Genomic DNA, 114621 nt, shown 5'->3' with positions numbered 1-114621 from the left:
GCTGACGGTGCGCAACCTCGCCAATCCGAATGTCGGCGCCTCCGATTTCGTCCGCCCCGGCCACATCTTCCCGCTGGTTTCCCGCGAAGGCGGCGTGCTGATGCGCTCCGGCCACACGGAAGCCGCCGTCGATCTCTGCAAGCTTGCCGGCCTGCCGCTGATCGGCGTCATCTCCGAGCTGGTCAATGACGACGGCACCGTCACGCGCGGGCCTGAGGTGGTCGACTTTGCCGAACAGCACGGGCTGAAGCTCGTCTCGGTCGCTGATCTCATTGCCTATCGCCAGCGCAAGGAAACGCTGATCGAACTCGGTACCAGCTTCGACATCGACACGCCGTTCGGCAAGGCCAAGGCCCATACCTATTCCCTGCCCTGGGATCCGATGCAGCATCTCGCCGTCGTCTTCGGCGACATCCGCGACGGGGTCGACATCCCGGTGCGGCTGCATCCGGAGAATGTCGCCGAGGATCTCTTCGGCAAGAACAGCCCGGTCGATTTCTACATGCAGAAGATTGCCGAGCAGGGCCGCGGCGTCATCGTCTACCTGCGCGAAGGCTCCGTCGGCGTCGGCCATCACGACAACGGCCGCAAGGCCCGCAACCAGGGCCGCGAGGCCCATTCCGAAGCCCAGACCCGCGACAGCGAATGGCTGGAAATCGGCCTCGGCGCACAGATCCTCAGGGATCTCGGCGTCAGCTCGATCAAGCTGCTCACCAGCCGCGAGCGCCACTATGTCGGCCTCGAAGGCTTCGGCATCAAGATCAGCACGACGGAGATCTGCTGAGCACTCCTCCTCTTCTCCCCAGCGGGGAGAAGATGTCCGAAGGACAGATGCAAGGGGGTGAGCGACGTTAGGAGCGACTGCACTGAGCGCAAGCGAAGGGCAATATTGAGCGGCGTGCCATGAAGCCCCCTCATCCGGCTGCCGCCACCTTCTCCCCGAGGGGAGAAGGGATTACCCTCTCCACCCATCGAGCAAGATGACCTTCTCCACGCCGGCAAACCGCGCGACCCGCTCCAACTCCGCTTCCAACCTCTCCAGCCGGCCGGCCGACGGCTTCACGCCCGGCTCCAGCCACAGCCGCTTGATGTCGAGCGTCGATTTCTTCCGATCCGCCTTCATGTCGATGCGGCCGATCAGCCGGTCGCCTTCGAGCAGCGGGAAGACGTAATAGCCATATTCGCGCTTCGGCTCGGGCACGAAGACTTCGATGCGGTAGAAGAAGCCGAACAGGCGTTCGGTGCGGTTGCGGTCGCGGATCATCGGATCGAAGGGGCTGAGAACGCGGATGCGCGGCGGAGCATCGGGATAGCTGTCGAGCGTCGACGGGAAATCGGCAAAGGCCCAGGATGGGCGCGCCTTGCCGTCGAGCGCCGGTTCGATCAGCACTTCGGTCAGCTCGTCGCGATGTGCCGATACCCAGGCCTTGGACTCATCGGGCGAGACCAGGTTCCAGAAGGCTGCGATCTCGCCATGGGTAGCAAAGCCGAGGCGGGCAAGCGCGCTGCGGCAGGCCCAGTCGATGAATTCCTCGCGGCTCACCTCGGGCTCGCGGAACTCGGCCGGGATGACGCGCTCCGCCAGGTCATAGATCTTCTGGAAGTTCGAGCGGCCGGCGATGGCGAACTTGCCGGTGTGCCAGAAATATTCGAGCGCCGTCTTGTTCGGATGCCAGTTCCACCAGCCGCCGGAAACGTGGCCGTCGGACTTGACGTCGCGCGCCAGCATCGCGCCGTCGCGACGCACGCGCTCATAGGTCTCCTCGAAGGCTGCCTCGAAACCCTCACCGCGCCATTTGCGCCAGCGTTCGACGAGGACCTTTTCCTGATGGCGGAACTTGTGTTTCCAATAGACGAAGAAGGCGCTCGGCAAAATCGAGGCATCGTGCGTCCAGTGCTCGAACAACGCGCGTTCCTTTTCGAGCAGCGCCTTCAGATGCTCGCGCCTGTAGGTCTGGTTGCGGGAAAACAGGATCTGATGATGCGCCCGCTCCACCGTCTGGATGCTGTCCACCTGGACGAAACCCAGCTCATGGATGAGCTGCAGCAGGCCGGCCTTGGTCAAGGCGCGGTTCGGCGGGGCGCTGAGGCCCTGCTTGGCAAGAAAGACACGGCGGGCGTCGGAATTGGAAAGCAGATTCGTCATGACCCCATCATAATCCGGAAAATCTTCCTAGCCACCCGATATCGACAGCGCAATTTGCTCTTTCATCAGGCCGATGTCCCCGTATAGAAGCATTGCTATCCGGTTGGCGCCAATGGCTGCCCCTCACCCTAACCCTCTCCCGGCCTGCGGGGAGAGGGGACTTGCCAAACGCAGCGTCGAGATTGAGGAAGCGGGTGCGGCATATCCCCTTCTCCCCGCGAGCGGGGGTCCGAAGGACGGGTCGAGACATGTGGCTCGACCCAGGCAGAGGTGCCGGCAGGCGGATGAGGGGCCGGCATCGGCAATCTCCTCCGATGAAAAGTGCGAGGGATTGGTTTGGATATTCGTTTCGAAGGTGCCGGTGTCAGTTTCGGGGCGCGGGTGGCGCTGCAGCCGCTGACGCTTGGCATCAGTGGAAAACGCATCGGCGTCATCGGGCTGAACGGTTCGGGCAAGACGACTTTCGCGCGGCTGATCAACGGGTTGATCAAACCATCGGTCGGCCGCGTCACTGTCAACGGCCGCGACACCAGCGATGAAAAGACTGCGGTGGCCGATGTCGGCTTCATCTTCCAGTCGCCGCAGAACCAGATCATCCTGCCGATCGTCAAAGACGACATCGCCTTCGGGCTGAAGCGGCGCGGCTTCAGCAAGGCGGAGATCGAGGCGAAGGTCGAGGGCGTGCTGGCCCGCTTCGGCGCCGAGGCGCTGGCCGATCGCCGCGCGCATGAGCTTTCCGGCGGCGAGTTGCAGGTGGCGGCCCTCTGCTCGGTGCTGGCGACGGGGCCGGGCATTCTCATCCTCGACGAACCGACCAACCAGTTAGACCTCAGGAACCGGGCGCTGGTTGAAGGGATTATCGCCGGGCTCCCGGAAAGCGCCATCATCATCACCCATGATCTGGAGCTGATCGCCGATTTCGAACGGGTGCTGCTATTTCATGAAGGCCGGCTTGCCGCCGATGCGCCGGCTGCTGAGGCGATCGCCCGCTACAAGGAGATCGCCGCTTGATGCAATCGCTCTATGTCGAAGGCAACAGTGTGATGCACCGGCTTTCGCCGCGGGTAAAGCTGTTGTCGCTGACGATCTTCGGCGTCGTGCTGTTCGTCAGCGGGAACCTCATCCTGCTGTCGATCGCCGTGCTGCTGACGGCGGTTCTCTACCGGATGATCGGCCTGCCGTTTGCGGATGGGCTCAGGCGGCTGCGGCCGGTCTTCCTGACGATCGCGGTCGTCGCACTCTTCAACCTCATCTTCAATCCCTGGCAGGAGGCGCTCGTGCCCCTGTTGCGGCTGACGGCGCTGATGCTGCTTGCCGCCACCGTGACGGCGACGACGTCGATCACCGAGTTCATCGACGAGGTGACGGCGCTTGCCCGCCCGCTCGAACGCACCGGTTGGGTGCAGGCGGACGATATCGGCCTGGCGCTTGGGCTGGTGCTGCGTTTCGTGCCGGAGATCGTCGGCCGTTATCAGGCGATCCGCGAGGCGCACAAGGCACGCGGGCTGAAGGTGCGGCCGACGACGCTGCTTGCGCCGCTGATCATCCTGACGCTCAAGGATGCGGATAATATCGCCGCGGCGATTGACGCGCGCGGCATTCGGCGGCATGTGAGTTAACGATTGATAAACACGGAATTCATGATGAGCACTCGCGACCTCGTTCTTACCGCCCTCTTTGCCGCGATCATCGTGGCACTCGGCCTGCTGCCGCCGATCTCGCTCGGCTTCATTCCGGTGCCGATCACGGCGCAATCCCTCGGCGTGATGATGGCCGGCGTCGTGCTCGGCGCCCGGCGCGGCGCAATTGCCGTGCTGATCGTGCTGGTGCTGGTCGCGATCGGCCTGCCGGTGCTTTCCGGCGGCCGCGGCGGGCTTGCGATCTTCGCGTCGCCGACGGCCGGCTTCCTGATCGGCTGGATCTTTGCGGCCTTCGTCACCGGTTATCTCAGCGAGCGGCTGGTCAACCATCAGCAATCCGGCCTGGTGCAGACGGTCAGCTTCTTCCTCACCGCCATGGTCGGCGGCATCGTCGTGCTCTACGCCTTCGGCATCACCTATCTGGCCACCGTCGCCGGCCTCGGCTTCACGAAAGCCTTCATCGGCTCGATGGCTTTCATTCCCGGTGATGTGATCAAGGCTTTCGTCGCAGCCCTGCTTGGCCGCGCCGTCATGGTCGGCTATCCCCTGCTGCCGTCGCGCGCCTGAGGCATAGGCCAGTCTTGTCCGGTGAACACCCCCAACGGCCCCTTCGGGGGCCGTCGGGCTTCCGGTCGGCATGAACGGGAACTTCCAAGCCTTCTTTTCATTTTTTTGCAATGACCGTCCCTGGAGGAGAACCCATGCGAGGCGACCCGCAGGAGGAGATGGCTGCCTGGTTCCGCTCGCTGGAGCCTGTCCAGCCGAAGGACATGGTCGGCCTTTGGAGCGGCGTCGGCATTCCGTCGGGTCATCCGCTGGACGGCGTGCTCGAGAACCTCAACTGGTTTGGCAAGCGCTTCCATTCCAATATGCGGGCGGACGCCCTGCTCTTCACGTGGAGATCGGGCCGACTTGTGGCGCTTGAGCCAAGCTTGTTACCCATTGGCCTGGCGATCAAGATGGCGCCCTTTGGCCGGACATTCGTTGCCCGCGGCTGGTTCTCATACCTGCAGAAGCTGCTTCGAGCGAGAGGCACCACAGCTTCGTTGAAGCTTCAGGCCCTCGACGGCGTCGAAACGGCTGCGATGATCTACGACAAACAGCCGGTCGTGGACTACTTCCGCAGGATTGACGATGACGAGATTGCCGGAATGATGTGCGTGCGCGACGACCCTCGGCGGTTCTTCTTCAAGCTCCGGAAAGTGATGGACTGAGATATGCAGCAAACGGCTGGCGCCACCTCCGGAACATCGCGGCACACGACCATCGAGCCCATTGCCCAATTCTTTCCTCAATCCAAAGCAGGCTGAACATGCTATGAAAGCAGGGAAGAAGGGCGAGATGACAGTCATCGATCGAAATCATGTTCAAGTCCGGGGCGATGGCCAGCGTGCGATGATCTTTTCGCATGGATTCGGGTGCGACCAGAACATGTGGCGCTTCGTGGCCCCGGTCGGCGAATTCGTGCATCAGCAGGTCCCAAACAGTCAGTTGGTCGTGCTGAACGCCAGTGGCCACTGCCCTAGCCTCAGCGCTCCCGACGAGGTCATATCTGCAATCCGGCGGTTCGTCCGATGACCAGTGGCGACACGCAGATCGTCATGCCGGCGGAAGACCTTGAGGATCTGTACGAAAACGCGCCATGCGGCTATCTTTCGCTGCAGCCGGACGGGCGCATCGTCAAGGTGAACCGAACGCTATCGACCTGGATCGGCATCCCTGCCGAGCAACTCCTCGGCAAACGACTTCGCGACCTGCTCAACACGTCGGGCCGGATATTTTACGAGACCCATTTTGCGCCTCTGCTCCGCATGCAGGGGGTTTTCAATGAGGTTGCTCTCGATCTTGTGACGGCCGACGGCAGGACCTTGCCCGTGCTCGCCAATGCAATGGAAAGACGCGCAGAAGACGGTGCCCTGCTTTTCACCCGCGTGACGATGTTCCAGGCTGCCGAGCGTCGCCGTTACGAACGGGAGCTGGTCGAGGCGCGCGCAGCCGCGGACGCAGCCGGCGCCATCGTCAAATCCCAGCTCCATCTTGAACAGCAAACTGCCGAATTGCGGGAGCAGTTCATCGCTGTCCTTGGCCATGACCTGCGCAATCCGCTTGCCTCGATTGCCGCGGCGGCGCGCATGCTGCGAAAGGAAGAGCAGACCGATCGCTCGATCAACATTCTCGATTTGATGCAGGGCAGCGTCGTTCGCATGTCCGGCCTGATCGACAACGTTCTCGACTTTGCGCGCGGACGATTGGGTGGCGGCATCACGATCGAGAGGCGAGCGGAGCATCTCGAACCGATCCTGCGACAGGTCATCGGCGAACTCCGCTCCTGTCATCTCGACCGCGCAATTGAGGTGAGTATCGACTTCGCCGGACCGATAAACTGCGACAGCGGCCGGATTGGCCAGCTGGTGTCCAACCTGCTCGGAAATGCCCTTACCCATGGGACGCCGGACGAACCGGTGCGGCTCTCGGCGGCAACTGTCGGCGGAAGACTGGAACTTTGGATCGCCAACAGCGGCCCTCCGATTTCCTGCGATGCGATGACAAGGCTTTTTCAGCCTTATTTCAGAGGCGAAATCGGTACAAATCAAAGAGGATTGGGGCTGGGTCTGCACATCGCTTCGGAAATCGCCCGCGCCCATGGCGGGACGATCACGGTCAGTTCCGATGACAAGGAGACGCGCTTCACTTTTGTGATGCCGTTGGATTGATCCGGACGGTAGATCGGTTCGTCCACTTGCCCCTCGGATAGCTTTCGGTAGCTCTGCCTGCGTTCCCGCCTGTGGCCGTCTCGACACTGTAGAATGCCGTTCGATGTGCGTTTCGATGGCCCTGGATCATCGCCGGATTGGACCGGGCGTTGAGCCGATGGGAAGGGCAATCACGATGGCTGCAAGCAGCGTTGCGACGAGCACGCCGACACAGGCCGGCCAGCCCACCTGATCATAGATCTGACCGAGTACGAGGCTGCCTGCGAGACCCCCGGTGTAATAGGAGGCGAGGTAAATTCCGCTGGCGCCTGCCTTGTCCGTAACCGCGCGTCGGCCAACCAAACCGGTGGCGATCGCTTGGGCGAGGAATGTCCCTATTGCCACCAGCGCCAGTCCGGCCAACACCAGAGGCAAGCTGACACTCAGAAGTGCCGCGACGCCGACAATGGCGAGCCCAAGCGTCGAGATGATCCCGAGTTTTGCTCCGATTCGGACCGCGAGCTTGCCTGCCATCGGCGTGGTCAGCATCGACGGCAGGAATACCAGATAGACGAGGCCGAGCGTCATCGGCGACAGGCCGAGAGCCACGAGCTGGAAATTCACATAGGTGAAAGTTCCGATGAAGACGAAAAGGATGAGGAAGCCGATCGCGAAGACACGGCGCAGCTCACCATCGGCGAAATGATAAGTCCAGCGGCGCATGTTGAATGAGCCGTCTTCGCTGGTCTGCATCATGGCCGAGGTCTTTTTGAGGGTGAGCCGGACAAGCAGCGCGCCGGCGATGTTGAGGGCCGCGAAGGTGAGGAAGTTGATTTCAAGCCCACCGAACCCGACGACTATTGCAGAGAGGATGCGGCCGAAGAAATTGCTCGCGACATTGCCGGTGACATAGGCCGCCAAGGCGCCTGTCGCCTGGGTTGGCGAGAAGTGTTCCGAGAGATAGGCAATGGTCAGCGTGAAGGCTGCCGACATGCAGAGGCCCTGGACGATACGGAGGAGGGCAAAAACCGTCAGATCGTGGGTAAAGGCCAGAGCTGTCGTGGGAAGTGAAAGCAGCGCAAGGCTGATCCAGATACCGCTGCGGCGATCGATCCTGCGACCGAAGAAAGCTATGCCAAGCCCGGCGACGGCCATGCCGAAAGTGCTGGCATTGACGGCAAAGCCCATGGCGGCGCGGCTGACCTGGAATCTCTCCACAAGCGCGGGCAGGATCGCCTGAGCCGCGAAGAGATCGACCAATGTCAGGAAAGAAATCAGCGCGATGACGGCAAAGCGCCAGCCATCGGCGGCGGTAGCGCCGAGGGTCGTTCTCGGCGGATTGAGGACATGCTCGATGCCGGTCATGGCGATCACTCCAAGTGTCGGGTGAATGCGTGTGGCGTCTCCGGCTTGGGGGCCGGAGACGGCTGTCAGCGAGCTCGGAAGCGGCTCACATGGATTCGTTCTTTTGCTCTTCCGAGGTCAGGATGTCGGCGGAGTAGAGAACAGCCGGCTTGCTGCCGTTGTTCTTCCACCAATGCGACAGCATGCCGAATTCGGCAGTCACGTCGCCAGCCTTATGCTCGATCGGCACTTTGCACGTGCTGCGGTATTCGGTGATCGAGCCCGAAACGATCAGGATGTTGGCCGGACGGCTCTCATGCGAATGCCACGGCACGACGCCGCCAGGCTGCACAACCAGCTTGCGCATCCGCAGGGCGCTGTTCTTCCAGGCGTCTCCCTTGGAGGCGAGGTCAATCGATGAGATGAGCTTGTCAGTCACACCCTTCGGCATCATTTCGCCGGGTTGCATGCCGTTTTCGGCGACCTGGCCGGCCGGGCATTCGCCGGCATAGGCTTGGCCTGTGGAAATGGTGGTGAAGGACGCGAGAGCGATGACGGAGGCGAGCGTCAGGCGCTTGGCATTCAGTTCGAATTTCATCAGAGTTCTCCTTGTTGGGCCCGGATGAAGCGTTCGCGCCGGGCATGACAAGGAGCATGGAGAAGGTGATGGCGAATGAGAAATGCCGCCTCATTCTCAATTCCATAGCCTGAGGCTATCGTGAAACGCAGGACGTGCGGACGCTCCGCATCGCCAGGACACGGAGCACAGTTCATTATTCGTTATGCTTTCAATGTGAGCGGCCTGGCAGCGCGGCCCAACCGTAAGATTTGACAGCGCCGACGAAAGTCGAGACGGCCGGGGAGAAGCGGCGGCCAGCCACGGTTACAAGGCAGACTTCGCGGGTTACCTCCGGTTCGGCGACCGGCCGGACTTGCAGGCCAGGCACGACCGCGCTGTATTCAGGAATGAAACAGATGCCGAGACCACCAGCGACAAGATTCTGAATCCAGTCCTCACGTTCGCTCGAATAGGAGACGATAGTGCTCACACCCTGAGCGTCACAGAGATCCGTCAGGTAGTCCCAGTACTCGCAATTGACACGGCGAAGATAGATCTCGCCATCGATCGCGGCGATCGGAATGGCATCGTATTGGCTAAGCCGGTGCCCCGCCGGAAAGGCCAGCATAAACCGTTCCCGAAACAGCGGCGTCACATCGAAGCGCTCCGGAAAATTGTCGGCGCTCGACATGATCGCGATATCGAGTTCGCCCTGCTCCAGCAATCCCGCCAACTTGGCCGGAATGCCCTCGACGAGTTGGAGCTGGATACCCTTGTGGCGCATGTTGAAATCGGTGAGCAGGCCGGTAAAGCGCCGCGGTCCGATCGTGCACATGATGCCGACCTTGAGGTGCGCGTCGTTGAGACAGAGAAATTTCGACGCCTCGGTTTTGACGCCCAGGAGTTCGTCCTGCACTTGCTGGAAACGCGGACGCAAGAGATTGCCGAGATCGGTGATGTGGGTGAGGTTTCGTTCGCGACGGAAAAGCAGCCCGCCCACCTCGTCCTCGAGCTGCTGAACCGCTCTGCTCAGCGCGGGCTGAGTGACATTGCAGTTCTGCGCCGCGCGCGTGAAGTTGCGCGTTTCGCAAACGGCCAGAAAATACCGGATGTGATGGATATCCATATCCGCTCCCCAACAATTCCAAAGTAAGCCAATGCATCTACTCTGGTCCCCGGCGCTATATTCGGCCAATGCCACTGAATTATCAATTCCATTAGTGAGCGGCATTTCTCTTATGACTGCAACCGCGCCATTTTGAACGGGAAGCTACACATCGTGGCGTCTAAAAATGGAGAACGCAATGCTCAATCTGCTTGCTACCGAAACCGAACCCCTGGCTGGCCGCAAGATGCTCGAGGGTCGTACGGCGATCGTGACCGGCTCGACCAGCGGTATCGGCCTTGGCATTGCCCATGCGCTGGCAAGGGCGGGTGCCTCGATCATGCTCAATGGATTCGGCGATCCCGCCGGCATTGAAACGTTGCGCGCCGAGATGGCCGAGAGCAACGATGTCGATGTCGCCTATGACAGCGCCGACATGTCGAAGCGCGACGCTATCCTGATGATGGTGGAGCGCGCCAAGGCTCGATTCGGCCAAATCGATATCATCGTCAACAATGCCGGCATCCAGCACGTTTCTCCCATCGGCGAATTTCCGCCTGAGAAGTGGGATGCGATCATGGCGATCAACTTGTCGGCCGCCTTTCATCTTGTCCAGGCCACTTTCGACGGCATGTGCGAGCGCGGTTATGGCCGCATCATCAATGTCGCCTCGGCGCACGGCCTTGTCGCCTCGCCATTCAAGTCGGCCTATGTCGCAGCAAAGCACGGCATGGTGGGGTTCACCAAGTCGATTGCACTTGAGGGTGCCGAATTCGGCGTGACATCGAATGCAGTCTGCCCCGGCTATGTCTGGACGCCGCTTGTCGAGCAGCAGATCGACGCGCAGGCGAAGTCGCATAACATCGCACGCGACGCAGTAATCCGCGACGTGTTTCTCAAGAACCAGCCGACCAAGCGGTTCGCGACGGTCGAGGAAATGGGCGCGCTCAGCGTCTTTCTCTGCTGCGATCTCGCAGGCTCCATCACCGGCACGGCCATTCCGGTCGATGGTGGCTGGACGGCGCATTGAAAATCTCAACACCAACAAATCGGGGAGTGAGGACCATGAACAAACACACAGGTGTGAAGAAAATTATCGCCGACAGCGCGGTTATCGCCTCCTCTGAGCGAGAGCCGCGGACGCTCAATCTGGCGCTCCAGGGCGGAGGCGCGCATGGCGCCTTCACCTGGGGCGTGCTCGACCGGCTGCTCGACGAGCCGAACCTGTCGTTGGAAGGTGTCGTCGCAACCAGCGCCGGCGCAATGAATGCCGCCGTATTGGCCTATGGCCTGGCCGAAGGCGGGCGGAGCGGGGCGCAGACCGCGCTCGCCAATTTCTGGCGGCGCGTCAGCCATGCGTCGGCATCCGGACCTCTGCAGCCGACGATCTTCGACAAGATAACCGGATCGCGGGCGCTGGAATTTTCGCCGGCCTTCATGATGTTCGACATGGTGACGCGACTGATGTCGCCCTACCAGTTCAACCCTTTCAATTTCAATCCGCTCCGGCAGATCTTGGAGCAATCGGTCGACATGGATGCGATCCGCACGGCGCGCTGTCCGGTGAAACTCAGCATCTGCGCTACCAATGTCCGAACCGGCAAGGTCAAGGTGTTCGGCAATGACGAACTGTCGATCGACGCCGTCATGGCATCGGCTTGCCTGCCCTTTCTGTTTCAGGCTGTCGAAATCGACGGCGAGTCCTATTGGGATGGCGGCTATATGGGCAATCCGGCAATCTTTCCGCTGATCTATGGCTGCGACACGCCGGATGTGCTGGTCGTCCATATCAATCCGATCGAGCGGGCCGAGGTGCCGCACACCGCCTCCGAGATACTCAATCGCATCAACGAGATCAGTTTCAATTCGTCGCTGCTGCGGGAAATGCGGGCGGTGGCTTTCGTCACCCATTTGATCGATGCATCTCCTGAAAGTACCGCCAATCTCAAGCGCATCTTCGTGCACGGCATCTCCGATGACGAGACGATGAAGAGCCTTTCCGTGTCGAGCAAGCTCAATGCCGATTGGGGGGCGTTGGTCGATCTGCGCGACCGCGGCCGGGAATGCGCCGACATGTGGCTGCCGGCCAACTACCAGGACATCGGCAAGCGATCGACGGTCGACATTCGCGAACGATATCTCTGATTTTCCAAGGACTTCCTTCCGCGTCGTCGGCTCCGCTCCGCTCCCTCCGTCGCGGGCCACGCCACTTCTACCCCCGGTCGCCCCGGGGGTATTTTTTGCCTTCTCGCCAGCCGCCGCCGCGCATAGCGCCAGCCTATCAAAACCATGCCGCAACAGCATTTCAAACATCACCGGCAATGCGGGAAAGTAATTCCAGTCAAGCCGGAAACCGGTTTGATCCAACCTCAACCAGGAGACATTTCCATGAACTCGACCCGCATCCTCATCGGCTCCGCCCTTGCTGCCATCACCTCCATGGCTGCCTCCAGCGCCTTTGCCGGCCCGGCTGCACAGCCCGAATTCTCGTTCGAGAAGTGCTACGGCGTCGTCAAGGCCGGCCTCAACGATTGCCAGACGGCCACCCATTCCTGCGCCGGCACCTCGACGGCCGACAACCAGGGTGATGCCTGGGTCTACGTGCCGGCCGGCACCTGCGCCAAGATTTCCGGCGGCGCCATCGAACCCAAGGCCTGAGGCCTCTCAAGCTTCATTCAACCCATATGAAGGAGTGACCAATGTCCAAGATATTTCCTAATCTTCCAGTACCGGATGCCGCGGGCATTGGTCTGCGCTCCCCGCATATTTCCGATATGATCTCCCGCCGGCCTTCGGCGGGATGGCTGGAGGTCCATGCTGAAAACTACATGGGCGATTCCGCCGCCGTCGATGCTTTGGAAAAGTTGCGCGAGACCTATCCGCTGTCGGTGCACGGCGTCGGTCTCTCGCTCGGCAGCGCTTCGGGCCTTGATCGGGACCATCTGGAACGGTTGCGGAGCGTGTGCATCCGGTTCCAGCCAGCATTGGTCTCGGAACATCTGGCCTGGAGCGTTGCCGACGGCGCCTATCTCAACGATCTCCTGCCGCTCCGTTATGACGACGATGCGCTCGATAGCGTTGCAGCCAATGTCGATCAGTTGCAGGACAGGCTGCAGCGCCGCGTCTTCATCGAGAACCTGTCGGCCTATATCGCCTTCGCCAATTCCACCATGACCGAGGCGCAATTCCTCGCCGAGCTCGTCAAGCGTACCGGCTGCGGCCTGCTGCTCGACGTCAACAATGTCTATGTCTCGGCCTGCAATCTCGATTTCGATGCCAAGGCCTTCATCGACGACCTGCCCGCCGATGCGATCGGCGAAATCCATCTCGCCGGCCATGCAGTCAACGAAGTCGAGGGCGACATCGTGCTGATCGACGATCATGGCTCCCGCGTGCCGCCGGCCGTCTGGTCGCTCTATGCGCATGTATTGCGCAAGATCGGCCCACGACCGACGCTGATTGAATGGGACACCGAGGTTCCCGCGCTCGATGTGCTGCTCGGCGAAGCAATGTGGGCCGACATGATGGCCGCCTCGATCGAATTCGAAAAGCGTGGCCCGCCGCAGATCGCCCAGCAGCCGGACCGCCGGTTCCACGGCATCGAGCTGTTCTCCACGAGCAATCTCGCACGCGGCGCCATGCCGGCGATCTCGGCCTTGACGACGATCACACCGTCGGTCTTCGCGAGCAACTCCGTCACACGGAGGGCGCGTTATGCTGCCTGAACTCGAACTGCAGCAAGCCGTCGCGGATGCTATCCTTAACCGCCGAGGGCCGGATCTCGGCCCCTCATTCGATACGGGCGGCCGCTTCGACCCGATGCGCCGCTTCAACATCTACCGCAACAACACATTCGCATCGCTGAGTGCCACGCTCGTGTCGGTCTTCCCTGTTGGCGTCAGCCTGATTGGAGAGCGGTATTTCCGCCATATTGCCGCAAGCTTCATTCGCGTGAGCCCGCCGTCCGAAGCGCGGCTGGTACGCTATGGCAGCGACTTCGCCGATTTCCTCGGCCGTCTCGAAGACCTCAAGCCTATGCCCTTCATCGCCGATACGGCGCGGCTTGAATGGTTGATCGCCGAGGCGCTCGACGCGCCGGCGCTGCCGCCTGCGAATATGGCGGAACTCTCCCGGGGTGGCGAAGACACCATGCCCGACCTGATCCTCCAGCCGTCGTTGCGACTGCTGTTTTGCCGTTGGCCGGCGCTCGACATCTGGTCGGCGCACCAGGCAAGCGGCGATCTCGAACAGCTTGGCGATATCAGAAGGAAACCGCAGCGGATCGCGCTGTGGCGGAACCGGGACAGCGTTCGCTTTCTCCGCCTCAGCGGCGCCCATTACGTCTTTCTGCAGGCGCTGAAGAGCGGCCGCGGACTTGAACATGCCGTTCAGAAAGCCGCCGCTCGCGATCCGAATTTCGACCTCGTCGCCTCGCTCGGCGGTCTCTTTGCTGACGGCCTCGTCACCCGCGTCCGCCACCAACCTGCAAACATCAACTGACAAGGAATGGATCGATGACCATGATGACCCCGACATCCATGCCCGAACGAGGCGGTTTCGCCGGCCTTTATTCGCAGGCACTCCGGCTGGCCTCGTCCGTACCGCTTTCGGCCGTGCAGTTCGTCGCCCGGCTCACTGTTGCGAACGTGTTTTGGCAATCGTCGCAGAGCAAGCTCGCCTCCTGGCCCGTCACGGTCCAGCTCTTCGCCTTCGAATATCGCCTGCCGGTACTCGATCCCGGCGTCGCAGCCCTGCTCGCCACGGCCGCCGAACTGTCGGGTGCAATGCTGATCCTCTTCGGTCTCTTCTCGCGTCTCGCGGCACTGATGCTGCTCGGCGTTGTCGCCACAATCCAGATCTTCGTCTATCCCACCCATTGGGGCGAACATCTGACCTGGGCGGCTCCGCTGCTGCTGATTTTCGCGCGAGGCGCGGGCGTCATCTCGCTCGACCATCTCGCCGGCCGCTTTTTCTCGCGGGAGCGCTGAGCCATGCGGATCGAAACCGAGGGCGCGATGACAGGCGGTGCGCCGAACATGATCCGCCCAATGCCCGGGAATGGCCGCCCGCGCGTGGTCATTCTCGGTGCCGGCTTCGGCGGTCTTGCCGCCGCGATGGCGCTCAAGAATATCCAGGTCGATATCACCGTCATCGACCGTCGCAATTATCACCTGTTCCAGCCGCTGCTCTACCAGGTGGCAACCGCAGGCCTTTCCCCCGCTCAAGTCGCGATGCCGATCCGCCGCATCCTGTCGCGCCAGAAGAATGTGACGGTATTGATGCAAAGGGTAGAGCGGATCGAGAAAGCCACGCAGCTTGTTCACACCGCCGAGCGGACCATCCCTTACGACTATCTTGTTGTCGCGACCGGCGCCCGTCATGCCTATTTCGGCCATGAAGAGTGGGCTGAAAGCGCGCCGGGCCTCAAGACGATCGGCGATGCGACGGAGATCCGCGCCCGGATTCTCTCCGCTTTCGAAAGCGCCGAAGTCACTGAGGATGATCAGCGGCGCGCGGCGTTACTGACCTTCGTTGTGGTCGGCGGCGGCCCGACAGGCGTCGAAATGGCCGGTGCGATTGCCGAACTTGCCCGCAAGGTCGTGGTTCGCGACTTCCGTCACATCAATGCCGCTTCGGCACGCGTCGTCCTGGTCGAAGCCGGCAACCGTATCCTGCCAACCATGCCGGCCGGCCTTTCGGCAAAGGCGCAGCGTCATCTCGAAGGCCTGGGCGTGGAAGTGTTACCCACCGCTGCCGTCACCCATTGCGATAGCGAAGGCGTCATGCTCGCCGACGGCCGCCAGATTCGCTCGGCATGCGTGCTTTGGGCCGCAGGGGTCATGGCATCCAAAGCGGCCAAATGGCTCGGCGCCGAAGCCGACCGCGCCGGCCGCACGGTGGTCGACCAACGGCTGAATGTCGCCGGCCACGACAACATCTTCGTCATCGGCGATACCGCTGCGGCGAAGAACGCGGATGGCCATCCCGTGCCAGGCACAGCGCCGGCCGCCAAGCAGATGGGCGAGCATGCCGCGCATGCCATCCGTGCGCTCATCGCGGGCAATCCGGTCAAGCCGTTCCGCTATCGGCATTTCGGCAATCTCGCCACGATCGGCCGCAAGGCGGCGGTCGCCGATTTCGGACGGATCAGGCTATCCGGGTTTTCGGCCTGGCTGATCTGGAACCTCGCCCATCTCTGGTTCCTCATCGGTTTCCGCAATCGCCTCGTGGTTTTCATGGATTGGGGCCTGGCCTATCTTCGCTACGAGCGGAGCGCCCGCCTCATCACCGACCGCCATGAGCGCTGATTTCCTTCCACGCGTGAAGATGGGCCGCGCAGTCACTATGCTGCTGCTGCTTGCCGTCATCTCGACGGCGACCCTCGTCCATCTGATCTGGCAACGCACCGCGAGTGCCAATGTCGATAATGTCGTGGCCGCCCTCGATGCGCAAAGCACCGGCGCCGTTCGCAACGAACTCGCCTCGCAACTCGCACTGGTATCGAGCACCGCGGAAATTATCCGCTCGGTCTTCTTCCAGGGCGCCATCAAGCCCGATGACGAGGTCAAGCGCGAGTTCCTGTTTCTCTCGCTGCTGCGTGAGCAGCCGGCGATCGCCTGGATCGGGTTCGGTTTCACCGATGGGCGCTTCTTCGGCTCGCATGCCGCCGCCGATGGCCGGATCGAGATGGTCGAAATCGGCAAAGCCGCGCCCGGCAAACCTCGAACATTGCGCCGCGACCGATACAAGCCGATCCCCGGCGACATATTCTTCGAAGAGCGCGTCAACACCGAGAGCGCCTATGTGACGGAGGGCTCGTCCTGGTATCGCAAGGGCAAGGACAGCACCGATCCGGCCTGGACGGTCGTGGACATCTTGCCAAGCGGTTTCGAGCCTTCGATCGTTCTTTCCAAACGGGTCGAAGCCTTCGGACGGCTCGAAGGTGTCGTCATGGTGGCGGTCAGCCTGCGACAACTGTCACTGACGTTGCAGCATCTCAACATGCCCTCCGAAAGCAAAATCTATGTGCTCGCGAAGGACGATGTGGTCCTCGCCACGTCTGAACCGTCGGACGGCGTCATGGCCGCCCATCTCGCCGATTTTCCGAAGACCGACGTGCTTTCTGCTGCCGTCGCATCCGCGCGCCGCACCCATCCTCAAAACGTCTTCCGCACGCTGCAACAGAGTGCCGCTCTCGGGCCGGTGTTCATTTCATCCAGTGCGCTGCCTTTTGAAGACTGGCGGCTGCTGACAGCCATTCCGCGCTCCACCTTTGCCGGCGATATCGATGAAAACACCAAGCGCGTGTTCTTCATCGTCGCTGCCATCGCGCTGCTCGCCGCTGTCACCGCGATTATTTTCGCCCGCCTGCTTTTCGCCCGGCCGCTCGCCCGCCTTGCCCAACAGTTGCATGCGGTCGAACGCTTCGAACTCGATGCCGTCAGCCACACGCCCACCGTGCTGGTTGAACTCAATGACTTCTCCGTCGCGCTGAAACGGATGTCTTCGGGGCTATCGGCCTTCGCCCGCTTCATGCCGCTCGATGTGGTCAAACCGCTCGTCAACGGCGGCATCGAGCCCAGGCCCGGCGGCAAGCTCACCGACATCACGGTTTTCTTCGCCGATCTGCCGGGCTTTACGGAGATGACCGAGGAACTCGGCGCCGGTGTCGAACCGCATCTCACCCGCTTCCTCACGCTTTCCATCGCCGCGATCCACGCCGAGGGCGGCACGGTCGACAAATTCATCGGCGACGCTGTGATGGCGATCTGGAATGCCCCGAACGACGAGCCCGATCACGCGTCGCGTGCCTGCCGTGCGGCGGCGGCGATCCGTGACGCGATGCATGCCATCCCGCCACTCGCGCCCCAGCATGACGCAGTGCGGGTCAGGATCGGCATCAACAGCGGGACGGCACTCGTCGGCAATATCGGCTCGGCCGAACGCCTGAGCTACACGGCGATTGGCGATGCCGTAAACCTCGCAAGCCGCCTGGTCGGCGTCGCCAAAGACAAAGGCGTTGAAATCGTGTTGAGTGGCGAGACGTGGGAACGGGCAGACCGGCGGCTCGATGCCCGCTCGCTGGGAGAGACGGTGGTGCGCGGCAAATCGCAACCGGTGCCGATCTTTACCCTGGACCGGAAATCGCCCCCGATTTGAGGGAGGAAGGCTCATGGAAAGTGCATCTTTCCTTATTGGCTTACTCGCCTGGCTGCAGGTCAAACATTTCGCCGCCGACTATCTCTTGCAGCCGGCCTGGATTCTGCAGGGCAAGGGCGATATCCGCCACCCGGGAGGCTATATTCATGCCGCGATCCACGTAGCGGGCACCCTTCCGGGATTGCTTTTGTTCGGGCTGGATGGCGTGACGATCACGGTCTTGGCGCTAGGCGAATTTCTAATTCACTTTACCGTTGATCACGTAAAGGCCGTTCACGCGCGCCGCCATCCGGCTCCCATGACAAGCCGTCCTTACTGGGCCGCGCACGGAGCCGATCAGTTGTTGCATCATCTGACCTACACTGGAATTTTGGCTGTTGCGATGTGATCGAGGACAGACGTCTCGTCGATCCTGCAGATCATGCCAATGTCAGCTGTCAGCCAATCCAGACTGGGGTGACTGCCCTCTCCTGCCGTCTCCAAGCGGGCTGGAGGGCTGTACGCACGAACCCGCCACGGCAGACTCTTCTTGATTCAAGTCCTGGAGCAAGCATCAGCGATACGCGCGGATCTCCATCAGGAAAAATTCTCCAGTACGGCCAGGAATGTGTGCCGGTCACCCTGCCCTTCGGTCAGGCGCACACGGCCTTCGATGTCGGCGAGGTGGTGGTCCATCAGCTGTTGCGCCTTGGCGAGGTCTTTTGCCTTCAAGGCAGCAACGATCATGCGATGGTGGTCCGCACCGCAGTCGTCCTTGCGGTCCTCTTCGTACAAGGACATGACGAGCGAAAGCCGAGCAACGATCTTGGCGAGCACTTCCGTCAGCACCGGGTTGCCGGCGATTTCGGCAAGCACGATGTGGAACTTGCCGGACAGAACCGTCTTCGATTTTTCGTCGCCGTGGTGGTGGATGTGCTCTTCTTCGTCCGTCAGCTTTTGCAGCGCATCCAGCTGCTCCGGCGTGACCCGGGCGATGACGAGTTCCAGAAGCAGCCGCTCTATTTTCCGCCGCGCCTCGAAAAGGCTCTTTGCCTGCTCGACGCTCGGCTCGGCGACGAAGGTGCCGCGATTTCTCTTGCGTTCCAGCAGGTGGTCGCTCTCAAGCACACCGAGTGCCCCGCGCACGACGGTTCGGCTGACACCGAAATGCTCGGCGATCGCCTCCTCCAGGATTTTGGTGCCGGGTTTGAGCGCACCCTCGCCGATGGCGGCGGCAAGCGTGGCGCGGATGCGTTCCGAAACATCGTCATGGGTATCGGCGCTCTCTACCGACCCATTGGCCGCTGTCATCGCCTTCGGACTCTGACGGCGCATCTTTCTCATTTCAGTCTCCAAATTGCCTCTGGCGGCCTTGCGTCGATTCGATCGATCACCAAATATCCGTGCCCGATAATTATTTCCATAAGAATATTCCTGCGTAGATCATCTCGGCACGTGCATTTCGATCGGCGGTACCGGCGAAAACGCCGATACCGCCTTGGGAAATCAAGCCGCTTTCTGCTTCTTCACCGATGCGGACAGGGCAATACCCTTTTCGGCGCAAACCGCCTCGACATGACGCGCCGATTGCTGGATGAAGCCGATCGCCTCGGCAAAGCCGTAGGACTGATTTTCGTAAGTCGGGTAGCCGTATTGGCTGCTTTCATAGGCGACCCAGTCCGGAATTTCACCTGAGGCGACGCGTTTCTCATAGGCATCCACCATCGCCATATAGGCCGCAAGCTCATCCGCCGTCAGGTCGGGGTGGCCGGCGCGCCAGATAGGATCGTCGATCTCGATGCACTGGCGCGGATTGGCTTTGCGGGGCTTGTCGGCGACAGACTGGGCGACCTCCAGCGACAGATTCAGCGCGGCGTTGGCGTCGGCAAGAATGGGAAGGATCGCGGCGAAATCGACGATGCCGCCGCCAACGGGTCTGGTCTGGAAATCGAGACCGCCCGGAGCGCGCCCGACATACGCATCCTTGATATGAGTTTGGCGGATATAGGGAGCCAGCCGCTTGGCGGCGAAGACCGGATGCTCGCCCCGCTGCAGTCCGTTTGCCGTGTCGAAGACGACGCCGACGCAATCGGCGCCGACCTTCTCTATCAGTCTCAGGATCTCGAAGGAGGTGATCTCGTCATGGGTTTCGATGTTCATGTGCGCGCCATTGGCACGGGCGACGGGAGCGAGCTTGCGGAGGACCTTTTCGATCCCGAGCAACTGATCTTCCCAGGTCACATCGGTGCGGAAGCGGTCATTGGCCAGCCGGCCGCGATATTCGCTCTTGAAATTGCCCGGAGCAACCCAGAGCTCATGGCAGCCGATCGCGGCGCTTGCCTCGATCATGCGCGTGAAACCGGCAATGATATCGCCGCCGCCGGCTGCCCGCAGGGCCGGTTCCTCGGCGCTGCAATAGGGATTGATCTTGCCGATGCCGCTTTCGAGATAGAGGCCAAGGTCGTCAGCCTTCGCCCTGATCTCGCGCAGCAGGCCGCTGTCGAGGTCAGGACTCATGTCCAGCGCCGTACTGAAGAAAAGGCCTGCGAGCCCAAGTTCCTTGACGTGATCAAGGCTTGCCAGAGGCCCCCGCTTCTTCGCCTCGGGCAGCTTTATGCTGTCGATACCCAATTTCATGTCATGCTCCTTTGCTGTTTCCTGATGGGGCGCGCTGCACTGGCGACCCCTTCGTTGTTGATCTCAATTCACGTCGATGGATCCGCGATCACACCCGTCCGGGAGCGCGAGGCTTCGTTGCCGTCCGGCCTTTCGGAACAAGACTCTTTTCGAGATAGTGCTGGCCTATGGATGCGACGCTCGTGATGGCGAGGTACCAGATCGAAGCGACGAACAGCAGTTCGATGACCAGGAAGTTCCGGGCGTAGATCGCCTGGGCTTGCGTCAGCAGATCCTGCATGCCGATGACCGAGACGATGGCACTGGCTTTCAGCATGCCGATGGCCTGGTTCCCCGTCGGCGGCACGATGATACGCGTGGCCTGGGGCATGATGACGGTGAAAAAAGTCTGTGTCTTTTTTAGCCCGAGCGCCGTGGCCGCTTCGCGCTGGCCGCGATCGACCGCGATCAGGCCACCGCGGATGATCTCCGACATGTTCGCGGCTTCGTGCAGTCCGAGTGCGAGGAAGCCGGCCAGGGCCGGCGTCACCAGATCGTTGATCGAAATGGTGAAGCTCCCCATCCCGATCTGCGGGACGAAGAGGGCGATATTGAACCAGAAGAAGATCTGGACGATGAGCGGCACGCCGCGAAACCACCAGACGAAGCCGGCGGCGATCACCTTGAGAACGAGGTTATGGCTCGTCGCCATCAGCGCCAGCAGGCATCCGAGCACAATGCCGAACACCATGGCGCCAGCCGTCAGTTCAAGCGTCAGCAGCACGCCGCGCAGGATCGAAGGATCCACCAGATAGCGGGGGATCTCGGACCACTGGATGCTCTGGCTCTGCCCGACGACGAGCGCGAAGAAGGCCAGCGCTGACATCGCGATGGCACCGGTTGCGATCTGCCACCAATGCATCGGTCTTCCGACCGATGGCGCAAGGGAGAGCGATATGGGTGACGCTTGAAACAGGGCCATCGGCGTCAATCCGCAGGCATGCTGGCGGCATCATTGACCTTGACGGTCTTCACGGCCAGCGGTCCGAGGCTCCACTTCTTCATGATGGTCTCGTAGGCGCCGGAGTCCACCATCTGCTGCAAGGCGGCTACGACGCTGTCGCGCAGCTGCGAATTGTCCTTGGCCGTCAGCATGCCGAGATAACCGACGGCAAGGCGGATATCCGGCAGCGCCTGCAGGCCCTTGCCGTTTCCGGTCTGGTGCTCGGTCGTGTAGACGCTGGTGGCGTAACCATTGACCGTGGCATCGGCCCGCCCCGTGCGGACGGCCTGCAGCACATCCGGCATTTTCGGGATCGACATGATATTGACCGGGTTCGCGCATTTGGCCGATGCCGCCTCGACCATCTTCGCCTGGAAGGTGCCGACGGGAACGGCGACCTTCTTGCCGCACAGATCCTCCATGCCCTTGATGGCGAGAGGATTGTCCTTGATCGTCATGATCGTCGTTGCGTCATACATATAGTCGATGACGTCGACCTGCTTTTCCAGCTCCGGATCGTCGTTGATGCCCGAGATCGAGATGTCGAAGCGCTTTGCCAATATCGACGGCACGATCGCCGCACCCGCCCCGACATCGGTCATCTCAACATCGACGCCCAGGATGACGCCGAGTGCTGCAGCGATATCGGCATCGATGCCGATCAGCTTGCCCTCCTCGCCGTGAAAGCTGATCGGCGGCGTCAGGTCGGTCGCGACCTTCAATACGCCCGACGACTTGATGGAGGGCGGCAGACCGTCGGCCAGTTTCTGCGTGAGGGCGACGCCGGGGAGCTTGGCGACATCGGCATCGGCCGTCATCTTCTCAGCGGCACCTCCGGCAGCGTAAGCAGAGGCCGAGATCAAAGTGATCATCGCTCCGGCAACTCCGGCCTTCAAGATTTTCTGGATGCGCATCATGTGATCCCCTTTTTGTGTCGGTGAATTCTCGGGATCATCCATGCAATCGCCGTGCCACCTGCAGTGGCGCATCGATAATTGTCTGATATCCATAGTCTTTTTGTTGATGACGACATTTCGGATAGAGTTTCGCAACATAATTCGCATTAAGTTTCGAAGGTATGATGCACAATTTTTACGCTCCCCTGCCCTGCCGCATCACTTTTGACCGCCCCATTCGCCTAAGAGGCCTAAAAACACCTCTTCAGATGCCAAATCCGCTCTTTTCGGCGCTTGATCGCCGGCTCAGGGGCCGTGGCTGTTTCTATCTGTGCCCATTTAATATACGACACTGGCGAAAATTTATACAAAAGCTAAATGCGAATTCTAAATCTCATATGTATTATTATGAATTTGCGAAACTTTATAAATCTGAAATGTTGCTTAATTTTCATTGGCTTAGAATTGACAACAATGACGAACGGCAAAACTGGCATGCCGCTTGCAATTCGTTTCTCATGAACAAGCTCGACGCAAAATTTCTCGCCGGACCGCATCTCCGTCTTGTGCCGGAGACGGCACAGCAATCCGTGACCTCGACCCAGAACCAGGGAGGCCCTATGCCAGGCATACCGAATATGGCTGAACGCAAGCGGCTCAGCGTTCAGGGCCTCACCCACAGTTACGGTGGCCAGAACGCCATCAGCGACGTGGCCTTCGATATCGAGGCCGGCGAGATCGTTGCTCTGCTCGGGCCGAGCGGCTGCGGCAAGTCGACCGTGCTGCGCGCCATCGCCGGGCTGATCCAGCCGAAGACCGGCAGGATTGTGCTCGGAGAGAAAGACTTGGCAGAGGTCTCGGCCCGCTCACGCGGCGTCGGCATGGTCTTCCAGAACTATGCTCTGTTTCCGCATCTAACGGTCGCAGAAAACATCGCCTATCCGCTGGCCTGCCAGAAGCTTCCTCGCGCCGAGCGCAAGGTGCGCGTCGAGGAGATGCTGTCTCTCGTCAGGCTCAAGGATTATGGCAACCGCCTGCCGCGCGAACTCTCCGGCGGCCAACAGCAGCGCGTCGCCGTTGCGCGTGCCATCGCCGGGCGCCCGTCCCTTCTTCTGCTCGACGAACCCTTCGGCGCGCTCGACCGCGCCTTGCGTTTCGATCTGCAGGTGGAGCTGCTGCACGTGCAGAAGACGCTCGGCATCACGACGCTGATCGTCACGCACGACCAGGAGGAGGCCCAGAGCCTCGCAAACCGCCTGGTGCTGATGAACAAGGGCAATGTCGAACAGATCGACACGCCGATGACCGTCTATGACCGCCCGAAGACGCTCTTCGTCAACACCTTCATCGGCCAGGCCAACCTGCTCAATGGAACGGTGCTGCGGCTCGATGCCGAGAGCTCGCTGATCGGCCTTGCGAATGACCGGACCCTGCTGCTGCCGCGCCGGCTGAATTTCACCCTCGGCTCGAAGGTCATGATCACCTTCCGGCCGGAAGAGGTTCGCCTGTCGACGCAGCCGGGCGAGAGTACCCTGCCCGTTCACATGACGGTTTCCGTGCCGCTCGGCCCTTCCCTCGTCCATGACCTTGTTCTGGAAGACGGCACGGGCCTGCGCGCCTCCGAGGTCAGAGGCCCCACCACATTCATTCCCGAACCGGGAACGCAGCTATTTGCCGAGATCGACACCGCAAGGTGTCACGCCTTTCCGGCCGAACCGGAAATCATGAGTGAAGAAACAATTCAACAGAGGTGAACGAGATGAAGGACTTTCAGATTACCCGCCGTGGGTTCGGTTTCCTGGTTGCCGCATCGGCCATACTTCCATTTGCCGCCCGCGCCGCCGGCAGCGGAGCCGTTGCCGCCACTTTCCCAGGCAGTTGGGAGGATGCCTACCGCACAGTGCTGACGCCGATGGTCAAGGATGCAGGCTACGACCTGACCATTGCGCCGGCGATGGCGCAGGACCAGCTTGCCAAAATCATGGCAAGCCCCGGCAACCCGCCCTATGACACGCTGCTGATGTCGCCCGGCCAGATGGCCGTCGCCATCGAGAAGGATCTCATCCAGAAGATCGATCCGAGCAAGCTCAAGAACTGGGGCATGCTCGATCCGTCCTTCCAGGGCGAATATGGCCCGACCGTGACCATCGAAGTCAACGGCATTGCCTACAATCCCGACCTCGTTCCGAAACCGAAGGGTTATCGCGATCTCTTCGAAAACCCGGCCTATAGCGGCAAGGTTTCCTGGACCGGCTTTGCCTCGAACACCGCCGTCATGGCCTATACCGAGATCGCCAAGATCTTCGGCTCCGGCCCCAACGACATGGACGCCGTCTTCAAGCTGTTCAAGGATCATCCGGAGCATCTGAAGGGCGTGGTCGACAGCACCAACCATCAGATGACGCTGTTCCAGCAGGGCGAAATCGCCGTCTTCATGTGCTCGACCGGCAACGTCGCCCACCTGAAGAGCCTCGGCCTCAATGCCGAATTCGTCCACCCCGAAACCGGCTCGCCGGCAGCCCCCGTCAACATCCACCTGACCAAGGGCTCGGCCAATCTCGACGCGGCCTATGCCTATATGGATGCCGCCATTTCCAAGGCCGCCCAGGACCAGCTCAAGGAGCCGCCGACCGAGATGTTCCCGACCAACAAGGACGTGGCGCTGACACCCGGCATCGAAGCCTATGTCACCCGCGACCAGATCAAGACCATGGTCTATCCGGACTGGGTGGCGATCAACAAGAACCGCGACGACTGGATCCGCCAGTTCGACGCTCTCGTCGCCGGTTGAGGTGATCTGATGAAGGTGAGCGGCTTCCCATACGTCCTGCCGATGCTGTTGCTTTCCGTGGCGTTCTTCGCAACGCCGCTCGCCGTCCTCGTCGGTTTCAGCTTCGCCGGTCCCGGCGGAGCAACCCTCGAACATTATGCCCGCTTCTTCGGCGACGCGTTCAATTTCCGCGTCCTTGTCAATACCGCAAGGCTCGGGCTCGAAACCGTCATCGGCACGACCTTGCTCGGCGTGCCGATCGCACTCCTCTACTGGCACGGCGGCCGAAACCTGCGGCAGGTGCTGATCTTCCTGACGCTGATTCCAATGCTGACCAGCAATGTCGTGCGCACCTTCGCCTGGATCGTCATCCTCGGGCGCCAGGGGCCGATCAGCGAAGCGCTGGTCGGGCTCGGCCTGACGGGAATGCCGACCAGCCTGCTGTTTACCGAACTCGGCCTTGTGATGGCCATGTGCCAGATCGACCTGCCGCTGATCATCCTGCCGCTGATCGCGATCCTGTCGCGTACGCCCGTCCAGCTGACGGAAGCCGCCCAGGTTTCCGGCGCCGGTCCCTGGCGCATCTTTGTCACCGTGCTTTTGCCGCTGATGCTGCCCGGCCTGCTGGCGGGCTGGATCCTGGTCTTTGCCAGCACCAGCAGTTCCTTCGTTACCCAGGCGGTCATCGGCGGTGCGCGCAACGTCTATGTTCCGCAACTGATCTACCGCGAAGTCGGCACGTTGTTCGACTGGCCGCTGGCCTCGGCCATCGCCGTCGTCCTGCTGCTGTCCACCGGTTGCCTGCTGGTCGCCCTTACCATGATGTCCCGCCACAGGAGGTTGGTCGGTCATGCCTGATCGTCGCGAAAATCCCATTCCCGTCATGCTCTACAAGGCGTTCGTCTACGGTTTCGGCGGGCTCTGCGTCATCTATCTCGTGGCACCCATCGTGATTGCGCTGACGATGTCGTTCACCTCGGGGCAGACATTGAAATATCCGCCGCAGGGCTTTTCGCTCCGGTGGTACGCGGCGCTGCTCGATCCCGTGCGCTCGGCAACCGAACATATCGCCGCCTGGAACTCGCTGAAGATTGCCGGCCTTGCCGTCCTCGGATCGCTGATCTTTGCGGTTCCGGCAACCATCGGCATGACGCGCATGAAGCGCAGCGCCGCCGGCACCATCGAGCCGCTGCTGCTCGCCCCGCTCGTCCTGCCGAGCCTGGTCTACGGCCTTGCCGCCCTGATCGTCGCCAACTTCATCGGCTTCAAGCCGTCGCTCTGGCTGACCGTATCAGGCCATGTCGTCGTCTTCGGGCCGCTGATGTACCGCGCCGCCTCCGTCGTCGCCCAGGGTGTCAACCCCTCGCTTGCCGAGGCATCGACGACGATGGGCGCGAGCTGGTTCATGACGCTGCGGCGCGTCACCCTGCCGCTATTGATGCCCGGCATCCTGGCCGGCGCATTCCTCGTCTTCATCCAGTCGCTCGACAATGTGTCGGTATCGCTTTTCCTCGCCGACGCCCGAACGACCGTCTTGCCGCTGCGGATGTTCGCTTTGATCGAGGAATCGCTCGATGTGCGCGTCGCGGCAATCTCCGGAATTCTGATCGCCGTGACGCTGGTCGGACTGCTGGTTGCCCGGCGCGTTCTCGCGCCGCCGCGGCAGGCCTGAACGATCCGCCATTTGATCGATGCTTGAACTAGAAGGAATAAACTCATGAACATGCGCGCGACAAACGCAGGCGGCGGGATGGGATCGCTGCTGGCCGATTTCCAGCCGAATTTCGATTTCTCCGCGCCCTTGCCGCTTCCTGTCGAAGAGTTCGAGGATCGCCTTCGCAGAATTCGCCGTCAGGCGGTCGAAGCCGGTCATGACGCGCTGATCGTCCATGCCGGCAGCGTCGGCTGGTTCCACGCTTCGAACGCCTATCTGCGCTATATTTGCGATTGGATGCGCGAAGGCGTGCTGATCATTCCGACCGACGCCGACAAGGCGATGGTGCTTCTCTCCTTCTTCACCCAGTCCGTTCTGCTGCCGCCGGGCGGCGAGCCTGTGCTCGTCGACGAAATCTGGCAGATCGGCCCGATCGGCCGCGAATATGCCGACCGTCCCGGCGATTCCGTCCTCAAGACCGCCGAGAAATGCGCCGAGGTTCTCGCCGGTCTCGGTCTTGCCAAGGCCCAGATCGGCAGAATCGGCGACCGTACGTCGCTGACCTTCTGGTCTGCCCTCGACGAGTTGATGCCGAAGAGCAAGTTCGTCGCCGACAACACCATTCTCGACCGCATGCAGAAGGTCCGCTCACCGCGCGAGATCGAGATGTTTCGCGCCGCCGCCCAACTGGTCAGCATCGGCACGCAGGCCGCCTATCATGTGGCGAAGTCAGGCGTCACCGACCATGAAATCCTGGCCGCCTTTACCTATGCGCAGATGGCGCTCGGCGGTGAAACCGGCGACGGCTATCAGATCGGCATCAATGAATTCGGCACCCATTGCGGCAAGCCCTATGGCCACATCGTCCGCCCGGGCGACCTCATCAACCTCTATATCTCCAACGTGACCTATCGCGGCTATACCGCCCAGACCGCCCGTATGATCGCGATCGGCGACATCACCAGCCGTCAGGAGGATGTGCTTGCCGCCTGCACCGAGGGCGTCAAGCGGGCCGAAGAGCTGATCAGGCCCGGCGCCTTGATGCGCGACGTCAACAATGCCGCCTTCGAACCGATGATCGAGCGCGGCATGCTTTCGTCACCGGAAGCGCGCACCATGCCCTATAACTGGTCGCCGATGCCGGATGGCGGCGCACGCCTGATCCCCCATCAGTATGTGAAGGACATCGACTGGGAGGCGCAGGGCCGCAAGCTCATGCACGTCTATCCGGCAACGCACGGACCACACAATCCGAACCTCGGCCATTCGGTTGGCATGGCCGGCGGCCAGAACAGCTTCAACATCTCCTCGCATAACTACGACAGGATGGAGGAGGGCATTGTCTTCGTGCTGCACACGCAGTGGCTGGAACCGCTGTCGGCCGGCTGCAATATCGGAGACATGTATGTCGTGACCAAGGACGGTTTTGAGAACCTCAGCCGCCATACCCCGCTTGAAACCCACCGCGTCGCTGCCGAGGCCTGACATGAGCAATCATAAACAACACACGCATTTCGATTTCGCCAAGCTGACCGAGCGCGAGCGTTACAAGATCCTCATCGGCACGGTCATTCCCCGCCCCATCGCGCTGGTCACCACCCTGAGCAAGGAAGGCCTGCCGAATGCCGGCCCGTTCAGCTTCTTCAACGTCCTGACCCACGACCCTGCAATCGTTGCCATCGGCGTCGAGAATTATGCCGACATGCGCTTCAAGGATACCGCCCGCAACATCCGCGAAACCGGCGAATTCACGGTCCATATCTGCGATGATGCCCTTGTCGACCAGATGGAAATCTGCGCCATCAAGTTCGGGCCCGAGGTCGACGAACTCTCCGAAGCCGGATTGGCAACGGCGCCGGGACAGATGGTCAGAAGCCCGCGCATCCTGGCCGCGCCCGCAGCACTCGAATGCCGCCGCCACACCACCCTGCAGGTCGGCCCGGCGCGAGAAATCATCCTCGGCGAAGTGCTCAGCGTCTATGTCAGAAGCGATGCGGTCAATCCGGCAAACCTGCACATCGACCAGCAACTGATGGACGCTGTCGGACGAATGGGTGGCCATACCTACGCGAGGACACGCGACCAATTCGACGTCAAGACTCAGACCAAGGAAGAGTGGAGTTCGCGAAAGAGCGTTTCGGAGCCGGTCATCGCATAGCCGGGCTTGGGCTCCGGCCGGCTATTCAGCTGTCGGAAAGACCGCTCCCGTTTCTCAAAGGCACTGAAATGCCTTCTTTTGGTTCTCGCCCAGCTCACGGGGACCGTTTTGCCTTTGGAATCCTTTAATTCAAAAACCGATAAAGCCAGTCGCGCGTCTCCTCCGGCAACGGAGCCGGCGATTCGTCTTCGGGGGCGTGGGCCTGCCAGATGATTTCCACCTCGGCGGCGCGCTCCTCGCCCGTCTCGATCGAAATGAGAAAGCCGATGGAGCGCACGCCGATCTTGTCGACGGTGGCGGTGAAGGTTGCCCGCTCGTCGTAGTGCAGCGGGCGGTGGAGAAAGCAGGAAACCTTGCTGGGGCTATAGACGGGTTCGTCGTCGACATCGGGCCGTGAGGACCAGAAGCTCGCGAGCACGGACTCTGCATAGGATATATAGGAGGCCAGAAACATCCGGCCGGTCATATCGACATCGCGAAACGGCACGCGTATTTCCGCCACATCAGGACGTTTCGACTGACTCATCAACAGATCTGCCTTACAGAGTTCCCATGGCAACACTACTTCATAATAGCTTATACCGGAACTGGCTTAAGGATAAAATTACGCAATAGTTCAAAGTGTTACAGCGTCCTTCACGTACCGGAAAGATGCGGGGCCGTTGCAATGGCCCTGATCGACGGGAACGGCACAAACGAGACAGTTGTGATAGGCGAACGGTCGGACGGCGCGGCAAGAGCACTTGTTGAAATCGTCGGGCGATGCCCCATCTGCTGTGGCACATGACATAAGCGACCGATAGAGTGTCTTCATGAGCACCCGTCTTTATGAACACCCGATCTTTCTGGAACATGTGACCCCCGCTGGCCATCCGGAACGATCGGACAGGATCCGCGCCATCAATGTCGCGCTGGAGCATCCGAATTTCGAGCGGCTGGAGCGCCGGCAGGCGCCGCAGGCGAATGAGGATGCGGTGCTGCTGGCGCATCCGGAGGAGCATCTTACCGCCGTGATGCGGGAGATTCCCGAGGAAGAGGGTGAGATCAACCAGATCGAAGCCGATACCTATGCCAGCAGCAAGAGTCTGCAGGCGGCATTGACCGGCATCGGCGGGGCGATGGCGGCGGTCGACGACGTCTTTACCGGCCGTGCCGACAATGTCTTCGTCGCCGCCCGCCCGCCGGGGCACCATGCCGAGAAGATGACGGCGATGGGCTTCTGCTTTTTCAACAATGCGGCGATCGCTGCCCGCCACGCACAGAAGACGCATGGCGCCGAGCGCATCGCCATCGTCGACTGGGACGTGCATCACGGCAACGGCACGCAGGATATCTTTTGGGACGATCCTTCGGTGCTGTTCTGCTCGACGCATCAGATGCCGCTCTATCCCGGCACCGGCGCCAAGGATGAGAAGGGCAAGCACAATACCATCGTCAATGCGCCGCTTTCGCCGAATGTCGGCAGCGACCATTTTCGCGAAGCGTTCAAATCGCGCGTGCTGCCCGCCCTTGACGATTTCCGGCCGGATCTCATCATCATCTCCGCCGGCTTCGACGCGCATCACCGCGACCCGCTGGCGCAGATCAACCTGACCGGCGAGGATTTCGATTGGGCGACCGGGCGCGTGCTCGAACTGGCGGACCGGCACGCGAAGAACCGGGTCGTCAGCCTGCTCGAAGGCGGTTATGATCTCGAGGGACTCGCCGAATCGGCGGGCATGCATATTTTGAGAATGATGAAGGGTTGAGAATGACAGACAGCGCCAAGCCTGAGGTATCAGGCCTTTCCTTCGAAAAGGCGGTCGCCGAACTCGAAAGCATCGTCGCCCGGCTGGAACGCGGCGATGTGGCGCTGGATGAATCGATCGAAATCTACGAGCGCGGCGAAGCGCTGAAGAAACATTGCGAGACGCTGCTTTCGGCCGCCGAGAACCGCATCGAGAAGATCCGGCTCGACCGCGCCGGCAAGCCGCAGGGCGTCGAGCCGCTCGACGGCGCCTGAGGCGGCAAACTCCCTTTTGAAGACGCTTGGCTATCGGCTTCGGACCGATCTATGATCCTCTCCCAAGCAATGAGGGGACATAGGAATGACGGACAGATTGAAGGGCAAGGTCGCCATTATCTCGGGCGGCGCAAGCGGCATGGGCGGTGCCGCCTCGAAGCTTTTTGCGGCGGAAGGCGCGCGTGTTGCGATCATCGACCGCAATCGGCAAGCAGCAGCCGAGACAGTCGAGGCGATCCGTGATTCCGGCGGCGAGGCCGATTGCTGGACGGCCGATGTCTCGGACGAAGCCGCCGTCAATGCCGCCGTCGCCGGTGTCGAGGAACGCTACGGCGCAGTCACCGTGCTCTTCAATCACGCGGGCACGATCGTCATCAAACCTTTTCTCGAAACAACCGTCGAGGAATGGGACTGGCTGCACGCCGTCAATGTGCGCTCGATGTTCCTGATGACCAAGGCCGTGCTGCCGAAGATGATTGAAAGCGGCGGCGGGTCGATCGTCTGCACCTCGTCGATCTCAGCGGTCGCCGCCACGCCGATGGAAGTGCTTTACGATACGACCAAGGGTGCCGTGCATATGTTTGCCCGCGCCATCGCGGTGGAATTCCGCGACCGCAACATCCGCTGCAACGCCGTCTGCCCCGGCTTCATCCGCACGCCGCACGGCCTGCGCGAGGTGGCCGACCTGCAAGCGCTCGGCGTCGATGTTTCGGATGCCGCCATTGCCGCGCAGCAGGGGCGGATCGGCGAGCCCGAAGACGTGGCGCGGGCCGCGCTTTATCTTGCCAGCGACGAGTCGAGCTTCGTCAATGGCGCCCATCTCTTCGTCGACAACGGTTTTACCGCGATCTGAGCCAATCGTCCGGCGCACTTTCCAGTGCTGGGGCATCCTTTCGCGCGTCTGATTGGACGCGCGGCGCGCTTTCCAGTGCTGGAGCGTCCTTTGCGCATCCGATTGGACGCGCGGCGCTCCAGGCGCTATTTGTGGGCGATGACGCGCGGCCCTGTAGCGATCGGAGATCCCATGTCCTTCTTTCCCGGTAAAGACCCCCTGCCCGGCGATGCCTTTGCCTGCGACGCGATCGAGAACCTGATCATCCCGCGCACCAACGATATCGGTGGTTTCCAGGTGCGCCGCGCGCTGCCCAGCCGGCAGCGGCGGCTGGTCGGGCCGTTCATCTTCTTCGACCGCATGGGTCCGGCGATCCTGAAGCCCGACGAGGCGCTCGACGTCAAGCCGCATCCGCATATCGGACTGTCGACGGTCACCTATCTGTTCGACGGCGAGATCCGCCATCGCGACAGCCTCGGCACCGAAAAGGTCATCCGTCCCGGCGATATCAACCTGATGACGGCCGGCCGCGGCATCGTGCACTCCGAGCGCACGCCCGACAATCTGCGTGGCCATCCGCTGCTGATGTCGGGGCTGCAGACTTGGCTGGCTCTGCCCGACGACAAGGAGGAGATCGATCCCGCCTTCGCCCATACGGAAAAGTCCGCCATGCCGCTGATAGAGACGGCAGGCGTGCGCGGGCGCGTGGTCGTCGGCTCGTTCGAAGGCATGACATCGCCGGTCGGTGTTTTCTCCGACACGCTCTATGTCGATCTCGACCTGCAGCCGGGCGCCAAATTTCCCTTCGGCGCAGGCCACGAAGAGCGCGCCGTCTATGTGCTGTCGGGCGAGGTCGTCATATCAGGCGACCGTTTTGCCGCCGACCAGTTGCTAGTCTTCCGGCCGGGCGATCAGATCACGCTGGAAGCCGGCCGCGACGGCTGCCACCTGATGCTCTTCGGCGGGGCGGCGCTCAATTCGAAACGTTATATCTGGTGGAATTTCGTCTCCTCCTCGAAGGAGCGGATCGAACAGGCCAAGGAGGAATGGCGCAGCGGCCGCTTCGATATCGTTCCCGGTGACGAAGAGGAATTCGTGCCTTTGCCGGAAGGCTAAATGGATCCCAATGATCCGAATCCTCCGGATCGGGATCGAGAAATAGAGCTGGATCTCCGCCGAAAACCGCTCACACTTTTCGGCATCATGCTCTAAGGTGAAAACCTTCGGTTCCTGAAATGCACTTGTTTTGCCGCAATCTAATCGAATAAAAGCGGAACAAGGAAAAGCAAGAAAGAGCGCCCGCCCGTGACACAACTGCCGAAGACCCCCCTGCTCGACCAGGTCATCTATCCCGCCGACCTGCGCAAGCTCGAGGATCGCGACCTGCCGCAGCTTGCCCGCGAAGTCCGGGACGAAATGATCGATGCGGTGTCGCGCACCGGCGGCCATCTCGGCGCCGGTCTCGGCGTCGTTGAATTAACGATCGCCATCCACAGCGTCTTCGACACGCCTGATGACCGGCTGATCTTCGATGTCGGCCATCAATGTTATCCGCACAAGATTCTCACCGGCCGGCGTGACCGCATCCGGACGCTGCGCCAGGAAGACGGGCTGTCCGGCTTCACCCGCCGGGCGGAGAGCGAATATGATCCCTTCGGGGCCGCGCATTCCTCGACCTCGATCTCGGCCGGCCTCGGCATGGCGATTGCCGCCGACCTCGACAAATCAGACCGCCGCGTCATCGCCGTCATCGGCGACGGGGCGATGTCGGCCGGCATGGCCTATGAGGCGCTGAACAATGCCGGGGCGCTGGACGCGCGCCTCATCGTCATCCTCAACGACAACGACATGTCGATTGCGCCGCCGACGGGCGCAATGAGCGCCTATCTCGCCCGCCTCGCCTCGGGACGCACCTATATGGGCTTCCGCGATCTCGGCAAGAAGCTGACGGCCTATCTCGGCAAGAACATCGACCGGGCGATCACCCGCGCCGTCGAGCATGCGCGCGGCTATGTCACCGGCGGCACGATGTTCGAGGAGATGGGCTTCTATCATATCGGCCCGATCGACGGGCATTCCTTCGACCACCTGCTGCCGGTGTTGCGCAACGTGCGCGACAATGGGCGCGGACCGGTGCTGATCCATGTCGTCACCCAGAAGGGCAAGGGCTATCCGCCGGCGGAAGCCGCGGCCGACAAATATCACGGCGTCAACAAGTTCGACGTCATCACCGGTGCCCAGGCAAGGGTCAAGCCGAATGCGCCGAGCTATACCAGCGTCTTTGCCGAAGCGCTGGTGCAGGAAGCCGCCCTCGACGACAAGATCGTCGGCATCACCGCCGCCATGCCGAACGGTACCGGCCTCGACAAGCTCGCCGAGGCCTTTCCGTCGCGCTGTTTCGACGTCGGTATTGCCGAACAGCATGCCGTGACCTTCGCTGCCGGCCTGGCCGCAGAAGGCTACAAGCCGTTCGCAGCGCTTTATTCGACCTTCCTGCAGCGCGCCTACGACCAGGTCGTGCACGACGTGGCGATCCAGGGACTGCCGGTGCGTTTTCCGATCGACCGTGCCGGCTTCGTCGGCGCCGACGGGCCGACGCATGCCGGCTCCTTCGACACCACGTTCCTCACCACCCTGCCCGGCTTCGTGGTGATGGCAGCCGCCGATGAGGCCGAACTCAAGCACATGGTGCGCACGGCTGTCGCCTATGATGGCGGGCCGATCTCGTTCCGTTATCCGCGCGGCGAAGGCGTCGGCGTCGACATGCCGGCGCGCGGCGAAATCCTGCAGATCGGCAAGGGCCGCATCGTCAAGGAAGGCACCAAGGTGGCGCTGCTCTCCTTCGGCACGCGGCTTGCCGATTGTCTGCTTGCCGCCGAGGATCTCGATGCCGCGGGGCTTTCGACGACGGTCGCCGATGCGCGTTTCGCCAAGCCGCTCGATCACGACCTGATCCGCCAGCTTGCCCGCCACCACGAGATGGTGATCACCGTCGAAGAAGGCGCAATCGGCGGCTTCGGCAGCCATGTGATGCACTTCCTCGCCACCGAGGGCCTGCTCGACAACGGCCTGAAGCTACGCTCGCTCGTCATGCCCGACATCTGGATGGAGCAGGCCAAGCCCGAAGCCATGAACGCCCACGCCGGCCTCGACCGCGCCGGCATCGTCTCGACGGTGTTCAGGGCGCTGGGGCGCGGCGTGGCGGTTGGGGTTGGGGTTGCGGGGTAATGCTTTGGTGAGGGCGTGCCGTGTGGCCCCCTCATCCGCCTGCCGGCACCTTCTCCCCGAGGGGAGAAGAGATATGCGGCGACGTCTCGATTCCCTCTTCTCCCCTCGGGGAGAAGGTGCCGGCAGGCGGATGAGGGGGCTGCCCGGCAGGTTCTCTCAATAAAAAAGGCGGCGCATCACTGCACCGCCCTATTCATTTAACATCCCTTCCTAAGAAGGACGCACTCTCAGAACTCCGTCCAATCCTCCTGAACGGTCGCTGCAGCGCTCGCCTGCCTTCCGCCGAAAGCCTTGGCGACGGTGCGGGTCAGGGCGTGGGCCGGGGAGGCGACCGGGCGGGTGTTGGTGCCGGCAACGCTTGCGCGCGGCGCCGGGGCCAGCTGGCCGAGCTTGAACTGGCGCAGCAATTCTTCGAGAGCGTTTGCCTCCTGAGCGAGCGCATGGCTGGCGGCAGTCTGCTCCTCGACCATGGCCGCGTTCTGCTGCGTGCCCTGGTCCATGTTGTTGACGGCAGTGTTGATCTCCTGCAGGCCGATCGACTGTTCGCGCGTGGCGGTGACGATGGCGCTGACGTGGTGGTTGATCTCCTGCACCTCGGAGACGATGACCTCCAGCGCCTTGCCGGTTTCGCCGACCAGGCCGACGCCGGCAACGACTTGTTCGCCCGAGGTGGTGATCAGCGCCTTGATCTCCTTGGCGGCCTTGGCCGAGCGCTGGGCAAGCTCGCGCACTTCCTGGGCGACGACCGCAAAGCCCTTGCCGGCATCGCCGGCGCGGGCGGCTTCGACGCCTGCGTTCAAGGCCAATAGGTTGGTCTGGAAGGCGATGTCGTCGATGACGCCGATGATGTTGGAGATTTCGCCAGAGGACTTCTCGATCTGCTGCATGGCGGAGACGGCCTTGCGGACGACTTCGCCTGACTTTTCGGCGCCGAGGCGGGCGCGCTCGACGAGATTGCCGACATCCTCGGCGCGCTTGGCGCTGTCGCGAACGGTCGTCGTCACTTCCTCGAGTGCCGCGGCGGTCTGTTCGACGGCGGCAGCCTGCTGCTCGGTGCGGTGGGCCAGATCGTCGGCAGCCGAGCGGATTTCGCCGGCGCCGGCATTGATCGCCGAGGCGTTGCGGCCGACCGATTGCAGCGCCGCCTGCAGCTTTTCGACGGCATGGTTGAAGTCATTGCGCAGGCTGTCATATTGCGAGGCGAACGGCGTCTGGAGGCGGCCGGCCATATCGCCGTTGGCAAGCTCGGCAAGGCCGCCCGCCAAAGCGTCGATGGCATAGCGAATCTCGCCTTCCTCGCGCGCCTTCTGCTCATCACCTGCCCGGCGCTGACGCTCGGCGTCGTCGCGCATGCGGTCGGTCTCGCCGGCAAGGCGCAGCTTCTCGATCGCCGCCTGCTTGAAGACCAGGACCGACTGGGCCATGCGGCCGATTTCGTCGCCGCGGTCGGTCGCCGGAACCTCGATGTCGTTCTGACCGCCGGCGAGGCGATCCATGGCGCTCGTCATGCCGACGACCGGGCGGACGATGATGCGCGACATCAGCCAGGCGAGCATAGCAGCGGCAAGCGAGGCGAGGATGCCGCCGGCAAGCAGCGTGATCTTCAGATCGCTGTTGGCATCAGCCCGGATCTCGGCAAGCGCTTCCGACTTTTCACGCGCGGTGGCCTTGATCTTGGCCGAGGCCTGGCGGAAACCGTCGAGCTGGCCCTTGGTGGCGTTGACGCCGATCTTGACGACCTCTTCGATCGGCATGTCGGTTTCCTTGCGCGCCTTGGTCTGCGGCTCGGCGAGTTCATGGAAATAGAGGTCGGCGGCCTTCTGCATGCCCTCGATCATCTCGACCAGCTGCGGCTCGCCGGCCGCCGTCTGTTTGGCGGCGGCAATCGCCTTCAGCATGCGCTCGCGGTTGGCGAAGACGTCGCCATAGGTGCTGTCGCTGCGAAAGAGGATGAAGCCACGCAGGTTAACGGCCTGTTCGAGCATCGCCTGCAGCGCATCGTCGATCTGATTGACGAGCAGCTCGGACTTTTCCTGCTCGGCAGACGCGGCCGCGGACGCCGTCGCTTTGGAGTAAACGAAAGCGGAAACGGCGACGAAAATGAGAATGAGGGCTGCGAACGTGGCCGCAAGTTTACCGTTCAAGGATATGTTTTTGGCGGACATCGGTGATTTCTCCTGACGACAGTCGACGCGGCGAGAGGCAGGTCGCGCGAGACGCAACCGCCGGGATGTTTGAAACTGAGAACATGATCGGCGTGGAAACGCGTGCGCCTTCATGGCGCCGAGCAGTTCAGACGAACCGCCGCAATCACGCCGAACCTATCCGGGCAGGCCTTAAATTTGTTTAAATTTGTGCACTGCAACCGAGGCCGAGCGCGCGGATTATTGTGCCGTTTCCGGAGGATTGAGGATCAAGATGTCGAAATCCTTTGTGGGATCGAAATCCTGTGATGTCATCCGGAAGGTCGTCGGACCGATCTTCCGAACGTTGCTGCCGCAGAAGCTGATGAGGCTGCCCGGCTTGCCCTTGTCGATCGTCAGTTGGAAGCGCCTGATCGGTCCCGCCCAGTTGCCGCCGGTCGACAGCACATAGGAGATCCAGCTTTCGGTATAGTTGGCGCCCCCGGCCTCGGCTTCCCGAGCACGCTGCTGGGCAACTTTGACGAAATCTCCGTCGAGGCAGTATTTGCGCGAATATTCGTCGAAACGCTCGCCCTTCGGCTCGCCACCTTCGAGAAAGCTGATGGCAACGGTGCCGCCGACGGCCGGTTTGTAGCGATGCTGGACGCTGACCTTCTTCTTCGCCGGGAAAGTGGTACGCCACCAATAGGTCGAGCGCAGCGTCCAGAGCGGCACGAGATCAACCTTTGCGACGCCATCGGCATCGCCCTCGGCCATGGGATAGACGAGCCCGCGGGCGGTCCAGTCCTTGCGGACGGTTTCGGGAAGCTTGGCGAGCGCCTCGGTCGTCTTCTGGCTATAGGGAAGGACCGGAATGCCCTGCTTGGCGAATTCCTCGGTGACGTCGATGCCGAGCGAGACGACGCGCTGCTGCAGCTTGGCGGTGATCGGCCTGCCGTCCTGCACGGTGGAGAAATGCAGGAAATTGTCGCTGTCATAATCGGAGATGGCGGAATTGTTGTCGACTTGGCCAGTGATGTCGGGCATCGGAAAGGCGACCAGGCTTTCGACATCCTTGTCGGAACTATTCTCAAAGATATAGTCGACGCGCACTTCCGAAGCGGAGATGAAGAGATCCTCTTCAGCCATGCTGACGTCGTCGGATTGGGCAAAGATCAGCCCGCCGGTCTTGACCTCGGCCATCGTGTCATTCGCAAGCGCGGGCGATGCGATCACTGCCGCGGCAATCAGCGTGAAGAGCTTCAGCATGGAACACCCCCGTGTCTGCGGCGCGGTCGCCGCGGCAGGATTATCGCCGAAAGCTTTTGAGGGTCAATGACGGTCTTGGGAACAAATTGCTTGCAACCGGCGGCTTTGCCGGTCATGCACAGCCGATGTCAGATCAAAACACCCAACGCCTCGACCAACTTCTCGTCTCCCTCGGCCTCTTTGCCAGCCGCTCGCGCGCCCGCGACGCCGTGCAGCGCGGCACCGTCAAGATCGGCGGCCAAGTGGTGACGAAAGCTGGCGCGCTGTTTGGCGCAGACGCGGCAATCGAGATCGACGATCCGGCGCAGGACTATGTCTCGCGCGCCGCACTGAAGCTTGCCGCCGCACTCGACCATTTCCGGCTCGATCCTGCCGGCCATCACTGTCTCGATGTCGGGGCCTCCACTGGCGGCTTCACCGAGGTGCTGCTGCAGCGCGGGGCTGCGCATGTCACCGCGATCGATGTCGGCCACGGGCAGATGCATCCGCGCATTTCAGGCGATCCGCGCGTCACCAACAGGGAAGGCCTCAACGCCCGCAATCTGACCGCAGAGGATATCGGCCATCCCGCCACCTTCATCGTTTCAGACGTCTCCTTCATCACGCTGAGGCTGGCGCTTGCGCCGGCTCTCGAGATCGCCGAACCCGGCGCTATCGCCGTGCTGCTGGTCAAGCCGCAGTTCGAGGCCGGGCGCGAGGCGATCGGCAAGGGCGGGATGCTGAAGGACCCCTCGTCCGCTCCCGCCGTTGCGGCGGAACTGGAGCGCTGGTTCACAGAGGACATGGGCTGGAAAAGCCTCGGCCTCATCCCTTCCCCGATTTCCGGCGGCGATGGCAATCAGGAATTTCTTCTGGCAGGATTGAAACCGTGAGCACCGAAACCGTCAAGATCGAGAAGCTCGGCGCCCAGGGCGACGGCATCGCCAGCAGCGCCGGCGGGCCTGTCTACGTGCCCTTTTCCCTGCCAGGCGAAACGGTGGCGATTGCCCGGGTCAAGAGCCAGGGCACGATCATGTCGATCACGACGCCCTCGCCCAACCGGCAGGAGTCGCCTTGCCGGCATTTCGGCCCGGATGGCGTCAACGGCACCTGCGGCGGCTGCACACTGCAGCATATGGCCGATGCGCCCTACCGCGCCTTCAAGCGCCAGCTTGTGATCGATGCGCTGAAATCGAAGGGTCTGACGTCAGAGGTCGGCGAGATCGTTCCGGCTCGGCCGGGCGAGCGCCGGCGCCTCGTCTTTGCGGCGCGCAAGACCGAGAAGGACATGCTTGTTGGATTCAACCAGGCCGAAAGCCACCATATCGTCGCGATCGAGGAATGTCCGATCTCGTCGGCAGGGATCATCGCCCGGCTGCCGGCGATCAGGGCGATTGCTGCATCGCTGGCGACCAGCGCCGAACCCTTCCGCGTCGCCGTGCTCGAAACGCTTTCCGGCCTGGACATATCAGTCGACGAGGTGAAGAAACTCTCCGACCCGCAGCGGCGCAAGGCGATCGAGACCGCGCTCAGCCTGCGCGGCATCGCCCGTGTTTCGCTGAACGGCGAAATCCTCGTCGAGCCGTCGAAGCCGATGGTCGAATTCGGTGGCGTCCAGGTTTCACCGCCGCCGGGCGGCTTCACCCAGGCAACCAAGCCCGCGGAAGAGGCGATGGCCGAACTGGTACTTGCTCATGTCGGCAAGTCGAAGCGGATCGCCGATCTCTTTGCCGGCGCTGGCACGTTTTCGCTGCGGCTGGCGCGGATCGGCCGTGTGCACGCCGTCGAAGCCGAGGCAAAGGCGCTCGCAGCCCTCGATCATGCGGCCCGCAACACACAGGGGCTGAAACCGGTCACCGTCGAAAAGCGCGATCTCTTCCGCCGCCCCTTGATGACGCAGGAGTTCAAGCCCTATGACGCCGTCGTCTTCGATCCGCCGCGGGCCGGCGCCGAGTTCCAGTGCCAGGAGCTCGCCCGCTCAGGCGTGAAGAAGATCGTGGCCGTCAGCTGCAATCCGCTGACGCTGGCGCGCGATCTGGCGATCCTCGTCGAGGGCGGCTACCGCATTACCGGCGTGACGCCGATCGACCAGTTCCTCTGGACTTCGCATGTCGAGGTGGTGGCGACGCTGGAGAAATAGGCGTGCCTGTCGGCTAAGTTTTTGCTCTCTGTGCCGGCGGTGTGGTGCCCGAACCGTCTTCCTAGCGTTGGAGCTACCTTGTCGGTTTCCGGTTTTCGTGTCCCGATCCGAGCTGCGTCGCATTGCCCGAGTCCCGGCTTGTGTGCCTGAAACGGCATCTGTTGCAATGGGTTGGATCTCCGAGCCCGCCATAGTGGTCACGATGCCGCGGCTCTTCCTATATTGGTAGAACCGGATGAGGCCCCGATGTGCATCCTGCAAGACGAGAATGCTCCACGCACATCGCCACAGATAAGGCCGCAGCGGAAAGGCATCGCGGAATCGATAGGCTTTTATCGGTATCTTTTCGATAGTGACGCGATATCGAAAAGATAGTAACAAATTGGCCAACAGTGATCCACACGTTGAAATGTGAAACATGATCGACAGAAACAGAAGCGTTGCCCTAGTCACCGGCCATGGTAAGGCCAAAAGACGCAACCCTTATTATAAGGGTCCAGTGTCCGATCATTTCGACGGCACGCATTTCTTCAATCCCGAAGGTATCGAACCTCTTGGTTTCCGCGATGTGTTGCGGTGGCAATTCGGCGGTGGCCGTGAGCCCTGGCCGAGGTCGGTCGCAAGTCCGTACGCGGCGGCCAAACCGGATTCATGCGTCGACGGCGAGGACCTAAGAGTGACCATGGTCGGCCATGCGACTATGCTCGTGCAGGTCGCTGGGCTCAATATCCTCACCGACCCGGTATGGTCAGAGCGCGCGAGTCCCTTCGCCTTTGCCGGACCCAAGCGCGTCGTCCAACCGGGCATCGCATTCGATGATTTGCCGCCAATCGATCTCGTGCTGGTGTCGCACAATCATTATGATCATCTCGATATCGCAACGCTCAGGCGGTTGGGTGCGAAGCATCGGCCACTTGTCGTGACGCCGCTCGGCAATGACACAATCATTCGCCGTGCCGTGCCCGATATACAGACGACATCGATGGACTGGGGCGAACGGATTTCGCACGCCGGAATAAGCATTGATGCCGAGCCTGCACACCATTGGTCCGCTCGCGGAACCGCCGATCGCCGGATGGCACTCTGGGCGTCGTTCGTTTTATCGACTCCAGCCGGAAAGATTTATCACGTCGGAGATACGGGCTTTCACGACGGCATCAACTACAAAGCGGCACAGCAGAAGCATGGCGGCTTTCGCCTGGCCATTTTACCCTTCGGCGCCTATGAGCCGCGCTGGTTCATGAAAGGGCAACACCAGAATCCGCAGGAGGCGGTGGCCGGGATGAAGTTGGCAAATGCGGCCTATGTGGCCGGACACCACTTCGCCACGTTCCAACTGACGAATGAAGCGGTCGACGCGCCGGCAAGAGCGTTGCAAGACGCCATGAGCGAGCATGATATTCCCCCGGAACGGTTCCGGCCGCTCAGGGCCGGCGAGGTATTCAATGTGCCGGCGGTCTGATCAGTGTCCGTTTGCTCCCGGACTGGTGTTGGTACCGGTCTGCTTGCCATAGATTCCTCGGAAACGACCGAGATCGGCGCTCAGCGGCGCATGAAGGCTTCGAAGGCCGCCCGAGCTTCGGCGCTCTTCAGCCGCGCGGAGAAATAGCGGGCCTCTTCATCGATGCGGGCGATGATCTCGCCACGATCGCCGCGAATGAGATCGCGGGCGATGCGCAGCGCCTCCGGCGGCTTGGCCGCGAGCTTTGCGGCGAGGCCAAGCGTCAGTGAATCGACCTCGCCTGGGTCGACGACCTTCCAGACCAGGCCGGCTTCCCTCGCCTCCTCGGCCGAAAATGCTTCGCCGGCGGCAAGCATAGCGAAGGCGCGCTGGTGGCCCATCAGGCGCGGCGCGACGAGGCTGGAACCGGCCTCCGGCACCAGCGCCAGATCGACGAAGGGTGTGCGGAACTGGCTGCGGCTGGAGGCGATGGTCAGGTCGCAATGGAAATGGATCGTCGTGCCGATGCCGACCGCAAGGCCGTCGACGCCGGAGACGACGGGTTTTTCGGCCTTCACCAGCGCATAGAGGAAATCGAGAATCTCCTGCTCCAGGCCGCGGCCGCCCATCGCGGCAGCAAGAAAATCGTTCAGGTCGTTGCCGGCCGAGAAGCAGCCCTCTGTGCCGAGGAAAGCGGTGGCGCGGATGTCGGGGTTCGTGTTGGCCGCAGTCAACGCATCGGCCATGGTGCGGTACATGGCACGGGTGATGGCGTTCTTCTTTTCCGGCCGGTTGAAGCGGATGGACTGCACGCCGGGGTAAGCGGAAGGCTGGTCGACAATGATGTGGTCGGTCATAAGGTCTCCTCAGGCAAGCAGGATGCGGGCGGCGGCAAGGCTTGCCGCGCCATTGACGACCCGGTCGCAAAGGGCTGCGGTCTCGGCGATCAGGTTTTCGGCGGCGAAGCGGCAGAGCGCGATGCGGTTTTTGCCCGCCCCATCGGCTCCCTCGGCGAGACCACCCTTGGCGAGATAACAGCCGGTGAGCACCAGCCCGAACAGGCGCTGATAGGGCGTCGCTCCCGAGAGCGCCTCGGTAACCCTGTTGTCGGCAAGCATCTTCATGAGCCAGGCGGTCGCCTGCTCGAGATCGGCAATCGCAGCCTCGAGCCTGGCAGCGGTCTCGCCGAAACCATTGAGATTGGAGCGGCGGACGCTATCGGCGATCTCTCTAAGCTCGGCGATGAAGCCCTTCACTTGGTCACCGCCGGAGAGCGGCAGCTTCCGGGTGACGAGGTCGATCGCCTGGATGCCGTTGGTGCCCTCGTAGATCGGCGCAATGCGGGCATCGCGGAGATAACGCGCCGCACCCGTCTCCTCGATAAAACCCATGCCGCCATGCACCTGAATGCCGAGCGAGGCGACATCGACGCCGGCATCGGTCGAAAAGGACTTGGCAATCGGCGTCAAAAGGGCGGCGCGCTCCTGCCAGTGGCGGCGGGTGTCGCCTGCCCGGTGCGACATGTCGATCGCGTGGGCGCAGGCATAGGAGATGGCGCGCGCCCCTTGCGTCAGAGCCTTCATGGTGAGGAGCATGCGGGCGACATCGGGATGGTCGACGATCGGGCTCATGCCGGCGCCGCTTGAGCCCGGCGCCCTGCCCTGGGTGCGTTCCCTGGCATAGGCGAGCGCCTTCTGGGTGGCGGCCTCGGCGATCGCCACTCCCTGCATGCCGACGGCGAGGCGGGCATTGTTCATCATCGTGAACATGCAGGCGAGCCCCTTGTTCACCTCGCCGACCAGCCAGCCCACAGCGCCTTTTTCGCCGCCGAATTTTCCGTCGCCGTAGATCATCGTGCAGGTCGGCGAACCATGGATGCCGAGCTTGTGCTCCAGCGAGTGGCAGAAGAGATCGTTGCGAGCCCCAAGCGAACCATCGTCGTTCACCAGGAACTTCGGCACCAGAAAGAGCGAGATGCCGCGTGTGCCGGCCGGCGCATCCGGCAGACGGGCCAGCACCAGATGGATGATGTTGTCGGCCGCGTCATGTTCGCCCCAGGTGATGAAGATCTTCTGGCCGAACAGACGGTAGCTGCCGTCGTCGCGGCGCTCGGCGCGGGCTTTCAGGGCGCCGAGATCGGAGCCCGCATGCGGCTCGGTCAGGTTCATCGTGCCGGTCCATTCGCCGGAGACCATCTTCTCCAGATATTTGTCCTTCAGCGCAGCACTGCCATGGGTGCTGACGGCCTCGACGGCACCCATCGTCAGCGTCGGGGCGAGCGCGAAGGCCATGGAACCGGAATTCCACATTTCGAGTGCTGCGACATTCAGCATATGCGGCAAGGCCTGGCCGCCGAAAGCTTCGGGCGCCGTCAGGCCGTTCCAGCCGCCGGCAATCCAATGGCGATAGAGCTCGCGCCAGCCATCCGGCAGCCGGACCTCGCCATCCATCAGACGAGCGCCCTGACGATCACCGATGTCGGCCAGCGGCGCCACTTCCTCTGTGGCAAAACGTCCCGCCTCGGCAAGGATCGCATCGACCAGATCTTCGCCGAGATCGCCGAGCAGCCCCTTGGAAATTGCCTCGCCCATGCCCGCTACGTGCTTCAACGTGAACGCGATTTCCTCGACGGGCGCTTTGTACATGGTTTTTCCTCCGCAGACCGGCCTCACAGCGGCAAAGCCCCTCCGAGGCAAGGGCTAATTGATTTTTACGTAAACGTCAATTTCGATTTCCTCGGCCGTCATGCGATAAGTCGCATGACGTGACGCTTTGCTCTTGCACCCTTGCACAAATGCACGTCATGGAGACACTCTAAGGAATGACATCGCCTTCGCAAAGGACCGGCGAACAATGGACACGTTGCCCGTCAACATACCCGGTTTCGTCTGGGCCTATCGCTTCTCACCCGAAGAAAAGACCGCGGTGCGACTGAACAATAGTGCGACGGTGGCGGAACTGACCGCCGACAACTGTTTCTACTGGCTGCACCTCAACCTTGTCGACGCCCGCGTGCCAGCCTTGCTCGATACGCTGGAGGGGCTGACGGAGGACGCGAAATCGGCGCTGACGACGCGCGATACGCATGCGACCATCACTGTCGACGAGCAGATGCTCTATGGCACGCTCGTCGATTGCCAGCGCGATTTCGCCCAGGATACCAACAATCTCGGCTGGCTGCATTTCGCCATGTCCGACCGCTTCATCATCACCACGAGGCTGCAGCCGCTGCGCAGCGTCGAACGGGCACGCGCCCTGATCGAGAAGAATCCAGGCAAATTCTCCCGGCCGGTCGATCTCTTCGAACTGCTGGTGATCGAATTCCAGCGCACGCTGATCGCGGTCGTCATCGAACTCACCGAAGAGCTGAACCAGATCGAGGATATCGTCTACGACAGCGCGCAGCGCGACGAGCGCCGGCGCCTGGCGCCGGTGCGGCGAACCGTGGTCAGGCTGCATCGCCATCTGCGCACCGTGCTGGCGCTGATGCGCCGGGCGGCGGCGGCCGACGACGACGAGATGCCCTTCGGCTTCGACGATGTGGCGCGGCGGCTGACGAGCCGGCTGGAAACGGTCGACCACGATATCTATGCGCTGCAGGACCGAGCACGCCTGCTGCACGAAGAAATCGATTCGAAGCAATCCTCCGAAACCAACCGTCACCTCTATCTGCTGTCGATCATGACGGCCTTCCTGCTGCCGCCGACACTGGTGACTGGCTTCTTCGGCATGAACACGGCAAACCTGCCCTTCGCCGTCGGCGACTACGGCACCGAATACGCCGTCGCCCTCATCGTCGCCTCCATCGCCTTTGCCTGGTGGTTATTGAGGCGCGTGGATATTCTTTGAGGGTGCACGTGCGGGCGTGACTGCCGGGGTATGGACCCGGGCTCGATCGGAGGGCTGGCGAACTCACCTGCCCCTCATCCGCCTGCCGGCACCTTCTCCCCGTAAACGGGGTGAAGGGGACATGCCGCAACCTTTCCGTTCCTCGCACGCCTCTCGCAGGGCACGTCCCCTCTCCCCGTTTTTACGGGGAGAGGGTTAGGGTGAGGGGCAGACGTTTCTCGAGATAGCACGTTTATCAATACGGCGAATAGCACTGCTGGCGTGGGCCGTTATAGGGCTGGAAGGTATTGTCGTAGGCGCGATAGGACCGGTAGCGGTTGGCGCACCAGGCAACGTGGCTCGAACCCATGCTGGGCGCAGGCGCGACGTAACGCGGCTGCGCGACAATGGCGCCGCCGATGACCGCACCGGCGCCGAAGGCGGCGAGCGGATACCAATAACCGTTATAATGGCGATAGCCCGGGCGGTAATAGGAATATCCGCGATAGCCGCCGTAATAGCCGGGCCGGTAGTAGGCGCCGGGACGATAGCCTGGCCGGTAATAGGCGCCCGGACGGTAACCGGGGCGATAATAGCGGCGGTATTGGACGTTCTCGACGGCTGCGGACTTTTCCACCTGCGGGGCGGTCGGCATCTGCATTGCCTGCGACGGCACGAAACCTGTCAGAACCACGGCCGCAGCCAGAACTGCAGTCGCGATCTTGTTACTCAAACCGAACATTCTTCTCTCCCATTCAACAGCGATAACCGCCTGCTCAGCAACGCTTTCGTGCCGGAATGGTTCCGAAAGCGGCCGGGGCCGGCTGCTTTCGTATGTCTAAAGAAATCGATCTGAACCGGGCATTAACCGCGAGGCCTTCCTCGATGATCTCGCCCGGAACGCACCTCAGTCCTCTGTTCATGCATATCGTGATCCCGGAACCGCTAACAGTTCCGGGCCGATGGATCAGGCCACGGCGGAAATTTTCGCCTGGTCGCCCTGCAGACGGTTCACCATGAAGTTCGAATACCATTCGAGGAACTGCATGACGCCGCCCTCATGCAGGGTGGAATAGGGGCCGGGCTCATAGGCGGGCGAGTGAATGCCGAAGGCGTTTTCCTCGACGATGCGGCGATCCTGATCGTTGGTCTCGGTCCAGACGTGGGTCAGTTCCTCGAGATCGTAATCCACGCCTTCGACGGCGTCCTTGTGGACGAGCCACTTAGTCGTCACCGCGGTCTCGTTGGCGCTGAGCGGCAGCACGCGGAAGGAGATGGCGTGGTCGCCGAGCAGGTGGTTCCACGTCGTCGGGTAGTGGAAGAGCAGCATGGTGCCGATATGGCCGATCGAGATATCGTCGGAGAGCGGACGCTTGACGGCGCGCTTGCCCGACATTGTGTAGCTTTCGGCATCCTCGATCAGCGGCATGCGGGCGGTGCGGAACTGACCGTCCGGCGAAATCTGGAACTTGCTCGGCAGGCCGGCGGCCTCGCAGCGCGCCCAATGGCCGGCGATCTCGGGATCGTCGGCGCCGCCATCCGTGCCGGTCACGCTCGGCGCTTCGGGATAGGTGCGGCAGAGTTCGGGGTGATTGGCGGCGCAATGATAGCACTCGCGGTTGTTTTCCCAGACAAGCTTCCAGTTGCCCTTTTCGACGATCGTACTTTGGAAAGCAACCTTGCTCTCGCTGATCCGGTGCGGTGCGACATAGGGTTCGATCTTGTCGCGCACCGTCTGGAAATCCGGAGCGGTGTTGGCAAGGCAGATGAAGACAAAGCCTGCGACGGTTTCGCAGTGGACAGGCTTCAGGTTGAAACCTGATTTGTCGAAATCATCGCCCATGTGGCGGGCGAAGGCGAGCTTGCCTTCGAGATCATAGGTCCACTGATGGTAGGGGCAGACGAGACGCACGGAGGAGCCGTGCTCCTTGGTGCAGACGCGCGAGCCGCGATGACGACAGCTGTTGTGGAAGGCGCGGATGATATTGTCGCGGCCGCGGACGATGACGACGGGATAGCTGCCGATCTGGACGGTGAAATAGGCGCCCGGCTTCGGCAGTTCGCAATCATGGCCGATGAACAGCCAGTCGCGATAATAGATCATCTCCATGTCGAGCTGGAAATATTCCTCGTCGATATAGAACGGCTGTTCGAGGCTGAAGCCCTCACGGCGGCTCTTGAGCTGACGCAAAACGTTGCTGCGAATATCCATCTTCATGTCCTCGTGCACCCGGCTGCCGCCTTCCGGCAAGAAGGCCGGCGGAAGCGCGCCCGCTTCCTTCTCCTTCGGGAGAATTGTTCATGGCGTCATTTAATCACCGAGCATGGCTGCCGCTTGGTTGTAATGCGACATCGGCTTCGAAATTGACGACAGGATGCGGCAAGGCTTGAAGCGGCCCATCCCGGTCGATCACCTCGCCCGACTCTCCCGGCAATTATCCTCAATTGCGACATGGCGTAAAGACCCGTTGCGCAAAGAGGTCGACTGCCTGATATCGATGTCAGTCGTGTTTGCGACATCTACCGGCATTTGCCTTCAGCCCGCCTGCCGCCATGGCGATTTTTAACATCGCCTTAAGCATACCGTCCTATCCTGCTGTTGATTCAGACCGACCGAAGAATGCGAACCATGGCCAAACTCCGGTATTTCGACGCGAAAGAAGCAGGTAAACTGCAAGAGCCGCAGCTGATTGCCGCGCATTCCGAATTTTTGCGCACCGGCCGCATTCCCCGCGAGCGGCGGCACTGGCTGGCCGAGGAAAAGCGCTATTTCACCCATGACGAGGTCGCCGCAAAGACCGGCCGCAAGCTGCAGGTTGCCGGCGAAAAGACGCATCAGCACATCAACGGCTTTCACCACTCGATCCAATTTCCGAAGATGATCTTCCACCGGACGCTGGAGGACAGCCCGCATCTCGGCTATTGCCACGTCACCGCCGCGCGGACGAAATTCGCGCATTACGAAGAGGTAAGCTGGGCCTTCTACATCGCCAATTTCTATTCCGACATCGGCGACAACGATAATTTCTTCGAGCGCATCGATGTCGGTTATTCCCGCATGTATTTCGCCGTCGCCATCAAACCTGGCGAGAACTCCGCGGAAAAGATGACCATCGACCGGTCGGTGCGCGGCAACGGCCTGCTCTTCCGCACCCATGATCCGCAGGCTGCGATCCGCAACATCCTCTTGCTCGGCGCCCGCAACGAACAGCTGCGCGAAATCATCCGGCAGCTCTAAAGCGATTGATCGCGAGCGGCGGAAAGCCTAATGACTGCCAGGACCAACACGGGCAGGATATGGCACGCATAATCGACATCACGGCAGACAGGCAGGCAGCGCTCGAGGCCGCCTCAGCTGCTCTTGCCGACGGCTTTGCCATCGCCATCCCGACCGAGACCGTCTACGGCCTTGCGGCCGACGCCACCAATCCCGCAGCCATCACCCGCATCTACGAGACAAAGGGACGGCCGCGCTTCAACCCGCTGATCTGCCACATGGCCGATCTCGCCATGGCCGAAGAGCACGCCGAGTTCGACCCGGTCTCACGGGCGCTGGCCAGAGCCTTCTGGCCCGGCCCGCTGACCCTGGTGCTGCCGCTGAAGCCAGAAAGCCCGATCCATTCGCTGGCGACCGCCGGGCTTGACACCGTCGGCATCCGCGTGCCGAAGGGCTTTGCGGGCGCGTTGATCGGCGCCTTCGGACGGCCGCTCGCAGCCCCGAGCGCCAATACCTCGGGCCGGATCAGTGCGACGAGTGCTGCCCATGTCGAAGCCGATCTGGGGGCGCGGATCCCGTTGATCCTCGATGCGGGCCCAAGTGCTGTCGGCGTCGAATCGACAATCGTCAAAGCAGAGGGCGGCCGGCTGCGGCTGCTTCGCCCGGGGGGACTTGCGGCGCGCGAGATCGAGCGTGTCGCGGGCCAGCCGCTGCTGCGGCCGAAAACGCCATCGGCGGCCATCGAGGCGCCGGGTATGCTCGCCTCGCATTACGCGCCCGGCGCTTCCGTGCGCCTCAATGCGACGGCGGTGGAACCCGGCGAGGCACTAATTGCCTTCGGGAGCGCTAAAGTTTCCGGTGCGGACAGTGCCCGGATCGTCCTTGATCTCAGCCCGCGCGGCGACCTGGCGGAGGCGGCGGCCAATCTTTTCGACTATATGAAGCGGGCCGATGCCAGCGGCGCCCAGAGCATCGCCTTTTCGCCGATTCCCGAGGATGGGCTTGGCGAAGCGATCAACGACCGGCTGCAGCGGGCAGCCGCGCCCCGCGACTGAAGGACAGTGCATCACGATGGAGAACCGAGGCCGATGAGCAATTCCAGCATTTCCACCGAACTCCTCGATCGCTTCGCGGCCATCGTCGGTGAAAAATACGCCTTGCGTAGCGAGGCAGATCTTGCACCGCATCTGATCGAAAACCGCGGGCTCTATCACGGCTCCTCCCCTCTCCTCTTGAAACCCGGTTCGGTCGAAGAAGTCTCTGATATCATGAAGCTTGCGACGGAGACCGGAACGGCGATCGTGCCGCAAACCGGCAATACCGGCCTCGTCGGCGGCCAGACGCCGCGTCAGGGCAAGTGCGATATCATCCTGTCGCTCGAGCGCATGAACAGGATTCGTGATGTCGATCCGGTGGCGAACGTGCTGGTGGCCGATGGCGGCGCCATCCTTGCCGAGGTGCAGAAGGCGGCCGAGGCGCATGGACGGCTGTTTCCGCTGTCGCTCGGCTCGGAGGGCTCCTGCCGCATCGGCGGCAACCTTTCCACCAATGCCGGCGGCACGGCCGTGCTTGCCTATGGCAACATGCGCCAGCTCTGCCTCGGCCTCGAAGTGGTGTTGCCGACCGGCGAGATCTGGGACGGCTTACGCCGGCTGAAGAAGGACAATACTGGCTACGATCTGCGCGATCTCTTCATCGGCGCCGAGGGCACGCTCGGCATCATCACCGGTGCGGTGCTGAAGCTCTTTCCCCAGCCGCTCGGCCATCAGGTGGCCTTCGCCGGCCTGAATTCGGTGGCGGACGCGCTTGCCCTGTTCAACCTCGCCTCCAGTCTCTGCGGCGCCTCGCTCACCGGTTTCGAGCTGATGCCGCGTTTCGGCGTCGAGATCACCACCCGCCATATCGACGGCGTGCGCGATCCGCTGGAGACCGCCTATCCCTGGTATGTGCTGATCGACATTTCGACGTCGGACTCGGCCGAGACGGCGGAGCGGATGATGAATGGCGTGCTGGAGCAGGGCTTCGAGGCCGGGCTGGTGCTCGATGCGGCAATCGCCTCATCGGTAGCGCAGCAGAAGGCGCTCTGGCACATGCGCGAGAGCATGTCGGATGCGCAAAAGCCGGAAGGCGGCTCGATCAAGCACGATGTTTCCGTGCCCGTATCGAAGATCCCGCATTTCATGGCCGAGGCCGAAGAAGCTGTGATGGCGGCGATGCCGGGCGCCCGCATCTGCGCCTTCGGCCATATGGGGGACGGCAACATCCATTACAATATTTCCCAGCCGCTCGGCGCCGACAAGGACGCCTTCATCGCCCGCTGGCACGAGATGAACCATATCGTCCATGGACGGGTGCTTGCGCATGGCGGCTCGATCTCGGCCGAGCACGGCATCGGTCAGCTGAAGCGCGACGAACTGGCGGCGATCCGGCCTGTGATCGAAATCGAGCTGATGCGCCGCATCAAGCGCGCCTTCGATCCCGCCGATATCATGAATCCGGGAAAGGTCGTCAGCCTCGATTCGTGAGGCCGACGGTCGGAGGGATCGCCAACGTTTGCCCCTCATCCGCCTGCCGGCACCTTCTCCCCGCAGGCGGGGCGAAGGGAATATGACGCAACCTCTCGGTCCCCACCAACCTTTCGCGGGGCACGTCCCCTCGCCCCGTTTATGGGGAGAGGGTTAGGGTGAGGGGCAGCCATCCGCGTCAAGCGCTCTGCTCGGAATTGCCTTAGGACTGCTGCGTGCCGCCGCCGGTCAGGATCATCAGCGCCGGCGACTGCTGGGTGGCGTTCTGGACGTCGTACATCGCGGTAAACCGGCGCAGCAGCTTGTCGACCTTCTTCGGATCCTGGAGATCCTCGAGCTTGACGAAGCGGTTGATGAGATCGGCCTGCTTGGCGACATCCATGCCCGAGATCTGCGACGGCAGGCTGTAGGCTGTTGTGATGACCTGATAGAGCGCCTTGTCGCCGAGGATCGAATAGATCGAGGTGATGCTCGGGGCCTTGCGGCTGAAATAGAGCGCCAGGCGCACGCCGTCGTTGGTTTCGCCTTCCTGGGTTTCCATCGTCTGCTTGACGTAGAGCTCCTGGGTGTGCTCCTCGGCCGCCTTGTTCTGGATGGTGCCGATCTTGGCGCGGGTCAGATTGCCATCCTTGTCGAAGTTGAAGGCGGCGACGATATCCTTGAAACGTGCATCGGCGGTGGCGTTGAGATAGCTCTTCTTGTCATCTGGATCGGATGTGAAGATCTTCTTGAGCGTCGCCTTGTCGTAATCCTTCGGATCAAGGTTGTTCGCCTTCAGCACCAGGCCGGTCAGGCGGCTGTCGTCGAGGAAATCGTCGAGCGACTTTACCTTCGCCATGCCCTTGGCGAAATAGTTGACTTCAGCCGTCGCGTCCTTCGCCGCCTTGTCCTTCACCGGACCGTCCTTCATCAGCATGGTGATATGCGATCGATAGTCGGTGGCATATTTGGCCATGGTCGCGTCGGGCAGCGCCTGGAAGGGTGATGCCGCCTTGCCGTCGGGCCCGAAATTGAAGGCCCGGGCAAGATTGGTGATACGTTCATCCTTGAGCGAGGCGACATAGCCATTCGGATCATAGGCATCGCTCGTCAGGATCTTGCGCATCATCGAGCGCGATACGTCCTGGTCGGTCAGACCGAAGGCCTGCAGCGCCACATGGAAGAGATCCGGCAGCTTGTCGTTGCTCTTGCTGAAATCGGCCGACGAATTGCTGCGCAGGAAATCATTGACACTGTTGACGTCGGAGAAATTCAGCAGACTGCTGCTGTCGGCCATAAGCTTCTGGTAGTTGGATGCAACCTCGTCGATCGCCTCGTCGCGTTCGTCGTCGTAGCGCGCCGCATAATTGTCGTTGGTGGTCTGTGCCTGATCGGCCGTCTGGGCCGAACTGAGGACAGGAAGCGATCCGTCGGCGGCAAAATTGAAGTCGGCATTGAGGTCGGCATGGCCGGCTGCGGCAGCGGCCGTCGCATCGGTCAGGATGCTCTTCAGATCGGCGTCCGAAATACTGAACGGCAGATTGTAGGTGCTCTTCAGGAAATTGGTCATGGCGCTGTCGGCAAGCAGATCATCGACATTGCCGATCGTCGACATCCTGGCGGAATAATCATCGGTGCGCGCCGAGGCGGCAAATTTGGTGCTGCTGATCTGGGTCGCGCTCTGCGCCGCCATGCCGTCCTCAAGCGTGCCGTCCGCCTTGAAATTGAAGGCGGCGGCGACGTCGGCATAGGTTCCGGTGCCGCTTTGATCGGTCAGGATAGCGCGAAGAGCGACGTCGTTGACGGTCGACGGGATGCCGTAGGCGTTGCGGACGAAATTGTTCAGCTTCTGGTCCGCCAGCAACTGATCGACGTTTGAGATGCCGGCGATGGTCGACTGGTAGTAGACTGCCGCATTGTCGGCCTTGCTGGTGGTGCTGGCGCTTTGCGTCGCGCTCTGCGAGGCGTAAAGGGTCGCGACCGAACCGTCCGCTTTGAAATTGAAGAGGTTGTGAACGTCGCTGTAGCCCTGGGCGCTGGCCGCGGTGGGATCGACGAGGAAAGTCCTCAATGTCGCATCGGAGACGCCGTCTGCGATCTGCATGCTGTTTCTGATATAGCTGACCGCAACCGCATCGGACATGATGTCGTCGACATTGGTGACATTGCCGATCATGCTGTTGAAATGTGCTGCATTCGCCGCTGACTTGTCGGTCGTCGATTTCCGCTGCGCCGCGGTCTGGATCGCGGAACCGTTGATGGAACCGTCTGCCTGGAAGTTGAAGTCGGCATTGAGATCGGAATGGCCCTGGGCCGCGGCATAGGCCGAATCGGTCAGGATGTTCTTCAGGTCAGCATTGCTGAAACCTGTGCCGAGACCGTAGGCATCCTTGATATAGCGCGCCAGCACGCTGTCGGCGAGCAGGTCGTCGACATTGGTGATGCCGCTCGACTGTGAGGTGACGGTATAATAGTTGTTCGTGTTCGATGCGGCCGCCTTCAGACTGTTTGCCTGATCGAGCGTCTGGACGCGCGCCGTGCTGGAGGCCGACCCGTCAGCCTTGAAGTTGAAAGCGTTGTAAACATTGGTAAAGCCCATCAGCTGGGCATAACCGGGATCGGTCAGCACCGTGCGCAGCGCTGCGGCGGTGAAGTCGGCGCCCATGCTGTAGGCCGTCGTGATATAAGAGGTCAGGCGCTTGTCGGCGACCAGATCGTCGACATTGGTGATCGTGCCGATCTTCGCCGTATAATAGGCCTTGTTGTAATCGGCCGCCGTCTGGCCGACGTAATAGACGTCCGAACCGACCGAATTGTCGATGATGACGGACTGGGAATTCAGGGTGTAGGATTCGATGACCGAGGCCTTCTGCGCGGCGGTCTGCGCCGTGCCGGTGACGGTGCCGTCGGCATTGAAGCTGAACTGGGCGGCAAGCGCCTTGTACTTGTCGCCGCCTTGCGTGTTGACGACGCTCGTGGGGTCGCTGAGATCGCTCGTCAGCACCTGCCGCAGAAAATCCTTCGACGCATAGGTCGGATCAATCTTGAAGGTCTTCAGCACATAGGTGCGCAGCCGGGCGTTGTTGACCAGGTCGTCGACGGTCTGCACGCTATCGATATTGTTGCTGTAATAGGTGCTCTCAGCGCTGGCGGCCTTGTCGGCATCGACGAAGGACTGTTTGTAGAGACCGATCAGGTCGTCCTCCTGCGCGTCGGTCTGCACATCCTTGGCCGGCGCGTTGAAATTGAAGGCGGCGGCAAACTCGCGATAACGCGTATCGGAAAGCTTGTTGGCGTAGCTGTTGGGGTCTGTGAGGTCGCTTTCGAGCACCTTCTTCATGAAGGCCTTGGCATAGGTCATGTCCTCGAGACCATAGGCCTTCATTGCATAGCTATAGAGCTTGTAGTCGCCGAGGAAATCGTCGACGTTTTCGACCTTGTTGATATGGTCGGCGTAGTACTGAGCATCCTTCTTGACCGTCGCCTGCGACGCAACCTTGTTGAGGCTGGACGTCATATCCCGCGACAGGATCGTGTAAGCGAGGGAAGCCGAGATCATGAAAAGCGCCCTTTTCACCCAAATTTCTAAAAGAAAGACGAACTGCTGGTGAGCACATTTTGCCATGGAAAGCTTACCTGAGGCTTACCTCTGGATGCATCATTTCAGGACACCACATCGTTCACCTTCCGGAAACCCTGCCGGATTCGGTTTTGATAACCATCAGAGGAGGCAAAGTTTTCTTAACCGCAATTTTTAAGCTGTACGGAACGGCGGCTGCCTATTGTCAGCCATAGAGGACGAAAAGTCCCAAGGAGAAGACCGGAAATCGGCTCTCAGGTAAGACAAGGGTAGAATGAAATGAACAATCCCGTTATGAAGCCCGCCTGGGCTGGCACGACGTTGCGCCTCGATCCGACCCGCTTTCCCCAGCAGGTCAGCTATGCCATCCACGATTGTTCGGATGACGTCAATATCACGATAGACGAACGCGGTGCGGTCCTGCGCAAGGTCCTCCCCTCCAGCGGCCTGCCGCTCTCGATTGCGCTGCCGAAGCGCGTTTTCAAAGGTGTCGCCGCCCGCGCCATCGACCATGGCGACGGCGATGTCACCGTAACCCTCGAACTCCATCACACCGATCCGGAGCTCTGCATTCCGCTGCTCGTCGCCCATGATCTCAGCGATATCGCTGCCGACTGGCGCAGTTGGTCCGAAGCCTTCCGGATCCCGATGCTGATGGTCGAGGCCGATGGTGTCGCCCGGCCGCTCGAAGACCATATTGGTGCCTTACGCACCAGCGATCTCAAGCCGCGCCGCCGTCATTCCTACTTCGCCAATCGCCGTCCGCGCTTCCTCGTGCGCCGCACCACCGGCCGGCTGGGCGTCGCCATGAAGATCGAAGGTAAGGAAATCATCGCCCGCAATTGAGCGAAATCGCGAAAGTCCCGATTTGGCAATACGATTTTGAACCCGGCGCCCGCGCCGGGTTTATCGTTTTCATCCATTGTCCCAATCAGGGAATAGCAAACAGCAGCGATATGAAGAGGCCGAAGAAGATGATCAGGCCGACGCGGTTGTTCGATTTGAAGAGCGCCAGGCACTGGTCGGCATCGTTGATATCGAGCCGGACGATCTGCCAGGCGAACATGCCGGCCGCACCGAGCAAGGCCAGGAAAGCGATGAGATTAGCGCCGGCGAGAGCGAAAGCGATAAACATCAGCACCAGCGTCAGCCCATAAAGGCCGATCAGCCATCGCCGTGTCCTATCGCCGAACAGGCGCGCAGTGGAGCGGACGCCGATCAGCTCGTCATCCTCCTTGTCCTGATGCGCATAGATCGTATCGTAACCGATCGTCCAGGCGACGGAGGCGGCGTAGAGCAGGATGGCGGCAAAGGAGAGGCCGCCGAGAATGCCGGCCCAGCCCATCAGCGCGCCCCAGGAGAAGGCAAGTCCGAGGTAGAATTGCGGCCAGTCGGTGAACCGTTTGGCATAGGGATAGAACGCCACGATCCCGAGCGAGAGTACGCCGAGGAAGACGTTGAGCCAGTTGAACTGCAGCAGCACGAAGAGGCCGACCAACGCCTGCAAGCCGATGAAGATCTTCGCCCGTCGGCGGCTGACGCGGCCGGAGGGGAGCGGACGCGACCGCGTGCGCGCCACCTCCATGTCGATCTGGTGGTCGACAAGATCGTTATAGGTGCAGCCGGCGCCGCGCATGGCGACCGCGCCGATGAAATAGAGGAACAGGTGAGACACCAGCACACTGCCGGAATAGATCCCCTCACCGATCGCCGCATTGGCGGCAAGCGTCGCCGACCAGAAGCACGGCCACATCAGCAACTGCCAGCCGATCGGGCGATCCCAGCGCGCCAACTGCGCATAGGGCCAAAGCCATGACGGCAGGATCCGGTAGACCCAGTTATCGGAAGGTGCGTCGGAGACGCGATCGTTGAAATCGCCGGTATCGTGCATGCCGCTCATCTAGCGGCGGGCCGCCGATCCGGTCAAGACGCGATCATTGCAATGCCACTTGCATTATTCCTCAGACCGGAATCGATCCCGGCGAAGTTATGTGCCAATTCAAAGTGTTACAGCGCCGCATGTCCGGAAAGGCCCGCAGCGCCGTCAATCACTGCAGTGAGAAATTGAACTTGTAGGTCGCCGAGACCCCGATCAGGACCTGGTTCTTCGAGCCGCGCTCGCGCACGAGACTGCTGTCGGCGGCAGGACCTGCCAGCCGCTTATATTCGAGGAAGGAACTGGCAGAGAGGTTTTCCGTCGCCTTCCAGGTGAGCGCCGTGCCGGCGCCATAGGACTGGATGCCAGATGAGGGCTTGTAAGGATCAAGGCCGCTTGCCGCCGCCTGCTTGGCGTTGACGCCGTAATAGGCGTCGTAATAGCCGCTGGTGGCGAAGGTCGCGCGCGGACCGCCTGATAGTTGCAGGTCGGGCGCGATATCGGTGAAGGCATCGACCGCGAGATCGGCGACGATGCCGTCATGCGCGCGGATGCCCTGGCGGACTTCGGCGCGGGCGCGCAGGAAATCTGTGGGGTAGACCTCGACGAAACCGCCGGCTTCCGCCCCCCATTTGACCTTCTTCAAGCCCTTCAGCTCGCTGCCGTCGCCGTCATCGCGCGACGGCACGAATCTGCCGACGATGCCGGCACGGAAGGCACCCTTGTCAATGAGGGCGAAAGAAGGATTATCGTTACGCGAGGAAAAACGCTGGCCGGCGCCCTGGCGTCCAACCGAGATCAGCGGGCTGAACTTGAATTCGTTGTGCGACGAGCCCTCGAATTTCGGGGCGGAGAAGCCGGCGACGCCGACGCTCAGATACCAGTCGCCGGACCAGAAGTGCTGGCCGCTTTCCTGCGCGGCGGCCGCCGAACCTAGAGATGAAATGGCAATAGCTAAAGAGATCGATACGACTGATCGATGAGACACGTCCGCACTCCAGAAAAAGCAAAAACAAAGCCGCGGAGAGCGGCGCTCGCTACATCTATCCTGATGTCGTTACCCCAATGTTAACCACGGTGAAACAAAGGGCGCTCATGAAAGTCGGTGCCGTGCGGCCCCCTTGTATCTGCATGTTAGATTTTATGTGCGATGGAAGCGATTGAGCCTCTGGCTGGGTGGCCACCCAGCCAGAGGCGTGACGAAGTCGCCCGTTTCCCCCTCCGGTTACAACCGTGGATGAGCCTGGGATCTTCGTCATCGTCACGTACGACCGAATAGTCGCTTGGCTTCAACCGCACGCACAAGGCAGGTTACCGTGAACAGAGTTATATGTGGAGTGGATGTTTCGAAGGACTGGCTGGATGCGTTTATCCGCCCGTCCGGGGTTTTTGAGCGTTTCAGCAACGATGCGGCCGGCATCGGCGCGCTGGCTGCGCTCTGCCGGGAGCAGGGTGTCGAGCTCGTCGTCATGGAGGCGTCGGGCGGCTACGAGCGTTCGGCCTTCCTGCTGTTGTGGGAGTTGGGGATCGCCTGCGCGCTTGCCAATCCGCGCCATGTGCGCCGCTTTGCCGAGGCCATGGGCTTTCTGGAAAAGACCGACCGGATCGATGCGGCGATGATCGCCCATTATGCCGAGGCCAGGCGGCTGTCTGCCCTGCCGCCGCCGAAAGCCGCGCAGCTGCGGCTGTCGGCGCTGATGACGCGGCTGTCTCAGGTCACCAGCGATCTGACCGTCCAGAGGCAGCGCCGCAGTGCTGCCCGCGATCAGCAGAGTGTGGCAAGCCTCGACGAAGTGATCGCGCTTCTGGTGCGCCAGAGCCGCACCCTTGAGGGCGAGATTGCCTCGATGATCGACGACGATCCGCTCTGGGCCTGCCTCAACCAAGCCTTTCGCTCGATCAAGGGGGTGGCGGACCGTACCGTTGCCCGGCTGATGGCCGAACTGCCCGAAATCGGCCGAATCTCCAACAAGGCGATCGTCAAACTGGCCGGCCTGGCGCCGATTGCCAACGATAGCGGCAAACGCAGCGGACCCCGGCCGGTGCGCGGCGGGCGCTCCGGACCGCGTGGCATCCTGTTCCTGGTCGCCGCCACCGCGGCCAGGTACGATCCGCATTTGGCTGCCTTCAGGCAAAGGTTGCAGAGCGCTGGCAAGCCAAAAATGGTTATCCGCATTGCGCTCGCCCGAAAACTGCTGGTCATTCTCAATGCAAAAGCACGGGATGCGCGAAGAGAATTCGAATGCGCAACTTGACAACCCAGATAGTCGCTCATCCGCCCTACGGGCACCTTCTCCCCGAGGGGAGAAGAGGGAGAACGCCGCTTCGTCAGCAACCCCATTGGATGGCGTACCGTTGAGCAGGCGGGTTCGTTTGGCAGTGTCGGCGCGCCTTCCTCCCCTCTTCTCCCCTCGGGGAGAAGGTGGCCCGAAGGGTCGGATGAGGGGCCACACCCTGGTGGCATCTACTATCGAATTCCGCAAAACCACTCCCCCGCTTCCCTATCTCTGGTTCCAGCGACGGATGACCGGTTCGGTCAGATCGTGCTCGTAGCCGAGCACGCTGATACTCGTCGTATCGAGCGAGAAATACGCGCCGCCTTCCGGCGGCAGACCCAGCCAGCGGGCAGCGAGGACGCGCAGGAAATGCGAGCTGGAGAAGATCAGGATGGTGCCGGCCGTTTCGCGAAGCGCATGGATGATGGCGTCGGCGCGGGCGCCGACATCGGCGGCGAATTCGCCATTTGGGCAGCCGTCGCGAAAGAGCTGCCAGCCGGGGCGCTCCGCCAGAATCGCCTTGGTCGTGATGCCTTCATAGGCGCCGTAGTCCCATTCGGCGAGATCGTCCTTGATCACCGCGCCCGAGCCGAAGCCGGCGAGCGCGCAGGTCTTGCGGGCCCGCTCGGACGGGCTCGACCAGACGGCGGAGAAGGTAAGGCCCGCCAGCCGGTCGGCAAGTTTGCGGGCGGCAGCCTCGCCGTTCGCCGTCAAGGGAATATCGCTGCGTCCGGTATGGCGCCCCGACAGGCTCCATTCGGTTTCACCGTGCCGGACCAGATAGGTCTCTGGAAACGCACTGCTCATCGGCACGTCCTTTCATGAGAATCGGTCCCTCGGCTAAACCGCCAGCGGAAGCAGCACTTCCGCGGGATTAGAACGTCACCTTTTCCAGCGGGGCGCGCCTCGCCTCGAATTCCTTCAGCTTGGCTTCGTTGCGGGCGATGTAATTGCGATTGTCGGGAACGGCGAACTGGTTCTTGGCGATCTGAATCTGCAGGATGAAGAGCTCGTCCCAGCGGAAGCCCATTTCCGAACCGGCCAGATAGAATTCCCACATGCGAAAGAATTGCTCGTCGTAAAGCGCCACCGCTTCGGCCTTGCGCGCCACGAAACGCTCGCGCCAATGGCGCAGCGTATAGGCATAATGCATCGGCAGGATTTCGATATCCTTGACCAGCAGCCCTGCCTTTTCGAGCGGCGGCACGACCTCGCCGACGGACGGGATATAGCCGCCGGGAAAGATATATTTCTCGATGAAGGCATTGGTGGCAAAGCTCGGCTTCGGGCGACCGATCGAATGCAGCACCATCACACCGTTGTCGTCGAGGAGATCCGACACCTTACGGAAGAAATTGCCGTAATTGCCGATGCCGACATGTTCGAACATGCCGACCGAGACGATGCGGTCGAACTTCCGGCCGGTCATAGTGCGGTAGTCCTGCAGTTCGAACCGCACCCGGTCGGCAAGGCCCCGCTTTTCGGCGCGCGTGCGCGAGACCTTGAGCTGCTCCTCGCTCAGTGTGATGCCGGTGAACTCGGCACCTTCGGTCGCCTCCGTCAGGTACATGCCCATGCCACCCCAGCCGGAGCCGATCTCCAGGATGCGCTGGTTCGGCTCGAGCAGAAGCTTGGCGGCGATATGGCGCTTCTTGGCGAGCTGCGCCTCATCGAGACTGATGCCGGCGGGTTCGAAATAGGCGCAGGAATATTGCCAGTCCTCGTCGAGGAAAAGATCGAAGAGCTTGGCCGAAAGGTCGTAATGATGGGCGACATTGTGCTTGTTGCGATTGACCGGCACGCGGCTCTTCAGCTGCTGCCAGGCAATGCGGCCAAGCAGCAGTGCCGCCATCTTGAAATCGAAGATTTCATTGGTGGTGTTCTGTTTCACTAGCGACAGGAAATCGTAGATGTTGCCCTGTTCGAGAATGAACCGGCCTTGCATGTACATTTCACCGAGCTTCATGGTCGGGTCGCGCCGGATGGCGTCCTCGGCCTCCTGATCGGCAAGGCGGGCGACAATGGGTTCACCCATGCCGTCGCCGATAGTGTGGGTTTCGCCATTGGCAAGGGTAAGTTTCAACGAACCCTTGCGGACGATTTGCTGGACGATCGATAAGAATGCCGACGCCATGCACGCCTCGCAAATGTGACAGGATGGTCACATCAACTTAGTCGCTCTCTTTCGCCTTACAAGCGCCGGATTTAGCACTCCGTTCAGAACGCTGCCAAACTGTTGCATTTTTGCCGAAATGCCGGCTAAACCCTTATTTTCGCTTCATGGCTTCGGCAAGTGCCGCGCCGAATGCGCCCTGGCTTCCCGGGTTCTGAGCCGCAGGCCGGCGTTCGTTCTGCGGCCGCGACCCTTGGTTTGGACGAGAATCACCACGCGGCGGCGCCGATGAACCGTCATCGCGTCGCATGGAAAGACCGATGCGCTTGCGCTTGGCATCGACTTCGACAACCCGCACCTTGACGACATCGCCCGCCTTGACGACCTCGTGGGGATCCTTGACGAAGCGATTGGCAAGCTGGGACACATGCACCAGACCATCTTGGTGCACGCCGATATCGACGAAGGCGCCGAAGGCGGCGACGTTGGTCACCGTGCCTTCCAGCACCATGCCGGGCGTCAGGTCGGAAATTTCGTTGACGCCCTCGGCAAAGGTCGCGGTCTTGAAGCTCGGACGCGGGTCACGGCCGGGCTTTTCCAGCTCCGCGATGATGTCCCTGACCGTCGGCAGGCCGAATTTCTCGTCAATAAACTGGCGTGGATCGACCGATTTCAAGACGGCACTATCACCCATCAGCGCGCGCAGATCGCGGCCGCAGGCGGCGACGATCTTCTTGGCGACGCCGTAAGCCTCCGGGTGCACCGAGGAGGCATCGAGCGGCTCCTTGCCGTTGGGAATGCGCAGGAAGCCGGCGCATTGCTCGAAGGTGCGGCCGCCGAGGCGGGCGACCTTCAGGAGATCCTTTCTCGTCTCGAAACGGCCTTCGCTGTCGCGGTGGCGGACGATGGCGTCGGCAATCGACGGGCCGAGGCCGGAGACGCGGGAAAGCAGCGGCGCAGACGCGGTGTTGAGATCGACACCGACGGCATTCACCGCATCTTCCACCACCGCATCGAGCGAGCGCGACAGCTTCTGCTGGTCGACGTCGTGCTGATACTGGCCGACGCCGATCGACTTCGGCTCGATCTTGACGAGTTCGGCCAGTGGATCCTGCAGACGCCGCGCGATCGAGACGGCGCCGCGCAGCGACACGTCGAGATCAGGGAATTCAGCAGCAGCGGTCGCCGAGGCGGAATAGACCGAGGCGCCGGCTTCCGAAACGATGACCTTGGTCGGCTTCGGCGCCGGCAACTCGGCCAGCATGTCGGCCACCAGTTTTTCGGTTTCGCGGCTGCCGGTGCCGTTCCCGATCGAGATCAGCTCGACATTGTGCTTGCGGACCAGCGAGGCCAGCTCGACCTGGGCGCCGCGCACATCGTTCCTCGGCTGGAAGGGATAGACGGTCGATGTCGCCACCACCTTGCCGGTGCCGTCGACGACGGCGACCTTGACGCCGGTGCGGATGCCGGGATCGAGACCCATCGTCGCGCGCGAGCCGGCGGGTGCAGCCAAAAGCAGGTCCTTGAGATTGCGGGCGAAGACATGGATCGCCTCCTCTTCCGCCCTTTCGCGCAGTTCCCGCATCAGGTCGAGCGAGAGCGACATGGAAAGCTTGACGCGCCAGGTCCAGCTTGCGACCTCCATCAGCCAGCGGTCGCCGGGACGGCTGGTACCGATCTCGTATGCCGCCACGATCATGCGCTCGACCGGCTTGTTCGGGGAGGCCGTCTCGGCGTCGGCCTCGATCGTCAACGTCAGCACCTCCTCGTTCCAGCCGCGCAGCATGGCGAGCGCGCGGTGGCCGGGGGCGGTCGCCCAGCGTTCGGAATGGTCGAAATAATCGGAAAACTTCTCGCCCGTCGCCTGCTTGCCGTCGACGACTTTCGCCTTCAGCAATGAGGCTTGGCGCATATGAGCGCGCAACCTGCCGATCAGGTCGGCATTTTCGGCAATGCCTTCGGCGATGATATCGCGCGCGCCCTCGAGCGCCGTCTTCACATCGGGCACATCAGCGGTGACGAAGCCTTCGGCCAGCCCCGCCGGTTCCCTGGCGCGGTCGGCGAGGATCCTCTCGGCGAGCGGGCCGAGGCCGCGTTCACGGGCGATTTCTGCCCGCGTGCGGCGCTTCGGCTTGTAGGGCAGATAGAGATCTTCAAGCTCGGCCTTGGTTTCGGCGCCTGCGACCTTGGCCATCAGCTCGTCGGTCATCTTGCCCTGGCCGGTGATCGATTCGACGATCGCGTCGCGCCGGGCTTCGAGTTCGCGCAGATAGACCAGCCGCTCGGCGAGATTGCGCAACTGTGTATCATCCAGCCCGCCCGTCACTTCCTTGCGGTAGCGGGCGATGAAGGGCACGGTTGCGCCCTCGTCAAGCAGCTCGATGGCGGCTTTGGCCTGTTCGGGCCGGGCGTTGATTTCGGCGGAGATGCGGGCTGCGAGAAAACGGAGGTCTGCGGCCATGGGATTTCCTGTTTCGACAGAGGTGGCGGGACCATAGCGGCGAAAAGCGGCAAGGCAATGCCCGGCTGTGGTTTTCACAGCGGAAGTTAATGGATTGGGGATTATCGGCGTGTTGCCGCATGGCCCCCTCATCTGCCTGCCGGCATCTTCTCCCCGAGGGGAGAAGGGATATGCCGCACTGCTTTCCTCCATCACAAACGGCAGTGGCAAGAATGGATCGCTGCCGCAACTCCCCTTCTACCCACCGGGGAGAAGGTGCCCGGCAGGGCGGATGAGGGGGCCACATGGCAACACGCCCGCCGGTCGCCCCACCCCATCGCTCTCGTCCGTTTTTGCGGTTGTGCAGATGCGGCATTCTTTGATAGCAGAAGCAACGTTTTTGGATCGCCCTGCCCGCGGGCGCAAGGAAAAAGATTGACATGCCAAACCTTCTTCTCGAACTCCGCTCCGAAGAGATTCCGGCCCGCATGCAGCGCAAGGCTGCCGGCGACCTGAAGAAGCTCGTCACCGATGCGCTTGTCGAAGCCGGCCTGTCCTACGAGGGCGCGCGCGAATACTGGACGCCGCGGCGGCTTGCGCTCGACATCCATGGCCTGACGGCCCGCTCAGCCGATGTTCGCGAGGAACGCAAGGGACCGCGCACCGACGCCAACGAGAAGGCGATCGAAGGTTTTTTGCGCGGCGCCGGCCTTTCCTCGGTCTCCGAGGCGCAGGTGGTGAGCGATCCGAAGAAGGGCGATTTCTACGTCGCGGTCATCTCCAAGCCCGGCCGCGCGACGGAAGAGATCGTCACCGATATCATGCCCGGCATCATCCGCGATTTTCCCTGGCCGAAATCGATGCGCTGGGGCAAGGCCTCGTCGAAGCCCGGTGCGCTGCGCTGGGTGCGGCCGCTGCAGTCGATCGTCTGCACCTTCGGCCCGGAGCATGAAGAGACCACCGTCATCCCCTTCGAGATCGACGGCATCACCGCGTCCAACATCACCTACGGCCATCGCTTCCATGCGCCCGAGGCGATCACCGTCCGGCGCTTCGACGATTATGCGGCGAACCTGGAAAAGGCGAAGGTTATCCTCGATGCCGAGCGGCGCAAGGACATCATCCTGCACGACGCCCGCGACATCGCCTTTGCCAACGGGCTTGAGCTGGTGGAAGACGAGGGCCTGCTGGAGGAAGTCTCCGGCCTCGTCGAATGGCCGCAGGTGCTGATGGGCAGCTTCGAGGAGGATTATCTCTCGATCCCCTCCGAAATCATCCGGCTGACGATCAAGACCAACCAGAAGTGTTTCGTGACGCGGCCGCAGGGCGGCGAAACGCTGTCGAACAAGTTCATCCTCGTCTCCAACATCCAGGCGAGCGACGGCGGCAAGGAAATCGTTCACGGCAACGGCAAGGTGGTGCGGGCCCGGCTTTCGGATGCGCTGCATTTCTGGAAGCGCGACCAGGGCAATCTGCCGGATCTCGAGATGCTGACGGCTTCGGCGGCAAAGTTCGGCCTCGACATCAAGAAGCCGCTCGATCAGCGCATGGCCAAGCTCGATGCGCTTGACGTGACCTTCCATGCCAAGCTCGGCACACAGGGCGCGCGCGTCGCCCGCATCCGCACGCTGGCCAAGGAATTGGCGAAGATAACTGGTGCGGATGCGGCCCTCGTCGATCGCGCCGCCGTACTCGCCAAGGCCGATCTGCGCACCGAAGCCGTCGGCGAATTCCCGGAGCTGCAGGGCTTGATGGGCCGCAAATATGCGGTGCTGCAGGGTGAGGACGCCTCCGTTGCCGCAGCGATCGAGGACCACTACAAGCCGCAGGGTCCGTCGGACCGCGTGCCGGAGGACAGAGTGGCGATCACCATCGCCCTTGCCGACAAGCTCGATACGCTGATCGGTTTCTGGGCGATCGATGAAAAGCCGACAGGGTCGAAGGATCCGTTTGCGCTGCGACGGGCAGCACTCGGTGTCGTCAGGATCCTGCTGGAGCGAAGGATCCGCCTGCCGCTGCTGGCAACGACCAGGGATGGCGACCTGCTCTCCTTCTTCCACGACCGCCTCAAGGTCTACCTGCGCGACCAAGGCGCCCGCCATGATTTGATCGACGCCGTGCTGACGCCCGATGCCGACGACCTGTTGATGGTGGCGCGCCGCGTCGAAGCGCTGACGGCCTTCATCACCTCGGAAGACGGCAAGAACCTGCTTTCCGGCACCAAGCGCTCGACGCAGCTGCTTGCCGCCGAGGAGAAGAAGGGCACCGTGATCGCCGACGGTGTTTCGCCAGCGCTTCTGAAGCTCGATGCCGAGAAGGAATTGTTCGCCGCAATCTCCAGCGCCTCGAAGGATGCGTCGGACGCCGTCGCCGGCGAGGATTTTCGCTCGGCGATGGAAGCGCTCTCCAAGCTGCGCGGCCCGGTCGACCGCTTCTTCGAAGAGGTGCTCGTCAACGACGAGGACGCCGCCATCCGCGCCAACCGTCTCGCTTTGCTGCGGCTGATCCGCGAGGCGACGGGAACGGTTGCGGATTTCTCGAAGATTTCGGGGTGAAATTCGGCCGCCATCGGCGGTCTGGCATTGCCGCCGCCGTAGCGTTATTCATACAGACATGCAGAGCAAGATTCTCGTCAGCGCCTGTCTCATGGGCCAGGCCGTTCGGTATGACGGACGGGCGAAGCCGTTGCTTCATCCGGCGATCGAGACATGGCGGGCCGAGGGCCGGCTCGTGACGATCTGTCCGGAGATGTCGGCGGGCATGACGGTGCCGCGGCCGCCGGCGGAGATCGCAGAGGCGGCAACGGGCGAGGATGTGCTGGCCGGCACGGCGCGGGTTGTCGAGCTGACGGGCGCCGACGTAACGGAAGAGTTCCTGCTGGCGGCGGAAAATGCCGTGGCGCTCGCAAGGCAGACCGGCTGCCACTATGCGCTGCTCATCGACGGCAGCCCGTCCTGCGGATCCGGTTTCATCTATGACGGCACGTTTTCCGGCCGCAAGCAGGCCGGCAACGGCGTGACGGCGGCGGCGCTGAAAGCGGCCGGTGTCGAAGTGTTTTCCGATCATGAGATCGAGCGGCTGATCGAACGTATCGCGCAATAAGCCTCAAAAGGCACGGCCGCCGGAGAACCGACGGCCGCTAAGAATTTGGTGATGAAAACGCTTTTGTCCCCGCGCCGTTTAAGCGGCGCGGCGACCTTGATGCATTGCCGGGGCAGCGCTTTCGCCACTGACGCGGAAGCCACGGATGAGGTCGATCAGCTCGTCGGTATCGGTGGCCAGCGTCTCGGCCGATGCCGTGGTCTCTTCGGCCATGGCGGCATTCTGCTGCGTGGCGGCGTCGAGCTGGTTCATCGACGAGGAGATCGAGCGCAGCGTCGTGTCCTGTTCGGAGGCGCTGTGGGCAATCTTGGCGACGATCTCGTTGGCGGCCTTGATCTGGTCGGAGATCCGTTTCAGCGCTTCGCCTGCCTCGCCGACCAGACGGACGCCATGGTCGACCTGGCTGGAGGAGCGGGCGATCTGGTCCTTTATCTCCTTGGCGGCCGCGGCGGAACGCTGGGCAAGTTCGCGCACTTCCTGGGCGACGACCGCAAAACCCTTGCCGGATTCGCCGGCACGCGCTGCCTCGACGCCGGCATTCAGCGCCAGAAGGTTGGTCTGGAAGGCGATCTCGTCGATGACGCCGATGATCTTGGTGATCTCCGAGGACGACTTCTCGATGCCGCTCATCGCCTCGATCGCCTGGGTGACGATCGCATCGCTATGGGTGGCCTCGGTGCTGACCGAGTGGACGCGCTTGCTGGCTTCGTGCGCGCCATCGGCCGTCTGGCGGACGGCGACGGTGAGTTCATCGAGGGCGGCCGAAGTCTCTTCCAGGCTGGCCGCCTGGCGCTCGGTGCGCTGCGATAGCTCGTTGGAGGCGCGGCGGATCTCTTCCTTGCTGGTGCCGATGTCGGTGCCCTTGGCACTGACCTTGGCCATGGCGGCTTCGAGATGCGACAGCGCATCGTTGAAGTTATCGCGGAGGGCGGCATACTTCTGGCCGAGATCGGCGCAGCGGACGGTGAGATCGCCACGGGCAATCATCGCCAGTGCCTGGCCAATCGTTGCCACCACCCGCGCCTGGAGCGTCGTCTCATCCTGCTGCTGGCGCAGATTGTTCTCGCGCTCGCTTTCCAGAGCCAGCTGCTGAGCCGCCTCGCGATCGGACATCTGATGGCGTTCCCTGATCTTTTCCTGCAGCGACAACGTCGCCTTCGCCATCATGCCGACTTCGTTGTTCATCCCGGTATGCGGGATGGCTATCGAAACATCCTCTTCGGCGACGGCCTTCAGGGCGGCATGGACGTTGTTGAGAGGTCCCGATATACCGCGGATGACAAAGTATGCGGCTGTCATGGCAAGGAAGAACAGAACGATGCTGCCGGAGAGCGCGGTCAGGATCGTGCTGTTTATCTGAGCATCGAGATCGTCCATATAGACGCCGGTGACGACGACGACCTTCCAGGGATCGAAGGCCTGTGCATAGGCCGTCTTACGAAAATCGCCAGCGGGGTGGCCCGGTTTGGCTGTGGAATAATATTCGACGAGACCGCCGCCCTGCTGCCCGAGCTTGACCAGCTCTTCGCGATAGAGCTTGCCTTTGCTGTCCGGCTGGCCCTTGTTGACCTGACCGACTTTCGCCGCATCGTAATGGAACATCATCTGGATGTCGTAGCTATAGCCGAAGAAATAGCCATCGGGGTCGTATTTCATCGCATTGACCGTGGCGTAGGCCTGCTTCTGGGCGTCTTCCAGCGTCATTTCGCCGGCAGTCACTTTGGCCTGGTAGATTTTGAGAACAGAGACCGCAGACTGCACCTCCGCCCGCAGCATGTCGTAGCGTTCGTTGTAGATCGCGTTGACGGAGGAGCGGATCTGCAGGGAGGTGGCGATCGCAAAGGCGATCATCAGGCCGACGACCAGCAATATGAGCTGCTTCGATATCTTCAAATTTTTCATGACGCCTCGCAACGGGAATGGATGGCTGCATTCCGGTGCGGTCTTCTACCGCCTGTGCGAGCGCGCCGAAAAAGAGGACGCGTCTACCGCTGCTAAAATAAACATGCTGCGACCGGGTAAAGTATCAATTGATGCTCACCCTATAAAAAAGCTTTAATTTTATTGTTCGCGATGTGAACTTCCCTGAAAATCAGGGGGTAAAGTTACAAGGCCGACCGCCGGATTTTCATCCGCCGGCCAAATATCATTTCTCTTTTGAATTCTCAGCGTGCCCGGTGCATCAAAACATGAATGCACCCCCGCTGCTCATCGAGGGTGCATTCGGCCCACCTGTGGTGGACCCCCAAACGATCGAAACCTTGATCAGGCGGGGGCAGGGAATTTGTTGTTTAGGCAATTCCGGACGCAAAACCGCTCAACACTTTTGCCGGAAGTTGCTCCTAGAAACGCAGCTTGAATTCGGAAGCGTTTAGCGCTGCCGGTTGTTCCGCCATGCCGGCCGCAACGGGCCTGGCGTCGCCGCCAATGACGGCCGCGGTGGTTGCATTCATGTCGATGCCGTCGACCGCCGGCGCCGACGGCGCGGCCGCAATCATGGATTCCGGCGTCGCCTTGCTGACGAAAACGACGGGCGAGCCACCCATCCAGCCTTCGGTGCGGTAAATCTTCTTTTCACCGCCGACATCGCGGATTTCACTCGCCTCGAGGACGCCGGGCTTCAGCTCCGGCACCGTATAGTCCCTCTTGGTCAGCTCGGTCTGGAGCGGCGGGCAATGGGCGCAGGTTTCGGTGACGATGCTGCCTTCAGCACGCGGCGCAGTCTTGCCGACCACCTCGATCGAGGACGCCATCGCAGAACCTGCCATCAGCAGGATTGCCGCACCGAGGAAAATCTGACGCATCAACGCTACTCCGTCTCATCTTGGGAGCAAATTAGCGCAGCTTTGTTTCTATCCCGTCAGGGGAAAGGGTAAAAATTTAAAGAACGGGCCGGTTTATACTCATTCCGCGCCGGTTTCGCGCTCGATCGCCCGCCAGCCGATGTCGCGCCGGCAAAAGCCGTTTTCCCATCTTACCCTGTCGAGCAGCGCATAGGCGCGGTCCTTGGCCTCGGCGACCGTGCCACCTGACGCGGTGACGTTCAGCACGCGGCCGCCGGTCGCAACCAGCACACCGTCTTTCAGACCCGTGCCGGCATGAAACACCTTCTCGCCCTCGCCTGCATCAGGCAGGAAGAGAATCGGCGTATTCTTCTCGTAGGCGCCGGGATAACCCTTGGACGCCATGACCACCGTCAGCGCCGGATCGTCGTTCCATTCGGCGTTGACCTGATCGAGCGTGCCGTTGGCGGTGGCGAGCAGCAGCGGCAGAAGGTCGCTTTTCAACCGCATCATCATCACCTGGCATTCGGGATCGCCGAAGCGGACATTGTATTCGATCAGTTCCGGCCCCTTCTTAGTGATCATCAGACCGGCGAAAAACACACCGGAGAAGGGATGGCCGCTCTCGGCCATGCCGCGCATCGTCGGCTCGATGATCTCCTTCATCGTCCGCTCGACCATTTCGGCGGTCATCACAGGCGCCGGCGAATAGGCGCCCATGCCGCCGGTATTGACGCCGGTATCGCCCTCGCCCACCCGCTTGTGATCCTGGGCGGTTGCGAGCGGCAGCGCATGTTTGCCATCGCAGAGGCAGAAGAAGCTCGCCTCCTCGCCATCGAGATAGGCTTCGACGACGACTTCGGCGCCGGCAGCGCCAAAGGCGCCTTCGAAGCAGTCATCGACAGCTGTCAGCGCCTCGTCCAGCGTCATCGCAACCGTCACGCCCTTGCCGGCGGCAAGGCCATCGGCCTTGACGACGATCGGCACACCCTCGGCGCGGATATAGGCTTTGGCCTTCGGTCCATTGTTGAAGCGCTGGTAGGCGCCTGTCGGAATATCGTAGCGGGCGCAAATATCCTTGGTGAAGCCTTTGGAACCCTCGAGCTGGGCTGCGGCGGCGGAGGGACCAAAGACCGCCAGGCCATCGGCGCGCAGCCGGTCGGCGAGGCCGGCAACCAGCGGCGCCTCCGGGCCGACGACGACGAAATCGATCGCCTTGTCCTTGCAGAAGGCCGCGACCGCTTGGTGATCTTCGATGTCAACGGGCACCAGCACGGCGTGTTCGGCAATGCCGGGATTGCCGGGTGCAGCATAGAATTCCGTCATCAACGGCGATTGCGCCAGCTTCCAGGCGAGCGCATGCTCGCGTCCGCCCGATCCGATCAACAGAACCTTCATGCGCGACCCTTTCCTGTTTCGTCTGGCGGTTAAGGGCGAAGGACCGAAAGGTCAAGCGGGAAAGCTCACCAACCCCCGCCTCCGCCGCCTCCGCCGCCCCCGCCGGACGAGCCGCCGCCGGAAAAACCGGAGGATGAACTAGACGGCGGCGGCGAAGGAATCGTCGAAGCGATGGTCGAGGCCATCGACGAGGAAAAGCCGCCGATGCGATCGGAGAAACTGCCGCTGTTGAAATTGCCGGAATACCAGGCGGGTGCATAGGCGGCAGCCGCGCCGGCGGCAGCTGCCGCAAGCCAGGTCTCGAAAGTGCGCGACCAGGGTTTTTCGACGCCGAGCGCCACCGCATAGGGCAGTAGCGTCTCGAAATGCTGAGGCGACATAGAGGGCGCGCCAGCCGTGTTCATCCGGTCCTTCTCGGCAAGCGTCAGATACTGGCGCAGGCCATCTATGCCGTCCATCATCTTGGCGCCGAGCGGGGTCGGGGCGCCCATGATGAAGAAATACAGGATGTTCAAAAGCACGATGCCGCCGATGGCAAAGAGCATCGGCGTTTCATGCAGCTCCATCAGCGACGAGGTGAGCACCATCACCATGATCGCCAGGATGCTGACGCCGACGAAAACGCCGATCGCCGTGGAGATGATCGCGATGATCTTGCCGAACAGCGACTTGCCGCGATGCACCGATCTGACGAGGCCGGCGGCAAACACCGCAACGAAGACCGAGATGGCGATTGGAATCAGCATGAGCGCGATCGTGTCGGGCTCCAGCGAACCGAAGACGAACAGTATCACCAGGGCGGTGGCACTGAGCACGATGCCGCCTGCGGTATAACCGAGGTTGGAATTGTAATATTTGCCGCGGTGTTCCTTCTCGATCGCCGAGCGAAAGGCCTGGCCGACGGACTTCACCCGCTCGCCATTGGCCTTGTCGATCGTCAGCGTCGAGCCGGCGCCGCCGGCAACCTTCAGCAATTCGATCTCGCCGGCCTGGAATTTCTCCTTGCCGAGCGGCTTGCCGGTGCCGCTGATGACGATCGAATTCTTCAGGTCCTCGAGCTTGACGTAACCGCGGACGGCGAGATTGAGCGCGGTGGCGGAAAGCGCCGTCCAGCCCCCGCCAGAGAAACCCTTATTGTCGATGTAGTTGACCAGTGCCGGCGAGATGCCGTCTGGCGCATCCCAGCGCGGCACGACGACGCCGCGGGCGGGATCGCGGCCGACCTTCAGCCAGGAGCGCGTATAGTATGCGAAGACGAGGATGAGACCGCCGAAGCCGATGAAATAATTGCGGTTGTCCTTCAACCACCAGCTGCTTTCCATATCGGCGCTCGGCGCATCGATGGCGCCCTTCGCCATCTTGATCGAGAATGTCAGGCCTTCACGGGCCTCAAGCGGCTCGGTCGTCGAAAAGACCAGGCCGGCGCCGGTTTCGCTGACGCGGGCATTCTTGCCGGTCGCGCCCTCCGGGCCGGTGAAGAAGATCGTATCAGTGGCGCCGACACCGGGCGGCAAGTGCACCGTCGCCGTTGCCGAGCGGATCGGGAAGATCCAGCCATTGCCGGTGACGTTCCAGTAGAGTTCGTCGTGATCGTCGAAATAGCGGATCTGGCGGTTGGTCTTGTAGGTGAAGACATATTGATGACGGCCCGGCGTCACCGTTACATCGGCAGAACCGGCATAGATGCGGATACCGCCTGATATCGACTCGGTGTGCCAAGGCTCGTTATCGCCATCACGCTGGACCGAGACCATATCGAAATCGACGCTGCGGCGACGGCCTGTGGCATCGGTGAAATAGAGCGGGAAGTCACGGAAGATGCCGTGGTTGATCTGGTTGTTCTCTGCATGAACGGTGATCGTTTCCGTCACCGTCATCGCCCCGCTCTTTTCGAGCGCGATATCGGAGGCGAAACTGTCGATCACCTCGGCGGCAAACACCGCCGAAGCGGCGAGCATCAACAGCAGCGCAAAGCAAAATCCGAAAACCCGACGCCCCATCCCTGTCTCCTCGCCGGCAGCCTCGGCTGCGCGTTCCGTCAATCGTTGTCCTGGTATTTCACGCCGAGTGCCGCGAGCGTCCGCCAATAGGCGGGGAAGGTTTTGCCGACGCAATCGGGATCGAGAATGGTAATGCCGTCGATCTTGAGCCCAGCCAGCGCGAAGCTCATGGCAATGCGGTGATCGGCGAAACTGTCGATCTCCGCCGGTAGACGCTTTCCTGCAAGTGCGGGATCGGACTGCACGATCAGATCGTCGCCCTCTTCGCGGGCAAGGCCTGAAACAATGCGGTTGAGGCCGGTCGAGAGCGCCCGGATGCGGTCGCATTCCTTGACGCGCAGATTGGCGATGCCGACGAAGCGAACCGGCGTCTCGTTGAATGCGGCAAGCACGGCAAGGGTCGGAACGGCATCCTGCATCTGCGAGCCGTCGATCTCTGCCGGCAGATGCGGGAATTTGGCGATGATGTCATAGGCGCGCGCATCGGGCTGCGAGAAGGTATCGGAGGGAACACCGAGATCGATCGCGCCGCCGGTGAGAACCTCGGCCGCCCAGAGATAGGTCGCAGCCGAGGCATCCGGCTCGACGATGAAATCGGCGGCGCGGTAGCCGGTCGGCTCGACCCGCCATGTGACGGGGCTGGTCTTCTCGACCTTGGCGCCGAAAGCCTTCATCGCCGCCGTGGTCAGGTCGATATAGCCGAGTGCGCCGATATCCTCGCCGACGAGTTCGATATCGACCGGCCGGTCGCCGCCGGCCGCCATCATCAGCAGTGCCGAAACATACTGGCTGGACAGGCCGCCATCGATGCGGATGCGGTCGGCCTGGAAGCGGCCGGTGCCCTTGACGGTGACCGGCGGGCAGCCGGTCTCGGCGGTCACGTCGATGCCGAGCGTGCGCATCGCCTCGACCAGCGGACCGATCGGCCGCTTGCGCATATGCTCGTCGCCATCGACGATGACGGTGCCGTCGACCAAAGCCGCAGCCGCCGTCAGGAAGCGTGTCGCCGTGCCGGCATTGCCGAGGAAGAGCGGCGCCTTCGGCGGCAGCAGCCTGCCGCTGCCGGTGACGACAAAGGTGGTATCGTCTGGCTCGTCGATCGAAACACCCATGGCCCGCAGCGCTTCGGCCATATAGCGCGTATCGTCGCTCTTCAGCGCCCCGGTCAGCCGGCTCGTGCCCTTCGCCAGGCCGGCAAGCAGCAGCGCGCGATTGGTGATTGACTTGGAGCCCGGCGGCATGGCGCGGCCTGAAAGCGGCCGGCCCGGCGGAATGATCGTGAGTTTGGCTGTGCGTGTCATGCTATTCTTCCGTCCATGGGGCGACCCTGAAGCGCGTCGCGATCTTTCAGATTCGCTTGACCCACCCTTCAGGTCTTTGGTTTTGCGCGACATGCTCAAGCCGGCCGCAATCTGCCCTTGCTCTTAATCGCTTTCCGGCAAAGGCAAAATGCCGGATCGTCAGAATTTCACGGCGGGGACGGCGCGGTCGGCCTCGTTGGTGATTTCGAAATATTCCCGCTTGGAGAATCCGAACTGGCCGGCGACGAGATTGGACGGGAAGCTTTCGACCTTGACGTTGAGATCGCGGGCGGCGCCGTTGTAGTAACGCCGCGCCATTTGCAGCTCGCCCTCCATGGTTTCCAGCGAAGCCTGGAGCTCGGCAAAGTTCTGGTTGGCCTTGAGATCCGGATAGGCTTCGGCGAGCGCCATAACACGACCGAGCGCCTGGCCGAGCAGGCCTTCCGCCTGCGCCCTGCCGGCGACATCGCCTGATGGCACGGCTTGCGCCTTGTTGCGGAGCTCAACCACCTCTTCGAGCGTCGACTTTTCATGGGCGGCATAGCCCTTGACCGTCTCGATCAGGTTCGGGATCAGGTCGGCGCGGCGCTTGAGCTGGACATCGATGCCCGACCAGGCTTCTTCCGCCATCTGCCGCGCGCGAACCAGGCCGTTGTAGATGAAGACGAGATAGAGCGCGACCAGAACGATGACGCCAAGTGCAATATACATCGCGAATCCCCCGCAGCGAAGTAATGTCCGGGCGGACACTAAGCGGTTTTGCCGGCTGCCGTCAAACGCCGATATATCCTAGGATTCGGGCCGTCGTCTGCTCCGGCAAAAGGCCTGTCGTGTCGATTTCGACGGTGCGTTCAGCCAGCCCGCGCAGCAGCCTATGGTTTGCCCGCAGCCGTTGCAGTACCGCAATATCCGTCAGCTTGAGCGCCTCGGACCGGCCGGGAGAAACAAGGCGCCTGGCGTTCTCTTCCGGGGCGCAATCGAGCAGGATTGCCACCAGATCGGCGCCTCTTGCGGCAGCCAGATCGCGATACCAGGAAAACGTCGCAGTGTCTTGTGCATCGTCCGATAAGGCATCGGTGAAGACGAAGCTTTCAGCCGGGTCTGCGCGCACGGCATGATCGAAAACCGCCTGGCGGATCTGCCCACGCAACGATGCGTGCAGCGGATCGCTGCGCGAGAACAGGGCCTCAGCCGGATTGAGCAGCATGTGATTATCAACGAGCCGCGCGCCGAGCCTCTTCGCCAGCAGGCGGCCGACAGTCAGCTTTCCAGTGCCCGGCCAGCCGTTGATATGGATGATGCGGCTGGCTGGCTGTTGCGTCACGCCGCCTCTTTGGCCAGGTTGACGCCGCCGGCATCGGTCAGCAGGAAGGCTTCGCCGCAGGCCTTGGCGAGCGTACGCACGCGCAGGATATAGCTCTGCCGCTCGGTGACCGAGATGACGCCGCGGGCATCGAGCAGGTTGAAGACGTGGCTGGCCTTGATGCACTGGTCATAGGCCGGGAAGACGCATTTGTGCAGGCGCTGGTTGGCGTTGTCGCCGGGTGCGCCGGCATCGAGCAGCGCCCGGCATTCCTTCTCGGCATCGACGAAGTGGCGATGCAGCATCTCGGTATTGGCGAATTCGAAATTATGGCGCGAATATTCCTGCTCGGCCTGCAGGAAGACATCGCCATAGCTGATCTTCTCGTCGCCGTCGCGGCCGTTGAAATTCAGGTCATAGACATTGTCGACGCCCTGGACATACATGGCGAGGCGTTCGAGACCATAGGTCAGTTCGCCCGCGACGGGTGAGCATTCGATGCCGCAGACCTGCTGGAAATAGGTGAACTGCGAGACTTCCATGCCATCGCACCAGCACTCCCAGCCGAGGCCCCAGGCGCCGAGCGTCGGGCTTTCCCAGTCGTCCTCGACGAAACGGATATCATGCAGCAGCGGATCGAGACCGATCGCCGCCAGCGAGCCGAGATAAAGCTCCTGCAGATTTGGCGGGTTCGGCTTCAGGATGACCTGGTATTGGTAATAATGCTGCAGCCGGTTCGGATTCTCGCCATAGCGACCGTCGGAAGGGCGGCGGGATGGCTGAACGTAAGCGGCCTTCCAGGGCTTGGGGCCGAGGGCGCGCAGCGTGGTGGCCGGATGGAAGGTGCCGGCGCCGACTTCCATGTCGTAGGGCTGCAGTACCGCGCAACCCTTATCCGCCCAGTAATGATGCAGGGTCAGGATCAGCGCCTGAAAGGAGCGCTTCGGGTTCATATGGTCTGGGATAGCTGACATCAACGGCACCGATTGCGTGGGATTTATCGGCGCGACAGGTGCCATGGAGGGCGGCAGGGGTCAAGACTTTTGCGGCGGCGGAGAGATCTAAAACCCCTCCCCAACCCCTCCCCACAAGGGGGAGGGGTTAACTTGCTGCGCCCGCTTTCCAGATCTTCGACGTTTAAGGAGGAGCGAGGCGGGTACTCCGGGTTAGTCCCTCCCCCTTGTGGGGAGGGGTTGGGGAGGGGTCTAGGATGCTGGATGGGGCAGAGCAGTGGCGAGACCCTTCAATTTGTGCTCTTAATTTTATTCTCCCTCGCGCTTCAGCCGGTATTCTCCGGTCTCCGGGTCCTTGACCAGCGTGCCGATCGCGCCGGTCTGGCGCTCCTTTTCGGCGCGGCGCGACTTTTCGGCGAGCTTGCGGGCGTCAGAGACGAAGCGGCGGTAGAGCCACCAGGCTGAGAAGACCAGGATCAGAATGGTAATTAACTGCGGCATGCCCCTCTCTTGCTCCCTTCAAAGCCCGAAACGGCTCCACAATGCTCTCTCTTCCGCCGCTTCGACAAGCCCTGTTGCGAGACCGGATGCAGCGCCCTCGAGCGACACCGGGGACACGCCGGGAATTCGGCGGCCGAACAGGCCGCGGCCGGCGGTGACGAGCTCCAGCTTGGTCTTCTGGCCGTAGCGCCTTTTCAGTTCCTGGCGCATGTCGCCGAGGCCATCGATGAGGCCGAGCTCCAGGCCGCGCGTGCCGCTCCAGAACAGGCCGGAAAAGACCGTCGCATCGTCTGTCAGCTTGCCGGCGCGACGCTCGCGCACCATGGAGATGAAGACTTGATGAATTTCGAGCTGCAGGCTCTTCAGGTACTCGATATCCTTTTCCTTTTCCGGCTGGAACGGATCGAGGATCACCTTGTTTTCGCCGGCGGTATAGACGCGGCGCTCGACGCCGATCTTCTTCAAGAGTTCGGGAAAACCGAAACCGCCGGAGACGACGCCGATCGAGCCGACGATGGAGGTGGCATCGGCAATGATCTCGTCGCCGGCCAGCGCGATCATGTAGCCGCCGGAGGCGGCGACATCCTCGACGAAGACCAGAACCTTCTTCTGCTTCTCGCGGGCAAGCTCGCGAATGCGGGTGAAGATCAGGCGCGACTGGACGGGCGAACCGCCCGGCGAATTGATGGAGATGGCAATCGCCGGCGCGTCCTTCATAGCGAAGGCCTTTTCCAGAACCGGAGAGACATTGGCGAGATTGAGGGTCGGCCGGAACTGGCCGCCGCCGCTGATGATCGCCCCCTGCAGCCGGACGACCGGGATGGTGATGCCGTCCTTGCGGAACCGTTTCGGCAGCAGTTTTCTCAAGAATCCGGCCATTTCCCATCCTTCGCTTCGGGTCGCACGATCGCAGTTTGCGATCGGCATCCATGTATGCGTTGGAACGGCAAACGCAATCCCCGCGTTCCCGAAAATAGCGGGTTTGAATTTGTTGTTGCGAATGACTTGCATTATCATTCTAATTCGTCATAGTGCGCTGACGATAGAACAGGTGGAAATCGCATGGACGTCCTTAATCCGAATGCAAAGAGCGGTTGGCGGCACGAACGCGGCGAGGCGTCGCTGTCCGATGTCTACCGCACCGTCGGAACCGGGCGTCACAGCTCGATGTGGCGAAGGGCGGCAGCCTTCGCCGGGCCGGGCTACATGGTCGCCGTCGGCTACATGGACCCCGGTAATTGGGCGACATCCCTCGCCGGCGGCTCGAAATTCGGCTATGCGCTGCTCACTGTCGCGCTGCTTTCCAACCTGATGGCCATCGTGCTGCAATCGCTCTGCGCGCGTCTGGCGATCGCGTCGGGCCGTGACCTCGCCCAGGCCTGCCGCGACGCCTTTCCGAAATATGTCTCGCTGCCGCTCTGGGCTTTTGCGGAAATCGCCATCATCGCCACCGACATTGCCGAGGTGATCGGCACGGCGATCGGCCTCAACCTCTTGATGGGCATCCCGCTTGAACTCGGCGTGCTGATCACCGCACTCGACGTCTTCGTTATCCTCTTCCTGCAGAAGCTCGGCTTCCGCTGGGTGGAAGCCTTCATCATCGCGCTGCTCGGCGTCATCGCGGTCTGCTTCGGTGTGCAGATCCTGCTGGCCGACCCGCAATGGGGCGCCGTTCTCACCGGCTTCTTCCCGACCACGGAGATCGTCACCAATCCCGAGATGCTCTATCTGGCACTCGGCATTCTCGGCGCGACCGTCATGCCGCACAATCTCTACCTCCACTCCGGCATCGTACAGACGCGGGCCTACGGCCATACGGTTCCCGAAAAGAGGGAAGCGCTGACCTTTGCGACGATCGACTCGACGGTGGCGCTGTGTTTCGCGCTGCTGATCAACGCCTCGATCCTGATCCTGGCGGCCGCCGCCTTCAATGCGCACGGCAAGACCGACGTCGTCGAACTCGGCGATGCCTATTCGCTGCTGTCGCCGCTGCTTGGCCTCGCCATCGCGCCGACGCTGTTCGGCATCGCGCTTCTCTGCTGCGGTCTCAATTCGACGGTGACGGCAACGCTTGCCGGCCAGATCGTCATGGAAGGCTTTCTCAAGATCCGGCTGAAGCCATGGATACGCCGGCTGATCACCCGCGCCATCGCCATCGTGCCGGCGGCGATCGTCACCATCTGGTATGGCGACCAGGGCACGGCCGAGCTTTTGATCCTCACCCAGGTGGTGCTCAGCCTGCAGCTTTCCTTCGCCGTCTTCCCGCTTGTCATGTTTACCGGCAACAAGGCCAAGATGGGCGAACTGGTGGCGCCCCGCTGGCTGAGCGGCATCGCCTATCTGATCGCGGTCGTCATTGCAGGACTGAACGTCAAGCTGCTCTTCGACTTCGTCACCGGCTGAAGCAATTCCAGGAAAAGTGTGGCGCCAGTCTAAAGCCTGGCGTAGGCCGCCCGGCCATTGTTGAAATCATCGACGAGAGGGGAGAACTTGTGGCTCCCCTCTTCGTGCATGATGAGGCCCGCACGCAGCGACAGCCGCGCCCGCGATCCCTTGATACCAGTCACCAGGATACGCACGGCGTTTTCACCCGGACGCGGGTGGATAGCGGTGATCTCGATGCCGCCGAAGCGCCGGCCGCAGGCGGCAACGATCTCGGCGATCGACTGAGGCCTGGCGATCAGCGACAATTGCCCGCCTGGGATCATGATGGCGCCGGCCGTGCGGATCCAGCTTTCGAACAGGCCCTCGGTCATCGCATGGGCTTCGGCCTTCAGCGCATCCGGCGTGCGCCGATCACCGGCGTCGTTGAAGGGCGGGTTCATGATGACGTGGTGGAAGCTCTCATCGGTGAGCCCCGCATCGTTGCGCGCCTTGGAGGTCAGCGTCACATCGGCCTCGACGACGCTGACGCGGCCCGCGACATGGGCATTGTCGGGCAAGAGGATGCTGCGGCGGGCATAATCGGCCATCTCGGCCGAGCGCTCGAAGAGCACCACTTGCGAATTGGCAAGCCGTGAGGCGACGGCAAGACCGGCGGCACCGGCGCCGGCGCCGAGATCGGCAACCCTGACCGGGCGATCGTCGGCGACCAGAGCTGCAAGCAGCATCGCATCCATGCCGGAGCGATGGCCCCTGCCCTTCGGCTGCATCACGTGGAAGGCGCCGCGATGAAAGGCATCGATGGTGTCAGTGGTTTCCCCGGTCATCGGAGCTCACTTCCGCTCGCGCAACTCGCCACCGAGACCGGCATCGATGAGGATGCGGCGCGCCTGATCGGCCATCTCCTCATCCACCAGCAGGCGGCGCGACAGCATGCCGAGCGAGCCCTCCAGCACGCTCATGCCCTGATCGGCGATGAAGCAGTGAATTCCGGCATCCTTCATCAAACTCTCGGCATAGGAGAGAAGAACGGGGTCGTTGGCGCGGATAAGTTCATGCATTTGCCGTCGTTTTCCTTCCAATTTCGCTCAGCGCGACAATTCACCCCTTGCCGCGTCCATCGCCCCTTTCTATTGTCAGATGCAAAGAATGAACAGGAGTCCGGGTCGTTGGGCGTGGTCATACCGCTTGAAGAAAGCAAAAACAAACTGGCATCCATCAAGCCATTGGTCGATCTCACCAGGGCGGACATGGAGCGAGTGAACCAGCTCATTCTGTCCAAGGCCGGCTCCGACGTGCAGATGATCCCCGAAGTGGCGAACCATCTTATCTCATCGGGCGGCAAGCGGCTGCGGCCGATGCTGACGCTGGCTTCCGCCTCGCTGTTCGACTACAGGGGCGAAAACCACGTCAAGCTCGCCACCTCAGTCGAGTTCATGCACACGGCGACGCTGCTGCATGACGACGTCGTTGACGAGAGCGATCTTCGCCGCGGCAAATCGACGGCGAGGATGATCTGGGGCAACCAGGCAAGCGTGCTGGTCGGCGACTTCCTGCTCGGCCAGGCCTTCCGCATGATGGTCGATGTCGGCTCGCTCGATGCGCTCGACGTCTTGTCTTCCGCGGCCTGCGTGATCGCCGAAGGCGAAGTGCTGCAGCTTTCCGTCGCCAAGAACATGGAGACGACCGAGGACGATTATCTCTCCGTCATTCGCGCCAAGACGGCGGCCCTCTTTGCCGCTGCCGCCGAAGTCGGGCCGATCGTCGCCGAGATCGGCCGGTCCGGCCGCAATGCGTTGAAATCCTACGGCATGAATCTTGGGCTGGCCTTCCAGCTCGTCGACGATGCGCTTGATTACGGCGGCAAGGCGGCCGATCTCGGCAAGAATGTCGGCGACGATTTCCGCGAAGGCAAGATCACCCTGCCCGTCATTCTGGCCTATCGCCGCGGCACCGAGGACGAGCGCGCCTTCTGGCGCGATGCGATCGAAGCCGGCAACAGCACCGACGCCAATCTCGAAAAAGCGCTGGGGCTGATCACCAAATATGGCACGCTCAGCGACACGATCGGCCGCGCGATCCATTACGGAACGATCGCACGGGACGCGCTTGCGCCCCTTCCCGATACGGTCTGGAAATCCGCCCTGATGGAAGTGATCGACTTCTGCATCGAGCGCGTCAATTGATCAAACGTCCTTGATCGCAGGCTGATTTTCTTGCAGCGCCGCTTCAAAAAAGCCATCCTGTTGTGAATCAGTGATCGCAACTGGTTTTGCGACCGGCAGCATTTGTCGGGACGCTGTCGAAGAAAGGTTTCCTAATGCGGCAGAGACTTGCCATCCGTCTTCTTACGAGCGCAGCGCTTGCAGCTGTCCTTTCGCTGGGCAGTGTCGGCGGCGTGAACGCCGAGGATGCGGCCAAGGCAGACGATGCCGGTACGGCCGCTCATTTTGATGCGGACAGCGTCACCACCTTCTCCGGCGCCTTCCTCGCGGCGCGCACCGCCGATGTCGATCATGACTACGAAACGGCGATCGAGCTCTACAAGAAGGCGCTGCAGATCGAGCCTGGCAATCCCGAGATCCGCCAGCGGCTGATGATCTCGCTGCTGCTCAATGGCGACATCAAGGAAGGCGTCAAATATGCCAACGACCTGAAAGGCGATCCTTCCGTCGAGCGCATCACCACGATCGTGCGCGGCATGGATGCCGTGCGCCGCGACGACTACAAGACCGCCGAGTCCATCCTGAAATATACGGGGCCGAACGATCTCGACCGGATGATGAACGACCTGCTGCTCGCCTGGGCCCGCGTCGGCGCCGGCCGCGGCAAGGAAGCACTCACGGTGGTCGAGAAGATGAAGGGACCGGACTGGTTCCGCATCTTCCAGAATTACAATGCCGGGGCGATCGCCATCGTCACCGGCGACGTGAAAGCCGCCCGTCAGCATCTGAACGATGCCGTGCTCGACAAGGAAGGCGGCGCAACGGCGCCGGATACCTTCATGCGCGCGGTGATGGCGCTTGCTCGCCTCGAAGCAACACAAGGCAACAAGCAGAAGGCGCTCGACGCCGTTTCCGTCGGCGACAACCTGTTGCCGAACTATGCGCCGCTGAACGCGCTACGCGACAGCATTGAAAAGAACGAGAAGCAGGAACAGCAGGTCAAGACGGCCGAAGAAGGGGCTGCCGGCGTGCTCTTCTCCGTCGGCGGGGCGCTGAACCGCGACGGCGCCGAGGACATCGTCTCGCTGTACCTGCAGACGGCCAATGCGCTCGATCCGAACAGCGCCGATACGCTGGTGCTGCTCGGCGGCATCGCCGAGAAACAGAATCAGATGGACCGCGCCATCGCGCTCTACAAGAAGGTGCCGGAGAATTCGCCGATGCGGCGCATCTCCGAGTTGCAGCTCGGTCTTGCCCTTGCCCAGGGCGGCAAGGTGGACGAGGCGCGCAAGCACCTGCAGGCGCTGATCGCCTCCGACCCGAAGGACATCCGCAGTTACCTCGCCTATGGCAGCGTGCTCTCCGACGCCAAGGACTACGAGGCGATGGCCACCAATTACGACAAGGCCGTCGAAGCGATCGGCCCCATTCCCGGCCGCGCCAACTGGAGCGTCTTCTTCCAGCGCGGCATTGCCTATGAGCGGCTGAAGAAGTGGGACCAGGCGGAGCCCAACTTCCGCAAGGCGCTGGAGCTCAATCCCGACCAGCCGCAGGTGCTGAACTATCTCGGCTATTCCTGGATCGACATGAACCGGAACCTCGACGAAGGTCTCGGCATGATCAAGAAGGCCGTCGACCTTCGCCCTGACGACGGCTACATCATCGATTCGCTCGGCTGGGCCTATTTCCGCCTCAACCGCTTCGATGATGCCGTCGACGAGCTGGAGCGCGCCGCCCAGATCAAGGCCGGCGATGCGACGATCAACGACCATCTCGGCGACGCCTACTGGCGCGTCGGCCGCAAGCTCGAGGCCGTCTACCAATGGAACCGGGCGCTCAGCTCCGAGCCCGAAGCTGCCGAGATCCCGAAGATCAAGGACAAGGTCGCCAACGGCCTGCCTCCCGCCAGCGACGATGCCAAGGCGGCCGACAAGAAGCAGCCGGATCCGGCGCCCGTCATCCCGCCGCCGGTCGACAAGAAATCCTGACGGGCGGAAGGCATGCCTGATAAGGGCTTGGCCGGAAACAGGTCAAAGAAATAGAGCATGATGTCGTCCGAAAATCTCTCACACTTTTCGGCATCATGCTCCAGCATCACCGAAGAAGGTCGCGCGAAGATCAACCTGGCCCTGCATGTGACGGGCCAGCGACCGGATGGCTATCATCTGCTCGATATGCTGGTGACCTTCGCAGATCATGGCGACCGGCTGGGCTTCACGCGGTCGCCGGCCGACGAATTTTTTCTGTCTGGCCGTTTCGGCGAGGTACTTGCCGGCGATGGCGGCACCAACCTGGTGCTGAAGGCGCGCGACCTCCTGCGAGAGGCGATCGGTCCCCTCGCCTTCCCCGTCCGCATCCATTTGGAAAAGAACCTGCCTGTTGCCTCCGGTATCGGCGGCGGCTCGGCCGATGCGGCCGCGACGCTGCGCGGGCTGATGCGGCTCTGGGGCGCGACATTGCCCGAGGAGGCGCTCGCAGCTCTCGCCCTGAAGCTCGGCGCCGACGTGCCGATGTGCCTTGCGAGCCGGCCGCTGATTGCCCGCGGCATCGGCGAAGAGCTCGAACCTGTGCCAGAGCTGCCGGCCTTTGCCATGGTGCTCGCCAATCCGCTGAAGGGCGTTTCGACGCCCGAGGTTTTCCGCCGGCTGGCGGAGAAAAACAATCCGGCTCTGCGCCTGGCACCGAGCCGGCTTCAGACTGCCGACTGGCTCGCGGCAATTGCTGCTGCCCGCAACGACCTGGAGCCGCCGGCGCGCGAACTCCTGCCCGAGATCACGGCAATCTCGGCGATGCTGCAAGCGAAGGGCGCGCTTTTGACCCGCATGTCCGGTTCCGGCGCCACCTGTTTCGGCATATTTGCGAGCATGACTGCTGCCGAAGATGCTGCGGCAGCTCTTCACGACGCGCGCCCTGACTGGTATTTCCAGGCGACGGAAACCGTTTCGGGAGGTGCATGATGGCAGATCTGGACGAAAAACGGCCCTTCATCGCGGTCGGCATTGCGGTTCTGACTGTCTCGGATACCCGCACGCCGGAGACGGACAAGTCAGGCGATACGCTGGCGGCGCGGATCACGGAGGCGGGCCACAGGCTGGTCGACCGGGGAATTGTGCCCGATGATCGCGAAAAGATTGCCGCGCGAGTGAAGGCCTGGACTGAGAACGAAGATATAGACGTCGTCATCACCACTGGCGGCACCGGCTTTACCGGCCGCGATGTGACGCCCGAGGCGCTGGAACCTTTATTCGAAAAGCGGATGGACGGCTTTTCCGCCATATTCCACCGGATCTCCTACGAGAAGATCGGCACGGCGACGATCCAGTCGCGCGCCACGGCAGGTGTTGCCAACGCCACCTTCATCTTCGTGCTGCCGGGTTCGCCCGGCGCCTGCCGGGATGCCTGGGACGGCATTCTGAAAGGACAGCTCGACTATCGCAGCGTGCCGTGCAATTTCGTCGAGATCATGCCGCGTCTTGACGAGCACCTGAAACGCGGCGCGACCAGATAGACTGCCTGCAACAGCGGCATTGCCTAAGGCGCGTCACAATCTTTCAGATTCGCTCCTTGCGCTTCAGGTCTTTGTTTTTACGCATGTCGTTATCGCAAAACCGCAGCACACTTTTGCGCGACATGCGTTATGTCGCAATGCCCGGCAGGACTGGCATCGTGTCCCAGCTATCACCCGACAGCAGGACGCAGCTTATGCCATGAACATCCGTGACGATGAGTGTCCAGGTGCCGCTTTCGGCGGCATAGACCTCGAGAATGGCGTTCTGGTTGATCAGTCCGACTGCCGTGAGCTTTTCGGCGAAGTTCTTGTCCAGGAAATTGACGATTTCGGGTCGGCCTGCGCAACTGCGCATCATCTGCGATGCTGCCGAATGCGGATGCGCGATCACCATTGTCGGCAATATGACGGCTATGAGGCCGAAGACCATACTGCGTACGCCGTAGACCCTACCGCGTGTCATGACGCACCTCCTTTCGCCGGGAACCCGGCAGAAAAGGAGATTTTGCTGACCTGTTCTGCCGTTCACCGGCATTCCATGGCCATTCCGTTGCGAAGCGAGGCGCTTCGACGGCGCCATGATTGAATTATAGCGCGAAATCCTATTGGGCGCCATCTTTTGCGCGAACGGTGGAGAGGGTCGCGAACCTACCGCGCAGCGCGGGCGACCCAGGAGGGAATGAGTTCACTCGCCAGCCGGCGCGGCTTCTGGCCCTTGACGAATTCGGTGAGCCGCATGCCGCTTTTGGCGATGGCGAGCGCCTGCTTCTTCGGCAGGAGAAAGCCGAGTTCCAGCGGCGGCACGGTCCGGCCGACACGCTGGAAGAACGGGCGCCGGTAGCCGCGCGATGCGGTGAAGCGCGCCGGCAGCTTGTTCAGCGCCACATATTCGGCGATCTCATCGATCCAGCCGGCCTGGGGTCTTGCACCCGGCTCGACGAAAAGCAGCCATTCGCCGCGGGCAGCGCGGACGATGTCCTTGATATCCCATTGCGAATGGAAGCGGCAACCGGCGGCGTCGGCCACCCGCGAGGTGCCGTCGCGCGAGCCGTGATCGAGCACGACCACATCGCTCACCAGCCCCTCCACCGCGCCCGCCACCAGTACCGATAAAGTCTGTGCCAGCTCAGATTCCTGATCCTGACATTCGAGAACAACCGTCAACATTGACTATTTATAATGCGCCGCACAAAATTTTGCCAGCGCCGTTTTCCTCATTTTGTTCTTGCATTGTTCTCTTTTTGCGGATAGGAATTTAATCAGCAAAACGGGCGACGGCGATGGCTTTTCGCCGCGGGAGAATCCGATGAGAGAGCAGTCCCTGGCAGGGCAGGCCGCATTCGCGCCTGCCAATACGGCAGATATTGCCGATGCGATGATCGTTTCCTCCGGTCTGAGGGTCGAGGTCGATCGGCGTCGTGGGCGTGGGGCGGGACTGAACCCGACAGGTCGATTCGAAGCGCAGCAGCGCGAGACCGTCGACGACGGCTGGCAGACTTGGGAAGAATTGCCGCCGTTCAAGACGGAAGTGCAGGTCGAAAAACCGCGCACGGCGATCACCCGTAACGAATCGCCGGACATTTCCTTCGACCGCTCGATCAATCCTTATCGCGGCTGCGAGCACGGCTGCATCTATTGTTTCGCCCGGCCGACACACGCCTATATGGGGCTTTCTGCGGGGCTCGATTTCGAGACGAAGCTGTTTGCCAAGCCCGATGCGGCAAAACTCTTGGAGCGGGAACTCGCCAAGCCCGGCTACAAGGTGCGGGTGATCGCGATCGGCACCAATACCGATCCCTATCAGCCGATCGAGAAGGAATGGCGCATCATGCGCGGCATCCTCGAGGTGTTGAACAAGGCGAACCATCCAGTATCGATTGTCACCAAGTCGGCGATGATCCTGCGCGATCTCGACATTCTGCAGGAGATGGCAAGCAAGAATCTAGTGCGTGTAGGCATCTCGGTGACCACGCTGGATCGCAAGCTTGCCCGGACGATGGAGCCGCGTGCCGCCACGCCGCCGCGGCGCCTGGAGACGATCCACACGCTGGCCGAAGCAGGCATCCAGACGGCTGTGATGGCCGCCCCGCTCATCCCGGCGCTGAACGACCACGAGCTGGAGCGCATCCTCGAATCGGCCAAGGCTGCCGGTGCTGCCGAGGCGAGCTATGTCATCCTCAGACTGCCGCTCGAGGTCAGTCCGCTGTTTCGCGATTGGCTGCTGCAGCATTATCCCGATCGTTATCGGCATGTGATGTCGCTGGTGCGCTCGATGCGCGGCGGCAAGGATTATGACGCCGAATTCGGCAAGCGCATGAAAGGCGCCGGTCCCTATGCTTGGCAGATCGCCCGGCGCTTTGAAATGGCAGCCCGGCGTTTCGAGCTGACGCGACGCAGCGTGCCGCTACGCGATGATCTGTTCGTGCCGCCGGATGGCAGCGGCGTGCAACTATCGCTGCTCTAACTTTTTTTCTCGCAATTCGGACAAAGCCGCTTCGCGCTTTGTCTGGAATTTCCTCTAACCTTTTACGCAATTCCGGACGGAGAACCGCTGCACACTTTTCCTGGAATTGCTTCTAACCTTTACGCAATTCCGGACGGAAAACCGCTGCACACTTTTCCTGGAATTGCTTCTAGCTTGCGCATCGGCAGCTCGACAAAACCGCCCTGTTTTCGAGCCCCGAGCGCAATTCCCGCGGATGGCCCTGACCGCCACCATCCGCCGGAGCGTCCCCGGCCGCCGCCCTGATCCGGGGACTTGCGGGAAATCGGGTTGGCGTGCGAGGTTCAGCCGCATGAAACCTCGCACGCCACCCGATTCTCCCCTGCTTTTCGACACGGTTCCGCTCGTGCCGGATTTTCGACTGGAGCTCAAAGCCCGCAAGGCCGGCCACTGGCCGGTCGCGGGTGCCGACGAGGCAGGCCGCGGGCCGCTGGCGGGACCCGTCGTGGCTGCCGCCGTCATCCTTGATCCCCGGCGCATCCCTGAGGGCCTGAACGATTCCAAGCAGCTTTCGGCGCAACGGCGCGAGGAACTGTTCGTGCAGATTCTGGCAACTGCGACCGTTTCCATCGCCTCCTCCAGTTCGACGCGTATCGACGAGACGGATATCCGCAAGGCAAGCCTCGACGCCATGCGCCGCGCCATCTGCAGCCTCGCCATTCCGGCAAGCTACGTGCTGACCGACGGCCTCGACGTGCCGCCCGGCCTCGATTGCCCCGGACAGGCCGTGGTCAAGGGTGATGCCCGCTCGGTCTCGATCGCCGCCGCTTCGATTGTCGCCAAGGTGACGCGTGACCGGATGATGGCGCGAGCGCATAAGGTATTTCCGGATTACGGCTTTGCCGCGCATGTGGGCTATGGCACGGCGCAGCACCGCGCCGGCATCGAGAGACACGGCCCCTGCTCGCTGCACCGGATGAGCTTCAGGCCGTTGCGCAAGGTCGAAGATGGTCCTGAGACGGATGAACTGCTTTCCGAATAGATCGCCCACAGAAGACCTGGAAAATGAAAAGTCCGCGGTATGCTCTGTGAAAGGGGCGCGAGGAACGGAGAGGTCGCGACATGTCCTCTTCTCCCCAGCGGGGAGAAGGTGCCGGCAGGCGGATGAGGGGGCCGCACGGCACAATCACGCTCCCACTTACCTATCCGCCGCGACGGCAACGCCATGTGTCCCAGCGCGCGCATCGGCATTGTAGGAAAGATCGGATTCGCGGCCCCCTCATCCGCCCTACGGGCACCTTCTCCCCGCTGGGGAGAAGAGGGAATCGAGACGTTGCGGCATGTCCCTTCGCCCTGTTTACAACGGTTCGAAGACGGCTCGAGAAACGTGATTCGACCCAGGCGAAGGTGGCGATGCCGGTTCAACGGTACCGCATTGTCCTCGGCCCCAAGCCGAGTAAAGACCAAGCCTTGCCAGCAAAAGAAGAGGCCGGGACATGCCCGGCCTTCCTCTCAATCTTTTCAAAGTTGCTTAATTCAGCCGCGTCTTGACCTGGCCGACGGCGTTGCCGAAGAGCTCGGACTGAACCTTGACGTCGGCCCTTTTGGAAAGCACGGTTTCGGCGGCCGCGATTGCGAGATCGACGGCGGCGGAGCGCACCGCCTTCATCGCCTCGACCTCGGCCTGCTTGATCTTCTGCTCGGACAGCGCCGTGCGGTTGGCGACGAATTCTTCCGTCTTCTTCTTCGCTTCGGCAGTCAGCATTTCGGCTTCGCGTTCGGCGGCGGCAACGATGTGGGCCGCTTCGGCTTCCGCTTCCTTGCGCTTGCGCTGGTATTCGGCGAGCAGGTGCTGGGCTTCCTCGCGCAGACGCTTGGCTTCGGCCAGATCGTTGCGGATCTGGTCGGCGCGGTCGTCGAGCGACTTCGCCATCATGCCCGGAACCTTCAGGTAGACGACCAGCGCCAGAAAGAGGACGAGGCCGACAAAGGCGAAGAAAGTCGCATCAAGAAATTCCATCGATCAAGCCTCCTTCTTGGCGGCCGCAACGGCGGCGGCGACATCGGCCTTGGCGACGGTGCCGCCGATCAGCTGATCGATAACGGCAGCGGCCGTTTCCTCGGCAATGGTACCGACATCGGCGAAGGCCTTGGCCTTGATCTCGCCGATACGGAGCTCGGCAGCCTTGATCTTTTCCGACAGGCTTGCCTCGACGGCGCGGCGATCCTCTTCGGCCTTGGCCTTGGCAGCGTCGCGTGCGGCAGTGCCGATCGCATTGGACTTGGCACGGGCAGCGGCCAGTTCACCTTCATAGGTCCGAACGGCAGCGTCGGCCTCCGCCTTCAGGCGGCCTGCTTCTTCCACATCCTGGGAGAGGCGCGTGTGACGCTGATCGAGAATCGCCCCGATGCGCGGCGCGATGACCTTTTGCATGAGCAAATAGAAGACGCCGAACGTGATCACCAGCCAGAGCAGCTGGGACGCGTAGGTCGTCGAATCGAAAGGCGGGAAGGGGCCGCGGGCGTGTCCGCCTTCGGCAACACCAGTCTCGGTATGGACCTCGCCTGCGGCCGGAGCGGCATGCGCATCCGTACCCGTCGCTGCCGCCGGTGCTTCCTCAGCGTAAGCCGGGGTCACAAAAAACATGCTCACCTCCAGGTGGACTGCAAATGCAAAGGATCACGGCTTGCGATCGCAGGCCGTGATCCATCTATTCGCCGATATCAGACGGCGAAGAGGAGGAGGAGAGCGACGAGCAGCGAGAAGATGCCCAGAGCTTCCGTAACTGCGAAGCCGAATACCAGACGGCCGAACTGGCTGTCAGCGGCAGACGGATTGCGCAGAGCGCCGGAGAGGTAGCTGCCGAAAATATTGCCGAGGCCGAGAGCCGTACCGGCCATACCAAAGCAAGCCAGGCCTGCACCGATGTACTTTGCTGCTTCCGCTTCCATGTTGAACTCCTTTGAAATGGTTGTTGCGGCGAATGACTGACGCCCTTTGACGTCGATGTCGTTATCCTTAGTGCCCGCCCGGATGGATCGCGTCATTGAGGTACATGCAAGTCAGCACCGCAAAGACGTAAGCCTGGAGGAAGGCGACGAGGAACTCGAGACCGGTCAGGGCGACGGTCATGATGAGGGGAAGAACGGCGCCACCGACACCGACAGCACCGAGGGCTCCAAGCGAGGCGACGAAGCCTGCGAACACCTTCAGCGTGATGTGACCGGCGAGCATGTTGGCGAAAAGACGAACCGAGAGCGAAATCGGTCGCGACAGGAAGGAGATGATTTCGATCGTGACGACCAGTGGCAGCAGAATGCCCGGTACGCCCGAGGGCACAAAGACATTCAGAAACTTGAAGCCGTGCTTGTAGAAACCGCAGACGAGAACCGTGCCGATGACGAGGAGCGCCAGCGCGGCGGTAACGATGATCTGGCTCGTCACCGTGAAGAAATACGGGAACATGCCGAGCAGGTTCGCCGTCAGCACGAACATGAAGAGCGAAAAGACCAGGGGGAAAAACTGCAGTCCCTGCTTGCCCGCGCCTTCCGTCAGCATTTTGGCGATGAATTCATAGAAAATTTCCGCGATCGACTGTGAACGGCCCGGCACAATGGCGCGGTTCGAGGTCGCGAAATAAAGGAAACCTGCGGCGATGGCAGCCGAAGCGGCCATGAAGAGCGATGCATTGGTAAACGAAAAATCAATTCCGCCGATTTCGATCGGCACAATCTTCTGGATCAGGAACTGATGAGTCGGATCGCTAGACACCGCTTGTTCTCTCTCTCTCTCTTTGGCCCGCAGAACGCGGGGTCACTGCACTGGACCGGACCCGGTCCTTATTTCTTGTCGTCGTCCAGGGGATGGGCCACCACCCCCGCAGAACGCAGCACGTTCAGAACGCCGGCACAAAATCCGAGAAGCAGAAGAACAATCAAACCCCAAGGCGCCGTGCCAACAAAACGGTCGAGGACATAGCCAAGGACGGCACCGACGACGATTGCGGAAATGAACTCGCTGGAAAGCTTCATCGCCTGGGCATAACCTTTGCGGCTTACCTCGGCACGGGCTTCCCTGGCCTCGTCCTCTCCCGTCTCGACGCGTTTGGTCGCGAGTTTCGCTTCCAATTGCGCACGGCGCTTCTCAAGACTTTCCTCGCGGTCATCCGCCATGGATCTATCCTCGCATGCCCGTCGCCCGCACTCCCGCTACCCCGGTCATTCGGACCCCGGACGCGAAGGTTGAGACCCTTCCGGCCCGTTCTGAAGTCGCGCGCAACATAGTTTTAGGGATTAGCATAGTCAAGGCGTAGACAGCTTCTGTCCAGCGAGAAAATAATTCCATCAAATCAAAGAGATAAATCGACTCTGGGTCGATCGCGCAAATTCGACGGAAAGAATCCGCTTTTCCGGGCCGGAAATCGGCTTGCCCAAGCGATTTATCTCAGCTCCAGCCGCCGCCATAGGTGCGATAGAAGACATGAAGTCCGATGCGGCCGACCTTTTCCATGGTCTTTGCCCATTTCGGTCTGACATAGACGGCATGATAGTGCGTCGCCGAGCCCACCTGCGGCAGCCAGATCTTGCCTGATGTCACCGCCATCGCAACGTCGCGGGCGACTCGCCAGTGATCTTCCGAGTTCACCCTGTCCTTGATGCTGTCGCAGGCGAAGGAAAACTGGCAGCGGTTGCGCCAATCCTCGTTCTGATAGACGACGCCGCAGATGGTCTTGGGATAGGAGGGGTTGCGGACGCGGTTGAGGATAACCTGGGCGACGGCCGCCTGGCCCTTCACCGATTCTCCACGCGCTTCGAAATAGATACCGGAGGCAAGGCACTGCTGTTCGCGAGCGGAAAAGACGCTCGGCGCCAGCACGCTTGCGGCCCAGGCATGGTCGCGCGGGCCGATCTCCGGAACGAAGCGGCCGCTGTCCTGATCGGTCAGGATCGAATCGAAGGGCGACTGGCGGGAATAGTCGGGTGCCGCCGGCCCATAGGCGGTGGCCAGTACATCGGCCTTGTTGCTGGTGACGAGGCTTGCGAGCATGGCGGGCACGCCGATATCGGTCACAACAGGCTGCGTCTTATAGAAAGATGTGGCGATCTCGATTTCCTTGCCCTGGATCTTCGGCTTGATGAAAGCCGAGCGGTCCTTGAGATCGAAGCTCGGGGTGAAGAGCATTCTGGTGCGCTCAAGGATCGAGCCGGCGGAAAAATCCTTCGGCGGCTGCATCTGCTCGATGGCGACGACCCGGCCTTTCTTAGCGCTGCGGTTGACGCGATCCTCGTCCGGCGTATCCTCGCGGCCCCTATCCTTGGCAGCGCCCTTGTCCTTGGCGGTGAAGGCGACCTTGCGGCCATCGGGCAGCACCATGCCGGCACCGGCAGAGATCGAACCCGTCACGATCGGCTCGGCGAAGGCGAGTTCGGCCTGGTGGATGGAGCCGGCCGGCGAATTGGTCAGCACCATGCGCCAGTTCTCACCCTCATGATCGAGGCCGGCAAGCATGGCGGCGAGATCGGCATGGGATGCGACGCTCGGGAAAATCAGCCAGCCGGCGAGACCGAAGATTGCGGGCGACACCCAATTCTCGGGAATAAGACGCAGCTTGCTACGGGAAGGGCTCTTTCGACGCAACACGGACTCCGGCATGGAACGCGGGAACATTCCATTGAAAATCTCGCATTAACCTTGATGTCCGGTTAACGGGCTGTGCCGAAATATGAGCGTGAAAACTTTTGGATGCTCTAATGTGGGGGATAATTTCGTGGGTTTGGGAACAGCGGTGCGGCACCTCCGGCCTCGATCCCAAGGGATGTCAATGATGAAGCAACAGCAACTTGGTCCAATTTCTCTTGCTCCGGCTACGGAGAAAGGGGACCAAGGCGGCCACGACCGTCCTCTTCTCCCCAGCGGGGAGAAGTGCCGGAGCGATAGCGAGGCGATGAGGGGGTGAGCGGCAAAGCCGCGAATGCGCTGAACGCAAGCGAAGGGCAATGAATGATGTACCGTGTGGCCCCCTTCCGACCCTGCGGGCCACCTTCTCCCCGCTGGGGAGAAGAGGGAGCTCAAATAATAACGTGCGAGCCGAGTTCCACCACGCGGTTCGCCGGCAGGCGGAAGTAGTCCGAAGGGTTGGCGGCGGCGTTGGCGAGCGCGATGTAGAGCCGGTCCTGCCAGTAGGGCATGCCCGACTTGGCGTCCGGCACCAGCTTGCGGCGGCCGAGATAGAAGGAGGTCGACATGATGTCGAATTTCAGTCCCGTCTTGCGCAGCGTCGCCAAGGCCTGCGAGACGTTCTGCGATTCCATGAAGCCGAACAGCAGCTCGACGCGGGAGAAACGCTCGGAAATCTGCTCGACCCTGTAGCGGTCGTGGCTCGGGACGCGCGGTTTGTTGACCGTGCGGATCGTCAGGATGACGTTGCGGTCGTGCAGCACGTGGTTGTGCTTGAGATTGTGCAGCAAGGCGGCGGGGGCGGATTCCGGATCGCTGGTCAGGAAGATCGCGGTGCCCGGAACCTGGGCCGGCGAATGTTCGCTCTTGCGCTCGATCGAGCTGACGAAGGAGGCGAGCGGGATATCGGTGTGGCGGGTCTTTTCCATCAGGATCGCCGTGCCGCGACGCCAGGTCCACATGACGACGGTAAAGGCCGTGGCGATCATGATCGGGATATAGCCGCCGTCGTGGATCTTCAAAAGGTTGGCGCCGAGGAAGATCATTTCGAGCACCACCAGCGGCGCGAGCGCGATCACCGCAACCGGAAGCGACCAGTTCCAGCGGGCGCGGACGAATTCGAAGGCCATGATCGAGGTGACGACCATGGCGCCGGTGACGGAGATACCGTAGGCGGTCGCCAGCGCGTCCGATGTTTTGAAACTCAGCACCAGGAAGATGACGCCGATGAACAGCACGGCGTTGACCGAAGGCACGAAGATCTGCCCGGTATTGGTTTCCGAGGTGAAGAGGATTTCCATGCGCGGCAGGAAGCCGAGGTTGATGCCCTGGCGCACCATCGAGAAGGCGCCGGTGATGACAGCCTGGCTGGCGATGATCGTCGCGGCAGTCGCCAGGATGACGACCGGCAGCAGCGCCCATTTCGGATACATCAGATAGAAGGGATCGGACATCGTCGCCGGATTGCCGAGAACCAGCGCCCCCTGCCCCAGATAGTTCAGCGTCAGCGACGGGAAAACCAGCAGGAACCAGGCCCACTGGATCGGACGACGGCCGAAATGGCCGAGATCGGCGTAGAGCGCCTCGGCGCCCGTCACCGTCAGGAAGACGGCGCCAAGTACGACGACGCCGTAGAAGCCCTCATGCAGCAGGAAGCTGACGGCATAATAGGGATTGAAGGCGGCAAGGATTCCGTAATCGTCCGAGATATGAGAAATGCCGGCGGCGGCCATGACGAGGAACCAGACGGCGGTGATCGGGCCGAAGAACCTTGCAACGGCACCGGTGCCGCGCGATTGCACGACGAAAAGCAGCGCCAGGATCACCACCGAGATCGGCACGATATATTCCGCGAGGCTGGGTGTGACGAGCTTCAGGCCCTCGACGGCCGACAGCACCGATAGAGCCGGCGTGATCATCGCATCGCCGAGAAAGAGGGCAGCACCCATCAGGCCAAGCAGCATCAGGATGGCGGTATGGCCGTTGGCGGTCTTCATCAGCAGGGCAAGCAGTGACAGCGTGCCGCCCTCGCCGTCGTTGTCGGCGCGCAGCAGGAAGAGCACATATTTGATGGTGACGATGATCGTCAGCGCCCAGATCATCAGCGAGATCAGGCTGATGACTTCAAAACGGGTGACGCCGTCATGGGCCACCGGCTTCAGCGCCTCGCGAAAGGCATAGAGCGGGCTGGTCCCGATATCGCCGTAGACGACACCGACGGAACCCAGCGCGAGATAGAACAGTTTTCGCGGCGTCATATGGCTTTCGTTCGGATGGCTCTCTTCGGACATGAAGTTGTAACAAGCTCCTTAGAGCCAGCCTTTCCAGCGGAAAAAGAAAAAGGGGATGACGGCTGAAATCACCATCAAGGCCAGCGAATAGGGATAACCCGCGGCCCAGGTCAACTCCGGCATGACCTGAAAGTTCATACCATAGATGGAGGCGACCAATGTCGGCGGCAAGAACACCACCGAGGCAATCGAGAAAATCTTGATGATCGAGTTCTGCTCGATGTTGATCAGCCCGAGCGAAGCATCGAGCAGGAAGGTGATGTTGCCTGCGACGAAGGAAGCATGCTCCGACAGCGACTGGACATCGCGCGAGACGGTGCGGCAGAGCTCCTTCGCCTCGCGGTCCTGCTGGATCGCCGGGATCGTGTGAAAGAACGTCAGCAGGCGAGTAAGCGACCCGAGACTGTCGCGCACCTTGCTGATCATCCGGTGATGGCCGGCAATATCGCGCAACTTCTCCTCGAGGTAGTTCGAGGGCTTGCGCACCTTCCTTGCCCGATCGCCGAAGACATGCGTCGAGAGGATGTCGATACGGGAGATGGAGATTTCGAGGATTTCGGCGGTGCGGTCGACGATCGTCTCCAAGAGCTTGGCGAGAAGGGCAGCGCCGCTGCGCCAGTTTTCCGGCAGCCGGTGGAGGGCAGCGATGAACAGCGCAAAGGATTTGGGATGGGCGTAGCGAATGGTGACCAGGCGATTTCCAGCCAGGATGAAGGCGACATCGGTCAGCGTCGGCACGTCGGTGTCAGCCTTCCAGAGCAGCGAAGCGGTCATGAAGACGGCGTCGTTTTCGACATAAAGACGGGCGGAAGGCTCGATATCCTTGAGATCGTCGCGAGTCGGGACCTCGATGCCGAGAACCTTCTCGACATAGAGTTCCTCGTCGCGGGTCGGCTCGATCATGTCGATCCATACGACATCCTCGGGAAAGGAGGCGGCATGCGACAGATCGCGGATCTCGACCGACTTGCAATTGGAACAGTAAGCGGTAATCACCGGTAGTCTCTCCGGCTGCATCCAACCTCAAAGGCCGGCATGCGCATTGTGCTCAACTGCATCGCAGTTCCCAATCCTTCGATCGACAAGACAACTCCGAACTTGCAGGCGGGCCGGACCCTTCGAAACGGGGACGGCCTCATTGAGCATCTGCAGCAAAACGCCATCATGGCGCCGCGGCATATGAAGCAAAGCCGTGAAATAATCAAGACATCTTCCGTGAAGCGCGGCTTTTCACCACGTTTCCCCCACAATTTGGGGTATCCGCTGCGGTGATTCGGCTCGCTAAAGCACCTCGCGTCGAACCCGATTCATGCGACGCGCGCCAGCTCTTTGTCTTATGCATGCCGTTATCCCGGAACCGCTTCACACTTCCGGGCGGGATGCATTTTGTCTTATGCATGCCGTTATCCCGGAACCGCTGCACACTTCCGGGCGGCATGCATTTTGTCTTATGCATGCCGTCATCCCGGAAACCGCTGCACACTTCCGGGCGGCATGCATTATTCGAAGACGATCGCCGGCGCCGGGCGCTGGGACTGGCCGGCGAGCTGCTCCCAGACCTTGGCGGCGATACCGCGATAGATGCCGGCGACGATGCCGTTCGGCTCGGAGGCGACGAGCGGCGTGCCGGCGTCAGAGGTTTCGCGGATGTTCATCGTCAGCGGCACTTCGCCGAGGAAGGGAACGCCGATGCGCTCGGCCTCCCTGCGGGCGCCGCCATGGCCGAAGATGTCGTAGCGGGTGCCGGTATCAGGGGCGATGAAGTAGCTCATATTCTCGACGATGCCGAGCACAGGCACCTCGACCTTGCGGAACATGTTGAGGCCCTTGCGGGCATCGATCAGAGCGAGATCCTGCGGTGTGGAGACGATGACCGCACCGGCAAGCGGCACCTGCTGGGCCATGGTCAGCTGCGCGTCGCCGGTGCCGGGCGGCATGTCGACGACGAGGACGTCGAGCTCGCCCCAGGCGACTTCGCGCAGCATCTGCAACAACGCCGACTGCACCATCGGCCCGCGCCAGATCATCGCCGTCTCCTCGTCGACAAGGAAGCCCATCGACATGACCTTGAGGCCATAATTCTCCATCGGATTGATGATGCGGCCGTCGATCTGCGTCGGGCGGCCCGATATCTTCAGCAGGCGCGGCATCGAGGGACCGTAGATGTCTGCATCGAGAATGCCGACGCGAAGACCGTTGGCGAGCAGGCCGAGTGCGAGATTGACGGCGGTGGTCGACTTGCCGACCCCACCCTTGCCCGAGGCGACCGCGATGATGGCGCCGATGCCGGGCACACCGATCTTGCCGGCGCGCGGCGGCTGTTGAGGGACGTGAGCCCCGTGATCGTGGCCGGCATGGCCGTGCGGCGGGTTCGGCGCAGGGCGGGCAGCCGGAGCGGCGGCGGCCGCCTTCTTGTCCGCCGTTAGTGTGACGAGGGCGCCCTTGACGCCCGGCATTTCCTTGATGACGCGCTCGGCGGCGAGCCGCATCGGCTCCAGCTCCTTGGCGCGATCGGCCGGGACGGTGATGGAGAAATAAACCTTGCCGTCGGAGATGAAGACGTCGGAGACCATGCCGAGCTCGACGATATCGTGCTCGAGATCCGGTCCACGCACGGTCTTCAGCGTTTCGAGAACCTGTTCCTTGGTGACGTCGGCCATTTCACCCTCAATGCTTCTTGCAGACTACAGCGTCGCGCGTCTCTCAAGACGCGCAAGGACGCTGTAGCACTTGAATTGCTGCATGACTCAGCCCAATCAATTCCGATTGGGCTAAGTCATGCAGTAGAAATAGTGGAGACCGAAGCCTTCGCCAAACAAAATCATCGGGAGGAAAATCCGGCGGGCCAAAAAGAACGCCGGGGAGAATTGGCAGTCCGTTGCGGCCATCAAGTCCGCCGGGCTTTCGCCCTGATGGCCGCAACGGTCTCCCCTAGAACCGGCGCAATCCGGGGCGAACTAGCGCAAGCCGAAAAAAAGACCAGCGAAAAGTGAACAAGGAAGATGAAATCGCCAACAGCTGCGAAAGAAGCGGTGCCAAAACGCAACAACCGCCGCCGACGCCGAAGGGCCGGGAGAAAAGCGGCATCGGCGTCGGGCAGCGGTGTGTCGGCCGCGCCATTTCCTGGCGCTGGTCTCAAAGTCCCCTCTGGACCTCTCGCCGAAGAGATGCAGAAAGCGTGCCAGATGAAAAATCAGGGAAAAGAGCGCAAAAGCGCTTGCGGCAGCCCCTCAGCGGGAAAGGTATGCCTACGCGCTGGGCGGCTCGGAAAGCAGTCGGTTGTTTTTTGCAACTTATTTGATCAGGCCGATGCGCAGCGCCTTGGCGACGGCCTGGGTGCGGTTGACCGTGTCGAGCTTCTTGGTGGCGCGGTTGAGGTAGTGATTGACCGTGTGCTCGGAGAGGGTGAGGATTTCGGCGATTTCAGCACTGGTCTTGCCGGCTGCCGTCCAGTTGAGGCAATCGATCTCGCGGTCGGTCAGCGTGTCCGTCATGCGCGTATCGAGGTTGCGGATCTCCCCAAGCCTGTCGAAGACGTGGATGGCGATGTAGCACAGCTCGCGCATCTCGGCCGGATTGAAGGGCTCGCGGTCGCCGGCGAAAGAGACGGCGCCGCGCAGGCCGGAAGGATCATGCGTCGGGAAATAGGCGCAGCGCATCATCTTGAAACGTTCGAACAGCGAGGCAACGAGAATGGACTTGCCGTCGTCCCGCGACCAGTTCTGACGCGACATGTCGTAGAAAAAGGGTCGCGCGGATGTTCTGAGGCGCCTCAGAACCGGACTGTTCACCATCAGGCCTTCCTGGTCGTAGAGAGCCAGAAGCTCGGCCGGCCAGCTGGTAATGACGGTGCTGCCCTGAAGATCGAGGGAGGTGATCGGCGGCAGGTTGAGGACCATGAAGGCACGGCTGCGATAGGCTTCCGTCACCCGTTTCATGAAACGAAAAATATCGAACTGGGTCTTCAGGCCCGCAATTTCCTGAACATAATCGTCTTCTTCCGTGGATGTTTGCGACAAGGGTGCCATCACATTTCTTCATCTTCGGCACAGCGGCCGGCAAACCGTTTGCGAAACCTGCCCGCTAGGGGTGTTTCAATTGCATGGGGAACGACGATCGCTTGTGGAATCGGCTTCAGCGTTGAGCGTTCAGCCGATGACTGGTTGTAGATTTCGCGGACCGTTCTAGTTGTGGTGATTCGTCGGCAAATCTCAATATCGCGCTCATCATAAGCATGCTCTGCTCGCGTCCGGCAGCGGGCCGATTGTGATTTTTCCCTCAGCGGCGCGGACCGAGACGAACGCGCATGCCTTCCATGATCCTCCCAGCCGCCAGTCGAACCGGAACGGCCCACTGGTGCAGAAGTTCCATCGACAACCGATAGGCCGGGCCGGTAATCGAAATGCCACCCATAAAGGTCCGATCCTCCGACCAGACGGGTGCGGCAACGCAGCGGATGCCGGCCTCATGCTCCTCACGGTCGAAGGCATAGCCCTGATCGGCAATCTCGCGGATTTCCGCAAGCAGCGTTTCGGCTGAGACATGGGTCGAGGCGGTAAAGCTGGTGAAGCTCAAGCCGGCGACGAGATTGGCAAGGCCTTCGGCCGGCAGCAGCGACAAGGCGGCCTTGCCGACGCCGGTGCAATAACAGGGCGAGGCATTGCCGATCTGCGAATACATGCGCACAGGCTGACGGCCTTCGACCTTATCGAGATAGATGATCGACTGTCCGCGGAGAACGCCGAGATGCACCGTCTCGCCGGTCGCCCGCTGCAGATCGGCGAGGTGCGGCTCGGCGATCAAGCGGAATTCGTTGCGCGCCCAGCTGCGCGCGGCGAAATCGAGCAGGCGCAGGCCTGGCGCATAGCGGCCGTCACCATCGAGCTCGATCAGCCCTTCCTCCACCAGGTGGCTCAGCTGGCGATGCAGCGTGCCGCGCGGCTGGCCGGCGAGAGCCAGGATATCGGTGAAACGCAACGGGGCGTCGGCATGGGTGACGAGATCGAGCAGAACCATCAGTTTGCCGAGCGTGCCGGTCTCGCGTGCCTGTGCTGCGCCGTCGCCGTTCGAATTCATCGCGTCACTCACCCTTGACAGAAAGGGCACTGTAATTCGATAATTCCATATAGTCAAATTAAGTTCCAAATAATGGAACAACGATAAGGTCGGGAGGCGACGGTGACCATGATGCCAGCAGCACAATTTCCCGAGTTCAAAAACCGAACCGTGCTGGTGACCGGCGGCGGATCAGGCATCGGTGCTGCGATCGTCGAAGGTTTCGCGCGCCAAGGCGCCAAGGTCTCATTCATCGATATCGCCGAGGCCGCCGGCCGCGAGCTCGCCGAAAGGCTGTCGCGGGAGACCACGCATCCGGTCTCCTTTCACCATGCCGACCTGCGCGACATCGAGGCGATCCGGCGCACGGTCGATACCGTCATTACCAGGTCAGGGCCGATCCGCGTGCTGGTCAACAATGCCGCCTGGGACGACCGCCATGAATTTGACGCGGTCACCGAGGCCTATTGGGACAATAACCAGGCGGTCAACCTCAAGCATGTGTTCTTCACCTCGCAGGCAGTCGTGCCGTCGATGCGGACGGCCGGCGGCGGGGCGATCATCAATATGTCGTCAATCGCCTTCAAGCTGAACATGGGTGGTTTTCCCGCCTATGCGGCCGCCAAGGCAGCGGTCGTCGGACTGACGAAGAGCCTGGCGGGCAGGCTCGGGCCGGAGAATATCCGGGTCAATTGCATCCTGCCCGGCATGGTGGTCACCGAGCGGCAGATGCAGCACTGGCTCACCGAGGAGAGCATTGCGCGCTCGATTGAGGATCAGTGCCTGAAAGTCGCGCTCAAACCCGATGCGATCGTCGGTCCCTGCCTGTTTCTTGCATCCGACTGTGCGGCTGGAATGACCGCCCAGTCCCTGATTGTCGATGGAGGCGTTCTGTAATGGCAAATCCCGCTTATGTCGCGGTGGACTGGGGCACCAGCAGCTTTCGGCTCTGGCTGATCGACAGAGACGGCACCGTCCTTGCCGAACGTCGCAGCGGCGAAGGCATGACGAGCGCGGCAAAGACCGGCTTTTCCGCGGTGCTTGCCAGCCATCTCACCGCCATCGAGGCGCCGGAAAACCTGCCGGTGATCGTCTGCGGCATGGCCGGCGCCAGGCAGGGCTGGGTTGAGGCCGGTTATATCGACGTGCCGGCGCCGCTCGTCTCGATCCTGACCGGGGCGGTCTCCGTGCCAGGCGAAAGCCGCGACATCCGCATCCTGCCGGGCCTTGCCCAGCGGGACATGGCGAGGCCCGACGTCATGCGCGGTGAGGAAACCCAGCTTCTCGGCGCGCTCGGCCGCGCAAGCTCGGGGGCGCAGGCGGTCTGTATGCCCGGCACGCATTCGAAATGGGTGCATGTGACGGACGCCAAGGTCACCGGCTTTTCGACCTTCATGACCGGCGAGCTTTTCGACGTCGTCAGCAAACACACGATCCTTTCGCACGCCGTTGCCGGCGCGGGAGAGCGGCAGGCGGATGCGGCAGCCTTCGAGGCGGCGGTCTCGGCCGCTTTTACGCGCCCGGCCCTTGCCTCCAACCTGCTGTTCACCGCCCGCTCGGGCCAGCTCCTTCACGGCATATCAGCCGCTGCCGCGCAAGCCCGGCTTTCCGGCACGCTGATCGGCCTCGAGATCGCCGGGGCGCTGCAGGATGCGGCAAACGGCACCGACATCACCCTCGTCGCCTCCGGGCGGCTGCAGGCACTTTACGAACAGGCCTTCAGAACCCTCTCCCTTGCCTTCACCGCCATCGACGCCGACGCCGCCGTGCGCCGCGGGCTTTCGGCTGCCGCCGAATCCATCTGGCCGAATTGAGAAAGCTGACACGATGAACCGCATCCCCTTCCCCGATATGAAGCGCCCGCTGATCGCCATCCTTCGCGGCATCCGGCCTGACGAGACCGAAAGCGTCGTCGGTGCTCTGATCGAAAATGGCCTGACGGCGATCGAGATTCCGCTCAACTCGCCGGAACCGTTCAAGTCCATCGAGATCGCCGCAAAGATGGCGCCGGCCGAGGTGCTGATCGGCGCCGGCACGGTGTTGACCGTCGAGGCGGCCGACAGCCTGCATGCGGCCGGCGGCAAGCTGCTCGTCACCCCGAATGTCGAGCCTGAGGTGATCATCCGGGCGCGCGAATATGGCATGGTGACGATGCCGGGTGTCTTTACGCCGACCGAGGCGCTGGCGGCAGCGCGCGCCGGGGCCACCGGTCTCAAATTCTTTCCGGCAAGCATGCTCGGCCCTTCCGGCATCACGGCGATCCGGGCAATCCTGCCGGCTGAGCTGATGATTGCCGCCGTCGGCGGTGTGTCGGACAAGAATTTCGGCGATTATACCAAGGCCGGCATCTTCTCCTTCGGCCTCGGCACCAGCATCTACAAGCCAGGAATGACCGCATCAGAGGTTGCCGAGCGCGCCAAGGCGACCATTTACGCCTATGATGCAGCCATTGGGAGCGTGAACGTATGACCGATATTTATGAGTTCGAGGGCAAAACACTTTGCAATACCAATTCCGTTCTCGGTGAAGGCCCGACCTATGATCCGGACAGCAATACCGTCTGGTGGTTCAACATCCTCGGCAAGGAACTGCACGAGCTCAATCTTTCGACGGGCGCCAAAAAGGTGCATCCGCTGCCTGTGATGGCGAGCGTGCTTGCACGCATCGACGCAGCGCGGCAGCTGATCGCGACGGAAGAAGGGCTTTTCGTGCGCGACGTGGCAAGCGGCAACCTCACCTTCTACGCCGCGCTCGAAAACGACAGGCCGGAAAACCGTTCGAACGACGGCCGCACGCATCCTTCCGGCGCGCTCTGGATCGGCACGATGAGCAAGCGGGCGGAAAACCAGGCCGGCGCCATCTATCATGTCGCCAGCGGCAAGGTGACGAAGATTTTCAACGGCATCAGCATCCCGAATTCGATCTGCTTCTCGCCTGACGGCACGATCGGCTATTACACGGATTCCCGCATCAACCGGCTGATGCGAGTCATGGTCGATCCGCTGACCGGCCTGCCCTCGGGCGAGCCTATCGTGCTGGTCGACAGCATGAACGAGCCCGGCGACATCGACGGCTCGGTGGTCGATGCCGACGGTTATATCTGGAATGCGCGCTGGGGTGCGGGTGTCGTCGACCGCTACAATCCCGATGGCCTGCGTATTTCGCGCTACAAGGTCCCCGCCGTCCAGCCTTCCTGCCCTGCCTTTATCGGCGTCAATGCCGACCGGCTTGCGGTAACGACCGCCTGGGAAGGGCTCGACGAGGATGCCCGTTCGGCCCAGCCCAGTGCCGGCGCGCTTCTGGAGCTCGGCATCGAGGTCAAGGGCGTGTTTGATCCCGTCTATGTGCTCTGAACACGGGGGGCCGAGGCCATCTGAGGCGCTCCCCGACCGGGGCGCCTTTTCTGGGTTTGGCGGCAGCTCCTCGATAAATGTTCCGTGAGAATCGAGAAATTTTCCGTGTTTTCAACCGGAACCAATCGGCCCACCACTCATTTTCCTTTCGAACCGGCGCTGCAATCAAACAGGCGTTGCCGGTCAGTGATTACTCCAGGGAAATGAAAGTAGGTTCGAAATGACACGCAAACTCTTGACGACCGTTGCCGCTGGCGCACTGTTTGCCACGGCTTTCGCACCGGCGGCATTTTCGCAGGCGGCGCCGCAGCCAGCGAATCCCGCCGCTCCAACACAGGCAGCTCCGGCCAACCCGGCAGCACCTAAGCCGATGACGCCCGATGTCACCAAGCCCGCAGGCGATGCCGCACAGGCTCCGGCCGCAGCACCGACCGCAGACACAGCTCAGGTCGGCTATCTGACGGAGCAGGCTCCGGATCAGATCAGTGCCAACACCTATATCGGCCAGTCGGTCTATAACGCCAAGAATGAAAGCATCGGCAGCGTCAACGACCTGATCATGAAGAAGGACGGCGGCATTGTTGCTGCGATCGTTGGCGTCGGCGGCTTCCTCGGTATCGGCGAAAAGGATGTCGCCGTTCCGATGGAAAAGATCACCGTCGCGCAGAACACTCAGGACGGCAGCGTCAAGCTGACGACCAGCGAAACGGCTGAATCGCTGAAGGCCGCACCGGAGTTCAAGACGCTGGCAATGCAGTCGGCCGAAAGGGCTCCGGCTCCGGCTGCGAACGGTACCGATACCACGGCGACCGGCTCGACCACGCCTAAATAATCCGTGCGCGGTAGTATAGCGTAGGCGATGGCGCTCCTAGAACTGGATGCTTTTAGGCCAGATCGGCCTAAAAGCATCATGCTCTAGGGGCGCCATCGTTTTATGGGGCGCCATCGTTTTATGCGCTGACACGCTCCATCATAGTCGGATCGTAGTAGTTCTCGTGTAGGAAGCGCAGCGTGGCGATACCATCGGCCGGACGGCCGAAGTGATAGCCCTGGCCCATGCCACAGCCGAGCATACGCAACTTCACTGCCTCCGCATAATCCTCGATGCCTTCCGCCACGACCTCCAGCTCCAAACCCTCGCACATGGTGAGGATCGCCTTGATGATGTGTTCGGAGGCGCGATCGGAATTGATGCGCGAGACGAAGGCACGGTCGATCTTGATCTTGTCGAAGATAAAGTCGCGCAGGCGTCCGAGGCTCGACTGGCCGGTGCCGAAATCGTCGAGCGAGATGCGCACACCGGCGGCGCGCAGATCGGCGATGATCCGATGAGCGGTATCGGCCGAACTCATCACGGCGGTCTCAGTGATCTCCAGCTCCAGCCGATGCGGATCGAAGCCGACGCGGCCGAGGATCGACAGGACGCTGCTGCTCGTTCCCGGATCCATCAGCTGGGCCGAGGATAGATTGAACGACAGAAAGAGTTCGCGCGGCCAGGACAGTGCTGCTTCGGCGGCTTTACGCAGCAACGCCTCCGACAGCGCATCGATGAAGCCGCGCTCTTCGGCGAGCGGCACGAAGACGCCGGGCGGCACGAAGCCGAGATCGGGGTCGTTCCAGCGGGCGAGCGCCTCAAAGCCGACGACCTGATTGTTGGACAACGAGACGATCGGCTGGAAATGCACGTCGATCGCATCCGAGATGATGGCGTTTCTGAGCGCCTGCTCCAGTTGCGTCGCGCGTTTCATTTCCTGCGCGATCTCGCGCGAATAGACGGTGATCTGGCCGCGACCGCGGCGCTTGGAGCGGTAGAGGGCGGTTTCGGCACTCTTCAGCAGTTCCTCGCAATCCTCTCCGGCGAACGGATAGATAGAGAAGCCGAGGGAAGCGGAGAGACGGACGTTGCGGTCACCGAGGTCATAGGGGGCTGATAGCACCTCGCGGATCATCTGGCCGAACTTCTCGGCACTCGCCCGCTCGAAGATCAATGGCAGCACGAAGGCGAATTCGTCACCATCGTGGCGGGTGACAAGCGCGCCGTCCGGAATACAGGCCCTGAGACGATGAGCGACCTGGCAGAGGATTTCATCGCCGGCTGTCGAGCCGAACAGGTCGTTGATCGGCTTGAAGCTGTCGAGGTTGACGATGCCGATGGTGAAGGGGGCCGGATCGCTGGCGCGCTCGGAAGAGATCTGCAAGACCTTGTCCCGCATGCGATTGCGGTTTCCCAATCCGGTCAGCGGATCGGTGTAGGCCATCGCCTGAAGCTCATTCTGACCCACGGTCAAGAAAGCTATTTCCGCCGATTTTATCATGCAAACCCGAGCTTTCCCCCGCAGCTATGCAAAAGAATGACCGGCATGTCTTAACAATTCGATAGGAAATCAGCGACCTCTGCCGCCTGGAACACCCAAAATCTAGGAGTTGACGGGTATTTCTGTTAGAGCGGTTCAGCTTCTCATGGAAGCGCCGAACCGCTCTAACATTTGTTTTACGCAATTCCGGACGGAAAACCGCTTCACACTTTTCCTGAAATTGCTCTAAAGCGCGTCGCGATCTTTCAGATTCGCTCCTCGCGCTTTAGGTCTTTGTTTTTACGCATGTCGTTAGCGCAAAACCGCTGCACACTTTTGCGCGACATGCTTTAGTTTCGCGCCCGCAAAGCCTCGGCCATCAGGTACTTCTGAAATACCAGTTCGAGCATGTCCGGGCTGACGGGTTTCATGATGACGTCGTCCATGCCTGATTTGACGCATTCGGCGCGGTCGCGCTCGAAGGCCTGGGTGAGCACGCCGATGATCGGGGTGCGGGTTCCGCCGCCGGTTTCCTCCATCTGCCGAATGAGGCGGGCGGCCTCGAAACCGTTGAAACCCGGCAGGGAAATATCCATCAGTACGATCTGCGGCCGGTGCTCGGCCCAGAGGCGCACGGCCTCGTCACCGGTCGCCGCAAGCATATGGCGGTAGCCGAGGCCTTCGAGGATCTGCGAGAAGACGATCTGGTTGATATCGTTGTCTTCGGCGACAAGAATCTGCAGGCCGACCACATCGTCGGACGTGCTGATTTCCCAATCCGCATCCGAACCGGCGGCGCTGCGGCTGTTGCGGTTGAAATGGCGGGCGATCTGGAATGTGAGCTCGTTGGCGATCTGGAAGCCGTCCATGACGAGCGCCGGGATGCCGTATTGCTCGGCAAGCTCGAGGCAGCGCATGCCCATCTGGTTGTCGATGATCAAAAGATCGAGCGAGATGCCGGAGGAGGTGGCGATTTCCAGGAACCGCTCCTCTTCGTCCTCGCCGCGGACCGAGCAGGATTCGAAGCCGTATTTCGTCAGTGTCCGCAGCGCGGCGGTTTCGGCTGCGAGGTCGGCGGTGACGACGAGGACCTTGCGGCCGGAGAAATTCTCCGGAACAATCGCTTCCATCGCCGCTGGTTCGCGCCGCCCGACACTCGTTGGTACCGGCACATAGGCCCGGCGATAGCTTTGATTGCTGGAGGCGGTGATCGCGGACGCTTGGCCGAACTCGTCGAGATCGGCGCCGTCGCGCGGCAGGTCCTGCGTGGTCGACACCAGGAAATAGCGGCCGGGCTTGCCGATGCGGTGTTTGCGGCTGACGATGTCGCGCTCGATACCGTCGCGGGAGATCTGACGCTGGCGGGAGACGGACATCTCGCCGGTCTCCAGCACGTGGCGATCGCTCTCCTCGAAGCGCTCGGCGATCTCCTCTGAAAACAGATCACCGCTCTTACGGCCGAGCACCTCGTCGGCGCTCGTCTGATATTTCTCGCAGAAGGCGAGATTCACCGCGACATAGGTGAGGTTGCGATCCTTGACGAAAAGCGGAAACGGCAGATTGTCGAGAATGTCCTCGGTGAGCTGCACGCGCTCCAGATCGGAGCGCCATTGCTCTTCGCGCTTCTTGTTCTCGGAAATGTCGGAGATGATGGTGACGCCGTAGCCGCCCGGCAGCCTGCGCTTGACGAAGCGGACCCAGCTGTCGGTGCCATGGCGCTCGACGGCGTCGAAACGCTCGCGCCAATGCGAGGCGATTTTCTCCGACAGCCAGTCTTCGCGGCTGAGCGAGCCACCTCGCCTGACATCATACTGCTGGCGAATGCCGGTGTCGTACATTGCGCCGAGGAAATCGCGAAGCCGCGTGCCCGGCTTCAGCATTTCGGCGGGCAGCGGAAAGAATTCGAGGGTCTGGCGGCTTGCGAAGATGAGATGATCGTTCTTGTCGTAGATGATGAAAGCTGCGGAAAGGCTGTCGCACACGACATCGAAAAGCGCCGTCTGCAGATCGGCCTCGGCGGGAGCCCCATCGATTCCTGATGATGTGTCCGCCTTTTCGAAGCCGGCACTCATTCTATTCCGTCCCACATCTGTTCGATTTCGCAGCTTCCGGAGGCATATAAATAGAAATGCCATTTTTATGTTAAAACCGGCTTAACATTACCTACCCCCACATTTGGGGAAGCCCCCGGATCACGGTTCGGGAAAGCGCTTGGAAAGCCCTTCCCTCCGGCCTGCGAATCTCCGAAAATAGCCCATGGCCATCAGACAGCTCTCCGAAACGCTCATCAACCAGATCGCCGCCGGCGAAGTCATCGAACGGCCGGCGAGCGCTGCCAAGGAACTGATCGAAAACGCGCTCGACGCGGGGGCGACGCGCATCGAGATCGCCACATCAGGCGGCGGCAAGGCGCTGCTGCGCGTCAGCGACAATGGCTCGGGCATGGACGCGGCCGATCTGGAACTGGCGGTCAGGCGCCACTGCACTTCGAAGATCTCCGAGACGCTCGAGGATATCCGCACGCTCGGCTTCCGCGGCGAGGCGCTGCCCTCGATCGGCTCGGTTGCAAGGCTCAGCATCGCAAGCCGCAGGCGCGACAGCACTGGCGGCCACGAGATCGCCGTTGCCGGCGGCAAGATCGCGCATATCAGGCCGGCTGCCGCCAATCCCGGGACGATCGTCGAAGTGCGCGACCTGTTTTTTGCCACACCCGCCCGCCTCAAATTCCTGAAGACGGAGAAAGCCGAGGCTGGCGCCATCACCGAGATCGTCAAGCGCATGGCGATCGCCTTTCCGGCCGTGCGCTTCGTGCTGTCGGGCTCGGACCGCACGACGCTGGAATTCCCGGCGACCGGCGATGATCATCTGGCGCGCATGGCGCAGGTACTCGGCAAGGAATTCCGCGACAACGCCATTGCGCTCGACGCCGTGCGCGAAGAGATCTCGCTCACCGGCTTTGCCGGCGTGCCGACCTTCAATCGCGGCAACTCCGCCCATCAATACGCCTTCGTCAACGGCCGGCCGGTGCAGGACAAGCTGATCCTCTCGGCGATCCGCGGCGCCTATGCCGAGACGATCCCATCCGGACGCCATCCGGTGGCGGTGCTATCGATCACGCTTGATCCCGCTCTGGTCGACGTCAACGTGCATCCGGCGAAATCCGACGTGCGGTTTCGCGACCCTGGCCTGGTGCGCGGCCTGATCGTCGGCGCCATCCGCGAGGCCTTGGCGCGCGACGGCAGCCGGGCGGCGACGACCGGGGCGAGCGACATGCTGCGTTCCTTCCGCCCCGGCTTCCAGCCGAATAGCCAGCGGCCGCAAACGCCATGGTCGGCCGAAACGTCGCCCTCCCGGCCCTATCAGCCGACAACGGGTTTCGGCGAGCGGCCCCAGGCGTCCTTCGACGGACTTTCGATGCCGACGGCGCGAGCCGAGCCGCAATTTTCGCCGCAGCCGGCAGCGACCGAACCAAATGCACGGTATCCGCTCGGCGCGGCACGGGCGCAGATCCACGCAAACTACATCGTCGCCCAGACCGAGGACGGGCTCGTCATCGTCGATCAACATGCCGCGCATGAGCGGCTGGTCTTCGAAGCGATGCGCAAGGCGCTGCATTCGAAGCGGCTGGCCTCGCAGGTGCTGCTCATCCCCGAGATCATCGACATTCCGGAAGAGGATTGCGACCGGCTGATGCAGCATGCGGCCGAGCTTTCCGAACTCGGCCTGGCGATCGAGCGTTTCGGCCCAGGCGCGATCGCCGTGCGCGAGACGCCTGCCATGCTCGGCGAGGTCGATGCGCATGGCCTGATCCGCCAGCTCGCCGACGAGATTGCCGAATGGGACACGGCGTCCGGTCTGTCGGCCAAGCTCGAATATGTGGCAGCGACCATGGCCTGCCACGGGTCGGTGCGCTCCGGACGGCGATTGCGGCCCGAGGAAATGAACGCGCTACTGCGGGAGATGGAAGTGACGCCCGGCTCCGGCCAGTGCAATCACGGCCGGCCGACCTATATCGAATTGAAGCTCAGCGATATCGAACGGCTTTTCGGCAGAAGCTAAAAAAGCTGGAAAAGCAGCCCTTGCGGGAGTATGGCAGACGGATGACAGACTGCAGGGAACGGAGCGCATGAATTTGTTCGAAGGACACGGAAACCGCGAGGCGAAGATCCGGTATCTCGATGGCGATTTCCAGATTCTCTCGCCCGGCTCCTATGTCGTCTGCGCGATGACGGGAAAACAGATTCCGCTCGACGAATTACGCTATTGGAGCGTCGCCCGGCAGGAGCCCTATGCCGACGTGATCTCGGCAATCGATGCCGACAAACGCGCCGGTGTGCTGCCGAACCAGCGGCGCTAGAGCCTTTCCGGGTTAGATTGAAGCATTCTGCCGGAGCAGGTTTTCGTCAGGGCAGAGGCGATTGGCGAAGGGCATACCTTTTGGTACGTCCGAGCCGATCGCCTCTGATCCTGGCGGAAAGATGCCCGGCCCTTCGGGTTGGCTGAAACGGGCCGGCTGATCGACCGGCCGGCTTGGCCGTAGAGCTTGGCTACGACGCGCGCCGGCCGGTCGACCATCCGACTCCGTTTGAGCCAACAGAATACTTCAATCTAGCCCGGAAAGGCTCTAGCTGCTGCCATCTGCGTCGGAGGTTCTGGCTGTGATGGTTCTCCGGTCTGCAGCCCGGAGCTGCTCCAGGGAGAATATCCGCTCCGGTTACCCGGCGACTTGAAAAACCATAGGCTCATCCACGACAACGCCCGTATCGGCTGGCCAACGTGGCTCCGGGCCGCAAGGCTCGACGATACATTCCCGACAGCGGGGAGGTTTGACTCCCCGCGTACGCGATCGACATGGGGCAACGGTTCACTTGAACTTCGCCATATTCTCAGGCGTCACGAGCGCAGCGCCGGAATCGATCAAAGACTCAACCTTCTCTCCGCGAATCGATTTTACCAGCGCATCCACACCGAGTTCGGCCATCTTGGTGGGGAACTGCGCCACCGACGCATCCTCGACTCCACTCTTCAGCGCTTCCTCTTCGCCGCAGCAGAAATCGAAACCGACCAGCACAATCTTGTCATTGGCAGTGCCAGCGTTCTTGATTGCGCGCGCCGCGCCAGCAGCGGGTGGGCCGCAAGCGGCATAAATGGCCTTGAGATCCGGGTTTTTCGTCAGCAGATCCTCGGCGACACTGATCCCAAGCTCCTCGGTGCAGTTTGTTGCGCCTTTCCCGACGATCTTGACATCAAAGCCGTTCAGCCCTTCAAGCATACCGTTTACGCGGTCATCAAGCGCCGGCACACCGGGCACGCCCTCGAGAATCCCGAGCGTATCGCCGGCTTTAAGAACCGTTTTGAGATATTCGCCGGCGATTTTGCCCGCAGCGAAATTATTGGTCGTGGCAAGCGCCGTCCTGCCTTTCCAATCCGGAATGTTGTTATCCATCAGCACGACCTTGACGCCGGCCGCCACCGCCTTGTCCAGCGCAGTCGACACGGTAGGATCGACGGGCGTGAGGGCAATGCCCTGCACGCCTCGTGTCACCATGGATTCGATCTGTGCAATCTGGCCCTCGATGTCGGTTGCTGATGTGCCCTGCCCGTAGATGATCTCAACGCCGGGATTTCTCTTCGCATAATCTTTGGCGGCGTTCTCCATTGTTGCGAAGAATGGTACAGGGAATTTGGTTATAAAGCCGAGCTTGACCGGCTCCTGCGCCAAGGCCGGCACTGCAGCGACGGCCAGAAGCGCAAGAGCTCCCAGCAGGGATTGCGGTTTCATGATAGACCTCCCATGTTTCGACCGCCCTCCTCTAGAGCGATCTCGTTGTCCGCTGCCCCAACGAAGCAGCGATCTCCCTTAAGCCTCGGCGCCGACAATCATCGCGACAAGGTCCTGCTTGTTCGCTTCCGTCGGCTTCAGTTCACCCACCTTGCGACCCTGCCGCAGCACAACCGCCCGATCGGCGATTTCGACGACATGTTCCATGTTGTGCGTGATGATGATCACGGCATTGCCGTCGGCCTTGAGCTGATGGATAAGGTCAAGAACCTGGCGAGACTCGCGAAGCCCGAGGGCGGCCGTTGGTTCGTCAAGGACCACCAGCTTGCGCGCAAAAACAATGGCACGCGCGACCGCGATCGCCTGCCGCTGCCCCCCAGACATCAGCGCGACCGGCGCGTCGAATCTCGGCAGTTTAACCTTCAGGCGATCGATGACACCTGCTGCCTCCCGCTTCATCGCGCCCGTGTTGAGGAAGCGGAGCGGACGCGGCAGCCAGGAGGGGAAAGAGATTTCTCGTCCGCAATAGAAATTCTGTACCGGGGTCAGGTTGTCGAAAAGCGCCAGATCCTGATAGACGGTTTCAATACCGGCGCGGCGGGCGGCGGCCGTTGAATGGAGCGATACGGGCGCACCATCCACGAGGATCTCTCCTTCGTCGAGACTATGAAGCCCGCTGATGCATTTGACGAGTGTCGACTTGCCGGCGCCGTTGTCACCCAAGAGAGCGGTTACCTCACCCGCATAGGCATCAAAGCTTACATTTTCCAGGGCATGGATGGCGCCAAAGCGCTTCTGGGCGTTTCGAACCGAAAGTGCCGGTGTGGTCGATGCAGGGTTCATTGCACTCTCGCCGATTGAAGCACACGCGCGCGCGCCTCGAGATGGTTACGAAGCACGTCGGCCTCTACGGCGATGACGATGACCAGCCCAATCGCGATCATTTGGAAGAACACGTCGACCCCGAGAAGGTTAAGGGCGTTGCGGATGACGCCGATCAGCACGGCGCCGATCAGGGCGTGGCCGAGATGGCCTCGTCCGCCAAGGAAGCTGGCGCCGCCGATAATCACCGCAGCAATCGTGTCGAGCTCCAAAAGATTGCCGTAGATTGGCGAGGCGGCGGCGGTTCGTCCTGCAAGCAGCACCGCGCCGACACCTGCACAAAGGCCGCAAATAATGTAGGTCGCGAGCAGAACGCCCTTTACCGGTATACCCATGCTTCTGGCGGCATTCGGCGCGCCGCCGACCGCATAGACCCATCGGCCAAAGACCATCGACTTCGTCAGGATCAGAAAAAGAAGCCCGAACATCGCAACGGCAAAGAAGGAATTGGGCACACCAAGCGTCGTACCGCCGCCGATTGCAGTCACTGCATCGGGCATCCCGCGCATGGTGGTGTGGCCGGGCGCCAATGTAAGTGCCAGGCCGCGGCAGATACTCAAGGTCGCAAGTGTAATGATAAAGGGGTGTGGCAGCCGGCCATAGACAAAGACCAGGCCGTTGACCGCACCGATAGCAGCACCGGCAAGCAGCATCGCCATAATGACGACGACCGAGGAATCGACCTGCTGGTAGACAAGTCCGCCGATGACTGTTGCTAGCGCAAGATTCGAGCCGACAGACAGGTCAATCCCGCGAGTCAAGATAACGAGCTGCTGCCCCATTGCCACAACAGCAATCACTGCTGTCTGCGCCAAGATGTTTCCGAGATTAACGGGCTTTAGAAACGCCGGCGTGATCAAACTGACGACGGCGATGAGCATAATCAGGATCAACAGAGGGCCTAGGCTCAATAGCCTCAGCCCCAACGTGATGCCGGATTGTCTCGGATGGAAGGCTGCATCCTGCGAACCACCAGGCCGCGACGAATTCTGAGGCAGAATCCCGGAGTCTTCCAAATTCCCCTAGCCTCCCCCGTTTTTTATACATAAGAAACATATGATACACGTGCGTCAACTTGTTTTTTATGGATAAGTAACCATGTCAGGAGTTGTGCCATGCGAACGGATACGACCTTCAAGCGGGCATTCAATGACATGATCGATATCATTCGGACGCTCGATCTTGGGGAGGAATTGCCGTCTGAAAATGCACTGCGCGCCCAGCTTGGCGTGAGCAGAACAACGGTGCGGAAGGTGCTGGCCGGGATGTCCGCACGTGGGATCATCATATCTGAAGCGCACAGGCGGATTATAGGTGAACAACCGCAGCAGATAGAGCGCTATCCGAAGGAAGAGACCTTGGCCATTTCGGAACAGGTCGAGACGAGCTTCATGGAATGGATGCTGCGCGGCGATGCCTGTCCGGGTACAGAAATCAATGAGACGGAATTAGCTCGGAAATTCGGCGTCGCGACAACGATCGTCCGTGAGTTCCTCAATCGATTTCAGAAATATGGCCTGATCGAGAAGCGTCAGAATGCAGGCTGGGTTTTTAAAGGGTTCACAGCCAGTTTCGCACTCGAACTGTTCGAGATCAGAGAGATGTTCGAAATGCGCTCCGCACGGCTTTTCGCTGCCCTGCCCGACGGGTCGCCCCTCTGGAAACAGATCCAATCCATGCGGGCGGCACATTTGGAACTGCTCGCGGATATCGACGCTCGGTTTCAGGATTTCTCGGAGCTGGACAGCCGCTTCCACCGGCTGATTACGGCAGTGGCGCCAAACCGCTTTATCGAAAGCTTCCAAGACGTGATAGCCATGGTCTTCCACTATCACTATCAGTGGAACAAGCGTGATGAACGCGCGCGGAATGAGGTC

105 protein-coding genes (2 of these 105 running past the window's edge) are annotated in these 114621 nt (G+C 61.7%); 54 read left to right on the top strand and 51 right to left on the bottom strand.

What is annotated here, in order from left to right; genetic code table 11:
* Positions 1-784, top strand: partial view of a 3,4-dihydroxy-2-butanone-4-phosphate synthase gene (ribB, locus tag N2A41_RS03235; protein ID WP_260110263.1) — the 3' portion only. 320 nt of this gene lie to the left of the window's left edge; 784 of the gene's 1104 nt are visible here — the last part of the coding sequence; the start codon falls outside the window, past its left edge; it ends in the stop codon at positions 782-784.
* Between the two features lie 171 nt (positions 785-955).
* Here the strand turns inward: ribB and N2A41_RS03230 are convergent, their stop codons facing one another.
* The gene (locus tag N2A41_RS03230) at positions 956-2146 is read right to left on the bottom strand and encodes a winged helix-turn-helix domain-containing protein (protein WP_260110262.1); all 1191 of its coding nucleotides are present in this window, start codon (positions 2144-2146) and stop codon (positions 956-958) included.
* 336 nt (positions 2147-2482) lie between these two features.
* Between N2A41_RS03230 and N2A41_RS03225 the strand changes: the two genes are divergently transcribed.
* The 6 genes from N2A41_RS03225 to N2A41_RS03200 all read left to right on the top strand — a co-directional run bounded on the left by N2A41_RS03225 (position 2483) and on the right by N2A41_RS03200 (position 6500).
* Positions 2483-3157, top strand: coding sequence for an energy-coupling factor ABC transporter ATP-binding protein (locus N2A41_RS03225; protein WP_170258277.1), 675 nt, complete (start codon positions 2483-2485; stop codon positions 3155-3157).
* On the top strand, positions 3157-3765 hold the full coding sequence (locus N2A41_RS03220; RefSeq protein ID WP_024321249.1) for an energy-coupling factor transporter transmembrane component T family protein: 609 nt from the start codon (positions 3157-3159) through the stop codon (positions 3763-3765). Before N2A41_RS03225 ends, N2A41_RS03220 begins: the two co-directional genes overlap by 1 nt.
* 24 nt (positions 3766-3789) lie before the next feature.
* Entirely contained in the window at positions 3790-4353 is a 564-nt protein-coding gene (locus tag N2A41_RS03215; protein WP_170258276.1) for a biotin transporter BioY, read from the top strand.
* A gap of 110 nt (positions 4354-4463) precedes the next feature.
* Positions 4464-5000, top strand: a complete 537-nt coding sequence (locus N2A41_RS03210; RefSeq protein WP_222385821.1) for a GXWXG domain-containing protein — start codon at positions 4464-4466, stop codon at positions 4998-5000.
* A 127-nt stretch (positions 5001-5127) separates the two neighbouring features.
* Complete coding sequence (locus tag N2A41_RS03205; RefSeq protein ID WP_206119895.1) at positions 5128-5364, top strand: alpha/beta fold hydrolase; 237 nt, start codon at positions 5128-5130, stop codon at positions 5362-5364.
* Positions 5361-6500: a PAS domain-containing sensor histidine kinase gene (locus N2A41_RS03200; protein WP_260110261.1), complete on the top strand. Its 1140-nt coding sequence runs from the start codon at positions 5361-5363 to the stop codon at positions 6498-6500. Before N2A41_RS03205 ends, N2A41_RS03200 begins: the two co-directional genes overlap by 4 nt.
* A gap of 126 nt (positions 6501-6626) precedes the next feature.
* Here N2A41_RS03200 and N2A41_RS03195 read toward each other — a convergent pair whose 3' ends face one another.
* The 3 genes from N2A41_RS03195 to N2A41_RS03185 all read right to left on the bottom strand — a co-directional run bounded on the left by N2A41_RS03195 (position 6627) and on the right by N2A41_RS03185 (position 9508).
* A complete protein-coding gene (locus N2A41_RS03195) occupies positions 6627-7844 on the bottom strand; it encodes an MFS transporter (RefSeq protein WP_260110260.1) in 1218 nt (405 codons plus the stop codon).
* Between the two features lie 85 nt (positions 7845-7929).
* Positions 7930-8421: a cupin domain-containing protein gene (locus N2A41_RS03190; protein ID WP_222385818.1), complete on the bottom strand. Its 492-nt coding sequence runs from the start codon at positions 8419-8421 to the stop codon at positions 7930-7932.
* 190 nt (positions 8422-8611) lie between these two features.
* A complete protein-coding gene (locus tag N2A41_RS03185) occupies positions 8612-9508 on the bottom strand; it encodes a LysR family transcriptional regulator (protein WP_162118318.1) in 897 nt (298 codons plus the stop codon).
* 178 nt (positions 9509-9686) lie between these two features.
* Between N2A41_RS03185 and N2A41_RS03180 the strand changes: the two genes are divergently transcribed.
* The 9 genes from N2A41_RS03180 (at position 9687) to N2A41_RS03140 (ending at position 18035) form a co-directional block, all read left to right on the top strand.
* Positions 9687-10517: a 3-hydroxybutyrate dehydrogenase gene (locus N2A41_RS03180; RefSeq protein ID WP_222294446.1), complete on the top strand. Its 831-nt coding sequence runs from the start codon at positions 9687-9689 to the stop codon at positions 10515-10517.
* Positions 10518-10552: 35 nt separating this feature from the next.
* Positions 10553-11632 (top strand): patatin-like phospholipase family protein, encoded by a 1080-nt coding sequence (locus tag N2A41_RS03175; RefSeq protein WP_260110259.1) that lies wholly within the window; start codon positions 10553-10555, stop codon positions 11630-11632.
* Between the two features lie 243 nt (positions 11633-11875).
* Complete coding sequence (locus tag N2A41_RS03170) at positions 11876-12145, top strand: BufA1 family periplasmic bufferin-type metallophore (protein ID WP_003545955.1); 270 nt, start codon at positions 11876-11878, stop codon at positions 12143-12145.
* A 41-nt stretch (positions 12146-12186) separates the two neighbouring features.
* A complete protein-coding gene (bufB, locus tag N2A41_RS03165; protein WP_260110258.1) occupies positions 12187-13212 on the top strand; it encodes an MNIO family bufferin maturase in 1026 nt (341 codons plus the stop codon).
* Entirely contained in the window at positions 13202-13987 is a 786-nt protein-coding gene (locus N2A41_RS03160) for an HvfC/BufC family peptide modification chaperone (RefSeq protein WP_260110256.1), read from the top strand. The genes bufB and N2A41_RS03160 overlap by 11 nt, the downstream gene beginning before the upstream one ends.
* Positions 13988-14001: 14 nt before the next feature.
* On the top strand, positions 14002-14475 hold the full coding sequence (locus N2A41_RS03155; RefSeq protein ID WP_260110255.1) for a DoxX family protein: 474 nt from the start codon (positions 14002-14004) through the stop codon (positions 14473-14475).
* Positions 14476-14478: 3 nt separating this feature from the next.
* Positions 14479-15795, top strand: a complete 1317-nt coding sequence (locus N2A41_RS03150; protein WP_260110254.1) for an NAD(P)/FAD-dependent oxidoreductase — start codon at positions 14479-14481, stop codon at positions 15793-15795.
* Positions 15785-17647, top strand: coding sequence for an adenylate/guanylate cyclase domain-containing protein (locus tag N2A41_RS03145; protein WP_260110253.1), 1863 nt, complete (start codon positions 15785-15787; stop codon positions 17645-17647). Before N2A41_RS03150 ends, N2A41_RS03145 begins: the two co-directional genes overlap by 11 nt.
* A 13-nt stretch (positions 17648-17660) precedes the next feature.
* A complete protein-coding gene (locus N2A41_RS03140) occupies positions 17661-18035 on the top strand; it encodes a DUF3307 domain-containing protein (RefSeq protein ID WP_260110252.1) in 375 nt (124 codons plus the stop codon).
* A gap of 188 nt (positions 18036-18223) precedes the next feature.
* Here the strand turns inward: N2A41_RS03140 and N2A41_RS03135 are convergent, their stop codons facing one another.
* From N2A41_RS03135 to N2A41_RS03120, 4 genes are all read right to left on the bottom strand, one after another.
* A complete protein-coding gene (locus tag N2A41_RS03135) occupies positions 18224-18970 on the bottom strand; it encodes a GntR family transcriptional regulator (RefSeq protein ID WP_017963084.1) in 747 nt (248 codons plus the stop codon).
* A gap of 162 nt (positions 18971-19132) precedes the next feature.
* Complete coding sequence (locus tag N2A41_RS03130; protein ID WP_260110251.1) at positions 19133-20263, bottom strand: sugar phosphate isomerase/epimerase family protein; 1131 nt, start codon at positions 20261-20263, stop codon at positions 19133-19135.
* A gap of 88 nt (positions 20264-20351) precedes the next feature.
* On the bottom strand, positions 20352-21224 hold the full coding sequence (locus N2A41_RS03125) for an amino acid ABC transporter permease (protein WP_260110250.1): 873 nt from the start codon (positions 21222-21224) through the stop codon (positions 20352-20354).
* A 5-nt stretch (positions 21225-21229) separates the two neighbouring features.
* Positions 21230-22162, bottom strand: coding sequence for an ABC transporter substrate-binding protein (locus tag N2A41_RS03120; protein WP_260110249.1), 933 nt, complete (start codon positions 22160-22162; stop codon positions 21230-21232).
* 497 nt (positions 22163-22659) lie between these two features.
* Here N2A41_RS03120 and N2A41_RS03115 point away from each other — a divergent pair, with 497 nt between their 5' ends.
* Genes N2A41_RS03115 through N2A41_RS03090 form a run of 6 tightly spaced genes read left to right on the top strand, consistent with a single transcriptional unit; the run spans position 22660 to position 28723 of the window.
* On the top strand, positions 22660-23895 hold the full coding sequence (locus N2A41_RS03115; RefSeq protein WP_260110248.1) for an ABC transporter ATP-binding protein: 1236 nt from the start codon (positions 22660-22662) through the stop codon (positions 23893-23895).
* On the top strand, positions 23892-24932 hold the full coding sequence (locus N2A41_RS03110; protein WP_260110247.1) for an ABC transporter substrate-binding protein: 1041 nt from the start codon (positions 23892-23894) through the stop codon (positions 24930-24932). Before N2A41_RS03115 ends, N2A41_RS03110 begins: the two co-directional genes overlap by 4 nt.
* A 9-nt stretch (positions 24933-24941) precedes the next feature.
* Positions 24942-25769, top strand: a complete 828-nt coding sequence (locus N2A41_RS03105) for an ABC transporter permease (protein ID WP_260110246.1) — start codon at positions 24942-24944, stop codon at positions 25767-25769.
* Positions 25762-26583, top strand: a complete 822-nt coding sequence (locus tag N2A41_RS03100; protein WP_260110245.1) for an ABC transporter permease — start codon at positions 25762-25764, stop codon at positions 26581-26583. The genes N2A41_RS03105 and N2A41_RS03100 overlap by 8 nt, the downstream gene beginning before the upstream one ends.
* A gap of 45 nt (positions 26584-26628) precedes the next feature.
* Positions 26629-28050 carry a M24 family metallopeptidase gene (locus tag N2A41_RS03095; protein WP_260110244.1) on the top strand — a complete coding sequence of 474 codons (1422 nt, stop codon included), beginning with the start codon at positions 26629-26631 and terminating at the stop codon, positions 28048-28050.
* 1 nt (position 28051) lies between these two features.
* Positions 28052-28723, top strand: a complete 672-nt coding sequence (locus N2A41_RS03090; protein WP_260110243.1) for a flavin reductase family protein — start codon at positions 28052-28054, stop codon at positions 28721-28723.
* A 124-nt stretch (positions 28724-28847) separates the two neighbouring features.
* On the opposite strand, the gene N2A41_RS03085 is transcribed toward N2A41_RS03090, so the two are convergent.
* The gene (locus tag N2A41_RS03085; RefSeq protein ID WP_162118336.1) at positions 28848-29249 is read right to left on the bottom strand and encodes an acyl-CoA thioesterase; all 402 of its coding nucleotides are present in this window, start codon (positions 29247-29249) and stop codon (positions 28848-28850) included.
* A 286-nt stretch (positions 29250-29535) separates the two neighbouring features.
* Between N2A41_RS03085 and N2A41_RS03080 the strand changes: the two genes are divergently transcribed.
* The 5 genes from N2A41_RS03080 to dxs all read left to right on the top strand — a co-directional run bounded on the left by N2A41_RS03080 (position 29536) and on the right by dxs (position 34785).
* Complete coding sequence (locus N2A41_RS03080; protein WP_017959231.1) at positions 29536-30471, top strand: histone deacetylase family protein; 936 nt, start codon at positions 29536-29538, stop codon at positions 30469-30471.
* Between the two features lie 2 nt (positions 30472-30473).
* Positions 30474-30725 (top strand): exodeoxyribonuclease VII small subunit, encoded by a 252-nt coding sequence (locus N2A41_RS03075; RefSeq protein ID WP_003545921.1) that lies wholly within the window; start codon positions 30474-30476, stop codon positions 30723-30725.
* An 85-nt stretch (positions 30726-30810) separates the two neighbouring features.
* Positions 30811-31578, top strand: a complete 768-nt coding sequence (locus N2A41_RS03070) for an SDR family NAD(P)-dependent oxidoreductase (protein ID WP_260110242.1) — start codon at positions 30811-30813, stop codon at positions 31576-31578.
* 171 nt (positions 31579-31749) lie between these two features.
* Complete coding sequence (locus N2A41_RS03065) at positions 31750-32673, top strand: pirin family protein (protein WP_260110241.1); 924 nt, start codon at positions 31750-31752, stop codon at positions 32671-32673.
* Positions 32674-32862: 189 nt separating this feature from the next.
* The gene (gene dxs, locus N2A41_RS03060) at positions 32863-34785 is read left to right on the top strand and encodes a 1-deoxy-D-xylulose-5-phosphate synthase (protein ID WP_162118339.1); all 1923 of its coding nucleotides are present in this window, start codon (positions 32863-32865) and stop codon (positions 34783-34785) included.
* Positions 34786-35012: 227 nt separating this feature from the next.
* Here the strand turns inward: dxs and N2A41_RS03055 are convergent, their stop codons facing one another.
* Together N2A41_RS03055 and N2A41_RS03050 are read right to left on the bottom strand one after the other, a co-directional pair.
* Entirely contained in the window at positions 35013-36950 is a 1938-nt protein-coding gene (locus N2A41_RS03055) for a methyl-accepting chemotaxis protein (protein ID WP_260110240.1), read from the bottom strand.
* A gap of 219 nt (positions 36951-37169) precedes the next feature.
* A complete protein-coding gene (locus N2A41_RS03050; RefSeq protein WP_260110239.1) occupies positions 37170-38177 on the bottom strand; it encodes a DUF4424 domain-containing protein in 1008 nt (335 codons plus the stop codon).
* A gap of 125 nt (positions 38178-38302) precedes the next feature.
* Between N2A41_RS03050 and N2A41_RS03045 the strand changes: the two genes are divergently transcribed.
* The 3 genes from N2A41_RS03045 (at position 38303) to N2A41_RS03035 (ending at position 41758) form a co-directional block, all read left to right on the top strand.
* Positions 38303-39049, top strand: coding sequence for a TlyA family RNA methyltransferase (locus N2A41_RS03045; RefSeq protein WP_170258288.1), 747 nt, complete (start codon positions 38303-38305; stop codon positions 39047-39049).
* A complete protein-coding gene (locus tag N2A41_RS03040) occupies positions 39046-40296 on the top strand; it encodes a class I SAM-dependent RNA methyltransferase (protein ID WP_260110238.1) in 1251 nt (416 codons plus the stop codon). Before N2A41_RS03045 ends, N2A41_RS03040 begins: the two co-directional genes overlap by 4 nt.
* Positions 40297-40714: 418 nt before the next feature.
* A complete protein-coding gene (locus N2A41_RS03035; protein WP_260110237.1) occupies positions 40715-41758 on the top strand; it encodes an MBL fold metallo-hydrolase in 1044 nt (347 codons plus the stop codon).
* A gap of 80 nt (positions 41759-41838) precedes the next feature.
* Here N2A41_RS03035 and N2A41_RS03030 read toward each other — a convergent pair whose 3' ends face one another.
* Positions 41839-42594 (bottom strand): crotonase/enoyl-CoA hydratase family protein, encoded by a 756-nt coding sequence (locus tag N2A41_RS03030; RefSeq protein WP_260110236.1) that lies wholly within the window; start codon positions 42592-42594, stop codon positions 41839-41841.
* Between the two features lie 9 nt (positions 42595-42603).
* Entirely contained in the window at positions 42604-44382 is a 1779-nt protein-coding gene (locus N2A41_RS03025; protein WP_260110235.1) for an acyl-CoA dehydrogenase, read from the bottom strand.
* A 208-nt stretch (positions 44383-44590) separates the two neighbouring features.
* On the opposite strand from N2A41_RS03025, the gene N2A41_RS03020 reads away from it, so the two are divergent.
* On the top strand, positions 44591-45586 hold the full coding sequence (locus tag N2A41_RS03020; RefSeq protein ID WP_260110234.1) for a transporter: 996 nt from the start codon (positions 44591-44593) through the stop codon (positions 45584-45586).
* 235 nt (positions 45587-45821) lie between these two features.
* Here N2A41_RS03020 and N2A41_RS03015 read toward each other — a convergent pair whose 3' ends face one another.
* Both N2A41_RS03015 and N2A41_RS03010 read right to left on the bottom strand, forming a co-directional pair.
* Positions 45822-46307: a BA14K family protein gene (locus N2A41_RS03015; RefSeq protein ID WP_260110233.1), complete on the bottom strand. Its 486-nt coding sequence runs from the start codon at positions 46305-46307 to the stop codon at positions 45822-45824.
* Positions 46308-46532: 225 nt separating this feature from the next.
* On the bottom strand, positions 46533-47777 hold the full coding sequence (locus tag N2A41_RS03010; RefSeq protein WP_170282379.1) for an aromatic ring-hydroxylating oxygenase subunit alpha: 1245 nt from the start codon (positions 47775-47777) through the stop codon (positions 46533-46535).
* Between the two features lie 417 nt (positions 47778-48194).
* Between N2A41_RS03010 and N2A41_RS03005 the strand changes: the two genes are divergently transcribed.
* The 3 genes from N2A41_RS03005 to N2A41_RS02995 are packed head-to-tail and all read left to right on the top strand — an operon-like array spanning position 48195 to position 51307.
* Positions 48195-48803 (top strand): DUF6656 family protein, encoded by a 609-nt coding sequence (locus N2A41_RS03005; RefSeq protein ID WP_017963056.1) that lies wholly within the window; start codon positions 48195-48197, stop codon positions 48801-48803.
* 59 nt (positions 48804-48862) lie between these two features.
* Complete coding sequence (locus N2A41_RS03000; RefSeq protein ID WP_260110232.1) at positions 48863-49837, top strand: L-threonylcarbamoyladenylate synthase; 975 nt, start codon at positions 48863-48865, stop codon at positions 49835-49837.
* A 33-nt stretch (positions 49838-49870) separates the two neighbouring features.
* Positions 49871-51307, top strand: coding sequence for an FAD-binding oxidoreductase (locus tag N2A41_RS02995; RefSeq protein WP_260110231.1), 1437 nt, complete (start codon positions 49871-49873; stop codon positions 51305-51307).
* 202 nt (positions 51308-51509) lie between these two features.
* Here the strand turns inward: N2A41_RS02995 and N2A41_RS02990 are convergent, their stop codons facing one another.
* The gene (locus tag N2A41_RS02990; protein ID WP_260110230.1) at positions 51510-54845 is read right to left on the bottom strand and encodes a DUF1217 domain-containing protein; all 3336 of its coding nucleotides are present in this window, start codon (positions 54843-54845) and stop codon (positions 51510-51512) included.
* Between the two features lie 300 nt (positions 54846-55145).
* On the opposite strand from N2A41_RS02990, the gene N2A41_RS02985 reads away from it, so the two are divergent.
* A complete protein-coding gene (locus tag N2A41_RS02985) occupies positions 55146-55712 on the top strand; it encodes a DUF6101 family protein (protein WP_260110229.1) in 567 nt (188 codons plus the stop codon).
* Between the two features lie 85 nt (positions 55713-55797).
* Here N2A41_RS02985 and ubiA read toward each other — a convergent pair whose 3' ends face one another.
* Positions 55798-56757: a 4-hydroxybenzoate octaprenyltransferase gene (gene ubiA / locus N2A41_RS02980; RefSeq protein ID WP_260111101.1), complete on the bottom strand. Its 960-nt coding sequence runs from the start codon at positions 56755-56757 to the stop codon at positions 55798-55800.
* A gap of 157 nt (positions 56758-56914) precedes the next feature.
* The gene (locus tag N2A41_RS02975; RefSeq protein ID WP_162118354.1) at positions 56915-57730 is read right to left on the bottom strand and encodes a MipA/OmpV family protein; all 816 of its coding nucleotides are present in this window, start codon (positions 57728-57730) and stop codon (positions 56915-56917) included.
* Between the two features lie 328 nt (positions 57731-58058).
* Between N2A41_RS02975 and N2A41_RS02970 the strand changes: the two genes are divergently transcribed.
* Positions 58059-58997 (top strand): IS110 family transposase, encoded by a 939-nt coding sequence (locus N2A41_RS02970; protein WP_260109994.1) that lies wholly within the window; start codon positions 58059-58061, stop codon positions 58995-58997.
* Between the two features lie 246 nt (positions 58998-59243).
* Here the strand turns inward: N2A41_RS02970 and N2A41_RS02965 are convergent, their stop codons facing one another.
* The 3 genes from N2A41_RS02965 to N2A41_RS02955 all read right to left on the bottom strand — a co-directional run bounded on the left by N2A41_RS02965 (position 59244) and on the right by N2A41_RS02955 (position 63592).
* Positions 59244-59825, bottom strand: coding sequence for a histidine phosphatase family protein (locus N2A41_RS02965; protein WP_260110228.1), 582 nt, complete (start codon positions 59823-59825; stop codon positions 59244-59246).
* Between the two features lie 67 nt (positions 59826-59892).
* Positions 59893-61152: an SAM-dependent methyltransferase gene (locus N2A41_RS02960; RefSeq protein WP_170258256.1), complete on the bottom strand. Its 1260-nt coding sequence runs from the start codon at positions 61150-61152 to the stop codon at positions 59893-59895.
* 133 nt (positions 61153-61285) lie between these two features.
* Positions 61286-63592, bottom strand: a complete 2307-nt coding sequence (locus tag N2A41_RS02955; protein WP_260110227.1) for a Tex family protein — start codon at positions 63590-63592, stop codon at positions 61286-61288.
* A gap of 419 nt (positions 63593-64011) precedes the next feature.
* On the opposite strand from N2A41_RS02955, the gene glyS reads away from it, so the two are divergent.
* Positions 64012-66126, top strand: a complete 2115-nt coding sequence (gene glyS / locus N2A41_RS02950) for a glycine--tRNA ligase subunit beta (protein WP_260110226.1) — start codon at positions 64012-64014, stop codon at positions 66124-66126.
* Between the two features lie 58 nt (positions 66127-66184).
* Positions 66185-66673: a DUF523 domain-containing protein gene (locus N2A41_RS02945; protein WP_260110225.1), complete on the top strand. Its 489-nt coding sequence runs from the start codon at positions 66185-66187 to the stop codon at positions 66671-66673.
* A 78-nt stretch (positions 66674-66751) separates the two neighbouring features.
* Here the strand turns inward: N2A41_RS02945 and N2A41_RS02940 are convergent, their stop codons facing one another.
* The 10 genes from N2A41_RS02940 to N2A41_RS02895 form a co-directional block, all read right to left on the bottom strand.
* Positions 66752-68575, bottom strand: coding sequence for a methyl-accepting chemotaxis protein (locus N2A41_RS02940; RefSeq protein ID WP_222385788.1), 1824 nt, complete (start codon positions 68573-68575; stop codon positions 66752-66754).
* 440 nt (positions 68576-69015) lie between these two features.
* Positions 69016-69477, bottom strand: a complete 462-nt coding sequence (locus N2A41_RS02935) for a plant virulence effector HPE1-like domain-containing protein (RefSeq protein WP_260110224.1) — start codon at positions 69475-69477, stop codon at positions 69016-69018.
* Positions 69478-69576: 99 nt separating this feature from the next.
* Positions 69577-70854 (bottom strand): phosphoribosylamine--glycine ligase, encoded by a 1278-nt coding sequence (purD, locus tag N2A41_RS02930; protein ID WP_260110223.1) that lies wholly within the window; start codon positions 70852-70854, stop codon positions 69577-69579.
* Between the two features lie 65 nt (positions 70855-70919).
* Positions 70920-72854, bottom strand: coding sequence for a DUF2207 domain-containing protein (locus N2A41_RS02925; protein WP_260111100.1), 1935 nt, complete (start codon positions 72852-72854; stop codon positions 70920-70922).
* 38 nt (positions 72855-72892) lie between these two features.
* Positions 72893-74155, bottom strand: a complete 1263-nt coding sequence (locus N2A41_RS02920) for a 3-phosphoshikimate 1-carboxyvinyltransferase (RefSeq protein ID WP_260110222.1) — start codon at positions 74153-74155, stop codon at positions 72893-72895.
* Positions 74156-74314: 159 nt separating this feature from the next.
* Positions 74315-74866 (bottom strand): LemA family protein, encoded by a 552-nt coding sequence (locus N2A41_RS02915; RefSeq protein WP_260110221.1) that lies wholly within the window; start codon positions 74864-74866, stop codon positions 74315-74317.
* A 61-nt stretch (positions 74867-74927) separates the two neighbouring features.
* The gene (locus N2A41_RS02910) at positions 74928-75479 is read right to left on the bottom strand and encodes an AAA family ATPase (RefSeq protein WP_260110220.1); all 552 of its coding nucleotides are present in this window, start codon (positions 75477-75479) and stop codon (positions 74928-74930) included.
* Positions 75476-76432, bottom strand: a complete 957-nt coding sequence (locus tag N2A41_RS02905) for a glycine--tRNA ligase subunit alpha (protein WP_170276666.1) — start codon at positions 76430-76432, stop codon at positions 75476-75478. The genes N2A41_RS02910 and N2A41_RS02905 overlap by 4 nt, the downstream gene beginning before the upstream one ends.
* A 288-nt stretch (positions 76433-76720) precedes the next feature.
* The gene (locus N2A41_RS02900) at positions 76721-76912 is read right to left on the bottom strand and encodes a membrane protein (RefSeq protein ID WP_017963036.1); all 192 of its coding nucleotides are present in this window, start codon (positions 76910-76912) and stop codon (positions 76721-76723) included.
* Between the two features lie 18 nt (positions 76913-76930).
* A complete protein-coding gene (locus N2A41_RS02895; protein ID WP_162118367.1) occupies positions 76931-77791 on the bottom strand; it encodes a S49 family peptidase in 861 nt (286 codons plus the stop codon).
* 183 nt (positions 77792-77974) lie between these two features.
* Here N2A41_RS02895 and N2A41_RS02890 point away from each other — a divergent pair, with 183 nt between their 5' ends.
* Positions 77975-79315: an Nramp family divalent metal transporter gene (locus N2A41_RS02890; protein WP_260110219.1), complete on the top strand. Its 1341-nt coding sequence runs from the start codon at positions 77975-77977 to the stop codon at positions 79313-79315.
* A gap of 29 nt (positions 79316-79344) precedes the next feature.
* Here N2A41_RS02890 and N2A41_RS02885 read toward each other — a convergent pair whose 3' ends face one another.
* Both N2A41_RS02885 and N2A41_RS02880 read right to left on the bottom strand, forming a co-directional pair.
* Entirely contained in the window at positions 79345-80121 is a 777-nt protein-coding gene (locus N2A41_RS02885) for a tRNA1(Val) (adenine(37)-N6)-methyltransferase (protein WP_260110218.1), read from the bottom strand.
* A gap of 6 nt (positions 80122-80127) precedes the next feature.
* On the bottom strand, positions 80128-80355 hold the full coding sequence (locus N2A41_RS02880) for a putative signal transducing protein (RefSeq protein WP_024321294.1): 228 nt from the start codon (positions 80353-80355) through the stop codon (positions 80128-80130).
* A gap of 108 nt (positions 80356-80463) precedes the next feature.
* Here N2A41_RS02880 and N2A41_RS02875 point away from each other — a divergent pair, with 108 nt between their 5' ends.
* From N2A41_RS02875 to moaB, 4 genes are all read left to right on the top strand, one after another.
* Positions 80464-81480 carry a polyprenyl synthetase family protein gene (locus tag N2A41_RS02875; RefSeq protein ID WP_017963032.1) on the top strand — a complete coding sequence of 339 codons (1017 nt, stop codon included), beginning with the start codon at positions 80464-80466 and terminating at the stop codon, positions 81478-81480.
* 134 nt (positions 81481-81614) lie between these two features.
* Positions 81615-83447 carry a tetratricopeptide repeat protein gene (locus tag N2A41_RS02870; protein ID WP_260110217.1) on the top strand — a complete coding sequence of 611 codons (1833 nt, stop codon included), beginning with the start codon at positions 81615-81617 and terminating at the stop codon, positions 83445-83447.
* A 57-nt stretch (positions 83448-83504) separates the two neighbouring features.
* Positions 83505-84416 carry a 4-(cytidine 5'-diphospho)-2-C-methyl-D-erythritol kinase gene (locus tag N2A41_RS02865; RefSeq protein WP_260110216.1) on the top strand — a complete coding sequence of 304 codons (912 nt, stop codon included), beginning with the start codon at positions 83505-83507 and terminating at the stop codon, positions 84414-84416.
* Positions 84416-84967, top strand: coding sequence for a molybdenum cofactor biosynthesis protein B (moaB, locus tag N2A41_RS02860; protein ID WP_017963028.1), 552 nt, complete (start codon positions 84416-84418; stop codon positions 84965-84967). Before N2A41_RS02865 ends, moaB begins: the two co-directional genes overlap by 1 nt.
* Positions 84968-85094: 127 nt before the next feature.
* Here the strand turns inward: moaB and N2A41_RS02855 are convergent, their stop codons facing one another.
* Together N2A41_RS02855 and N2A41_RS02850 are read right to left on the bottom strand one after the other, a co-directional pair.
* Positions 85095-85430 carry a hypothetical protein gene (locus N2A41_RS02855; RefSeq protein WP_260110215.1) on the bottom strand — a complete coding sequence of 112 codons (336 nt, stop codon included), beginning with the start codon at positions 85428-85430 and terminating at the stop codon, positions 85095-85097.
* A gap of 185 nt (positions 85431-85615) precedes the next feature.
* Positions 85616-86134, bottom strand: coding sequence for a glycosyltransferase family 2 protein (locus tag N2A41_RS02850; RefSeq protein WP_017963026.1), 519 nt, complete (start codon positions 86132-86134; stop codon positions 85616-85618).
* A gap of 139 nt (positions 86135-86273) precedes the next feature.
* Between N2A41_RS02850 and N2A41_RS02845 the strand changes: the two genes are divergently transcribed.
* Entirely contained in the window at positions 86274-87431 is a 1158-nt protein-coding gene (locus N2A41_RS02845; protein ID WP_170276672.1) for a PA0069 family radical SAM protein, read from the top strand.
* A 331-nt stretch (positions 87432-87762) separates the two neighbouring features.
* Entirely contained in the window at positions 87763-88452 is a 690-nt protein-coding gene (locus N2A41_RS02840; protein WP_162118375.1) for a ribonuclease HII, read from the top strand.
* Between the two features lie 489 nt (positions 88453-88941).
* Here the strand turns inward: N2A41_RS02840 and N2A41_RS02835 are convergent, their stop codons facing one another.
* The 8 genes from N2A41_RS02835 to N2A41_RS02800 form a co-directional block, all read right to left on the bottom strand.
* Entirely contained in the window at positions 88942-89430 is a 489-nt protein-coding gene (locus tag N2A41_RS02835) for a F0F1 ATP synthase subunit B (RefSeq protein ID WP_222385774.1), read from the bottom strand.
* Positions 89431-89433: 3 nt separating this feature from the next.
* On the bottom strand, positions 89434-90057 hold the full coding sequence (locus N2A41_RS02830; protein ID WP_260110214.1) for a F0F1 ATP synthase subunit B: 624 nt from the start codon (positions 90055-90057) through the stop codon (positions 89434-89436).
* Between the two features lie 77 nt (positions 90058-90134).
* Positions 90135-90362, bottom strand: a complete 228-nt coding sequence (locus N2A41_RS02825; RefSeq protein ID WP_003545854.1) for a F0F1 ATP synthase subunit C — start codon at positions 90360-90362, stop codon at positions 90135-90137.
* A 67-nt stretch (positions 90363-90429) separates the two neighbouring features.
* Positions 90430-91182: a F0F1 ATP synthase subunit A gene (locus N2A41_RS02820; RefSeq protein WP_260110213.1), complete on the bottom strand. Its 753-nt coding sequence runs from the start codon at positions 91180-91182 to the stop codon at positions 90430-90432.
* Positions 91183-91250: 68 nt separating this feature from the next.
* Positions 91251-91583 carry an AtpZ/AtpI family protein gene (locus N2A41_RS02815; protein WP_018483239.1) on the bottom strand — a complete coding sequence of 111 codons (333 nt, stop codon included), beginning with the start codon at positions 91581-91583 and terminating at the stop codon, positions 91251-91253.
* 271 nt (positions 91584-91854) lie between these two features.
* Positions 91855-93048 carry a cell wall hydrolase gene (locus N2A41_RS02810; RefSeq protein ID WP_260110212.1) on the bottom strand — a complete coding sequence of 398 codons (1194 nt, stop codon included), beginning with the start codon at positions 93046-93048 and terminating at the stop codon, positions 91855-91857.
* A gap of 431 nt (positions 93049-93479) precedes the next feature.
* A complete protein-coding gene (locus N2A41_RS02805) occupies positions 93480-95378 on the bottom strand; it encodes a potassium transporter Kup (protein WP_260110211.1) in 1899 nt (632 codons plus the stop codon).
* Positions 95379-95396: 18 nt separating this feature from the next.
* Positions 95397-96374, bottom strand: coding sequence for a magnesium transporter CorA family protein (locus tag N2A41_RS02800; RefSeq protein WP_311202829.1), 978 nt, complete (start codon positions 96372-96374; stop codon positions 95397-95399).
* Between the two features lie 39 nt (positions 96375-96413).
* On the opposite strand from N2A41_RS02800, the gene N2A41_RS02795 reads away from it, so the two are divergent.
* Positions 96414-96650 (top strand): hypothetical protein, encoded by a 237-nt coding sequence (locus N2A41_RS02795; RefSeq protein ID WP_017963016.1) that lies wholly within the window; start codon positions 96414-96416, stop codon positions 96648-96650.
* Positions 96651-96877: 227 nt separating this feature from the next.
* Here the strand turns inward: N2A41_RS02795 and N2A41_RS02790 are convergent, their stop codons facing one another.
* The 3 genes from N2A41_RS02790 to N2A41_RS02780 all read right to left on the bottom strand — a co-directional run bounded on the left by N2A41_RS02790 (position 96878) and on the right by N2A41_RS02780 (position 100454).
* Entirely contained in the window at positions 96878-98038 is a 1161-nt protein-coding gene (locus N2A41_RS02790) for an Mrp/NBP35 family ATP-binding protein (RefSeq protein WP_162118898.1), read from the bottom strand.
* Positions 98039-98671: 633 nt separating this feature from the next.
* The gene (locus N2A41_RS02785) at positions 98672-99406 is read right to left on the bottom strand and encodes a LuxR family transcriptional regulator (protein WP_162118897.1); all 735 of its coding nucleotides are present in this window, start codon (positions 99404-99406) and stop codon (positions 98672-98674) included.
* Positions 99407-99656: 250 nt separating this feature from the next.
* Positions 99657-100454 carry an IclR family transcriptional regulator gene (locus tag N2A41_RS02780; RefSeq protein WP_162118896.1) on the bottom strand — a complete coding sequence of 266 codons (798 nt, stop codon included), beginning with the start codon at positions 100452-100454 and terminating at the stop codon, positions 99657-99659.
* Between the two features lie 108 nt (positions 100455-100562).
* Between N2A41_RS02780 and N2A41_RS02775 the strand changes: the two genes are divergently transcribed.
* The 5 genes from N2A41_RS02775 (at position 100563) to N2A41_RS02755 (ending at position 104618) form a co-directional block, all read left to right on the top strand.
* Positions 100563-101330, top strand: a complete 768-nt coding sequence (locus N2A41_RS02775; RefSeq protein WP_170262454.1) for an SDR family NAD(P)-dependent oxidoreductase — start codon at positions 100563-100565, stop codon at positions 101328-101330.
* Positions 101330-102247 (top strand): 2-dehydro-3-deoxygalactonokinase, encoded by a 918-nt coding sequence (locus tag N2A41_RS02770; protein WP_162118895.1) that lies wholly within the window; start codon positions 101330-101332, stop codon positions 102245-102247. The genes N2A41_RS02775 and N2A41_RS02770 overlap by 1 nt, the downstream gene beginning before the upstream one ends.
* A 13-nt stretch (positions 102248-102260) precedes the next feature.
* Positions 102261-102902 carry a 2-dehydro-3-deoxy-6-phosphogalactonate aldolase gene (locus N2A41_RS02765; protein ID WP_260110210.1) on the top strand — a complete coding sequence of 214 codons (642 nt, stop codon included), beginning with the start codon at positions 102261-102263 and terminating at the stop codon, positions 102900-102902.
* A complete protein-coding gene (locus N2A41_RS02760) occupies positions 102899-103786 on the top strand; it encodes an SMP-30/gluconolactonase/LRE family protein (protein ID WP_017963008.1) in 888 nt (295 codons plus the stop codon). Before N2A41_RS02765 ends, N2A41_RS02760 begins: the two co-directional genes overlap by 4 nt.
* Positions 103787-104006: 220 nt before the next feature.
* The gene (locus N2A41_RS02755) at positions 104007-104618 is read left to right on the top strand and encodes a PRC-barrel domain-containing protein (RefSeq protein ID WP_017963007.1); all 612 of its coding nucleotides are present in this window, start codon (positions 104007-104009) and stop codon (positions 104616-104618) included.
* A gap of 118 nt (positions 104619-104736) precedes the next feature.
* Here the strand turns inward: N2A41_RS02755 and N2A41_RS02750 are convergent, their stop codons facing one another.
* Both N2A41_RS02750 and N2A41_RS02745 read right to left on the bottom strand, forming a co-directional pair.
* A complete protein-coding gene (locus tag N2A41_RS02750; RefSeq protein WP_017963006.1) occupies positions 104737-106101 on the bottom strand; it encodes a putative bifunctional diguanylate cyclase/phosphodiesterase in 1365 nt (454 codons plus the stop codon).
* Between the two features lie 329 nt (positions 106102-106430).
* Entirely contained in the window at positions 106431-108152 is a 1722-nt protein-coding gene (locus tag N2A41_RS02745; protein ID WP_170262433.1) for a response regulator, read from the bottom strand.
* Positions 108153-108336: 184 nt separating this feature from the next.
* On the opposite strand from N2A41_RS02745, the gene mutL reads away from it, so the two are divergent.
* Together mutL and N2A41_RS02735 are read left to right on the top strand one after the other, a co-directional pair.
* Complete coding sequence (gene mutL / locus N2A41_RS02740; RefSeq protein ID WP_260110209.1) at positions 108337-110139, top strand: DNA mismatch repair endonuclease MutL; 1803 nt, start codon at positions 108337-108339, stop codon at positions 110137-110139.
* 67 nt (positions 110140-110206) lie between these two features.
* Positions 110207-110437: a DUF2093 domain-containing protein gene (locus tag N2A41_RS02735; RefSeq protein ID WP_003545832.1), complete on the top strand. Its 231-nt coding sequence runs from the start codon at positions 110207-110209 to the stop codon at positions 110435-110437.
* Between the two features lie 507 nt (positions 110438-110944).
* Here N2A41_RS02735 and N2A41_RS02730 read toward each other — a convergent pair.
* The 3 genes from N2A41_RS02730 to N2A41_RS02720 all read right to left on the bottom strand — a co-directional run bounded on the left by N2A41_RS02730 (position 110945) and on the right by N2A41_RS02720 (position 113760).
* Positions 110945-111862, bottom strand: coding sequence for a sugar ABC transporter substrate-binding protein (locus tag N2A41_RS02730; RefSeq protein ID WP_260110208.1), 918 nt, complete (start codon positions 111860-111862; stop codon positions 110945-110947).
* A 78-nt stretch (positions 111863-111940) separates the two neighbouring features.
* On the bottom strand, positions 111941-112705 hold the full coding sequence (locus N2A41_RS02725) for an ATP-binding cassette domain-containing protein (RefSeq protein WP_260110207.1): 765 nt from the start codon (positions 112703-112705) through the stop codon (positions 111941-111943).
* Positions 112702-113760, bottom strand: coding sequence for an ABC transporter permease (locus N2A41_RS02720; protein ID WP_260110206.1), 1059 nt, complete (start codon positions 113758-113760; stop codon positions 112702-112704). Before N2A41_RS02720 ends, N2A41_RS02725 begins: the two co-directional genes overlap by 4 nt.
* A 99-nt stretch (positions 113761-113859) precedes the next feature.
* On the opposite strand from N2A41_RS02720, the gene N2A41_RS02715 reads away from it, so the two are divergent.
* Positions 113860-114621, top strand: the 5' portion of a protein-coding gene (locus N2A41_RS02715) for a GntR family transcriptional regulator (RefSeq protein ID WP_260110205.1). The gene runs 123 nt beyond the window's last position; only the first 762 of its 885 coding nucleotides appear in the window; its start codon is at positions 113860-113862; its stop codon lies beyond the right edge, outside the window.

It is taken from the genome of Rhizobium sp. SRDI969 (assembly GCF_025152725.1).
Classification (GTDB): domain Bacteria; phylum Pseudomonadota; class Alphaproteobacteria; order Rhizobiales; family Rhizobiaceae; genus Rhizobium; species Rhizobium leguminosarum_I.
This window is presented reverse-complemented; position numbering and strand designations above follow the sequence as displayed.

Coding starts and splice junctions, on each gene's coding strand:
- N2A41_RS03230 (WP_260110262.1), bottom strand. CDS start 2,146: ATGACGAATCTGCTTTCCAATTCCGACGCCCGCCGTGTCTTTCTTGCC.
- N2A41_RS03220 (WP_024321249.1), top strand. CDS start 3,157: ATGCAATCGCTCTATGTCGAAGGCAACAGTGTGATGCACCGGCTTTCG.
- N2A41_RS03215 (WP_170258276.1), top strand. CDS start 3,790: ATGAGCACTCGCGACCTCGTTCTTACCGCCCTCTTTGCCGCGATCATC.
- N2A41_RS03210 (WP_222385821.1), top strand. CDS start 4,464: ATGACCGTCCCTGGAGGAGAACCCATGCGAGGCGACCCGCAGGAGGAG.
- N2A41_RS03205 (WP_206119895.1), top strand. CDS start 5,128: ATGACAGTCATCGATCGAAATCATGTTCAAGTCCGGGGCGATGGCCAG.
- N2A41_RS03200 (WP_260110261.1), top strand. CDS start 5,361: ATGACCAGTGGCGACACGCAGATCGTCATGCCGGCGGAAGACCTTGAG.
- N2A41_RS03195 (WP_260110260.1), bottom strand. CDS start 7,844: ATGACCGGCATCGAGCATGTCCTCAATCCGCCGAGAACGACCCTCGGC.
- N2A41_RS03190 (WP_222385818.1), bottom strand. CDS start 8,421: ATGAAATTCGAACTGAATGCCAAGCGCCTGACGCTCGCCTCCGTCATC.
- N2A41_RS03185 (WP_162118318.1), bottom strand. CDS start 9,508: ATGGATATCCATCACATCCGGTATTTTCTGGCCGTTTGCGAAACGCGC.
- N2A41_RS03180 (WP_222294446.1), top strand. CDS start 9,687: ATGCTCAATCTGCTTGCTACCGAAACCGAACCCCTGGCTGGCCGCAAG.
- N2A41_RS03175 (WP_260110259.1), top strand. CDS start 10,553: ATGAACAAACACACAGGTGTGAAGAAAATTATCGCCGACAGCGCGGTT.
- N2A41_RS03170 (WP_003545955.1), top strand. CDS start 11,876: ATGAACTCGACCCGCATCCTCATCGGCTCCGCCCTTGCTGCCATCACC.
- bufB (WP_260110258.1), top strand. CDS start 12,187: ATGTCCAAGATATTTCCTAATCTTCCAGTACCGGATGCCGCGGGCATT.
- N2A41_RS03160 (WP_260110256.1), top strand. CDS start 13,202: ATGCTGCCTGAACTCGAACTGCAGCAAGCCGTCGCGGATGCTATCCTT.
- N2A41_RS03155 (WP_260110255.1), top strand. CDS start 14,002: ATGACCATGATGACCCCGACATCCATGCCCGAACGAGGCGGTTTCGCC.
- N2A41_RS03150 (WP_260110254.1), top strand. CDS start 14,479: ATGCGGATCGAAACCGAGGGCGCGATGACAGGCGGTGCGCCGAACATG.
- N2A41_RS03145 (WP_260110253.1), top strand. CDS start 15,785: ATGAGCGCTGATTTCCTTCCACGCGTGAAGATGGGCCGCGCAGTCACT.
- N2A41_RS03140 (WP_260110252.1), top strand. CDS start 17,661: ATGGAAAGTGCATCTTTCCTTATTGGCTTACTCGCCTGGCTGCAGGTC.
- N2A41_RS03135 (WP_017963084.1), bottom strand. CDS start 18,970: ATGAGAAAGATGCGCCGTCAGAGTCCGAAGGCGATGACAGCGGCCAAT.
- N2A41_RS03130 (WP_260110251.1), bottom strand. CDS start 20,263: ATGAAATTGGGTATCGACAGCATAAAGCTGCCCGAGGCGAAGAAGCGG.
- N2A41_RS03125 (WP_260110250.1), bottom strand. CDS start 21,224: ATGGCCCTGTTTCAAGCGTCACCCATATCGCTCTCCCTTGCGCCATCG.
- N2A41_RS03120 (WP_260110249.1), bottom strand. CDS start 22,162: ATGATGCGCATCCAGAAAATCTTGAAGGCCGGAGTTGCCGGAGCGATG.
- N2A41_RS03115 (WP_260110248.1), top strand. CDS start 22,660: ATGAACAAGCTCGACGCAAAATTTCTCGCCGGACCGCATCTCCGTCTT.
- N2A41_RS03105 (WP_260110246.1), top strand. CDS start 24,942: ATGAAGGTGAGCGGCTTCCCATACGTCCTGCCGATGCTGTTGCTTTCC.
- N2A41_RS03100 (WP_260110245.1), top strand. CDS start 25,762: ATGCCTGATCGTCGCGAAAATCCCATTCCCGTCATGCTCTACAAGGCG.
- N2A41_RS03095 (WP_260110244.1), top strand. CDS start 26,629: ATGAACATGCGCGCGACAAACGCAGGCGGCGGGATGGGATCGCTGCTG.
- N2A41_RS03090 (WP_260110243.1), top strand. CDS start 28,052: ATGAGCAATCATAAACAACACACGCATTTCGATTTCGCCAAGCTGACC.
- N2A41_RS03085 (WP_162118336.1), bottom strand. CDS start 29,249: ATGAGTCAGTCGAAACGTCCTGATGTGGCGGAAATACGCGTGCCGTTT.
- N2A41_RS03080 (WP_017959231.1), top strand. CDS start 29,536: ATGAGCACCCGTCTTTATGAACACCCGATCTTTCTGGAACATGTGACC.
- N2A41_RS03075 (WP_003545921.1), top strand. CDS start 30,474: ATGACAGACAGCGCCAAGCCTGAGGTATCAGGCCTTTCCTTCGAAAAG.
- N2A41_RS03070 (WP_260110242.1), top strand. CDS start 30,811: ATGACGGACAGATTGAAGGGCAAGGTCGCCATTATCTCGGGCGGCGCA.
- N2A41_RS03065 (WP_260110241.1), top strand. CDS start 31,750: ATGTCCTTCTTTCCCGGTAAAGACCCCCTGCCCGGCGATGCCTTTGCC.
- N2A41_RS03055 (WP_260110240.1), bottom strand. CDS start 36,950: ATGTCCGCCAAAAACATATCCTTGAACGGTAAACTTGCGGCCACGTTC.
- N2A41_RS03050 (WP_260110239.1), bottom strand. CDS start 38,177: ATGCTGAAGCTCTTCACGCTGATTGCCGCGGCAGTGATCGCATCGCCC.
- N2A41_RS03045 (WP_170258288.1), top strand. CDS start 38,303: ATGTCAGATCAAAACACCCAACGCCTCGACCAACTTCTCGTCTCCCTC.
- N2A41_RS03035 (WP_260110237.1), top strand. CDS start 40,715: ATGATCGACAGAAACAGAAGCGTTGCCCTAGTCACCGGCCATGGTAAG.
- N2A41_RS03030 (WP_260110236.1), bottom strand. CDS start 42,594: ATGACCGACCACATCATTGTCGACCAGCCTTCCGCTTACCCCGGCGTG.
- N2A41_RS03025 (WP_260110235.1), bottom strand. CDS start 44,382: ATGTACAAAGCGCCCGTCGAGGAAATCGCGTTCACGTTGAAGCACGTA.
- N2A41_RS03020 (WP_260110234.1), top strand. CDS start 44,591: ATGGACACGTTGCCCGTCAACATACCCGGTTTCGTCTGGGCCTATCGC.
- N2A41_RS03015 (WP_260110233.1), bottom strand. CDS start 46,307: ATGTTCGGTTTGAGTAACAAGATCGCGACTGCAGTTCTGGCTGCGGCC.
- N2A41_RS03010 (WP_170282379.1), bottom strand. CDS start 47,777: ATGGATATTCGCAGCAACGTTTTGCGTCAGCTCAAGAGCCGCCGTGAG.
- N2A41_RS03005 (WP_017963056.1), top strand. CDS start 48,195: ATGGCCAAACTCCGGTATTTCGACGCGAAAGAAGCAGGTAAACTGCAA.
- N2A41_RS03000 (WP_260110232.1), top strand. CDS start 48,863: ATGGCACGCATAATCGACATCACGGCAGACAGGCAGGCAGCGCTCGAG.
- N2A41_RS02995 (WP_260110231.1), top strand. CDS start 49,871: ATGAGCAATTCCAGCATTTCCACCGAACTCCTCGATCGCTTCGCGGCC.
- N2A41_RS02990 (WP_260110230.1), bottom strand. CDS start 54,845: ATGATCTCGGCTTCCCTCGCTTACACGATCCTGTCGCGGGATATGACG.
- N2A41_RS02985 (WP_260110229.1), top strand. CDS start 55,146: ATGAACAATCCCGTTATGAAGCCCGCCTGGGCTGGCACGACGTTGCGC.
- ubiA (WP_260111101.1), bottom strand. CDS start 56,757: ATGCACGATACCGGCGATTTCAACGATCGCGTCTCCGACGCACCTTCC.
- N2A41_RS02965 (WP_260110228.1), bottom strand. CDS start 59,825: ATGAGCAGTGCGTTTCCAGAGACCTATCTGGTCCGGCACGGTGAAACC.
- N2A41_RS02960 (WP_170258256.1), bottom strand. CDS start 61,152: ATGGCGTCGGCATTCTTATCGATCGTCCAGCAAATCGTCCGCAAGGGT.
- N2A41_RS02955 (WP_260110227.1), bottom strand. CDS start 63,592: ATGGCCGCAGACCTCCGTTTTCTCGCAGCCCGCATCTCCGCCGAAATC.
- glyS (WP_260110226.1), top strand. CDS start 64,012: ATGCCAAACCTTCTTCTCGAACTCCGCTCCGAAGAGATTCCGGCCCGC.
- N2A41_RS02945 (WP_260110225.1), top strand. CDS start 66,185: ATGCAGAGCAAGATTCTCGTCAGCGCCTGTCTCATGGGCCAGGCCGTT.
- N2A41_RS02940 (WP_222385788.1), bottom strand. CDS start 68,575: ATGAAAAATTTGAAGATATCGAAGCAGCTCATATTGCTGGTCGTCGGC.
- N2A41_RS02935 (WP_260110224.1), bottom strand. CDS start 69,477: ATGCGTCAGATTTTCCTCGGTGCGGCAATCCTGCTGATGGCAGGTTCT.
- purD (WP_260110223.1), bottom strand. CDS start 70,854: ATGAAGGTTCTGTTGATCGGATCGGGCGGACGCGAGCATGCGCTCGCC.
- N2A41_RS02925 (WP_260111100.1), bottom strand. CDS start 72,854: ATGGGGCGTCGGGTTTTCGGATTTTGCTTTGCGCTGCTGTTGATGCTC.
- N2A41_RS02920 (WP_260110222.1), bottom strand. CDS start 74,155: ATGACACGCACAGCCAAACTCACGATCATTCCGCCGGGCCGGCCGCTT.
- N2A41_RS02915 (WP_260110221.1), bottom strand. CDS start 74,866: ATGTATATTGCACTTGGCGTCATCGTTCTGGTCGCGCTCTATCTCGTC.
- N2A41_RS02905 (WP_170276666.1), bottom strand. CDS start 76,432: ATGTCAGCTATCCCAGACCATATGAACCCGAAGCGCTCCTTTCAGGCG.
- N2A41_RS02900 (WP_017963036.1), bottom strand. CDS start 76,912: ATGCCGCAGTTAATTACCATTCTGATCCTGGTCTTCTCAGCCTGGTGG.
- N2A41_RS02895 (WP_162118367.1), bottom strand. CDS start 77,791: ATGGCCGGATTCTTGAGAAAACTGCTGCCGAAACGGTTCCGCAAGGAC.
- N2A41_RS02890 (WP_260110219.1), top strand. CDS start 77,975: ATGGACGTCCTTAATCCGAATGCAAAGAGCGGTTGGCGGCACGAACGC.
- N2A41_RS02885 (WP_260110218.1), bottom strand. CDS start 80,121: ATGACCGGGGAAACCACTGACACCATCGATGCCTTTCATCGCGGCGCC.
- N2A41_RS02880 (WP_024321294.1), bottom strand. CDS start 80,355: ATGCATGAACTTATCCGCGCCAACGACCCCGTTCTTCTCTCCTATGCC.
- N2A41_RS02870 (WP_260110217.1), top strand. CDS start 81,615: ATGCGGCAGAGACTTGCCATCCGTCTTCTTACGAGCGCAGCGCTTGCA.
- N2A41_RS02865 (WP_260110216.1), top strand. CDS start 83,505: ATGATGTCGTCCGAAAATCTCTCACACTTTTCGGCATCATGCTCCAGC.
- moaB (WP_017963028.1), top strand. CDS start 84,416: ATGGCAGATCTGGACGAAAAACGGCCCTTCATCGCGGTCGGCATTGCG.
- N2A41_RS02855 (WP_260110215.1), bottom strand. CDS start 85,430: ATGACACGCGGTAGGGTCTACGGCGTACGCAGTATGGTCTTCGGCCTC.
- N2A41_RS02850 (WP_017963026.1), bottom strand. CDS start 86,134: ATGTTGACGGTTGTTCTCGAATGTCAGGATCAGGAATCTGAGCTGGCA.
- N2A41_RS02845 (WP_170276672.1), top strand. CDS start 86,274: ATGAGAGAGCAGTCCCTGGCAGGGCAGGCCGCATTCGCGCCTGCCAAT.
- N2A41_RS02840 (WP_162118375.1), top strand. CDS start 87,763: ATGAAACCTCGCACGCCACCCGATTCTCCCCTGCTTTTCGACACGGTT.
- N2A41_RS02835 (WP_222385774.1), bottom strand. CDS start 89,430: ATGGAATTTCTTGATGCGACTTTCTTCGCCTTTGTCGGCCTCGTCCTC.
- N2A41_RS02830 (WP_260110214.1), bottom strand. CDS start 90,057: ATGTTTTTTGTGACCCCGGCTTACGCTGAGGAAGCACCGGCGGCAGCG.
- N2A41_RS02825 (WP_003545854.1), bottom strand. CDS start 90,362: ATGGAAGCGGAAGCAGCAAAGTACATCGGTGCAGGCCTGGCTTGCTTT.
- N2A41_RS02815 (WP_018483239.1), bottom strand. CDS start 91,583: ATGGCGGATGACCGCGAGGAAAGTCTTGAGAAGCGCCGTGCGCAATTG.
- N2A41_RS02805 (WP_260110211.1), bottom strand. CDS start 95,378: ATGTCCGAAGAGAGCCATCCGAACGAAAGCCATATGACGCCGCGAAAA.
- N2A41_RS02795 (WP_017963016.1), top strand. CDS start 96,414: ATGCGCATTGTGCTCAACTGCATCGCAGTTCCCAATCCTTCGATCGAC.
- N2A41_RS02790 (WP_162118898.1), bottom strand. CDS start 98,038: ATGGCCGACGTCACCAAGGAACAGGTTCTCGAAACGCTGAAGACCGTG.
- N2A41_RS02785 (WP_162118897.1), bottom strand. CDS start 99,406: ATGGCACCCTTGTCGCAAACATCCACGGAAGAAGACGATTATGTTCAG.
- N2A41_RS02780 (WP_162118896.1), bottom strand. CDS start 100,454: ATGAATTCGAACGGCGACGGCGCAGCACAGGCACGCGAGACCGGCACG.
- N2A41_RS02775 (WP_170262454.1), top strand. CDS start 100,563: ATGATGCCAGCAGCACAATTTCCCGAGTTCAAAAACCGAACCGTGCTG.
- N2A41_RS02770 (WP_162118895.1), top strand. CDS start 101,330: ATGGCAAATCCCGCTTATGTCGCGGTGGACTGGGGCACCAGCAGCTTT.
- N2A41_RS02765 (WP_260110210.1), top strand. CDS start 102,261: ATGAACCGCATCCCCTTCCCCGATATGAAGCGCCCGCTGATCGCCATC.
- N2A41_RS02760 (WP_017963008.1), top strand. CDS start 102,899: ATGACCGATATTTATGAGTTCGAGGGCAAAACACTTTGCAATACCAAT.
- N2A41_RS02755 (WP_017963007.1), top strand. CDS start 104,007: ATGACACGCAAACTCTTGACGACCGTTGCCGCTGGCGCACTGTTTGCC.
- N2A41_RS02750 (WP_017963006.1), bottom strand. CDS start 106,101: ATGATAAAATCGGCGGAAATAGCTTTCTTGACCGTGGGTCAGAATGAG.
- N2A41_RS02745 (WP_170262433.1), bottom strand. CDS start 108,152: ATGAGTGCCGGCTTCGAAAAGGCGGACACATCATCAGGAATCGATGGG.
- mutL (WP_260110209.1), top strand. CDS start 108,337: ATGGCCATCAGACAGCTCTCCGAAACGCTCATCAACCAGATCGCCGCC.
- N2A41_RS02735 (WP_003545832.1), top strand. CDS start 110,207: ATGAATTTGTTCGAAGGACACGGAAACCGCGAGGCGAAGATCCGGTAT.
- N2A41_RS02730 (WP_260110208.1), bottom strand. CDS start 111,862: ATGAAACCGCAATCCCTGCTGGGAGCTCTTGCGCTTCTGGCCGTCGCT.
- N2A41_RS02725 (WP_260110207.1), bottom strand. CDS start 112,705: ATGAACCCTGCATCGACCACACCGGCACTTTCGGTTCGAAACGCCCAG.